This is a genomic window from Bifidobacterium pseudolongum subsp. pseudolongum DSM 20099, assembly GCF_000771225.1.
GTDB classification, from domain to species: Bacteria; Actinomycetota; Actinomycetes; order Actinomycetales; family Bifidobacteriaceae; genus Bifidobacterium; species Bifidobacterium pseudolongum.
The window spans coordinates 403,700-493,169 of the sequence record NZ_JDTZ01000002.1 but is presented as its reverse complement, the minus strand read 5'-3'; the positions used below and the strand labels follow the sequence as shown (position 1 = coordinate 493,169).

The window sequence follows — 89,470 nt, the reverse complement described above, 5'->3', positions numbered from 1 at the left end:
GGCGGCGATCTGGCCGAGCTCGGCACCGACGCCGCCACCAACGCCACGCAGGCGAACGCGCTGATCGACGCCGCCGTGCAGCTCGTCGCCTCGCAGCAGGGCATCGCTGTGGCCAAGCCGTCCGCCGGCGGGTCCGCGGGTGGTGCGGTCGTCGATTCCGCCGCGCTCGACGCGTTCGCCGCGCAGGTGACCGGCTCCGACGGCGTGCTCGCACAGACCGCGCGCTTCGTGCTCGGCAGGCTCGGCCTGGACGAGCCCACCCCCGCACCTGAAGACGACGCCAATGCGGCGGTCGTGGCGGCGGTGGAAGCCGAGCTCGGCGCCGACTGGCCCGAGCAGGTGGCGCCGCGCTTCGACGCGCGCAAGGCGATCCTCTTCGACGACCGCTGGGCGAGCGCGCGCGAAGACTTGGCCCGCGCGTTCTACAACAACGATTCGGCCGCACTCAGTGGCGACTTCACGGCGCTCGGCGAGGCCGTGGCCGCCGAGGCGCGCTGGTTCGCCGAACAAGCGCGCGAAGACGGCCGCGCCGAACTCGCCGATCGCTATGCGCAGATCGCCGAAGTCGCGGCCGCGCCTGCAAGCGCCGAGCCCGCGCCGTATGCGGGCGACGTGGCCGTCGTGACCGGCGTGGCGCCCAACTCGATCGCCGCGCAGGTCGTCAATGGCCTGCTCGCCGGCGGTGCAACCGTGATCGCCACATCGCACAGCTTCCGCCCGTCCGTCAAGGCGTGGGCGCGCGAGACCTACCGCACGCATGCCCGCGCCGGTGCGCAGCTGTGGCTCGTCCCGGCGAACCTGTCGAGCTACCGCGATGTGGACGCGCTCGTGGACTGGGTCGGCCATGTGCAGAAGAAGACGAGCGGAGCCACGACCACAGTGCTCAAGCCGGCGTATGAGCCGAGCCTGTTCTTCCCCTTCGCCGCGCCGCCGGTGCACGGTTCGCTCGCCGATTCGGGCGCGCTGTTCGAATCGCAGGCGCGCCTGATGCTGTGGGGCGTGGAGCGTGCGATCGCCGGATTTGCCGCAATCGGCGCGGACACCGACGTGCAGCACCGTCTGCATGTGGTGCTGCCCGGCTCGCCGAACCGCGGCGTGTTCGGCGGCGACGGCGCGTACGGCGAGGTCAAGAGCGCGTTCGACGCGATCGTGAACCGTGCACGCGCCGAGCATGACTGGTCCGGCCGTGTCACCTTCGCCCACCCGAAGATCGGCTGGGTGCGCGGCACTGGCCTCATGGGCGGCAACGACCCGCTCGTCGAGGTCGTCGAACGCCACGGCCTGACCACGTATTCCACCGGGGAAATCGCGGAGGAACTGCTCAAGCTCGTGTCCGCCGAAGCGCGCGAACAGGCGCGTACGGCGCCGCTCGACGTGGACCTGACCGGCGGATTGGGCGGCTCGCCGATCGACATCCGCGCCCTGCGCGCCGAGGCCATGGCCGACGCCGCGCTCGGCGATGCGGCCGCAGCCGATGCCGCTGCCGAAGCGCGTGCGCGCGTCAAGGCGTTGCCGAGCCCGCATGTGCCGCGGCAGGCGCGCGTGGACCTCGCTGAATGGCAGGGCGTGACCGCGCGCCCCGAAGACCAGATCGTGATCGTCTCCGTGGGCGAACTCGGCCCGTGGGGCTCGGGCCGCACGCGCGCCGAAGCCGAACTCGGCATCCGCGCGGACGGCCAGGTGGAGCTCTCCGCCGGCGCCGTGCTCGAGCTGGCGTGGGGCATGGGCCTGCTCAGCTGGGCCGATTCGCCCACGCCCGGCTGGTACGATGCAGACGGCAACCTCGTGCCCGAGGAAGACATCGCGCAGCGGTACCACGACGAGGTCGTGGCGAAGTCGGGCGTGCGCCCCTTCGCCGAGGGCATGGGCTCCGACTACCGCGACGGCACCGACGAAGAGGAGGCTGAGGTCTATCTGGACCACGACGTGAGCTTCAGTGTGCCGACGCACGCGATCGCCGAGGAATACGTGAAGATGGACGAGGCGCACACGTCGATTGCGGCCGATGCCGAAAGCGGGGAGTGGACGGTGACGCGCCACGCCGGGTCGATGATCCGCGTGCCGCGCCGCGCCACGATGACACGCACGGTGGGCGGCCAGTTCCCCGATGGATTCGACCCGACCAAGTGGGGCATCCCCGCCTCGATGGTGGGCGACGTGGACCCGATCGCGCTGTGGAACATCGTGACGACCGTGGACGCCTATCTTTCAGCCGGATTCTCGCCGAGCGAGATCCTGCAGTCCGTGCACCCGTCGATGGTCGCAAGCACGCAGGGCACCGGTTTCGGCGGCATGGCGTCGATGCGCAAGCTGTACCTCAACCGCTTCCTGGGCCACGAAATCCCCACCGACATCCTGCAGGAGGCGCTGCCGAACGTCGTGGCCGCGCATGTGATGCAAAGCTACATCGGCGGCTACGGCAACATGGTGCAGCCGGTCTCGGCGTGCGCCACGGCCGCCGTCTCGCTCGAAGAAGGCGCCGACAAGATCGCGCTCGGCAAAGCCGACTTCGTCGTGACCGGCGCAATCGACGACATCGGCGTGGAATCGGTCATCGGATTCGGCAACATGAACGCGACCGCCAACTCGGGCGAGATGCTCGCCAAGGGCATCGAACCACGGTTCTTCTCGCGCGCCAACGACCGCAGGCGCGGCGGGTTCATCGAATCGCAGGGCGGCGGCACCGTGCTCCTGACGCGCGGCAGCATCGCGCTCGAACTCGGCCTGCCCGTGGCCGGCGTGGTTGGGTTCGTGCATTCGTACGCCGACGGCGCGCACACGTCGATCCCCGCGCCGGGGCTGGGCGCGCTCGCCGCTGGCATGGGCGGGCGCGAGTCCAAGCTCGTGCGCAACCTGGCGGCGCTCGGCGTGGCGCCCGACGACATCGCCGTGGTCTCGAAGCACGACACCTCCACGAACGCGAACGACCCGAACGAATCCGAGCTGCACAACACGCTCGCCCATGCGATCGGGCGCGCCGAGGGCAACCCGCTGTTCGTGATCTCGCAGAAGTCGCTCACCGGCCATGCCAAGGGCGGCGCGTGCATCTTCCAGGTGAATGGCATCACGCAGCTGTTCAGGTCGGGCGTTGTGCCGGCGAACGCGGCGCTCGAGTGCGTCGACCCGAAGCTCGCGCGCGACGACCACATGGTGTGGCTGCGCGAACCGCTCAACCTGGGCGCGCGCGGCACGGTGAAGGCCGCGCTCGCCACGTCGCTCGGATTCGGGCATGTGAGCGGGTTCGTCGCGCTTGTGCACCCCGGCGCGTTCGAGGCGGCCGTGGCGCATACGGCCGGCGCGGAGGCGCTCGAGCAGTGGCGTGAACGCGCGAACGGGCGTCTGGCCGCGGGCCGCCGCCACTTCGAAGAGGGCATGATGGGCCGCGCCGCGCTCTACGAGCCGATCGACAACCGCCGCTTCCGTGAGGACGGCCGCGGGTACGACGCGCACGAGGTCGAAAAAGCGATGCTGCTCGACCCGGCCGCGCGCCTGGGCGCCGACGGCACCTTCGCGTAGCACGGGGGAGCTCCTTAGGGGCCTGCGTGTGCTGAGGGGTGTGGTTCATCGCGCATGATGGACCACACCCTTCTCAGTGGTGGTTGTGGATGGCGTGTTGCGGTTGCGGTGGCCGTCGTGATGGTCTGTCTGGCGGGGTTGGTTCCTAGACTGGCGGTGGCAGGCCATGGTTCGGTGTGAGGAGGCGGTCACGATGGCGATACTTGGCATCGGGCACGATGTGGTGGATGTGCGCGCGTTCGGCGAACAGCTTGAGATGCCGGGGTCGCGGGGGAGGAGCCTCTTCTCCGCGCGCGAACTGCGGCAGGCGCGGATGCGCGCCGGGTGCAAGAACGACGGCGAGGCCGTGCACCTCGCGGGCAAGTGGGCCGCCAAGGAATCGGCTGTCAAGGCGTGGTGCGCGGCGCTTGGCGAGGTGTCGGCACCGTACACGCTCGACAACACGCCGTGGAGCGGCATCGAGATTCTCGGTGACGCGCGCGGCGTGCCGCATGTGCTGCTGCAGCCGGCCGTGCACGCCGAGCTCGTGTGCTCGCTCGCGCACGCGGAAGGCGCGAGTGCGGCGGGCGTGCCGCGTGGGGCCGGTGTGTCTGATGCAGTTGGTGTGGATGGCGGTGATGGGCCGAGCGATGTGTCTGGCGCACTTACCGGTGCGCGCACGTCTGGGGCATCCGATCCCGTGCAATTGCGCTGGCATCTGTCTATTTCGCATGATGGGCCGATTGCCTCCGCGGTGGCCGTCCTGGAACGCGCGGAGTGATGCGCGGGTGCGTGGTGGGCCGGATGCGCGAGGTATGGGTGCCGCTCCACCTTGGAAGGATGCGGGGAAGATCCAAGGGCATGGGTGGGGCGGAGGGAGCGGTGGCCGTCGGCGAGCGGGTTTCTCGCTGGTTGGACGCTTCGGCACCCCTTGTGTATAATGGCACACGTTGTTTCGCGAGAGGCAGCATGCGGACGTAGCTCAATGGTAGAGCCTCAGTCTTCCAAACTGATTACGCGGGTTCGATTCCCGTCGTCCGCTCCACTGAAAACGGCTGATTTCCAACGAAATCAGCCGTTTTTCGTTTATGCTGGAACAGTATAAGTGGGGTTATAACCCGGTTTTGTGTTGATTGCGACTTGGGTGGTGCCGTGTGGGTAGCGTGTGACCATTGAAGCGCACGGGTGGCTGTCACGAGTGATTTGCGACAGTTACTAGGCGTATCTGTCGCAAATATCATTGCCGCTGCGTGTTTTCGGACAGTTACAGATGGTTGTCATGTTCAGCGGCTTCGGATATGATTTTCGTCAGGGGTACTCAGGGATTCGTCATCCGACAGCGCAGATCGCATGAAGTAGGTAGACATGAAGTGCCGCGTACCTCGGCCGATTTTGGCCGTTGGTGGCTAGGAGGTAGACGCGCGGTGCCGCCGGATGTGTTTGGCGTGGTTGTATGTGGCTAGTGGGTAGACATAGGGTGTCATCAGTTTCGTATCTAATGGCTGTTGGTGGCTAGCTAGTAGGCATGGGGTGCCATCGGCCGCGTGGCTGATGGCTGTTGGTGGCTAGGGGATAGACGCGCAGGGCCGCTGGATACGTGTGGTGGGGGTATGAGCAATTAGGGGTGGGCATCGTCAGCTGCCGCACCAACGGTTGCGCACGAATTGTACGCAGAAAATGGGGTGCTGCGTACAATCCTTACGCAAACAGACGGCTGTAGGGCGTAAGGGGCACTGCAGACCGAGGTAGGGGCGGAGCTGGAGACCATGGGCAACCTGCATGGGTCGCCGCAGACCGCAGAGAATCATCGCTTTGACCCCGCGGATGCGTCCAGCTCGAAGCCGCTGCGGAACACCGGGAGAAGAACACCGTCACACGCCCCCGGCCGCTCCACCCACACACGGCCTCTGGCAGCTGAATCGACGCTTGTGCACTAGGGTTGCGCTAGAGTTGCGGCTAGAACATAGGGTGGCGCGCCACCGCTTCGGGCGTCGCGCACGCCGCTCCACGACCCGATGCGCACGGACATATGCGCACAGACGCATATACATATACGTATACAAATGCATGCAATGCACACGGCGAGCCACAGGAAGGCGGTTGACGAATGCGCTGCGACCCGCACACCACAGACCCGCACCACTCGCGGCGGCACACAGGTAGCAATCAGACCGTTGCAACCGAGACACCCACTGGGGTGACTGCTGAGTCAACCACGGGGGCAGTCACCGGGACGGCTTCCCCCGCAGCCGCGGCGCGCGTGCGCACCGAGGAGGCGGCGGCGCGCAACGAGCCTTGCCCCGCCGCCACACACCCCGCCGCCGGCGAGGATGTGGAGCTCAATGTGGTGTCGAAGCACCCGGACGCCACCATCCCCGAATCAGACATCTCGCTCGCCGACATCGAACGCAAACGCGCGCATCCTCTGCGCACGCTGTGCTATATCGTGCTCGTGCTCGCCGCGCTCATCCTGCCGTACTGGGCCGGCCGCACGGTCGGTGTGCAGCACACCGCGTGGGTCGTGGAGTGTTTCGGCGCCATCGACCCACGCGCGATCGCCCTGGTATCATGGTCGATCACGGTGTTCGCCGTGCTGTCGGTCATCATGCTCATCATCGACCGGATCAAGACGCTGTGGTTCACCCTGTTCGTGGTGCTGTTGTGCATTGAGCAGTTCATCGGCGGCGTGGCGATGCTCCGCTTCGACTTCTGGCATTCCACATACGTGATCTACGGCGGCGCCGCACGCGTGGCGAACGCCGCCGACCTGGGCATTATCGCCGCCGGCCTGGCGCTCGCCGTGTTCGCTGTGGTGTGGGTGGGACTGCTCATCACCATCAAAAAGGACTCGCCGCTCAACGTGCTCACGCATGTGTGGACGTCGCTGATCCTGCTGCTCGTCTTCGAGACGGTCGCACTGCTCATCGTGATGTTCGGCGGTCTGCTCACGGTCGTATAGTCACGGTGCCGTGGGCACGGCCGCTCACAACAGTCCGACGCGGCGCAGATTCTCCTTCACGTGCGCGCAGCTCGCCTGGAATTCGCGCAGTTCGGCGTCGGTGAGGTCGAAGTGCAGCACTTCTTCGACCCCGTTGGCGCCGATGGTGCACGGCAGTGACGTGAAGAAGCCGCTCTCGCCGTAGTCGCCGGTCATGAGCGTCGAACACGGCGTGATGTAGTGTTCGTTCGACACGACAGCGCGCACAAGGCGCACGGCGGCGTCGGCCACCGCGAATTCGGTGCACTGTTTGCCCGCGTAGGTCACGTATCCGCCGCGCCGTGCCTCCTGCTCGACCTGCGCCTCGTCGAAGCCGAAGCGTTCCGGCTGTTCCTCTTTGAGCTGCGCGAGCGGCTTGCCGCCGAAGTTGACGGCGCTCCATGCGGCGAACATGCTGTTGCCATGCTCGCCGAGCATATAGGCGCAGATCGAGTGCTGGTCGTAGCCGGCCGCGCGCGAAAGCGCGTGTTTGAGGCGGCTGGAGTCGAGCGCGGTGCCGGTGCCGATGATGCGGCGCGGGTCCATGCCGGAGAGTTTCCAGATTTCGGTGGCGACGACGTCGCACGGGTTCGAGATGGTGACCCAGACGCCGTTGAACCCCGCGTCGGCGATCGGTTTGATGAATGTCTTCGCTGTCTCGGTGGTGTAGAACAGTTCGCCGTCGCGGTCCTCGCTCGCGAGTCTGACCTTGCCGGCGGCGTTGACGATGACGTCGCATTCGGCGAGCCGCGCATAGTCCTCGCCGCAGTTGACGAGCGCCACGTTGTGCGGGCAGAAGGCGAGCGAATCGCCCAGATCCTGCACTTCGGCGGCGAGCTTGGCGCTGTGGTCCTCGTCTCCCGAGCATTGCTCCGTCATATACAGTTCGTCGCCAATGCCCTGCAGCACGAGGCTGTTCGCCACATGCGCTCCCACATGCCCCATGCCGACGATGCCGATTTTCGTGACAGTGCCCATGTTGTTCCTCCTTGGTGGTTCGGGTGGATGCCGCAAATCGATGGTTGCGCACATTGTAGGGATCGGTCTGTTGCGCCCATGCGGGTCGCGGGGGCGGCTCTTCGCTCGGTGAACAAAAAGGTCACATGGTGGGCAGTCGCGGGGAGTGTATACACTGTCTCTTTGGCGTGTTTTCGCCCGCGGATAGAGAGCGCTCCGGCATAATGCCGGCGGCACCGCGCAGTGCAATAAAGGAGGATGCCGTGGCATTGACGGCTGAAGAAAAGCAGGACATCATCGCTAAGTACGCTACCCATGAGGGCGACACCGGCTCCCCGGAGGTTCAGATCGCGCTGCTCACCAAGCGCATCGCCGACCTGACCGAGCACCTCAAGGAGCACAAGCACGATCACCACTCGCGTCGTGGTCTGCTGCTCATGGTCGGTGACCGTCGTCGTCTGCTTGATTACCTCAAGGGCGTTGACATCAACCGCTACCGTGCTCTGATCGAGCGTCTGGGTCTGCGTCGATAAGACATTCTTCCGCCCGAGTCCGGCACGCCGGCTCGGGCTTTTTGCTGCCGCCGTGAGCGAAGCGGGGCATGAGCCCGATCCTCGCACCATGGCTGGTATTACAATGAAGCACTGGTGGAATCACGCGGCATGCGGTCGGGCTGACCGCCTGCCACAGCGCGCGGACCGCGCGCGACATAATCACGGCCTTGCGGCACGCGAGCCGTAGGCCCGACGAGGATGTTTGTAGGAAACAGAACAAAACAAAAGGAGGAACCCTATGGAGGGTCCCGAAATCAAGGCTGTGGAAGCAGTCATCGACAATGGTTCATATGGCAAGCGCACGCTGCGCTTTGAGACGGGCCGCCTCGCACAGCAGGCTGATGGTGCGGTGGCCGCCTATCTCGACGACGACTCCATGGTGCTGTCGACCACGACCGCCGGCAGCAGCCCGAAGGAGAATTACGATTTCTTCCCGCTGACCGTCGACGTGGAAGAGAAGATGTACGCTGCGGGCAAGATCCCGGGCTCGTTCTTCCGCCGCGAAGGCCGTCCGAGCACGGAGGCTATCCTTGCGTGCCGCATCATCGACCGCCCGCTGCGCCCGCTCTTCCCGCACACACTGCGCAATGAGGTGCAGGTTGTGGAGACGGTGCTCGCCGTCAACCCCGACGATTCGTACGACATGATTGCGCTCAACGCGGCGTCCGCTTCGACGCTGATCTCCGGCCTGCCGTTCTCCGGCCCGGTCGGCGGCGTGCGCCTGGCCCTCATCGACGGCCAGTGGGTCGCGTTCCCGCGCTGGAGTGAGCGCGAGCGCGCCGTCTTCGAGATTGTGGTCGCCGGCCGCGTGATCGAGAACGGCGACGTCGCTATCGCGATGATCGAGGCCGGTGCCGGCAAGAACGCATGGTCGCTCATCTACGACGAGGGCCAGGCCAAGCCGGACGAAGAGGTTGTGGCCGGTGGCCTTGAGGCGGCGAAGCCGTTCATCAAGGTGCTGTGCGATGCGCAGAACGAGCTCAAGAAGATCGCCGCCAAGGAGACGCGCGACTTCCCGCTCTTCCCCGAATACACCGACGACCTGTACAACCGCATCGACGAGATCGCGCACGCCGACCTCGACGAGGCGCTCTCGATCGCCGAGAAGCTGCCGCGCCAGGAGCGCATCCACGAGATCAAGGAGCGTGTGCGCGAAACGCTGTCGGTCGAGTTCACCGACATGGACGAGGCAGAGAAAGACAAGGAACTGGGCAACGCGTTCAAGGAACTGCAGCGCCAGATCGTGCGCCGCCGCATCCTGACCCAGGACTACCGCATCGACGGCCGTGGCCTGCGCGACATCCGAACGCTTTCCGCCGAAGTGGACATTGTGCCGCGCGTGCACGGTTCCGCGCTCTTCCAGCGTGGCGAAACGCAGATCCTGGGCGTTACGACGCTCAACATGCTCAAGATGGAGCAGCAGATCGACGCACTGAGCGGCCCGCAGACCAAGCGCTACATGCACAATTACGAGATGCCGCCGTATTCGACCGGTGAGACCGGACGCATCGGCACCCCGAAGCGCCGCGAGATCGGCCATGGCGCGCTCGCCGAAAAGGCGATTGTGCCGGTGCTGCCGGGCCGTGAGGAGTTCCCGTACGCGATCCGTCAGGTCTCCGAGGCCATCGGTTCGAACGGCTCCACGTCGATGGGTTCCGTGTGTGCCTCCACGCTGTCGCTGCTGGCGGCCGGCGTGCCGCTCAAGGCCCCGGTCGCGGGCATCGCGATGGGCCTCGTCTCGGGCGATGTGGACGGCGAACACGTCTACAAGACGCTCACCGACATCCTGGGCGCCGAAGACGCGTTCGGCGACATGGACTTCAAGGTCGCCGGCACCGCCGACTTCATCACCGCACTGCAGCTCGACACGAAGCTCGACGGCATTCCGGCCGACGTGCTCGCCGGCGCGCTCAAGCAGGCGCATGAGGCCCGCACCACGATCCTCGAAGTGATCAACGAGTGCATCGACGGCCCGGCCGAGATGAGCCCGACCGCGCCGCGCATCGTCACGATCACGATCCCGGTCGACAAGATCGGCGAAGTCATCGGCCCGAAGGGCAAGATGATCAACCAGATCCAGGAGGACACCGGCGCCGAGATCACGATTGAGGACGACGGCACGGTCTACATCGCTTCCGAAGGTGGCGACGCCGCCGAGAAGGCGAAGGAGATCATCGACCAGATCGCCAACCCGCATGTGCCGGAAGCCGGCGAAACATACACGGGCAAGGTCGTGAAGACCACGAGCTTCGGCGCGTTCGTCAACCTGACCCCGGGCACCGACGGCCTGCTGCACATCTCGCAGATCCGCAATCTCGCCGACGGAGAACGCATCGACGCCGTCGAGGATGTGCTCAAGGAAGGCGATACCGTTGAGGTCGTCGTGCAGGGTGTGGATGACCGCGGTAAGATCTCGCTCGCGATCCCGGGCTTCGAGAACCAGGAGTCCTCGGCGCCGCGCCGTGACCGCGATGACCGCCCGCGCCGCGATGACCGCCGCCGTGACGACCGCCGTTCTGAGCGCCGTCCGCGCCGTGACCGCGATGACCGTGATTTCGATTACGATGACCGTCCGCGCCGCCGCCGCGACTACGACGACGACTATGATGACCGTCCGCGCCGCCGTTCGCGCCGCGACGACGACCGTGACTATGACGATCGTCCGCGCCGCCATCATGAGGACCGCGATGATCGTCCGCGCCGCCGCCGCAACGACGACCGCAATCCGCGGTACGCCGCCGACGAGAACTACGACGAGTACCGCGCCGGCCGCGAGGAGCGCCATGAGCGTCCGCGCCGCCGTGTGCGCCGCGACTTCGACCCGTTCGAGGACTGATTGCCCGTGGCTGATGCGTACGTTTGCGGTGACGCATGAGCCATGGTGACCAACCAGCTGGGCCCTGTGCTGTTTGTTCAGCACGGGGCCTTGTACATAATTTGCGGCAGTGCATGCGGGACGTCCGTGCCCGCGAGATGGACAGCGTCGTCAGCGGCATATCGCTGTCATGAGACAATGGGGCCCAATGTCTGGCGCCGGCCAGGCGCCATAGGATAAGGAGAACCAGGAATCATGAGTGGGTGGATCATCGCCCTCATCGTCATCGCGGTCATCGTGGTGATCGGTGTGTGGATCATCAGCATGTACAACAGCCTCGTCGGCATGCGCAACCGCGTGGGCAACGGCTGGTCGCAGATCGATGTGCTGCTCAAGCAGCGCGCCGACCTGATCCCCAACCTCGTGGAGACGGTCAAGGGCTACGCGGGCCACGAGTCATCCGTCTTCACGCAGGTCACGCAGGCGCGCGCCGGTGTGATGGCCGCGGCGAGCGACCCGAACGCGACACTCGAGCAGCGTGCCGCGGCCGAGCAGCAGCTGAGCAACGCGATGGTCAACCTGCGCGCCACGGCCGAGGCGTATCCGGACCTCAAGGCGAACCAGAACTTCATGAACCTGCAGGACCAGCTGCGCCAGATCGAGGACAAGATCGCCTACGCGCGCCAGTTCTACAACGATGTGGTGCTCAAGTACAACAACCGCATCATGCAGGTGCCCACCAACATCATCGCCGGCATGTTCCACTTCGTGCCCGCGCAGTATTTCGCCGCCGACGAACAGTCGCGCCAGGTGCCGCAGGTCAATTTCACCGGCGCCGCACCGCAAGTGCGGTTCTGACAGCCCCGCGCCGCGCCGCTAGGAGCGTCACATGAGGACCACCACCAAATCTGCCGCACTGTCACTCGTCATGGGTGTCATCGTCACGGTGTTCGCACTTGGCTTGGGGTATTTGATCGCCACCGAAGGCAACTCGGCGGACCTGACCTACCGTTCGCTCGACTACGATGTGCAGGTCGAAGACAACGGCGACCTACGCATCACCGAGACCGTGGACATCAAGCTCGATAAGCGCGAGGACTCCGACGACAATGTGAAGCCATGGCGCCAGCTGTACCAGACATACCAGCTCAAGAGCTCGAACCTGACGAACATCTCGGACATCAGCGTCAAGAACCTGGGCACGGGGCGCGAGTACACGGAAATCATGCCGCAGAACCCAAGCGATGTCGGGGTCGGCGAGTGGAATTCGCGCTACGCAAACCACTGGTACATCGCCGACGTGACCTACGGCACGTCGGACCCGGACCCGTACATCCCCGAGACCGACGGGCTCAATCCGGACGGCTCCGACGAGCGCACGGTGGAGATCGGATGGAACATCCCCTCCACTGAACAGGCGTCGAGCATGCGCTTCGAAATCGGCATGACATGGCATGGTGTGAGCACCGCATACGACGACGTGACGAAGTTCCAATGGGAACCCTTCGGCGAGAAGAACCAGACGCCGATCGGCGTGGTGCGTGCCACCGTGCGCTTCCCCGAGGGTACGGCCGAAGACGAGTCCTGGGCGTGGCTGCACTACACCGGCAATTCCACGACGAAGCGCATCCCCGGCGGCATAGAGTTCACCGCGTACAACGTGCCCTCCGGCGAATTCCTGGACCTCGTGGTGATGGTCGACGCCGCGCGCACATTCGGCGTGGAACGCCACGGCAGCGGCGATGCCAAGCAATGGACCCTGAATGACGAGGCGCGCCAGGAGCGCGAATGGCATGAGCGCCAACATCGCCGTGCCATCATCAGGCTCGTGATCTGGATTGTGATCGCCGTGTGCGGAACGGCCCTGTGCGTGGCCGCTGTGGTCAGCGCCGTGCGCAGCATCAAGGCCGCCCGATACACCGGGCCAATCGAGTATTGGCGCGAGCCGCCGGACATGAGCCCGGGCGCGGCCGCGAAACTGTATTGTGTGCTCAACGGCAAAGGCGGCGACCTGACGGACCGGCAGATGGCCGCCACCGTCATGTCGCTCGTCACCAAGGGCGCGGTCGCGATCTACCCGGGCAAGGCCGAGACGTACCGCGGCATCGACATGAGCCGCGTCGATTCGGCCGCGCTCGCCGGCATGCTCAGCCAACAGGCGGCCGAAGGCAGGAAGATCGGCAAGACGAGCACCGTGGTGATCAAACCGCGCGCGCTCGCCCCGGACCACAGCGAACTCAACCTGTGCGAGTCGGAGGAGCGCATGCTCCGCCTGCTCACCGAGGCTTACACGCGCCTGCATTCGCCCGTATTCGACCTCAAGCAGATGAGCGCCGCGTTCAAGAAGTGGACCGACGGCCACAAGGAGGTCGACAAGTTCACCACCGCGTGCGCGCGCGAACTCGACGAGCTGCACGCCACCCGCTCGGTGGGCGTGGCCGCGCGCGCATGCGGCATCTTCGCGATGCTGCTGGGTGTGTTCAGCGCGTTGTACTTCCTGATTGTCAACAGCAACCTGGCGCTCGCGTTGTGCATCAGCGCGCCGATGACGATCATCGGCAGCGGCGCGCTTGTGATGAGCCGCACTACCGGCATCACCGAGCAAGGGCAGGAGTATGCCGGCCAAGTGCAGGGGCTGGCACGCTATCTGGAGGACTTCAGCGAGTTCTCCGACCGCGGTGTGCTCGACGTGGCGTTGTGGGGCCGCTATCTGGTGTACGCCACGGCCTTCGGCATCTCGAAGAAGGCGATGGAGCAGCTGCACGCCGCCTACCCGGAGCTTTCCGACGCCGCATGGCTCGATGACCATGCCTCGGGCTCCTCGTCACTGCTGTACTGGTCCACACGCCCGTCCACGATCATCGGCGCTTCGGGCACTGGTTTCGTTGGCGGCACGATTGGCGGGTTCGCCGGCGGCTTCGGCGATCTGGGCACGCAGTTGAGCTCGGGCTTCGCGTCGGTGGGCGCCACGATCACCGCGGCCGCGCCATCGAGTTCCGGCGGTTCCGGTGGCTCGTTCAGCGGCGGCGGCTTCGGCGGCTCGGGAGGCGGCTCCGGCGGCGGCTCGTTCGGCGGCCGCTGACCGGCGCATGGGTCGACAGAGGGAAAGATGGGTTCTCAACGCACCGTTCGGGCGATTGCGGTGTCGCTCGTCATCACGGCGGTCACGGCGGCGGCCGTGCTGTTCCTGGGATTCGACCGGCATGCCGCGGGCGATGGCGGCGCGCAGGTGTCGTACAACACCGTGGACATGCGCGCGCAGATGCTCAAGAACGGCGACCTGCGCGTCACGCAGACCTTCGATTACCGTCTGCGCCCGCGCGGCACACCATGGCGCGAGATGTTCCAGCAGTACACGCTCAGTTCCGACCGCGTGACCAACATCAGCGACATCAGCATCAAGGACCTGACGACGGGCCGCGTGTACACGCAGGACACCACGGTGCACTCGCCGGGCGGGTACGGCGATTACGGTTGGAACAGCGAATGCGCCGGCCGTTGGTACATCGCCGACATCACCCGGTCGCAGACGGCCCCCGAGCCGTACGACGCCGAGCTGGATGTGCTCACACCCACCGCCGTGGGCGAGCCGAAGCAGACGAAGGATGTGGAGATCGGGTGGAACATCCCGTCCACGGCCTCCGCAAGCAGCATGCGCTTTGAACTGTCGATGACATGGCATGGGGTGTCCACGGCGTACGACGACGTGGTGGCGCTCGAATGGGAGCCGTTCAGCGCGCTCAACGCCACCCCCGCCGCGCGCGTGACCGGCACGTTCACCTTCCCCGAAGGCATTGGCGAGTCGAATTCGTGGGCGTGGCTGCATACGGGCGCGGCAAGCGAGACGACGCGCGGCGCCGACGGGTCGCTCCGGTTCACCGTGACCGATTTGCCCGGCGGCGAATACATCAACGTGGTGGTCATGACGGAACGGCGGTCTGATTCCGCCGTCGCACGCACCCAGGCCGGTGCGATGAAACGGCGCATCCTCAACCAGGAACAGTGGGAGGCACAGATCGCGGACGACGACCGGCGCCGCAGGGCGCGTGGGTGAATCGTCATGTGGAGCATCCCCGCCGCGCTCGCGCTCATACTGGCGGTGGCCGCGCTCATCGGCGCCCAACGCGCGTGTGCTCAGGCGCGCAAGGGCACGGAAGGGTTCGTCTATTGGCGCGAACCCCCGGATATGAGCCCCGCCGCGGCCGCCGCGCTCATCACCGATGTGGTGCCAGGCGTCCAAGGGGCCGTGGGAGACCGGCAGATGACCTCCACCTTGCTGTCACTCGCGACCAAGGGGGCGGTGGCCGTCTATCCAGGGTCCGCCGCCGGCTACCGCGGCATCGACCTGAGCCGGGCGGACTGCGTGTCGGTCGGAGAGCGCGCTGCTCGACGTGCTGCTGCGCGCATCCGAGCGGGTGGGCCTGCCGGTGTTCGACTTCAACCAGATGCAGGCCGCCCTCAAGGACTGGCGCCAAGGCTATGCGTGGTTGCGCGGGTTCGAAGACGCGTGCAACGCGGAATACCAGGCCCCGCGCGCCACCGTCCCGGTGGGTGCGGGCGCGCGCAGGGCCTGGCATGCTGGCCATGGTCGTCTCGGCGCTCACCGCGCTCATCTACACGGGCGTATACGGGCAGATTGCGCTCGCGCTTGTCATCTCGCTGCCGCTGTTGTTCGCTTCCGCGTTCGCGATGTCGGTGAGCCCGAGGCAAGCGCTCACTCCGCAGGGCGAGGCCTATGCCGGCCAAGTGGCCGGTTTGATGCGGTACATGGAGGATTTCAGCGAATTCGGCGACCGCGGCGTGTTCGACACCGTGCTGTGGGGTCGGTACATGGTCTATGCGGCGGCCTTTGGCATCAGCGACAAGCTCATGGAGCAGATGGAGCGCGCCTACCCGCAGCTTGCCGACCCGCAGTGGGTCGACGCGCACGAATCCAACGATGGCCTCGTGTATTGGTCCGCGCGCCGCAACCGCGCCATGCGCTCGCGCGGCAGCGGCATCCACTTCGCGTTTGGAGGTGCTGCGGGCGGTGGGTCGTTCGGATCGATGGTCTCCAACAGCTTCTCGTCGGTGGGCGCGGCGGTGCACGGTAGGTGCCCGCGCACTTTTTTGCGTGGCCATGAAAAAGTGGGAGCTGCAGCTCCCACTTTTTGCCTATATCCCCTCGAACACCTTCCACTTTTTGCCAAGGCGCAAAAAAGTGTCAGAAGTCCCAGTCGTCGTCGTCGGTTTCTTCGGCCTTGCCCATCACATATGAGCTGCCGGAGCCCGAGAAGAAGTCGTGGTTCTCGTCGGCGTTCGGTGAGAGCGCGGCCAGGATCGCCGGGTTCACGTCGCATATCTCGTCAGGGAACAGCGCCGGGTACCCGAGGTTCATCAACGCTTTGTTCGCGTTGTAGTGGAGGAACTTCTCGACGTCATCGCTCAAGCCCACCTCGTCGTAGAGCGAATGCGTGTATTCGACCTCGTTCTCGTACAGCTCATTGAGCAGTTCATAGGTGTAGGACTCCATCTCGCTTTGCCGGGCCTCGCCGGCCAAGGCGAGCCCGCGCTGGTATTTGTAGCCGATGTAGTAGCCATGCACGGCTTCGTCGCGGATGATGAGGCGGATCACGTCGGCGGTGTTCGTCAGTTTCGCATGCGCCGAGAAATACATCGGCAGGTAGAAACCGGAGTAGAACAGGAACGATTCGAGCAGTGTGGACGCGACCTTGCGTTTGAGCGGGTCGTCGCCCTCGTAATAGTCGAGCACGATCTGCGCCTTGCGCTGCAGGTGCTCGTTGCGCTCGCTCCAGCTGAACGCTTCGTCGATCTGCTCGCTCGAGCACAGCGTCGAGAAAATCGACGAATAGCTCTTGGCGTGCACCGACTCCATGAACGCGATATTCGTGTAGACGGCCTCCTCATGCGGGGTCAGCGCGTCGGGGATCAGGCTCACCGCACCCACGGTTCCCTGGATTGTGTCGAGCAGCGTCAGGCCGGTGAACACGCGCATCGTCAGCGTGTGCTCGGCCTCGCTCATCGCGCGCCAATCGGGGATGTCGTTCGAGACGGGCACCTTTTCCGGCAGCCAGAAATTGCCGGTCAGGCGGTCCCACACCTCGAGGTCTTTTTCGTCGTCGAGGCGGTTCCAGTTGATCGCGGTCACGCGGTCGATCAATGCGGTCATGATGGGTCCTTTCACAGGTCGTCAGGTGGATTGGCTCAGAGCATGCACGAGACGCAGCCGGCCACTTCGGTGCCTTCGAGCGCCTGTTGGCGGATGCGGATGTAGTAGAGCGTCTTGAGGCCTTTGCGCCATGCGTAGATCTGCGCCTTGTTGATGTCGCGCGTCGTGGCGGTGTCGGGGAAGAACAGCGTCAGGGAAAGCCCCTGGTCCACATGGCGGCTCGCCTCGGCGTAGGTGTCGATGATCGCCTTCCAGCCGATCTCGTAGGCGTCCGCGTACAGCGGCAGGTTCTCGTTCGTCATATACGGGGCGGGGTAGTACATGCGCCCGATCTTGCCCTCTTTGCGGATCTCTATCTTCGAGGCGATCGGGTGGATCGAGCTCGTGGAGTGGTTGATATACGAGATCGAACCGGTCGGCGGCACGGCCTGCAGGTTCTGGTTGTACAGGCCGTCCCGCAGCACCACGCGCCGCAGGTCCGCCCAATCGGCGGCCGTAGGCAGCACCACACCGAAGCGCGCGAAGAGCTCGCGCACCGCCGGCGTGCGCGGCTCGAGCGTCTCACGGCCGTCCACATACCGGTCGAAGTAGTTGCCTTCGCCGGCCGGCTTCGCGTACGCGGAGCGCTCGAATCCGCCGAACGCGCGGCCGCGCTCGCGCGCGAGTTCGTTCGATGCGCGGTAGGCGTGGTAGGCGACGGCCATGAAGTAGCAGTTCGTGAAGTCGAGCGCCTCGTCCGACCCGTACATAATGCCTTCGCGCGCAAGGAACCCGTGCAGGTTCATCTGCCCCAGGCCGATCGCATGGCCCTCCGCGTTCGCGCGGCGGATTGACGGCACGGAGTCGATCCGCGTGGCCTCGGCCACGGCGGTGAGCGCGCGGATCGCCGTGCGCACACTCGCCGCCAGATCGCCGTCCATCGCCTTCGCGATGTTGAGCGAGCCGAGGTTGCACGAGATGTCGCGCCCGACGTGCTCGTAGCTCAGGTCCTCACGGTAGGTGCTCGGCTCCTGCACCTGCAGGATCTCCGAGCACAGGTTGCTCATCGTGATGCGCCCGTCGATCGGGTTCGCGCGGTTTGCGTTGTCGGCGAACAGCAGGTACGGGTAGCCGGATTCGAACTGCACTTCGGCGATTGTGGTGAAGAACGCGCGCGCGTCGATCATCGTGCGGCGGATGCGCTCGTCGGCGAGCATCTCCTCGTAGTGCGCGGTGATGTCCACGTCGGCGAACGGCATGCCCATCACGCGCTCCACATCGTAGGGGCTGAACAGCGCCATCGGCTTGCGTTCCTTGGCCAGTTGGAACGTGATGTCGGGAATCACCACGCCGAGCGCGAGCGATTTGATGCGGATCTTCTCGTCGGCGTTCTCGCGCTTGGTGTCGAGGAACTTGAGGATGTCGGGGTGGTGCGCGCTCAGATACACGGCGCCGGCGCCTTGGCGCGCGCCGAGCTGGTTCGCATAGCTGAACGAGTCCTCGAGCAGTTTCATGACCGGCACGACACCGCTCGACTGGTTCTCGATGTGTTTGATCGGCGCGCCCTCCTCGCGCAGGTTGCTCAGCAGCAGCGCCACGCCGCCACCGCGCTTGCTCAGCTGCAGCGCCGCGTTGATGCCGCGCGAGATCGACTCCATGTTGTCTTCGATGCGCACGAGGAAGCAGCTCACCGCCTCGCCGCGCTGCGCCTTGCCCAGGTTGAGGAACGTGGGCGTGGCGGGCTGGAAGCGGCCAAGCACGATCTCGTCGAGGAAGCGTTCCGCCTCCTCCTCGTCGCCCGCGGCGAGCGCGAGCGCGACGGCGGCGGCGCGCTGCGTGAAGTCCTCGAGGTAGGTCGCGCCGTCGAATGAGCGCAACGCGTACGACCGGTAGAACTTGAACGCGCCCACGAACGTGGCGAACTCGTGGCCCAGGCCGGCGGCGCGCGCATAGAACGCGTCGAGGAAGCTGGGGGAGTAGCGCTCGAATACGGCGCGCTCGTAATACTCGTGGTCGATCAGGTACTGCAGGCGTTCGGCTGTGCTGTCAAATCTCTTGGTGTTGGGTTCGACATGCGTCAACATGAACGCGCGCACGGCGTCCTGATCCTTGCCGAACTGGATGCGCCCATCTTCGCCATACAGATTGAGCATGGCGTTGAGCGCGTGGTAGTCCTGCTGCGGGTTTGATGTGGTGGTCTGGGTCATGGTCGGTCCTGTGGCTGGGTGGGTTCGGTGGCGTGCGTGAAGAACTTGATGAGTCCTTCGCGCACGGCGCGCACATCGGAGCCTGTGCCCATCAGTTCGAAGCGGTACATGAGCGGCACGTGGCATTTGCGCGCGATGATCGGTCCGGCGGCGGCGTAGGCCTCGCCGAAGTTCGTGTTGCCGGAGGCGATGATTCCGCGGATCCATCGGCGGTTGGCGGGGTCGTTGAGGAATCGCTTGACCTGCACCGGCACGGCTTTGGTGGCGTCGCCGCCGCCGTAGGTGGGGCAGATCAGCACAAACGGTTCATTGATTTGGAGCGGCTCGTCGGTGGCGCGCAGCGGAATGCGGGCGGTGTGGATGCCGGCGCTGTCGAACGCGCAGTGCTCCACGAAGCGCGCCGTGTTGTTCGATGCCGACGAGAAATAGACGACGGCGGCCATTTATGCGTTTGCGAGCTGGCGGATTTTGTCGGGGCGGTAGCCGCTCCAGAATTCCTGCAGTTCGGCGCCCATGCTCACCATGACCACCGGTGCTTGTGTGAATCCGGCATCCTGCAGCAGTGAGATATTCGCCTCAGTGATTTGTATTTCGCGGTAGTCCACGCCAACGCGGGTGAGCGCACGCTCGGTGGCGGCGCACTGCTGGCAGTTGTCTTTGGTGTAGACGGTCACGTCCAGTGTGCGCGATTCGGCTTCAGTGATGTCAAGTGTGGCGGAATTTGTCATACGGACACCATATCTCGTGGTTTGCCCGTCATTAAGCCACTAGATGCAGTAGTTCCGGCTGTGAGCAACACCACATTGTGCTGGAAATCGGTGTGGCGGCCGGTGTGTCGAGTGTGGGGCTGGATGCGCGCATGTGGGATTTGTCACATGACCCGCCGCGCACTTTTTCCGGCCCCGGAAAAAAGTGCGCGAGACATGCCGGCGCTTGACACGATAGTGCGCGCTCCAGCGCGCACTATCGTGGGGCGGCTGAAAAATGTGGGGAGGCTGCTACCGTGGGGTCATCATCACAATGGCCACCATAAGGAGAAAAGATGGTACTGCACCGCACCCTGGGCCCATTCGACACCACGGCGATCGGTCTGGGAGAAATGCCGCTGACAATTGAAAACAACCTCGGCCCCAACGTGGGCGTGGAGACGATTCACGCGGCTCTCGACGCCGGCTGCCGTCAGATCGACACGGCATGGGCCTACTACTGCTCGGGCGGTGAGGAACAGACCGGCGAAAAGCTCGTACGCGAGGCCATGGCCAGTTGGAGCGGCCCCAAAGACGAGGTGCTCATCGCCACCAAGGTGGGCCACTACCGCAACTTCACCGACGGCAAGCCCACGTGGGCCGTCGACGGCAGCCCCGAGAACCTGATTCGCCGCGCCAAGGAGAGCGCGCTCGCGCTCGGCGTGGACACGATCGACCTGTTGTACTTCCACCGCCCCGACCCGCGCATCCCCTATGGCGAGTCCATCGAGGCGATCAAGCAGCTCGTCGACGAGGGCGTGGCCCGTGAGGCCGGCGTTTCCAACGCGTCGATCGAACAGATGGACATCGCGCAGGAGATCCTCGGCGAAAAACTGATCGCCGTGCAGAACCAGTTCTCGCCGATCTACACCGAAACCGCAGACACGCTCGAACATGCCGCGCGCATCGGCATCGGCTTCGTGTGCTGGAGCCCGCTCGGCGGTTTCCGCAAGCCGAAGGACGAGTCGAAGTTCGATCCGTTCCGTACAATCGCCGACAAGCGTGGCGTGAGCTACCAGCAGGTCGTGCTCGCCTGGGAGCTCGCGAAGGGCGACCATGTGTTCGTGATCCCCGGCGCGCACCGCCCGGCCACGATCCTCGACAGCCTCAAGGCGGGCGATCTGGAACTCACTCCGGAGGAGCTCGCCTCACTGGGCTGACCCCTGCCTGTACACTGGTCCCTCGTGAATACGCCTGTGATCAAACGTCGTTCCAAACCCGAAGTACTGGCACCGGCCGGCAATCTGCGCGGCCTCATGACCGCCGTGGACTACGGCGCTGACGCCGTCTACTGCGGCGGCAAGGCCTTTGGCATGCGCTCGGCGCCGCGCAACCTGAGCATCGACGACTTCACGCAAGGCGCGCGCTATGCGCATGAGCGCGGCGCGCGCGTCTACGTGACCCTCAACATCCTGCCGCGCAACAACGAGATCACCGCGATCGAACGCTACATCGAGCAGCTGCGCGGCACGGGCGTGGACGCGCTGATCGTCACCGACATCGGCGTGCTGATGATGGCGCGCCGCATCGCGCCCGAACTGGAACTGCACGTCTCCACGCAGGCCGGCGTCACGAACTACGCCGCCGCCAACGCGCTCTACGAACTGGGCGCGCGCCGCGTCGTGCTCGCGCGCGAAATGGACCTGCAGGCCGTGCGCGACATCCGCGCCAACATTCCCGACGACCTGGACATCGAGACCTTCGTGCACGGCTCGATGTGCATGGCGTTCTCCGGCCGTTGCCTCATCTCCAACTACCTGACCGGCCGCGACGGCAACCATGGCGAATGTGCGCAGCCGTGCCGCTGGAAGTATTCACTCGTCGAGGAGAAACGCCCCGGGCAAGTGTTCCCGATCGAGGAGACCGCGCAAGGCACCTACCTGTTCAATTCGCAGGACATGAACATGATGGAGCACCTCGACGACCTGATCGACTCGGGCGCCACGAGCCTCAAGATCGAAGGCCGCTCCAAGAGCGCGTATTATGTGGCGGCGATGACGAACGCATATAAGAGCGCCGTGAACGCATACATGGTGCAGCGCGGCTTCGAAGACGCCGATGGTAACGAGCTCAAGCCGTTCCGCGACCGCGTCATCCGTGCGGGCGAGGAGGGCGCGCAAGACGCCGCCGAACCCGATTCGATCATGCTGCACGCCGACGAGGCGTTCGCCGGCATGCCGAACTGGGACAGCGCGGTCGACGAAGGCGAGCTGTCGAACCGCCAGGCGCGCCGCACCGGCTTGGAACGCCAGACCGAATACGCCGAAGACGCCGGTTGGAAGCACGCCGCCGTGCATCCGGCGCCGCCCGTCGAACTGCCCGACTGGCTGCGCGAGGAGCCGGGCAAGGTGGCGCACCGCGACTACAGCACCGGTTTCTACTACCCCGAACAGAAGGTCACGCAGAACACCGACCGCAGCGCGTATTTCCGCGACTGGCTCGTGGTGGGTGAGGCGCTCGAATGGACGCCCGAAGACGGTGGAAGGCTCACAATCATGAGCCGCAACAAGATCGAACCGGGGCAGCTCGTCGAGATCCTGTTGCCGGGAGAGGCGCCGCTGCAATACATCGTGCCGTCTGAAGGGCTGCGCGATGCCGAAGGCGAGCCGGTCGAACTGATTAACCACCCCGCGCACGTGTTCTCGCTGCCGATGCCGGTCGAGGTTCCCGTCAACGCGGCGCTGCGCTCGCGCACGAAGCGCCCCACGCTCAAAGCAGAATGACCGTTGACGCGAATCTACGGTCAGCGAACATGCGCGCGCCAGCGGAGCGGCTACAGTGGGCGGTATGAGTGCACAAGAACCATCGGCGCAGCCCGCCGAACCACAGCAGAACAACCAGCCCACCGGCGCGGGAGACCACAAGCCAGTGCAGATCAACATGCAGGATCTGCTTGAGGCGGTCCAGTCGCTCGGCAAGAAGACCGTGCGGCAGCAGGACGAGGCCGCGGCGAACGATGCGCGGTACGACGATGCGATCCTCGACAGCTCCGCGATCGAACCGACCGACAGCGAAGGCAACCCGATCCCGGTGACAATCCCGATTGTGCTCGCGCCGAACATCACCGTGGTCTACACCACGCGCCTCGGCGGCGCGAGCACCGACGAATGGGCGCATTTCAACCTGGGCGGCAAGTCCGGCGACGTGCCGGACCATGTGCGCGCGAACCGCGACGCGCTCGCGAACGAACTGCACGCCAAGCTCTCACTGATCAACCAGGTGCATTCGGGGAATGCCATCGACATCGACGAACACTTCGAGCCCAACCGTTCGTTCGGTTTCGACGCTTCGGGCACGCAGGAAGCCGCACCCGTGGATGATGTGGAGGCGGTGGATGGCGCCGTGCAGATCATCGAAGGCGACGCGCAGGTCAGCACGCAGACGGGCATCGCGCTCGGCGTATTCGCCGCGGACTGCCTGCCCGTGCTGCTCGCCGACCCGGTTGCCGGCGTGATCGCCGCCGCGCACTGTGGCAGTAAGGGTCTCATGGAAGGCGTCATCGGCTCCACCGTGGAGATGATGAAGTCCAAGGGCGCCGACCCCGCGCGCATCCTCGCCACGCTCGGCCCCGCGATCTGCGGCGACTGCTACGAGACCGGCGACGCGATCGCCGACGAGTTCGACGCGAAGTTCCCCGGCACCTTCACGCTCACGCGCTTCGGCGGCCCGGGCATCGACATCAACAAGGCCGCACTGATGGCGCTCGACCAGGCCGGTGTGAGCGCGAGCCACATCTATTCGTCGCAGCCGCGCGTCAACGCCGCCACACAGTACCTCGCGCAGGACGCCGAACTCGAGCAGCTGTGCCGTGAGGACAACGAGGGCGCCCCGCAGCTCGACGAACGCATCAAGCACATCCGCCACAGCATGTGCACGCTCGAAAACCCGCTGTGGTTCTCGCACCGCCGCGCCCAGCTCGCGCACAAGGCCCATGAAGGGCGCATGCTCGCGCTGATCGTGCGCCAGTGACCCCATCCCATCCACATCTAAGGAACCACAATGACTACCGCACAGACCACTCCGGTCGTGGCCGTGGTGCTCGCCGCAGGCTCGGGCCTGCGGTTCGACCCGGCCAATCCCAAACAACTCGTCTCGCTTGCCGGCACGCCGATCGTGGGCTGGAGCATCGCCGCGTTCGAACGCAACCCGCGTGTGACCGACATCCTCGTCGTTGCCAACGCGCAGGTGCACCCGGCGATCGAACGGCTCATCACCACGGCCGGCTATACCAAGGTGCAGGCCGTGATTGACGGCGGCACCGAACGCTCCGACAGCACCGAGGCCGCGCTGCGCATGCTCGCCGACCATGGTGTGCCCACCGACGCGAAGGTGCTGATCCACGATTCGGTGCGCCCTTTTGTCTCGCAACAGCAGATCGACGGCTGCATCGACGCGCTCGACGAGTTCAAGGCCGCCACCGTGGCCTGCCCGTCGACCGACACGATCCTGCTCACGCAGGACCTGGGCGACCGCGAGACCGTGGCGCAGGTGCCTGAGCGCCGCCATGCGTTCCGCGCGCAGACCCCGCAAGCGTTCCGCTTCGACACGATCCGCACCGCCTACGGTCTGGCTGCCGACGACCCGGACTTCCGCCCGACCGACGACACCCGTGTGGTGGTGGACTATCTGCCCAACGAGCCGGTTGCGATCGTCGGCGGTTCGCCGCTCAACATGAAGGTGACGACGCAGGACGACATGCCGTTTGCGCGGCTCATCGCCGGTCGTCTGGCCGAGTGATGCCCATGCAAGAACTATCTGTTGTCATTTCCGGGTTCGATCCATACGAGGGCATCGCGGTCAATCCCGCGCTCATCGTGCCCGACACGCTCGCCGAAGAGGGCATCGCCGTCGACCCCAACGATTTCGAGGACCCGCTGCACGGCGTGGACGTGCGCATCCACGCCGTGCACATGCCGGTCAGCTTCCGCAAGGCGTGGCCGATGCTCAACGAGACGCTCGAACGGGTGCATCCGCACATCGTGATCGCCACTGGCCTCAAGCAGGCCGCGCGCGGCATCCTGCTCGAACGCTGCGCGATCAACCTCAAAGACACCACGCGCCCCGACGCCGACAACGTGATCCCCGGCCACCGCGTGATCGACGCCGATGGCCCGGCCGCCTACTGGACCGGCCTGCCGTTGCGCGCGATCCTCAACGCGTTCGCCGCCGACGACATCCCGGCGTCCCTCAGTTCGGACGCCGGAACATTCGTGTGCAACGCGCTGTTCTACCACCTGCAGGCATGGGCCGCGCGCCAACAGCGGCCGACGATGTGCGGGTTCGTCAACCTGCCGCCCGTCAACGAACAGCCGCACCCGCAGCACGGCCTGCCGCTCGCCCAGCAGATCACCGCCGGGCGTGACGTGGTGCGTGAGGCGGCGCGCTACTACAAGCGGCCGATGGGCCCCGACATCCTGGTTCCGTGACGCGCGCCGGCGCACGCACGGTTATGCTCAATGCGAGTTCGTGGCGTACGCTAAAGTGCAGAGAAGACGCACTCATGCACCAGTCGTGTGTGGGGGAATTGCCAACGAAAGGAAACGACTATGGTGGAGCGGTTCCCGGTCGTGCTGCGAGGGTACGACAAAGAACGCGTGGACGAAGCGATGCTTGCGGCGCAGACCACAATCGACCGGCTGCGCGAGCAGGTCAAGGCCGGAGACGACAACGTGCTGCAGCTGCAGGCCCAGTTGCAGGAAGAGAAGAACCGCAAGGCGAGCACCGACAACACCTTCGCCTCGCTCGGCGCCAACGCGCAGCAGATGCTCGCGTCGGCCGAGCAGACAAGCACGGAGCTGCTCGAGCGCGCCAAGAAAGACGCCGCGTCCGCGCGCGTCGAAGCGCAGTCCCAGTCGCAGACGCTGATCAACAACGCCAAGCTCGACGCTCAGCACCTCGTCGACGACGCGCAGGCCAAGGCGGATACGCTGCTCAAGAACGCGCAGAACGAAGCGCAGACGATCATCACGAGCGCCCAGCAGGAAGCCGCGCAGCTGCGCGCATCCACCGCGAAGACGGTCAAGGAGCAGCGCCAGACGCTCGACCTTGAGCTCACGAACTCGCGCGAAGAACACAACAAGCGCCTCGCATCCGAGCGCGCCACGCAGGAGCGTGAACTGTCCGAGCAGCGCGCCGAGGCCACGGCCACGATCGCGCAGCAGCGCAAGAGCGCGAACGAGGAGATCACGCGTCTCAAAAGCGAGACGAACGACCAGATCGAGGCGGCGCTCGCCGACGCCAACAAGAAGCTCGCCGACGTGCGCGAACAGGTGTCCAAGCTCATGACCGAAGCGCAGCGCAAGGCCGGTGAGATCACCGACGCAGCGAAGGCGCAGGCGCAGGAGATCACCGATTCCGCCGAAGTGAACCGCACGAAGACGATGAGCCAGGTGAACGCGGAGGTGGAGCAGATCCGCGCCGACATCGCCGCCCAGCAGGACGAGGCCACACAGAAGGTTTCCGAACTGCTCGGCCACTTGGAGGAGCGCCGCGCGCAGGCCAAGGAAGAGGCTGAGGCGCAGATTGCCGAAGCCAAGCAGATCCGCGAAGACGCCGACACGTACGCCGCGGACAAACGTAAGGAGGCCGACGAGACGGCCGCTGAAATCGTCGACAAGGCGAGCCGCGAGGCCGCCGCGCAGATCGAGGAGCGCCGCAAGGCCGCGCAGACCGAGCTCGATGGACTGCATAAGCGCATCGGCGAGCTGCAGAGCCGCGAGGCGGACATCACGCAGCGCGTCTCCGAACTGCGTTCGATGTTCGCCAATGCGTTCGCCGGCTTCGGATTCGGCGTGGACAACCAGCACTCCACCGATTCGATGTCGGTCGTCAACGCGTTTGTGGAAAGCGACAACAAAGCGGATGGCGACCAGGACGACGACGTGCTGATCGAAAGCACGGAGGAGCCGGCCCAGCCCGCGGCCACGCCGACCGTGCCGCCGCTCGACGCGCCCGCCGCCGCTGAGCAGGGCACTGCCGAGCAGGACGCCGACGCGCAGGATGACGGCCATGACCAGGCCGCCGAAACCGAAGTGATCGCCGTGGCCCAGGAGAACGACCGTTCGATGGTCTCCGAAGGCGCCCCCGTGTTCGACCAGCGCGACAATCAGGTCGTGGACGACGAAGACGGCACGATCAACGACGACACCCAGTTGTCACACGATCAGTGACCGCACTGCCCACCAGGTCCGGTCCCATGCGCCGCCATGGGGCCGGACCTTTTGCTATGGGTAGTGCTTCCTCGGAGCAATTCCCGTGTCTGATTGTTGGAAAATGGCGGATTGCAGGGGAGATGTGAGCCGGTAGGGCACTACCCGTAGCAGAGAATGCACTCCCCGTAGCGGAAGAACGATGCCGGTGCCAGCTGAGCCACGGGCGCACACGCGCGTCGGGGAGTACCCTTGTGCATTGGTATTGATTCACCACCCATATGCATGGAAAGGAACCCCATTTTGCCTCAGCTCGAACCCCTGTCCGCCAACCGACTCGACACCCTGCGCCACGACTTCGACGCCAACAAGGCCAACCGCATGGCCATGAACGCCGTCACCGCCGCGGGCATCAACAACGTGGCGCGCAACTACGACCGCGCACGCCTGCTGCAGCGCCGGTTCTCGACCGTGGTGGACAACGGCGAAGCCACACATCAGGACCGTTCCGGCCGCTGCTGGCTCTTCAGCTCGCTCAATGTGGCCCGTTTCGTGGCCAAGAAGGCCATGAACCTCAAGGAATTCGAATTCTCGCAGAACTACGCGATGTACTTCGACAAGCTCGAGCGCATCAACTACTTCATGCAGGACATGGCCGGTCTGGTCCGCGCGGGCGAACCGGTCGATTCGCGCCTGTTCCAGCACATGCTGCACGACGTGATGGGCGATGGCGGCCAGTGGACGATGGCCATGAACGTGTACAAGAAGTACGGCGCCGTGCCCAAGAGCCTCTATCCGGAGACCGAATCGTCGAAGAACACCTCGGAGATGAACACACAGCTGCGCCGCCTGCTGCACACCGCCGTCGCGCACATGCAGGCCAACCCGGATGAGATCGACGAGATCATCGCGCGCACGGTCGAGGACGGCCACCGCATGCTCACGATCCACTTGGGCGAGCCGCCGAAGTCGTTCCACTGGGAGTGGACCGACGCCGACGGCGTGTTCCACCGCGACGGCGAGATCACGCCGGTCGAGTTCTGGAACAAGTACGTGGGCGGCGCCGACCTGGAAAGCTACGTGTGCCTCGTCGACGATCCGCGCAAGGAGCATGCGAAGGGCACGAAGATCGGCATTGAGCACTTGGGCAACGTGGCGGGCGGCGACCCGACCGAATACCTCAACGTGCCGATCGAGTTCATGAAGGACTGTGTGCGTGACATCCTCGTGGAACAGGGCATCCCCGTGTGGTTCGGCGCCGACTGCCACCCGATGATGGACCGCCAGGACGGCGCATGGGCCACCGACCTGTTCGAATACGGCGAGGTCTACGATGTGGACTTCGACATGGACAAGGAGCAGCGCGTGCGCTTCGCCGACTCTGCGATGAACCACGCGATGGCGTTCGTGGGCGTGGACGTGGACGACGACGGCACGACGACCCGCCGTTGGCGCGTCGAGAACTCGTGGGGCACGAAGATCGCCGACAAGGGCTACTTCACGATGGCCGACGACTGGTTCGACCAGTACGTGTTCGAGGTGGCAGTGCCGAAGGCCATGCTGCCTGAGGAGTACCGCAAGGCGCTCGACGAGGCCGCCACGATGCTGCCGGCATGGGACCCGATGGGTGCCCTCGCCTAAGCCGATCCCCGCGCGTGGGATTCTGGAACGCCGGTGGTCAAGTCAACTGGGTTGCCTTACACTGGGTATCCGGTTTCGCCGCGCGCGCGGGTCGCGCCGCGGCGCACAGAGCAAGAGGAGAGAAACAATGACAGCACTGCGTGGGCCTGACAGTTCGCAGGACGCACTGCTCGACGAGCGTGCGGTGGTTCCCGAGACCGTGGACGTGAACATACGCCAACTCGACCCGATTCCGGCGCCACGCTATTTCATCAAGGAACTGCCGCTCACCGACGCGATGCGCGACCTCGTGCTCGATTCGCGCAGCCAGATCCGCGACGTGCTCCACGGTCGTGACGACCGCCTGCTCGCAATCGTCGGCCCCTGTTCGATCCACGACCCGAAGGCCGCGCACGAGTATGCCACGCGCCTCGCCGCACTCAACCGCGAGCTGGGTGACCGCCTGCTCATCGTCATGCGCGTCTACTTCGAAAAACCGCGCACCACGATCGGCTGGAAAGGCCTGATCAACGACCCCGACCTCAACGGCCGCTTCGACATCCGCAAAGGCATGTGGCTCGCGCGCAAGGTGCTCACCGACGTGCTCTCGCTCGGCCTGCCCACCGCGACCGAATGGCTCGACCCGATCACCCCGCAGTACCTGTGCGACTTGGTCAGCTGGGGTGCGATCGGCGCGCGCAACACCGAAAGCCAGGTGCACCGCGAGCTCGCGAGCGGCATGAGCATGCCGATCGGCTTCAAGAACGCCACCGACGGCTCGATCAAACCGGCCGCCGACTCCTGCTTCTCCGCCGCCAACGAACACCACTTCCTCTCCATCAATCTGGACGGCCAGGTGATCTCGGCCGAGACGAAAGGCAACCCGGACTGCCACCTCGTGCTGCGCGGTTCGAGCGCCGGTCCCAACTACGACCCTGTCTCGGTGGCGCGTGCCCTTGACGACCTCAAGGCCTCGAAGGCGTCCGGCCCCAGCGACCACGGCCTCATCATCGACGCCGCGCACGGCAACTGCGGCAAAGACGAAGTGGTCGAAGCGCAGGTGGTCGAAGACATCGCCTCGCGTGTGGCCGCTGGCGAACGCGGCATTCTGGGCATCATGATGGAAAGCTTCCTCGTGGCCGGCCATCAGGCCCCGGCCCCGCTCGACCAACTCGTCTACGGGCAGTCGGTCACCGACGCCTGCGTGCCGTGGGACCGCACCGAAGAGGTGCTGCGCGCGCTCGCCGACGCCGTGGCCGCCCGCCGCACCGCCGCCGAGTGACGCAACCGCACAATCCATACCAGTATTGAGGGGGCATCATGCCGCGAATCGTGGTGAGCGGTGTGCCGACGACCGCGAGCCGCCACATCGCCGTCCTTGACGGCATGCGTGCGCTCGCGATCATCGGCGTGATCGGCTACCACACGCGCCCCTCGCTGCTGCCGGGCGGGTTCCTGGGAGTCACGCTGTTCTTTGTGGTCAGCGGGTTCCTGCTCACGCGCAGCATGGTCAACCTGTTTGAACGCTTGCGCTTCTCGTACCCCCACTTCCTGCGCGGGCGTGTGCGCCGCCTCTGGCCGAGCGTGCTCGCCACGATCGCGGGCACGGCGATCCTCGTGTACTGCATGGCGCCGTCACTGCTGCCCAAAGTGCGCGGCGACGCGCTGCCGAGCGCGCTGTTCTACAGCAACTGGTCGTTCATCTTCCGCAAACTCTCGTACTTCCAGGCGGCCGGTCTGCCCTCGCCACTGACGCACCTGTGGTTCACGAGCCTCATCATGCAGTTCTATGTGCTCTGGCCGCTGCTGTTCGTGCTGATCTTCCAACTGTGCCGCTCGCGCGTGGCGCGCGCCGCGCTCATCGGCGCGCTTGCGCTCGCATCGTCGCTCGAGATGCTGCTGTTGTACACGCCCGGGCAAGACACGTCGCGCATCTACTACGGGCTGGACACGCGTGCCGCCGAACTGCTCGTGGGCGCCGCGCTCGCCGTGCTGCTGCACCGGTACGCGGGGCGGCAGGACGACGAGTTCGCGCACGACCCGCCGCGCTGGCAGTTCTTCAGCCACACCGTGCATGTGCACGGGCGCGCGCTGCGCGTCACCGGCAAACAGCTCGTCAATGCGCTCGGCTTCGCGCTGCTCGTGGTGTTCTGCGTCTGCTTCGTCACCGTCGACCCGCAGTCGGCGTGGCTCTACCGCGGCGGCTATCTGCTGTTCGCGCTGCTCGCCGCCGCCATGATCTGGGCCGGCATGCACGCCGGTGTGTTCATGCGCGCGATGGGCGCCAAACTGTGCAGCTACATCGGCTCGCGCTCGTTCTCGCTCTACTTGGTGCACTACCCGCTGCTCATTGCGCTCAACCCGGCCACGCGCACCACGCCGTTGCCATGGTGGGGGCACCTCGGCCAGTTCGCGCTGATCGTGGCTGTGGGCGAAGTCTTCTTCCAGCTCATCGAAGCGATGCGCGGCACACCGTGGCTGCCGTGGCTCACGCGCACCGAACACGATGCCGATCCCGCGCGCGAGACTGCCGGCGAGCGTCTCGGCCGCCGTCTCGCGGCCTCAGGCAACACCGCCGTGCGCGCGCTTGGCACAGCCGGCACGCGCTTCGCCACCCTCACCTCACGCCTGCGCCCGGGCGCCGTGGTGGGCATCGTCGCCGGCGCGCTCGCCGTGCTGGTGCTCATGCTGCCGTTCAACTGGCATGCGATCGCCCATGCGCGCGCCGTGCAGCTGCGCCCCGAACTCGCGCTGACGGCCGAAGAGGCCCGCAAACAGCTGGCCAAGCCCGCGCCGTCGCCCACGCAATCCAACCCCGCGCAGCCGCGCCCCCAGGATACCGCGCAACCGCAGGTGAGCGCGCTCATAGTGCCGAACAACCTCGACCCCTCGCGCTGGCGGTGCGATGCAGCCGCGCAGCAGTGCGGCGCGCGCATGTTGATGATCGGCGATTCGGTCACGGCGGCCGTGGCACAGACCCTGCAACAGCACTTCCCGCAGGCGCATATCGACGGCGCGGTGAGCCGGCAGTTCGCCACCGGCGAGGACCTGCTCGCCCAGTTCCTGGCCGGCGGCGAAGACCCGCAGGTCATCGTCTTCGCGCTCGGCACGAACGGCGCCGCCACGCGCGACCAAGCCGAGCATGTGGTGCAGCTCGCCGCGGGTCGGCCGCTGTATTTCGTCACGGCACTCGCGCCGGTCGAGTGGACCGCCGCGTCGAACGCCACGTTCCAGGAGGTCGCCGCGGCCCACCCCAATGTGGGGATCATCGACTGGTCCGCGCTCGCCACCGCCCACCCCGAGTATCTATACGACGACGGCACACACCCCAACGAATTGGGCACACAGGCGTACGAACAGCAGCTGTATGGCGCGCTGTGTCCGCACAGCTAGTGCGCGGGCCGGTCGCGCCGCCGCACGGTGTTATCGTAGAGGCAGCAATCAGCGAAGGAGGAGCACGGCCCATGGCACACGACCCGCACACGCCGCAGTTCGAGGACCACGCACGCGCCATCGCGCAAGGCAAGCCGCTGACCTATACGCCCGAGCAGCTGCACGCCGTGCACCGGATCGTGGCCGAAGGCGGCAATCCGCTCACCGACATGCACGACCTGCCGCGTTGGGAAGACGAAGTGGGCATCGACCGCATCATCAACCGCCGCGTGATGGAGCTCGACCCGCTGCCCACACCCGCGCAAGTGCTGTCGGAACTGCCGCTCGATGCACGCGCACGCCATATCGTCGCCTCGTCGCGCGACGAGATTCGCGCGTGCCTGTATGGGCAGGACGACCGTCTGCTTGTGCTCGTCGGCCCATGTTCGGTGCACGACCCGGCAGCCGCACTTGACTACGCGCACCGGCTCGAGCGTGTGCGGCGCGAACTGGAGAACGAGCTGCTCATCGTGATGCGCGTCTACTTCGAAAAACCGCGCTCGACGGTGGGTTGGAAAGGCCTGATCAACGACCCGGACATCGACGGCAGCCACAACATCCAAAAGGGACTGTTGCTCGCCCGCAAAACACTGCTCGACGTGCTCGGAGCCGGGCTGGCGGTGGCCACCGAGTTCCTGGAGCCCACGAGCCCGCAGTACATCGCCGACGCGGTGAGCTGGGGCGCAATCGGCGCGCGCAACACCGAAAGCCAGGTGCACCGGCAGCTCGCGAGCGGGCTGTCGATGCCAATCGGCTTCAAGAACGCCACTGATGGCTCGGTCAAGGCCGCGGTCAACGGCTGCTTCGCCGCCGCCCAACCACACACCTTCTTCGGCATCGACCACATGGGCCGCGCATGCGCCGTCGAGACGATCGGCAACCCGGACTGCCATGTCGTGCTGCGCGGGTCGAGCACAGGCCCCAACTACGACGCCGGGTCGGTGGCGCAATCCATGGACGCGATCCGCGCGCAGATGCCCGCCGATTCGGCCGCCGCGCACGGCCTGATCATCGACTGCTCGCACGGCAACTCCGGCAAGGACGACGTGCGCCAGGCGCATGTCGTGCGTGAGATCGCCGGGCGCGTGGCCCAAGGCGAACCCGGCATCACCGGCATCATGATGGAAAGCTTTCTCGAAGGGGGCAACCAGCCGGCCGCGCCGCTCAACCAGCTCGTCTACGGCAAGTCGATCACCGACAAATGCCTCAGCTGGCCCGTCACCGAACAACTGCTGCACGAGCTCGCCGAAGCCGTGCGCACCCGCCGCTGGAACTGACACCCATCAACGAATCGAGGAACCATGCCCCGTAGCATCGCCATCATCACCGCCTTGGAAGAAGAGGCCGCGCACATCGCCGACGTGTGCACGAACGTGCGCGAAGAGCACCGCGCGAGCCTCGCCGTGCTCCATGGCGAACTCACCACGGACGCCGGCGAACCGCTGCACGTCGTCATCGCCGTCGGCGGCATGGGCCTCGTGAACGCGGCCGCCACCACGCAATACCTCATCGACTGCGCCGAACCCGACGCCGTGATCTTCTCCGGCATCGCCGGCAACCTCAACCCCGAACTGCACATCAACGACATCGTGCTCGGCGGCACGCTGCGCTACCTCGACACCGACATGCGCCTCGTGGGCCAGTGGAAGCCCTGCACCGAGGAGTTCCACTCCGACCCGCGCCTCGTCGCGCTCGCCGAAGACGTGTTGAGCGAGATGGGCATCAACCACATCACCGGCATCATCGCGTCGGGCAACTACTTCGTCGACTCGCCCGAACAGACCGAGCGCGTGATCAGCCTCACGCACGCCGACGCCGTGGAGATGGAAGGCGCGGCCGTCGTGCACGTGGCGGCGCGCAACGACGTGCCGGCGCTCGTGATCCGCGCGATGAGCGACAACGCCGACACCGATTACGAGGAGTTCCGCGATTTCGACATCTCCGAATACGCCAACACCGCCGCGAACATCGCCGTCACAATGCTGCGGCGCATGTAGCCGTGGAGTGGGTCTTCGCAGTCGCGGCCGGCGTGCTCGCATGCGCGCTGTGCTCGCTCGTAGCCTACCGCCGCGGCCGGCGCGGAGCCGCGCGCGCGGGTACGGCCGGGCGTGCGCGCACCGGTGACGGCGCGCAACGCCTCGCCCCACTGCTGGATGAGGCGCTCGTCATCGTCGAGGCGCGCCAAGGTGTGTCTTTCGCCGACGAACGGGCCGTGCAAGCGGGCATCGTGGAGCATGGGGCGCTCGCCGTGCCGCAGATCCGCGACGTGGTGAACCTCGTGCTCGCCGACGGCCAGCCGCGCACGCGCGACATCGACTCGCCGCACGGCGCGGACCACGGCCATTGGCGCGTGGCCGTGGGGCAGTTGGACTCCGACCGCTGCGCCGTGCTCGTGGCCGACGCCGGCGCGGACGAACGCTGGCAGTCGATGGCGCGCGATTTCGTGGGCAATGTCTCGCATGAGCTCAAAACACCAATTGGTGCAATCACCTTGCTCGCCGAGACGATCCGCGACGCCCCCGACGACCCGCAATCCGTCTCGTATTTCGCCGAGCGCATCCTCGTGGAATCGCAACGGCTCACCGCCCTGGTGCACAATCTCATCGAACTGGGCCGTTCCGAGCGGCGCGACACCGAGACAAGCGTGTTCGCGGTGACGCCGGCCGTGCGTGAAGCGGCGGAACGCACAGAGGCCGTGGCGCAGGCGCGCGCCGTCAGCCTGCATGTGCGCGAGCGCGTGGCGTCCGGCGCGCCATGTGTGCGGGGGCCCCGCGCCGGATTCGTCACCGCCGTCAAGAACCTCATCGAGAACGCGGTGAACTATTCGCCCGAAGGCAGCACGGTCGTCGTCGACATATCGGCGGATGCCGGCGAGGTGCTCGTGCGCGTCGTCGACCATGGCATCGGCATTCCGGCGGACCAGATTGAGCGTGTGTTCGAACGGTTCTACCGCGTCGACCCGGCGCGCTCGCGCGAAACGGGCGGTACGGGGCTTGGCCTGTCGATCGCGCAACGGTACGTGCAGGCGTGCGGCGGCGCGCTGTGCGTGTGGTCGCATGAGGGGCAGGGGTCGACGTTCACCGTGCGCGTGCCACGCGCGGATACGACAGGGGAGGATTCGCAATGAAAGTGCTTGTCGTGGAGGACGAGGTCTCGTACCGCGCGCCGCTCGTCTACCAGCTCATGCGCGAAGGCTACGAGGTGGAGGCGGCCGCCACCGGCGAGCAGGCGTGGGAGATGTGGCAGGCCGGCGGTTTCGGTTTTGTGCTGCTCGACGTGATGCTGCCGGGCGTCGACGGCGTCACGTTGTGCCGGCGCATGCGCGAGCGCAGCGCCGTGCCCATCATCATGCTCACCGCGAAAGGCGAGGAGAGCGACGTTGTGCTCGGCCTTGAGCTCGGCGCCGACGATTATGTGACCAAACCGTATTCGTTCCGAGCGCTGCTCGCCCGCATGCACGCGGTCGTGCGCCGGCGGGCCGCGGCGCCAGACGCGCCGCCCGCTGAGCCGCCGCGCGAGGTGCCACTCGTGTGCGGGCCTGTGCGCATGCTGCTCGCCTCGCATGAGGTGTATGTGCACGACCGCCCTGTGTTCTTCCCACGCAAGGAGTTTGAGGTGCTCGAACTGCTCGTGCGCAACCAGGGGCGTGTGATGATGCGCCAGCAGATCATCGACCACGTGTGGGGCGCCGACTACACCGGTGACACGAAGACGCTCGACGTGCACATCAAACGCATCCGCGCGAAAATCGAGCCCGATCCGTCCAAACCCCGCATACTCACCACATTGCGCGGCTTGGGCTACAAAATCGACGATCCGGCGCGCGTGTGAAAATTCAACTTCCGTTCACCTAACCGCGCACATGGCCCGCGCGCACCCTATAGACTGTGAAAACGGTGGGGCAGCCATGCCCGCCCGTGCGCGGCGCGCGTCGGGCGGTACGGAGCCCCGGCCGAATCATCATGAACGAAAGGGAAGACTGATGATGCGAACGCAGACACCGCGCCGCTGCATCGCGGCACTGAGCGCGTTGTCACTGACGTGCGCGCTCGCCGCATGCGGGGACAACGTCGATCCCTCCCAGACACCGCAAGCCAACGCCTCGTCGATCTCGGGCAGCTTCGCGGGCGCGGGGGCCTCATCGCAGCAGACCGCTGTGGAAGCGTGGATCGCCGGCTACCAGAAGAGCAATCCCAACGCGAAGATCTCATACAACCCCTCCGGTTCGGGCGCGGGCGTCACCACGTTCCTCACCGGCGCCACCGTGTGGGCCGGGTCGGACAAACCGCTCGACGACGAACAGGTGGAACAGTCCAAGAAGGTGTGCGCGGGGCAGACCGCGTTCGACGTGCCGGTCTACATCTCGCCGCTCGCGATCGTGTTCCGCCTGCGCGGTGTCTCCGACGCCGGCAAGCATGTGAACATGGACGCGGCCACCGTGGCCAAGGTCTTCAACGGCAAGATCACCATGTGGAACGACACGGCGATCGCCAAGCAGAACCCCGACCTCGACCTGCCGGCCACGCCGATCACCGTGGTGCACCGTTCCGACAAATCCGGCACCACCCTCAACTTCGTCGAATACCTCAAGGCGGCCGCGCCGGGCGACTGGCCCCACAAACTTTCCGAGAACTGGCCCAACGACGTGGGGCAGGGCGCCAAAGGCACGTCGGGCGTGATCAGCACGATCGACCAGGCCGACGGCACGATCGGCTATTCGGACTATTCGCAGGCCGGCGGCCTCGGCACCATCTCGATCAAGGTGGGCGACGGCTACACCGACATCTCGGCGGAAGCGGCCTCGAAGGCCGTGGCGAACGCCTCGCTCAGCAGCGAGGCCAAAGGCGAGCACCGCGTGGTGCTCGACATCGACCACACGACCACGGCAGAGGGGGCGTACCCGATCGTGCTCGTCTCCTACGACATCGCATGCCCGGTGTACTCCGACGCCAACACCGCGCGCTTCGCCAAATCATGGTTGGGGTACGTGGTCAGCGACAAGGGGCAGCAAGACGCGATGAGCGCCACCGGTTCGGCGCCGTTGCCCGATAACGTGGCGAAGACCGTGCGGCAGTCGGTCGACGCCATCAACGCAAAGTGAGGCCAGCCATGACCACAACCACATCACAGCCGTCCCCAGGGCTGGGCGAATCCACGCTCACCGCGCCCGTCGCGGGCAAGCAGGCGGACAAGGTGTTCAAAGGCATCGCCGTCGCGTGCGGCATACTGATCCTCGTCGTGCTCGCCGCGGTCGCCATGTTCCTGCTCGTGCAGGCGTGGCCGCTCATCGGCGGCGACCAGGCCGCCAACAGCGAGACGATCAGCAAGTTCACCGGCGGCAAGGCCCACAGTTTCTGGGGCTATGTCGGGCCGCTGCTGTTCGGCACCGTGCTCGTGGCGGCGCTCGCGCTCGTCATCGCGTTCTTCGTCTCGATCGGTATCGCGCTGTTCATCTCGCATTACGCGCCGCGCCGCCTGGCCGCCGTGCTCAGCTACATCGTCGACCTGCTCGCAGCCATCCCGTCGGTCATCTACGGCCTGTGGGGCGGGCTCGTGCTCGTGCCGTCGATCTACCCGTTCTGGAATTGGGTGGCGCAGTACCTCGGCTGGATCCCGCTGTTCGCCGGGCCGGCCTCCAACCCGCCGCGCACCGTGGCCACTGTGGCGCTCGTGCTCGCAATCATGATCCTGCCGATCATCACGTCGATGGCGCGCGACATCTTCCAGCAGACCCCCAAGCTGCTCGAAGAGGCGGCGCTCGGCCTCGGCGCCACCAAATGGGAGATGATCAAGCTCGCCGTGCTGCCCTTCGGCAAATCCGGCATCGTCTCCGCGTCCATGCTCGGTTTGGGCCGTGCGCTCGGCGAGACGATGGCCGTGCTGATGATCCTCTCGCCGGGGCTCAAGTATTCGTTCAAACTGCTGCAGGCCTCGCAGGACCAGACGATCGCGGCCAACATCGCCGCGCAATACCCCGAGGCCGATTCCATCGGCGTCTCGGTGCTGATCGGCACCGGTCTGGTGCTATTCGTGCTGACGTTCCTCGTGAACCTTCTGGCGCGTCGCATTACTGAGAAAGCGGGCAAATGATGAGCCAGCCAACCATTGATTTCGACAAATTCAAGCCCACCCGTTCGTACATCGCCGCACGCAAACGCAAAGACATCGTGATGCGCGTACTGATCGTGCTCGCGTTCATCGTGGCGTTGATCCCGCTCATCTCGCTGCTGTGGACCACGATCGTGCGCGGTGCGGCGCGCCTCAACTGGGATTTCCTTTCGCACAACATGACCAATGTGATCGGCGGCAACCCCACGCCGTCGGGCGGCTATGGCGGCATCCTGCACGCCATCATCGGCACGCTCGAAATCACCTTCGGCGCCATGCTCATCTCGATTCCGGTGGGTGTGATGTGCGCGGTGTACCTCATCGAATACGCGGGCAAGTCGCGGCTCGCCACCACGATCCACCTGCTTGTGGATGTGATGAGCGGCATCCCCTCGATCGTGGCCGGCCTGTTCGCCTACTCGATGTTCGCGCTCGTGGTGGGCCCGGGCACGATCAACGGCTTCGAAGGATCGGTCGCGTTGAGCCTGCTCATGATCCCCACTGTGGTCAAAACCACCGAGGAGATGCTCAAGATCGTGCCGAACGACCTGCGTGAGGCGTCGCTCGCCCTCGGCGTGACGAAACAGCGCACGATCACGAAGATTGTGCTGCGCACCGCTCTGCCCGGCATCGTCTCCGGCTCGATCCTCGCGATCGCGCGTGTGATCGGCGAGACGGCGCCGCTGCTCATGACAGCAGGCTACATCGTCTCGACGAACATGAACCTCTTCTCGGGTGAGATGACCACGCTGCCCGTCTACGTGTACCAGGAGTATTCGAAGTATCGCGCCAATTGCGCCGCAGACGCCGCCACCGGCTGCGTGACCACGATCCCCATGGAACGCGCATGGTCGGCGGCGCTCGTGCTCATCCTGCTCGTGCTCATCCTCAACCTCATCGGCAGAATCGTGGCGCGCGTGTTCTCCGCCAAGAAGAAGTAGCCACAGACCCCACGCAACAGAAGGATTTCCAATGGGACAGCATATCGACGTCAACCATCTCAACATCTACTACGGGTCGTTCCTCGCAGTCGAAGACGTCAACCTCAACATCGAAGCGAACAAGGTCACCGCGTTCATCGGGCCGTCCGGCTGCGGCAAATCGACCGTGCTGCGCACACTCGACCGCATGCACGAGATCACGCCGGGCGCGTACTGCACCGGCGAAGTGCTGCTCGAAGGGCAGAACCTGTACGCGAAAGACGTCGACCCGGTGGCCGTGCGCCGCGACGTGGGCATGGTCTTCCAGCGTCCGAACCCGTTCCCCACCATGTCTATCCGGCAGAACGTGCTCGCGGGCGTCACGCTCAACAACCGCAGCATCTCCAAGTCCGACGCCGACGACCTCGTCGAGTGGGCGCTGCGTGGCGCCAACCTGTGGAACGAGGTCAAGGACCGCCTCGACAACCCGGGCATCGGCCTTTCGGGCGGCCAGCAGCAGCGCCTGTGCATCGCGCGCGCCGTGGCCGTGCATCCGCAGGTGCTGCTGATGGACGAGCCGTGCTCCGCGCTCGACCCGATTTCGACGCTCGCCGTGGAGGACCTCATCAACGAGCTCAAGCAGGACTATACGATCGTGATCGTCACGCACAACATGCAGCAGGCGGCGCGCATTGCCGACTACACGGCGTTCTTCAACCTCAAGGCGGTGGGGCAGCCGGGGCATCTCGAATATTTCGCGGACACCACCACCATGTTCAACAACCCGCAGAACGAGGAGGCGGAACGCTACGTCTCCGGCCATTTCGGCTGACAGCGGGTGAGGCTCCTGTGCGGATGCATGCCGCACAGGGGCCTTTTGGTTCGCTCATGGCGTAGTATGTGGAGGGTACGACGGTTGGCCTGCAACATCCAGAACACATTCGCATGGTAGCGTCGTGCTGTTCCGCCGTACCGGCGGGCATCAATAACGAAGGTTTCACGAGAAGAAAAACAGGTTTTCCATGGAGAAGTTTTTCCATCTGAAAGAGAACGGGACGTCCGTGTCGACCGAATTCATGGCCGGCCTCACCACGTTCTTCGCGATGTCCTACATCATCATCGTCAATCCGCAGATTCTATCGCAGACCGGCATGCCGTGGGGTGGCGTCTTCCTCGCCACCATCATCGCGTCCATCGTCGGCACGCTCATCATGGGCCTTTTCGCGAACGTGCCGTATGCGCTCGCCCCGGGCATGGGCCTCAACGCGTTCTTCACCTACACCGTCTGCTTCGGCCTCGGATTCACGTGGCAGGAGACGCTGTGCATGGTGTTCCTGTGCGGTCTGATCAACATCCTCATCACGGTCACCAAGGTGCGCCAGATGATCATCCGCGCCATCCCCGACGCGCTGCAGCACGCGATTGGCGGCGGCATCGGCCTGTTCGTGGCATACGTGGGCCTGCTCAATGTGGACCTCATCACGTTCTCCACCAAGGACGCCGAGTCGGCAGGCAAGGGGTTGGCCACGGGTGCCACGCCGGGTCTGGCCACGTTCAACAACCCGACCCTGTGGCTGTTCCTCATTGGACTGCTGCTCGTCATCGTCTTCACGATCCTCAAGGTCAAGGGCGGCATGCTGCTCGCCATCGCCATCACCACGGTCATCGGCATCCCCATGGGCCTGACCACCATGAACCAGTCCATTTCGATCGGCGAGGCCTTCGGCCAGCTGCCGCAGACCTTCGGCGCGCTGTTCACCGGCGAAGGCTTCGGTTCGCTCTTCTCGAACCCGGGCCGTCTGCCGCTCGTGCTCGTCACGATCTTCGCGTTCTCGATGTCCGATGTGTTCGACACGCTCGGCACGTTCATCGGCACCGGCCGCCGCACCGGCATCTTCTCGAAGGCCGACGAGGAATCGGCCGAGAACGGCTCCGGCTTCAAGACCAAGATGGACAAGGCGCTCTTCGCCGACTCCGTGGCCACGTCGATCGGCGCGATCTGCGGCACATCGAACACCACGACATACGTCGAATCATCCGCGGGCATCGCGGCGGGCGGCCGCACCGGCCTCACCTCGGTGTTCGTCTCGTGTTTCTTCGCGCTGTCGATTTTCTTCGCCCCGATTGTCTCCGCTGTGCCGAGCGCCGCGACGGCGGGCGTGCTCGTCATCGTCGGCTGCATGATGGCAGCCTCGCTCAAGGAAGTCCGTTGGGACGACATCAGCGAAGCGATCCCGGCGTTCTTCGCCTCGGTGTTCATGGCGTTCGCCTACTCGATCAGCTATGGCATCGCCGCCGGCTTCATCACCTACTGCATCGTCAAGGTGTGCCGCAAGAAGGCGAGCGAGGTGCATCCGATTGTCTGGATCGTCTCCGCGCTGTTCATCCTCGACTTCGTGTGCATGGCCATCCTGCAGTAGCCAGGATGCGGCTCCCGACGAGGGATATTCGAGTCCGGCTGACAGGTTCTGCGTGAACCTACCCGAACGGTTCGCCGGGAGAGCGCAAGTCCGACCAAGGGTGTTGCGCATGGGTGCTCCATGCGCAACACCCTTTTGTTGTTGCATTTTTCCTTCCTGCACTCCTTATTGTTCTTGCACCTTCTTTTCTTCCCTCTCCTTTTCTTTCTTTCCCTCTTCACCTTCTTCTTTCTTTTCTCCTTCTTGCTACGGGTAGTGCTTCGTTTGCTACGGTAGTACCTTCTTCGTTACGGGCAGTGCTTTTTTTGACTAAGCCTCACTCAAAAACCGCCATTTTCGAACGATTGTAGGAACTAAGCACGAGTAGGTACACTGCCCGTAGTAAACGAAGCACTACCTGTAACGAAGAAGGTACTACCCGCAGCGAGGAGGAGGGCATGCGACATAACAATACTGCCCGCAGCTGGGGCTACGGGCAGTCTAGGGGATGAGGATGGATCAGGTGCTCACTTCTTCTGCGTGGCTTGCATCTGGTCAATGATCTCGGTGATCCACTCGTGCAGACCCTTGTAGTTCGACGGCATCTGCTCGGTCATGTCGACCACGGGCACATTGCCGGAGTCCGCGGCTGAGACAAGCTGGTCGGTCATGTCGCTCGGCTCCTGCGAGTTGATGATGAGCATCTTTGCGTCGCCCTTCTTGAGCAGGTCGGTGAACTGCTTGATGTCCGAAGGCGTCGGTTCGCTTTCGTTCGCGGCGGCCTGCTTGTAGCCCTTCGGCGTCACATCCTTGAGCCCCATGTCGTCGGCCAGGTATTCTCCCACCGATTCGATGGCTGCGTACGGCATCGCGTCGTCGGCCTGCGCCACGGTGGCGAGCTGTTCCTCGAGCTTGTCTTCGGTGGCCTGCCATTTCTCGTTGAGCTCCTGGAACTGCGTCTTGTGCTCGGGCATGATCTTCTCGTACGCGGCGGTGATCGCGTCGGCCGTCTTCACTCGCACGTCGGACGAGAACCACACATGCGGGTTGTCTCCGGTCTTCTTGCCGCCTTCGTCCGCCGCGTCGATCACGATCGCCTTGGATTGCTCGGCCGCTTTGACCGCCCATTCGTCGTAGCCCGCGCCGTTGACGATCGCGACCTGCGCGTGCTGGAATTTCGAGATGTCGTTCGACGTCGGCTCGTAGTCATGCGCGTCGGTGCTCGTGTTGTTGAGGATCGAGGTGACGTCCACATACGATCCTCCCAGTTCCTTCGCGAGCGAGCCCCACTGGTTCGAGGCGGCGATCACGGTGATCACGCCGTCTTTGTTTGCTGTGTTTGACGCGGAGGGCGAGGCTTCGCCCTGGCCGGAGCATGCCGCCACACTGGCTGCGAATACGATGGCGGTGAACGCGGCGAATGTCCGGCGAATCCATGTGCTCATAGGTGTTCCTTCACTGTTTTGGCGCTTGTGTCTCTGATGTTCGAGTATAGCATATTACTGAGAATGATTCTCAATATGCGCGAAATGCGCACAATCGTTTCTTTGATTGTAGGGCTTTGGGGGCGGCCCGCGGCGGGGAAACCGCCGGATTGACTTCAGGGCTTACCTGTGCGACACGCCCGAAGTGCCGTACGTCGGCGGGGCACGGTAAATTCAAACTCTTGTAAACCACAGACCGTTGGTTGAGGGTCACCCGTGATCCTACGAAGTTTGGTTCGCCAAGCCAGCGCAGGTTGAGAAACAAGGATCCTTGATGATTTCAAGGACGTTTGCCGCTCTGCCTGTGTGCAGGGCTTTTTTGTTGCCCGGGTTTGGCGCCCCGCCTCACAGTCAACGGCCGACTTAGGAAGGAACGCCATGAAGAGGCCCGAAAAGGAAGTGGTGGTCGCCGAGCTTACGGAAGCATTCCGTAACGCTGACGCGGTCTACCTGACCGAGTACCGCGGGCTTACCGTTCCGCAGATTTCCGATCTGCGCGAAAAGCTAGGCCGCGATACTTCCTACACTGTGGCTAAGAACACGCTGTTCCGCATCGCCGCTAAGGAAGCCGGCATTGAGGGTCTCGATGAGATGCTCACCGGTCCTTCCGCCGTCGTCTTCGTGAAGGGTGACTTCATCGACGCTGCGAAGATTCTGCGTGACTTCGCCAAGACCAACAAGGCCCTCATCGTCAAGGGCGGTTTCGCAGACGGAACCGTGTACGACGCCGAGGGTGCCAAGCAGCTCGCAGACCTCAAGTCTCGTCCGGAACTGCTTGCCGAACTGGCCGGCGCCCTCAAGGGCACCATGGCCAAGGCTGCACGCCTGTTCAACGCGCTGCCGACGAAGGCCGTCCGTACGGTCGACGCCTTGCGCGAAAAGCAGGAGAAGGCTGCCTGATCGCCCTGCGGTTCACCGCAGTGCAATCGGTCGGAATAAACCGGAAAACAAAGAAAAATTTCAGGTGTGCGGAACAGAAACAACCCGCCGCGCGCCACGATTGAAAGGAAGCCATAATGGCTAAGTTCACCCAGGATGAGCTGCTCGAAGCTTTCGGTGAAATGACCCTCGTCGAGCTCTCCGAGTTCGTCAAGGCCTTCGAAGAGAAGTTCGACGTTGAGGCCTCCGCTCCGGTCGCCGTCGCCGCTGCCGCCGCTCCGGGCGCTGCTCCGGCCGAGGAAGAGAAGGATGAGTTCGACGTCATCCTCTCCGCCGTTGGCGACAAGAAGATCCAGGTCATCAAGGCTGTGCGTGGCATCACCAACCTCGGCCTCGCCGAGGCCAAGGCCCTCGTGGACGGCGCTCCGAAGCCGGTTCTCGAGCACGCCAAGAAGGAAGACGCCGAGAAGGCCAAGGCTCAGCTCGAAGAAGCTGGCGCCACCGTCGAGCTCAAGTGATGTGCGCGGCCTAAGCCGCATATCACTGACGACATGACGTCTGACCCCGTGGGGCACAAGCCCTGCGGGGTTTTTCTTTCCGGTCAGTCTGGCGTGAACACCCGCCGTGCACCCCGGTGAAACACCGTGTATTGCGATAGACTGGCGGGAGTAAGAGCGATTGGCTGCCGCAGTGCTTGATTGGGCGTGCTGCGTACAATGGTGCAGCGCGTGCCCACTCGATGAAAGGAAGGTCCCACGGTGAGCGGTGATCAACGAGCAACGACGAAATGGATGATCCGCGTGGATGGTTCGGATTTGACCAGCGTCGAGGCAGGGCAGACCGTGGAGATAGGTCGCAAACCGTTGCGCCCCTTGAGCGATGACGGCACCACGCGCGTCGAGATTCTCGACGACACCCGATCGATGTCCAAACGCCATGCCGAATTCTCGGTGAAAAGCGATGGCAACGCGATTCTGCGCGACATGAACTCCACGAACGGCACATATCTGGTGCGTCCGGGCAACGATCTGGTGAGACTGCCATCCGGCTCCGACTTCGCACTGACCGACGACACCGTGCGTCTGCAGTTCGGCGATGTGCCGGTGGATTTTGTGCGCTTCATCGATGACAGCACCACACACAGCGACGATCCGGCCGTGGCGAACCTGTTCGACTACGCGCTCGACAACGTGGCGTCCGAACCGGAAGCATCGGAGCTTTCGGTGGACGACATCCTCAATCTGCGCGCCGGCGAGCCCACCAACATCTTTGATTCCAACAGTGTGCGCACGCGCGCGCATGAGTTGCGCGAGGCCGAGCAGCAGACCTTCGTGCCGTTCGCTCAGCCAATCAACCCGGTGACCACGAACGACGCGGTCGAAGAGGACGCGCCTGACGCGGCTCCCCGTGACCTGTTCGCCGATGCGCACGATGTGGCTGCGGGCAAGATCGACGAGCCCGCTGTGAAGAAAGAGGAATTCGTGCCACGCATGCACGACGGCCCGCGCCACGCCGGTGGACGCCCGGCCGACCGTCTGATCTCCGTGGATGAATTGGGCAAACCGCGCCTGCCTGACATCATGCCGCTGCAGATGACCCCGCAGCAGCCTGTCGCACAACAGCCTGCTATTGCGCAACCTGCCGTCCAGCAGGAGCCAGCCAACCAGCAGACCGCCGCACAGCCCGCGCCCGCTCAGGAACCGCAGCCGGCCGCCCAAGCTGCGGCGCCAGCAGTGGAGCATGACACGCAGCCAATGGTGCAGCGCCCCCAGGAACAGCAGGGGCAGGAGCAGCGCCGGTTCGCCGAGCAGAGCACGGCCCTTGATTTTGAGGTGCTCACCACATCGTTGCACGCCGAGCACCGTGACGAACCGGTCGCGGTGGATATGCAGTCGTCCGTGGCCGTCAATCAGCAATCCAACGAACAGCAGCCTACGCCGAATACGACTGCTGTAGAGCAGTCTGTGCAGGCCGAGCAGCCAGTGCAGACCGTGCAGCCTGTGCAATCCGCTCAGACCGCGCAGCCGCTCCAGACGGTGCAGGCCCAGCCCACACCCGCGGCCGCCGACGTCGATGCGCGCTTCAAGCCCACCGCGCAGACCGGCGAAGTGGACCAGCCTGAGCAGACGCAGGCATTCACCCCGGCCTTCGAACCCGGCTCGGTGTTCGAACGTGTGGCCAAGGGCGAGTTCAACCAGCGCGAGGAACTCGTGGAGGCCGGCGGCTACAACTCCGACCAGGCACGCCGCAGCGACGATTTCGCCGAACAGTTCGAAATGGCGCGCCATGCCGAACTGCTGCCGTTCCTTGCCATGAACCCGGCGTTGTACGACGACCTGTATGCTTGGCTCGCCGCGCAGGGCAACGCCGATGTGGACAAGGCGCTCAGCACCAATCCCGGTTACGAAGACTACCGCAAAGCGATGGGGAAGTGAGTCAACCCGATGACAGATAACACGGCGCAAACGCCGCAGGCCCTCAACACCTTGCGCGCGTGGCGCGACGAATTCAAGGCGAACCTGGTGCCGTCCCCACTGGAGGACGTGAGCCAGCTTTCTGCCAAGCTCGATCTGACACACGCGCACCCCTCTGGGATCGCGCAACTCTTCGGCAATGGCAGCGCGCCACTGCATTCGCTGTTCCGCGACAGCGGTATGCTGCGCGCCGCCGCCCGCCGCGCAGAACGCGTGCTTGACGACCAGAACGCCAAGAAACGCTTCAGTGGTGTGGCCGAGCTCTCGCTCGTCGTGGGCGTGGCCACGTGGAAGGGCAACAGCATGCCTGTGCTGCTCTACCCGGTGGAAGTGGTACGTGACGGCACCCCGGTGGAACACCACACCACAATCAGCTTCACCGGCCATGTGCGCCTCAATGCGCAGTTCCTGGCCGTGATGCGTGAACATGGCGTGCATCTGGACGAACGCCAGCTCTTCGACGGCTCGAACTACAAGAGCGGCACGCCGGAGACTGCCGCCGTGTTCGCCGCGATCACGCAGATGGCGCAGCATGTGTTCCCCGACTTCTCGATCGAACGGCAGATCATCCTGGGCTGCTTCATGGATCCCTCCACGCAGATCCTCGTGGAAAGCCAGATGATCATCGACCATTTGGCCAAAGGCCCCAGCGGCAACGCGATGCTTGATGCACTCGCCGGATTCCCGGAGGCACGCGACCACTTGGCGAATCAGCAGATGCCCCCATACAGCCCCTTCGACGGCGACCCACATTCGGAATTCGAGGTGGGCGATGTCGACAACACCGTCCGGTATGCTGCCAACATGGCGGCCGCGGGCCACAGCGTGTTCGTGGATGGCACGCAAGACACCGACACGGCGGAACAGGCTGCGGCAATCGCCTCGCGGTGCATCATGGCCGGCCGCTCGGTGCTGTATGTGCCCTGTGTGCCCGACCAGAAGCGCCGGTTCATCAATGTGATGCGCGCGAACGAGCTGGGCGGCCAGTTGCTCGACGTGGCCGACCAGAACGCCAATGCCGCGATCGACCACCAGCTGATCAGCGCGGTGGGCTACCAGCAGGGTGTGGCCACCTCGCGGTTCGACCAGCTGGCCGATGAGCTTGTGGGTGTGCGTTCGCGCCTCACCCGCTACCTCGGCGACCTGCACGGTGTGAACAAGACGTGGAACGTATCTGCCTACCAGACCATCCAGAACCTGGCCAACATCTCCGAACTGCCCACACACCCGGCCACCCATGTGCGTTTGGACAAAGAGGTGGCGCGCTCCATCGGCACGTCGCTCGACGATTGGGCGAGCAAGCTCGAACGCGCCGGTGAACTGGGCGAATACACGATTGGCCCCGACGACACCGCATGGTACAAGGCTTCGCTGTATACGGAAGATGAGGCGATCGACGCCTACCAGCGTGTTGTGGACATGCTGCGCAACCTGCTGCCCGCCACGCGCGAGCAAGTGGAGTCGACCGTGAAGACATGTGGCTTCTCGATTCCCACAACCGCGCAGGAATGGATCAAGCAGGTCACGGTGCTCAAGAACCTGCGCCGTGTGCTCGATGTGTTCCAGCCCGAGATCTTCGAACGTGACATCGACGCGATGATCGAAGCCACCACACCCAAGGCCGAGCGCAAATCCGACGGACAGTCCATGGGCTTCTGGGACCGCCGCCGCCAGATCAAAGAGGCGAAGAGCATGCTGCGTGTCGGCGCGCATGTCGAAGACCTGCATGACGCGCTCGTGGTGGTGGAAAAGCAGGCCAAGCAGTGGCGCCTGTTCGTGCCGCACGGCGGCTGGCCCGTGCTGCCGCCGAAGCTCGATGACATCGTGGCCACGCAAGAGGCCCTGCTGAGCAACATGACGGCGCTCGACACCGTGCTCGCCACCACGCCCGAAGGCGCCGACCTGCAGACCGCTGACTTCAACGTGGTCGAAGAGCGCCTCAAAGCGCTGTTCGACGACCGCAAGGCGCTCGACACGCTGCCCGAACGCTGCAGCCTCGAGCGTGAACTCGACGCCGCCGGCTTCGGCGAGCTCATCGCTGACCTGTACAACCGCCACGTACCGGTGGATGCGGTGCGCGACGAACTGCGGCTCGCATGGTGGACCACCGTGTTCGACGACATTGTGCATTCCTCGGCGATCATCTCGAACCAAGACGGTTCGGCATTGCAAAGCGCCTCCGACCGCTTCATCCAGGTGGACACCGAGCATGTGCGCTCGGTGGGCCCCATGATCATGCAGGAATCGATGCGCCGCCTGTGTGATCTGCTGTTCGCCCGCACGCAAGAGGCGAACATGCTGCACACCGTGCTCGCAGGCCCCAACGCGGCCTCGCTCAGCCGCATCCACCACGACCACGCTGAGATCCTGGCCGCGGCGAAACCGGTGCTCATGGCCACACCAGCCACTCTCGCCTCGGTGACGAAGCCCACGCCGATCGCCGACGTGGTGATCATCGACGCCGCTGCGCATCTGCCACCCGTGCTGTTGTTGAGCATCCTGTGCCGCGCACGCCAAGTGGTCGTGCTCGCGCACCGCCAGACGATCACGAGCGGCAGCATCGACGATCTGGTGCAATTGCTGCCCGACATCACCGTGCAACCGCACCCCACGCGCCGAGACCCGCGCGTGAATATGTTCCTCGTCGAACAGGGCTACGGCGAGGTGACGAACGACGTGGTACGCGAAAACGTGCAAGGCCATGTGCTCTACCACCAGATCGAAGCCACCGGCGTGCCGGTCATGGCAAGCGGACTCGTGGAAAGCAGCCAGCAGGAGATCGACGAGATCGTGGCGATGATCACGCGCCGCGCCCAGACCTTCACCATTGTGCCCGGCAGCTACATCCTGACAGTCGTGTGCATGACCGAGACGTTCCGCACGCGCCTTGGCGCCGAGCTCAAGTCGCTCGCCACGAAGAACGAGTTCATGGGCCGGTTCCTGCGCCATGTGCGCATTGTGGACATCACCGACGTGACCGGTGCCCATGCCACCGACGTCATCATCTCGATGAGTTACGCGAAAACGTCGCACGGGCGCCTGCTCCAGCAGTTCGGCGCCTTGGAAAGCGACGGCGGCCGCGGCATGCTGCTCGATGCGCTCGCGCTCGCCGACCACCACATCGACATCGTGAGTGCGTTCGGCGCCGACGATCTGGAAGACGACCGGTTGCACCACGCGGGCTCCAAGATGCTCAAGACCGTGCTGCAGTGGGCGCAGCGTCTGGGCAACGAACAGCCGATCGAGCCGCAGCCCCATCCGGACGCATCCAATGTGTTGATCGATGACCTGGCCAACCGCATCCGCGAGCGCGGGCTCAATGTGGCCGTGGATTACGGCCTTGACAACGGCATGCGCCTGCCGATGGTCGTGGGTGCGAAAGACAAGCCGTACATGCTTGCCGTGTTCACTGACGACGCGCAGTTCATGGGCATCCAGTCCACGCGCGAACGCCACCGCATCCTGCAGCAGGAGATGGGAGCCCTCGGCTGGTCTGTCATGACCATCTGGAGCGTGGCCGCGTTCGTCAACCCGGAGAAAGAGGTCGACCGCGTGGTGGCACGCTTGGGCGAACTCTATCAGGAGAACAAATGACAAGCGAAGAGCCGCAGAAAGGGACCGCACGCCCATACAGCGCCGAGCGCCGTACACCACGCCGCCACAAGCGCGTGGTGATGCAGGGCACCGAACGCTTTGACGCGGACGGCGTGAAACTCGAGCCAAGCGATGTGCGCACACGTGAACAACAGGCGGCCGACGACGACCGTCGCATTCTCGGCGAGCTGCCGCCGCATTGGGGCGTGTTTCAGGAGCGCGCATAGGCGAGGCAAACACGCGCTTCAGCCACTGCGCCACTGCACGGGCACGCTTGGGCGCGTTCATGGCTGCGACCTTCCCCGCACGGCGATGATCGGCCCCTCGTTCTGTGCGGCGAGCACGCGCACCGCGTCGTCCGCTGGCATCGCGACCGGCGTGACGTGCATGCCGGTCGCCTCATCGAGATGCGCCGCCGCCATCACCACCGCCTGTGCGCTCAGCGTGCACAATGCGGTATCCGGATTGTCGCACCCCACCACGGACGCCAGTTGGATGCTTGTGCCGGTGGGGAAGGGCTCCTGTTGGTCGCCAAGGCGCACATCGATCACCGTATGCCCTTCGGATACCACAGGCCGCACGCCCACCATCGACGGCAGCAGCACATCACCTGCACTCACATCCACTTGGGCGAGCGCATCCACGGCGTCACCCGTGGCATGCAATGCGCCGTGCAGCGCGGTATGGTTCGGCAGTTGCTCCAGCCGCACATCCGCCGCGGTGATGATCGTGCCGCGCGCGATGCCGCGCTCCGCCACGACGACCGGTTGCGTGGCGACGGCGGACAGCACACATTCGAGCGCGCAGAGCACGCCGAGCGCCGTGCACACCGCGGCAAGCAGACGGCGTGCGCGCCGCTGCATGAGCCGCCCGTGCGGTGTGCGCGCGAACCACAACCGCGCACCGTTCTGTTCGCGCTTGCCCCGCGCGTGCATATGAAACAAGGTCACCATGTGCTCCATGATGACCTTGTGCGCATATGGGGGCCATATGCGGGCGGATGGTGTGGTCGGACGGCCCGGTTGGCGTGTCGCATGTGGATAATCGGCCCCGCAGGACCCACGATTGTGGATACTGATGCGGTTATCCACATGCCTGTGGACGCGCCTCATGGGCGGACTGCCGCAGCCTTACTTCGACGCCCCTTTGTCGGTGCGGTAGAACCCGCTGCCTTTGAACGTGATCGGCACGGCCGAATACACCTTGTGCACCGTCTCATGCCCGCACTTGGGGCATGTTGTGATTGGCGCATCGTCAAACGACTGGTGCTCGGTGAAGTCATATCCGCACTCTTTGCAACGGTAATGGTAGACAGGCATGCTGCTTCCTCTGCTTTCCTATGCGTTTCGCTGTTCGCGTTGGACAATGCAACTGGTCATATCCTAATACCGGCCTGCCCTAGCCGATATTCCGCCCCGCGCGCAGCCCGCCTCCACTGGCCGGTTGCGCCGCTTACAGCACCTCGAGCCGCTCCGGAGTGAGCACCGCGCTCACCGGCACGTCGTGCGCGAGCGCCGGCACCGGTTCTCTCGTGAATTCCCACGGCCAGCATACGGCCACAAGCGGCACGCCCGACCGCCGCCATGCGAGCGCGCGGTCGTACCACCCGCCGCCGCGGCCGAGCCGTGCGCCGCACCGGTCGACGCGCAACGCCGGCAATACGATCAGGTCGCATGCGCCGAGCGCGCTGGCCCCGAGTACCGGCCCGCTCGGCTCGTCGGGGCGCAGCGTGCCGTGCGCCGGCTTCTCCGCGTGCGTCAGTGTGCGCAGCTCGCTGGCATCCACCGCTGTCCACCCGATCTGTGTGCCGCTGCCGAGCCGTGGCACCATCGTGCGCACGCCGCGCCGCGCGAACAGCGCGAGCAGCGGCATCGTGCTGATCTCGGTGCCCATCGACACGTAACAGGCGGCGGTGTGCACGCCGTCGAGCAGCGTCGACGCGCCGAGCAGGGCGGCGCATTGTTCGCCGGCCTGCGCGCGTGACTGCGCATGTGCGCGTCGCCGCGCATAGGCCTGCTTGCGCGCCGCCTGCTTGTGTTCCATGATCGCGCGCGTCGTCTCGTCGGTGTCGTCGCGCGCCTGCCCGTCGTGTGCCATGATGCCGTTCTACCACATGCCTTGCGCGCAAATCCGTGCCGCCGCCCCGCGCGTGCGGGTGCGCCGTGCGAGAATGGGAACCGTGTCTGTATTGGAATCATTGCGTGCGGCGTTGCACCGCCCCACCGAAAACAGCCTGAGGACCCCGCTCGAGCTCCATGCGCCGGCCGGGGCGCCGCCGCTTGTGCTGCGCACGATGACCGTGCGCGACGAGCAGGAGTGGGACGACGTGCGCATGCGCAACACCGACTGGCTTGAGCCGTGGGAATCGAACGACCCGATGCGCCACCGTCCCGTCACCTTCCCGCAGTGGATCGCGATGCAGCGCCGCGACGAACGCAATGGCGACGCGATCGTGTTCGTCATGGTGCTCGACGGCGCGATCATCGGGCAGATTTCACTCGGGGCCATATTCCGCGGCGCGATGCGCACCGGCATCATCGGTTATTGGATCGACGAACGGTATGCCGGGCGCGGCCTGACGCCGCTCGCCGTGGCCATGGTGTGCGACTGGGCGCTGCAGATGCCCACCGGCCCACGCCTGCACCGCATGGAAATCGACCTGGTGCCCGAGAACGAGCGGTCGCGCGCGGTGGTGCGCAAAGTGGGCGCGCGGTACGAAGGTGTGAAGAAACGGTACATGTATATCAATGGCATCTGGCGCGACCATGAATCATACAGCCTGCTCGCAGAAGACGCGCCGCAAGGGTTCGTGCACCGCCTGCTGTTCGACACGCCCAGCGAAAAGCCGCACAAGTTGTCCTAAATTCATTTATTCTTGAAGATTATGGAGTACGAATCACTAAGCACAATAGTTGTTTTGGTGATTATCGGCATCATCATGGCGGTGTGGTTGCCCAAACGGACTGTCAACGGCATGAAACAGGTGGTCAAACATCGGTCGGACCGGTATTCTTCTTCGCTACACTTGGTGAGTGAGGAGAGCGGCACCCGATTCTCCGATGTGCACACACCGCAGGCGAAAGGGGCGATAATGCCAGCGACACAGACGGAACGCGAGAAGAACCGTGCCTATATTGCGCAAGTGCGCGGGCTTCGTCGCGCCGCCGCGCGCCGCCGCCGCTGGCTCGCCGGGGGACTGCTCGCCGCCGCGATCGTGGTGTTCGCGCTGGCCATCGCACTGCATTTCAGCCCACTGTATGCGCTGATCCCGGCCGCGTTGTGCGCCGTGGTGTGCGCGCTCGGTGTGCGCGCGTCGAAGCAGGCGCGCGCGTGGGAGGCCAAGATGGCGGCCAAGGAGCGTGAGCGCAACCGCAAGACGGCGGCCGCGGCCAAGCGCGCCGCCAAACAGCGTGCGCAGCAGGCGGCGGCTCAAGCGGCCGCGCATGCCGCGCCTCGCGCGGAAGACGCGCGTACCGACGTGCTTGAACAGCGCGAGATTCGCCGTGCGCTGCATCAGGGACGCATCGAGCAGCAGGAAGCGCTCGCACGCCGTCAGGCAGAGCAGGCAGCGCAGTCCAAGGCGCAGGCAGCGCAGCAGGCCGCGGCGAAATCCGCTGAACAGCCCGCAGTGGTGTCTGAGGATCACCGGATGCACGCACAGCTCGTGGTGCGCGACCATGACACGGCGTATCCACTTGACGAAACGAACGAACTGTCGCGCGTCTCGCCGGCTTCCGCCGTCGACGCGTTCGACATGGCGGTCAATCAGGATCTCATCTCGTTCTCGCTCGGCTCGCCGCGCAATGGCGTGGAGATTGAGCAAGACGACGCGCTGAGCCTCGAGATCAAGTCCACGCGGCAGGTGGCGAAGGCCACGCCGCGTGACGTTGAACCCGATGCCGCGGAAACGGCCGCTGCGAGCGAAACGGAGGAACCGGCCGCGAAAGCCGAGCGGCAGGGTGCCGGCGATGCGCCTGCCGCCGCCCAGCCGAACCGCGCTGCCGTGAACGATTCGGTCGCGTTCCACGCGACCGAGGCCGCGGCCACGGTGGAGGCGCCGGACGAGACGTCCGACTCGCTCGGGTCGAGCTTGGAGACGATCCTGGCGCGCCGCAATGGGTGACCTGCCGCAACACGTCGAAAACCAGCCGGAAACGGCTGGTTTTTTGTTGCCATCACTGGGTTTTCTCTCAAAGCGTTAGCACTCAAGTTGGCAGAGTGCTAGAAACCGCGCTAGGATAGGCAACTAGCGCAAAGGAACAGTGAGGCAGGTGTTTCGTCAGCCGCTTGCGGCACCGTTCCCGAGCGGGCATGATTCGATTACCGAATGGAAAGAGGTTCGCTGTGTCGTTCCCATTGAAGCCACTGGAAGACAAGATCATCGTGAAGCAGGCGGAGGCCGAGACCCAGACCGCATCCGGTCTGTACATCCCGGACAACGCCAAGGAGAAGCCGCAGCAGGGCGAAGTCCTGGCCGTCGGCCCGGGCCGCCGCGACGAGAAGGGTGAGCGCATCCCGATGGACGTGCAGGTTGGCGATAAGATCCTGTACTCCAAGTACGGCGGCACCGAGGTGCACTACCAGGGTGAGGACTACCTGATCGTCGCCGCGCGCGACGTGCTGGCGGTGCTTGCCTGATCAGGCTCACGTGACCGTATTGTCGTGGCAGGTGGGGCGTGCCGGAACAGACCGGTGCGCCCCACCTTTTTGTTGCAATATCAGGGTTTTCAGGTGCTTGGCAGGGTGCGACACGCCGACACTTGCCAAAAGTTAGCGGTTCGTGGCATACTAGCCAAGTTGCCGGTTGAGGTATCAACCGAAAACGATGGCGGATTTCCCAAGCGGTCAAAGGGAACTGACTGTAAATCAGTCGCTTCGTGCTTCAGTGGTTCGAATCCACTATCCGCCACGCCTCGATAGCTCAGTGGTAGAGCACTTCCTTGGTAAGGAAGAGGTCGTGAGTCCGATTCTCACTCGAGGCTCTCTGGCGGGATAGCTCAGCTGGCTAGAGCGTACGACTCATAATCGTAAGGTCAAGAGTTCGAGTCTCTTTCTCGCTACTAAGGTCGGGGGACCGGCCAACGAACTAACACAAGAGGTGAATCCAATGGCAAGCAAGAGCGCCGACATTCGTCCGGGCATCACGCTGGCATGCACCGAGTGCAAAGAGCGTAACTACATTACGACCAAGAACCGTCGTAACACTCCGGATCGTCTCGAACTGAAGAAGTTCTGCCCGCGTTGCGGCAAGCAGACCCTTCACCGCGAGACTCGCTGAGCTCACTAAGCTTATTTCAGAACCCGACCACACGGTCGGGTTTTTTGTTACTGTGGGCAATATGACAACATTTGCTGAACTCACCACTATTGCAGTTGGTGGCAATATCGATCATTTCGTAGAACCCACAACCCGCGTCAGCGTCATCGAAGAGGTGGAACACGCCGACTCCCATGGTATTCCCGTGTGCGTGATCGGTGGCGGATCCAATCTGCTCGCCTCTGACGCCGACTTCCATGGTCTCGTGCTGCGCGACGCGCGTCGCCTGATCACTGTGCCCGACGAGGCGGCCCCGGTGGAAAGCGACGACCGCACCGTGCACGTGACCGCCGAAGCGGGCTGCAACTGGGACGATCTGGTGGACTTCTGCGTCGATCGCGGGCTCGAAGGTATCGAGGGGCTTTCCGGCATTCCGGGCACGGTGGGCGCGAGCGTTGTGCAGAACATCGGCGCGTACGGCCAGGAGGTCGCCACTTCGGTGGAATCCGTGGAAGTGTGGGACCGCGAAGACAAGCAGACCAAGACGCTGACCAATGTGGAGATGCAGTTCGGGTATCGCTCGAGCCTGCTCAAGACCAGCATGTACAAGGCGCCCGGCGTGCCGAACGACGAATTCTACCCCTCGCCGCGCTACATCGTGCTTTCGGTGACGTTCGCGCTCACGCACACCGAGGAAGGCACCGTCAACTATGCGCAGCTCGCGTCCGCGCTCCAGGTGAATCTGGGCGACCGCATGCCGATCGGCAAGATCCGCAGCGCCGTGCTCGGCGTGCGCGCCGGCAAGGGGATGCTCGAGGACGCCACACGCTACCGTCTGCCCGTCATGCAGGCGTGCAAACGCGAAGACCAGATCGAGCGCGCGATCGAGGCGCAACAGCGGTTCATCAACACGCATGACACGCCGGCGGACGTGGTGGACGAGCAGATGATGGCGGTGACCGGCCAGAACGAAGACGTGAACCGCCACAGCTGCGGCAGTTTCTTCATGAACCCGATCGTCAGCCAGTCGATCTCCGACCGTCTGCCGGACGACGCGCCGAAATACCCGGCCACATTGCCCGACGGATCCACCGGCGTCAAACTCTCCGCCGCATGGCTCATCGACCACGCCGGCTTCCACAAGGGCTACCGCGTCAGTGACGACGCCCCGGCCGCACTGTCCGACCTGCACACGCTTAGCATCACGAACCGTGGCGGAGCCACATGCGCCGACATCGTCAAGCTCGCCGACACCATTCGCGAAGGTGTGCAGCGGCAGTACGATGTGACGCTCATCCCCGAACCCGTGCTCGTCGGCACACAGATCGACTGACCTGACACCAATCGCGCACATGATGGTTTCCAGCTGAAAGTGAACAGGATTCCGGCGGCGCCGTAAGATATGCAACATATCCGGCGCCGCCTTTTTCATAGGTATGCCAAAAGCTTGAACAACGCCGGTGGAAGATAACGAACATGCATTGTCAAGCAGGGAAAAGGCACAAACGTGCAGATATTCAGAACCAAATCCGTGGAACAGACCATCGCGGAAACCAATGAAACAGGTCACGCACTCAAACGCAATCTAGGCTGGTGGGATCTGGCCGTCATGGGGGTGGCCGTGGCAGTGGGCGCCGGCATCTTCTCGGTCGGCGCCGAAGCGGCCGCCTTCCACGCGGGCCCCGCCGTCATCGTCAGCTTCATCATCGCTGGCGTGGTGTGCGGCGCGGCCGTCATGTGCTACGCGGAATTCGCGTCGATCATGCCGGTCGCCGGATCCGCCTACACCTTCACCTACGCCACCATCGGCGAGATCATGGCGTGGATCATCGGATGGGACCTCATCCTCGAAATGCTCATGGCCGGATCGGTCATCTCGAAATACTGGGGCGTGTACCTCAACGACTTCATGCGGCTCATGGGCCTTGGCTGGAACACGAACCTCAGCTTCGGCGCCTTCCACATCGACATCGCGCCGATCATCATCGTCGGGTTCTTCACCGTACTGCTCGTGTTCGGCACCAAGATCGGCGCGCGCGTGGACGGCGCCATGACGATCCTCAAGATCGGCATCGTGCTCTTCGTCGTGGTCGTCGGGTTCTTCTACATCAAGTCGGCGAACTACACGCCGTTCGTGCCGCCGAGCGAACCGGCGAACCACGTGCAGCACGGCGAGCTCGGCGGCAGCATGACGCAGCCGCTGTGGCAGTGGATGACGCACATGAAACCCACGATCTACGGCTGGAGCGGCGTCATCTCGGGCGCGGCGCTCGTCTTCTTCGCGTTCATCGGGTTCGACGTGGTGGCCACCGCTTCGGAAGAGACCAAGAACCCCAAGCGCAACGTGCCGCTCGGCATTGGCGTGGGCATGCTCCTCGTGATCGTCATGTACGTGCTCGTGGCCGTCGTGACCACCGGCATGGTCTCCTACAAGCAGCTCGCGAGCGTGGATAGCCCCTCGCTCGCCACCGCGTTCGAACTCGTGGGCGCCGACTGGGCAGCCAAGATCATCAGCTTCGCGATTGTGCTCGGCCTGGCCACCGTGGTCATGGTGCTGCTGCTTGGCCTCACACGCGTCGTGTTCGCCATGAGCCGCGACGGCCTGCTGCCGCGCGCCATGTCGAAGACGGGCGCCCACGGCACGCCGGCCACATTGCAGATTGTGGTGGGTGTGGTAGTGGCGCTCGTGGCCGCGTGTTTCGACATCAGCGTGCTCTCCGATATGGTCAATATCGGCACGCTTTCGGCGTTCACGCTTGTGGCGCTCGCGATCCCGATCATGCGCAAGAAGCGCCCGGACCTGCCGCGCACCTTCAAGATCCCTGGCAACCCGTGGGTGCCGCTCATCGTGGCCGCGGCGAACCTGTGGCTCATGCTCAACCTGACCGTGCTCACCTGGATCCGCTTCCTCGTGTGGCTTGTGCTGGGATTCATTGTGTACTTCGCCTACAGCTACAACCATGCGCGCCTGGGGACCGGCGAACTCGACGCCGAGCTCGAGCGGTTCGACAAGGAGGAACGCCTCAAACAGCTGGGCGAAACAAAGACACGCCGGGACTGAGCCGTGGCGCGCTGGCGCCGGACGCCAATCGGCGGTAGTCTGGTAGACGATTTTGCAAGGAGGACACCATGGCCTATGTGATTGCGCAACCCTGCGTGGATGTCAAAGACAAGGCATGCGTAGACGAATGCCCCGTCGACTGCATTTACGAAGGGCTCCGTTCGCTCTACATCAACCCGAACGAGTGCGTGGACTGCGGTGCATGCGAACCGGTCTGCCCCACCGAGGCGATCTTCTATGAAGACGACCTGCCCCCGGAGTGGGAGTGGTACAAAGACGCCGCCGTGAACTTCTTCGCCGAAGTCGGCGACTTGGGTGGCGCCCAGGCGGCCGGTCCGATCGGCAAGGACCCCGAGCGCGTGGCCGAGCTGCCCCCGCAGAACGTCGCGTGAGCGCATCCGACGCACATCGCAAAGTTCGCCCCTGCTTCCCTGTGTGGGAGGCAGGGGCGAACTTGTATCATGCCGGTTCAATGGCGTACGGCAACAGGGGATGATATCTGCGTGGCATATGCCCTTTTTCACCCATCAGGCCTCCGATCAGGCTCTTGTCGGGGCTGGCAATTCAACGGATTGCGCCATTCTGGGCTGTAGCGAGCACGTATCTTGGCTGGGGAGGAGCATTTTTCTTGCGGCACCCCACTATCAACCTTGAGATGGCGCCATGAATACTTGTTTGATACTTGCCCCTTGGCCGGAAAATGCTCCTCCTCAGCCGAAATACAATCCAGCACCATGGTTTTCGGGGCGGCTTGGGTCTTGCGAGCCTGCCGCATCGGTCAATGACGGGAACCATAATCGTCAGCAGCACAACCGCACCGCACCTGCGCAACACCGCAAGCGCGGCTCAAATCTTTGAACAAAGGAGCGTGAATGGGATTCCACAGCTACTCCTCGCCGTATGACTGGTCGCGCGTGGCGCAATACAAGAACGCCGCACGCAACCACCCCGGCGGCATGGTTGACCTGTCGATCGGGTCTCCGGCCGACCCCGTGCCGCAATCCGTGCGCAGTGCGCTCGCCGAGGCCGCCAACAGCACCAACGCCTACGGGTACCCGGCCACAGCAGGCACCCCCGACCTGCGCGCCGCCCTGTACGAATGGTTCCGCACATGCCGCGATGTGGAGCTCGAGGCCATTGGCGCCGACGTGGTGCCGACCGTCGGCTCCAAGGAAGCTGTGGCCCTCATGGCGTCGTTGCTGCATATGGGCGAAGGCGACGTGGTGGTGCAGCCCGCGGCATCGTACCCCACCTACGAAATCGGCACGCAGATCGCCGGCGCCCGCGTGCAGAAGGTGGCCGATGTGGCCGACGTCGATTCGTGGGCGCATCTCGACGGCGTGAAAGCCGTCTGGGTCAACTCGCCTTGCAACCCCACCGGGCAGGTCATCGACGCCGCAGGCATGCGCCGCATTGTCGAGGCGGCGCGCGAGATCGGCGCCGTCGTGCTCTCCGACGAATGCTATGCGCTCATGGCCTGGAACGAAGCCAACGACGCGCCTGAAAACCGTGAAGCCTCCATCGAATCGTCACCGTGCGCCCTGCGTGCGGACGTCTGCGGCGGTGACGCCTACGGCGTGCTTGTGCTGTATTCGCTGAGCAAACAGTCGAACATGGCCGGCTACCGTACCGCATGCATCGCCGGCGACCACAGCCTGGTGCGCGCCATGACCGAGATGCGCAAACAGATCGGTCTGATTGTGCCCGGCCCCGTGCAGGCGGCGATGGCGGCCGGCCTGCGCGACATGGCCGCCGCGCGCGAGCAGCATAACCGGTATTACAGCCGCCTCAACACGCTCGTCGAGGCCTTGCGCGCCTACGGCTACGACGCGCATATGCCCCAAGGCGCGCTCTACATCTGGGTGCGCGCGCTTGGCGCCGACTGCTGGCAGGACATGGGCCGCCTCGCGGACTTGGGCATTGTGCCCAGCCCGGGCGAATTCTACGGCGCGCCGCAATACCTGCGTTTTTCCGCCACCGCGAGCGACGCGCAGATCATGCGTGCGGCCGAACGCCTGCGTGCCGTGCTATAACCCCAGCCGCGCGCTGTCCTTGCCGAATTTGCCGCGCACGGCGTCGAGCGCCTGCTCGGCGCCACGCATGCGCTGTGCGGCGGTGGTGCGCTCGGGTGATGCCTGCTCTTCGAGCAGGTCGTCGAGCGTCGGCTGGATCACCGTGCGCTCGCGCTCGCTCAGGCCACTCACCGACATACCCGCCAGACGGATCGGCGACGCCAAACGCGTGAACGCGGCACCCGGCGCCACGCCCATCATGCCGCGCAACAGCTGCTCGCACACGGGGTAGAGGGCGCTCGCCGTGTCGGTGGGCTGTTCGATCGTCAGCGAACGCGTCATGTACCGCAGGTCGGGGAAGCGCAGTTTCACCGTCACGGTGCGCGCCATCAGTCCGCGTGTGCGCAGACTGCTCGCCACGATGTCGCAGCAGTGGTGCAGCAGGCTGAGTGTTTCGCGTGCGCTTGTCACGTCGTGCGCAAAGGTGTGTTCCGACCCGATGGATTTCTCCGGTGAGACCGGCACGACCGGCCGCTCGTCCACGCCGCGCGCCGTGTTGTACAAGTGCACGGCCTGGGCGCGTGAGCCGGTGATGCGCTCGAGGTCGGCGGGTGTGAGCGCGGCGAGCTGCCGCACGGATTCGACGCCCCACGTGTGCAGACGGCGTTCGAGCGCAGGGCCGATGCCCGGAATGGCGCGCAGTGGCATCATCTGTACAAAGGCGGCGTGTTGGCTTGCGGGGATGAGCAGCATGCCGTTCGGTTTGGCGTTCGTGGACGCCATTTTCGCCACGAGTTTGTTGCATGCCACGCCCACCGAGCAGGTGATGTGGAATCGCGCGGCCACTTGTTCGCGCAACCATGCGCCGATGCGCGTGGGGGAATCCCAGCGCAATAGTGCGCCGGAGACGTCCATGTAGCATTCGTCCACCGAGACCTGTTCGATCATGTCGGTGACCTGGCTGAAGATCTCGGTGAAGATCTGGTGTGAGACTTGGCGGTAGTAGGCGCCGTCCACCGGTAGGAACACGCCATTGGGGCACAGTTGGCGCGCGCGGGCGGCCGCCATGGCCGAATTGATGCCGTATTTGCGCGCCTCGTAGTTCGCGGCGGAGACGACCGCGCGCGGACCGGTGCCGATGATGACCGGTTTGCCGGCGATTTCGGGGTGACGCGCGATTTCGAGTGAGGCGAAGAACGCGTCCATGTCGATGTGCAGCATCGTGCAGCCGCGTTCGTCGTGCCCCCAGTCACGATTCGCGGCAGCGTTCCGTGGTGCGTTGCTCATAGGTGTCATGGTACCTGAACATTTGTTCGAATGGAAGCTGGGGTGTGGTGGTGTGTGGCGGTGGTGGCGAGACAGGATAGCGGGGTGGTGAGGTAGTGAAGTGGTGGCATGGTGGGTAGTGCGAGGCGTGGTATGTGGCACGTGGTGCGTACTGCTATATAGGTGCGTGACACGCGTGTTGTATTGGTCGGTGAAGGCTGCTATACTCAATTGCTGTTGCTCTTTGAGCAGCGTGGAGCCATGCCTGAGCGGCCGAAAGGGGCACCCTGCTAAGGTGTTAGTCGCGTTAGCGGCTCGAGGGTTCGAATCCCTCTGACTCCGCAACTAGGGTTTTGCGCGTGTTCGCAAAACCCTTTTTTCATGCCGAGGCGCCTACCGTCGCAAGGCCAACCGAGTAGTGTGGCCAATTTCCACAAATAAGTGCCCGCTGCCCATATGCACTCTTCATAGAGGTGAGATGAGTGCACGCCTTTCAGCAGGGTTAACGGTCCTATCTGTCGCAAAAATCGTTGCTACACCGTTTTTTCGGACAGTTGCAGGGTGTATCTGTCTTAAAAATCGTTGTTGCACCGTTTTTTCGGACAATTACAGAGGGTTGTCATGCTCAGCGGCGCAGAATATGACTTTCGTCAGGGATGCACAGGTGGGAAGGGCCATACAGCTTGGGTGGATGCCGCATTGGCCCTGGTGGGCGCATAGCTGGGTACGCGCCGTACCGCGGGGGATCGGGGCAAACAGGGCAAACCAACCAAACCACAAACATACGAACGCCCCGAAATCGAAGGATAGGCACGAGGCGTAAGTATGTAAGGCCGCGGTACGCCTTTGTCCGCTGCCTCGGCACCAAGTCTACCCATCTGCCCGCATGCCGGCAACCGCGCGGGCCACATCCCGACAATATCCACACAACACACCCGTATACCAGGCTCGCATCACCGCCCCGCGCGCCACGCCTGCACACAATCTCCCACACTTGCTCCGTATCAGGAGCTCGCTACAGTGGAACCATGACCCTCATCGAAACCCAACGAGACCGCACCGATCTGCCGCTCGTGGTGATCCCCAGCGTCTTCGACGACATGGTCGAGCCGCTGCGTGAATCGCTCCCCCTGCTTGACGGCATCGCGCGCGTTCGCATGCACACTGACCACACCTTCGACGCGCACGAATTCGTGGAGCGCTGCGCCGGCGCGCAGGCGGTCATCGTCATCAATGTGCACATCAGCGACGCCATGCTCACCGGCCTCGCCAGCCACGTGCGCGTGCTCGCGTTCGGCGGCACGGGCGTGGCGAGCTATGTGAACCTCGACCTCGCCGCCCAACTCGGCGTGCGCGTGTGCAACGTGCGTCACTATGGCGACGCCGCCGTGGCAGAATTCGCCTTCGCGCTCATGCTCGAAATCACGCGCCGCGTCGGTGCGCTCGACCGGCAACTGCGCGCAGGCAGCTGGGACGGCGCTCCCGGGCTCGACCTCAACGGGCGCACGCTCGCGATTGTCGGCCTTGGCGGCATCGGCGGCACGGTGGCGCGCATCGCGAACGGTTTCGGCATGCATGTGACGGCGTGGGATTCCGGCCGCGGCGACCCTGCGCGCTTCGAGACGCACCACGTGGCGCCGGTGCCCACACTGACCGAGCTGTTCGCCGGTGCCGACGTGGTGAGCGTGCACATGCCACTCACCGACGAGACGCGCGGCATGATTACCTCTGAACACCTCGATGCAATGCGCCCCGGCACGATCTTCATCAACACCGCCCGCGCCGAAGTGATCGCACCCGGTGCGCTCGAACGGCGCCTCGCCCGTGGTGACATCCCGGCCGGCCTCGACGTCTTCGACACCGAGCCGCTGCCCGCGGACAGCCCGCTGCGTTCCATGCCCAACCTGGTGCTCACACCGCATGTGGCATGGCGTTCGGACGGCGCGAACCGCAATCTCACGCGGCAGTGCGTCGAATCGATCGCCTCGTACTTCACGGGCGGCGACTACAACGCCGTCACGCCCGGTGTGGCATGGAACGCGGGGAAGTAGGCCATGCGCACAATCCTCAACACCGCAGACGCCCCAGCGCATGATTCGTTCGTAGAGAAGAAATCCGAGTTCATCAGCGACGCATGCCATGTCGACGCGCTCGCCGATGCGCTCACGTTCGTCGAATCGATTCGCGAGGCGCACCCGAAGGCGCGCCATGTGGCGTATGCGGCGATCGTGACCGACGATTCCGGCCGCGTGATGGAACGCATGAGCGACGATGGCGAGCCGTCGGGCACTGCGGGCAAACCGATCCTCGATGTGCTGCGCGCGAACGACCTGACCGACTGCGTCGTGGCGGTCACGCGGTATTTCGGCGGTATCCTGCTCGGTTCGGGCGGCTTGACGCGCGCGTATTCCACCGGCGCGTCCATCGCCGTCAAAGCCGCGCGACTGGCGCGCATTGTGCCGTGCCGGCAGTTCCGTGTGCGGCTCGACTACGCGCAGCTGGGGCAGTTCCAGCAGTTGCTCGCGCATTGCGAGGGCGAGCAGACCGACGCGCAGTTCACCGACCGCGTGGAGATTGTCGCGACGATTCCGCAGTCCAACTGCGAGACATTCGAAAACCGCGTGCGCGAGGCGTTCAATGCGGGCGTGGTGCCCGAGCCGCTCGGGCAGGTCGCGCGCCCGGTGCCGGAATGAGCCCGGTGCCGGAATGAGCCCGGTGCCGGAGTGGGCCCGGTGCACGAGTAAGATGGCAACGCACAGTGCGCGGCGCAACGTGCGCCAATCCCGCGAACAAGCGAAAGGTCAGGCATGAGCAGCGAGCAGAACACGCAGGCCGAACACACCACGCTCACCGAGACGTACGAGCGTCTGCGGCATTCCACAGACGAGGCGGAGCTGCACGAGTTCGCGCGTCGGCCGCTGCCGGACCGCGCCGACCAGGCGGCGTTCTCGCGCGCCACCGCACTGCTCGAAGCTGTGGCGGGCAATCAGCACACGCCGGTCGAAGACCGCGTGTTTTTGGCGCAGACGATGCCGTTCCCGAACGTGCTCGTCAAACTGTCCGTGGACGAGGCGGTGGACGTGCGTCGTGCAGTGGCGGCGAACACCGATGCGAAGAACTGGCTCGTGGGGCGCCTCACGAAAGACAGTGACGCCAGCGTGCGCGACGAGGCGCTGCGCAACAAGCAGACCTCGTGGAAGATGCGCATGGAAGGCGCGCAGAATCCCCAGGTGGACGCACAGACGCTCGATTTCCTTTCGCGCCTTGGCGCCGATCTCGAACCGGACGCCCCGGCCGTGCTGTCGTCGATGGTGCGGCGGTCGGCGGCGCTCAATCCCAACGCTTCGGAAGAGACTGTGCGCAGGCTGAGCGAAGACGCGAGTGCCGAGGTGGTGCACGCGGCCCAACGGCGTCTTGCGGCGGGTGAATGACGCGCGATTGCCGGATTTCGTGACAAAAGTGTGTTGAAAACGCAAGGTATGGGTGTTTTGCTGGGGTGGAGTGCCTTACACTAAGGTCTTATGGCAGAGCACATGGAAGAAAGCCCCGAACGCCTCGCACGCCCGCTCATGCGTCTGGCGTCCATGATGGGCGTTGCAACTAGTTACACTGGATTGTCGCGAGACTTCCACGAGATTTCCGATGAAACGCTCATTGCGATCCTCGGGGCCCTTGGAATCGACGCAACCACCCCGGAGGCGATCGAGCAGGCGATCACCACCATCACCCATGAGCAGAACCTGCGTCTTGTGGACCCGACCGTGCTGCACACGGTGGGCAAGGAGACGCATGTGACGCTGCGCACGGGTATCACCGAACCCGCGCAGATCACGCTGATCCTGGAGAACGGCGAGCCCTTCGAGGGCGAGCTGCAGCTCAACCCGATGCCCGAAGCCAAGGTGCGTGAGATCGACGGCAAGTTCGTCGCCGAATCCGACCTGGTGCTGCCGGCGGACCTGCCGGTGGGCTACCACACGCTGCACGTGGAAAGCGGCGACCACACCGAGAACGCCACGCTGATCAGCGCGCCGGAGCGCATCGAGATGCTCGACCCGATGAAGGACGGGTCGCTGTGGGGTTGGATGGCCCAGCTGTACTCAATCCGTTCGGCCGACTCGTGGGGCGTGGGCGACTATTCCGACCTGCGCACGCTGCTCACCGACGGCAAGCGCTACACCGACGCCGATTTCCTGCTCGTGAACCCGCTGCACGCGGCCGAGCCCGTGGTGCCGTTGACGCCGTCGCCGTACCTGCCGGTGTCGCGCCGCTTCGTGAACTTCACGTACATCCGTCCGGAGGACATTCCGGAATACAACATGCTCGATGGCGAGGCCAAGGCCAAGATCAAGGCCGAGCACGCCAATGTGGAGATGTTCAACAACGACCCGCAGCTCATCGACCGTGACGCGATGTGGCTCGAGAAGAAGCCGGCCCTGCGCACGATCTTCGACGCCGGACTGGGCCAGGAACGCCAGCGCGAGTTCGACGAGTACAAGGCGCGCTGCGGCGAAGACCTCGAGGCCTACGCCACATGGTGCCTGTGCTATGAGCTGTGGGGCGCGCCGGAAGACAAGCCGGACAACTGGATTCGCACGATGACGAAGGAATCCCCGGAGGTCATCGACCTGCGCGAGAAGCACGCCGATGAGCTCGAGTTCTACCGTTGGCTCGAATGGACCGCCACCCAGCAGTTGCACTTGGCGCAGGAAGCGGCCCGCACCGTCGGCATGAAGATTGGCATCATGTCCGACATGGCCGTGGGTGTGCACCCGCTCGGTTCCGAAGTGTGGTGGAACCCGGAGCGCTTCGCCAAGGGCGCCACCGTGGGCGCACCGCCGGACATGTTCAACCAGCAGGGTCAGAACTGGAGCCAGCCCCCGCTCAGCCCGCTCGCGCTCAAGAACACCGGCTACTTGTCGTATCGCGAGATGGTGCGCGGCATGTTCGACTGCGCCGGCGCCGTGCGCATCGACCACATCCTGGGCCTGTTCCGCCTGTGGTGGATCCCGGAAGGCCATACAGCGGTCGACGGCACCTACGTGTACTACGACCACAACGTGATGCTCGGCATCCTCGCGATCGAAGCGAGCCGCGTCGGCGGCATCGTGGTCGGTGAGGATCTGGGTGTTGTGCCGGATTACGTGCAGAAGTCGCTTTCCGACCACGGCATCCTCGGCTGCGCCGTGGAATGGTTCGAGCAGATGGACGGCGTGTTCACCCCGCCGAAGCACTGGCGCCCGTATGCGCTCGCGTCCGTCAACACGCACGACCTTCCGCCGGCGGCCGGCTACCTCGAGTACGAGCATGTGAAGATCCGCGAACGCCTTGGCCTGCTCGAAGAGGGCTCGGAGGCGTTCGAGGCGAGCGCCCGCGCCGAGCACAACGCGATGCTGCAGATGCTTGTGGATCAGGGATATCTGGATGCTTCGCTGCTCGAAGACGAAGTCGCGCACGAGACCGAGATCATCGAAGCGCTGTACCGCGGCCTCAAGGGCTCGCCGTGCAAGCTGCTCGCTGCGTCGATTGTGGACGCCGTTGGCGAGAAGCGCGCGCAGAACCAGCCGGGCACCGACAACGAGTACCCGAACTGGCGCATCCCGCTCGCCGACGCGAACGGCGATGCCGTGATGCTCGAAGACCTGTTCCAGGGTGACCTGCTGCAGCGCATCACAAAGATCATGAACAGCTGATTTCCGCGGTATTCCTCGATTATGCAAGGCCCGGCGCACACGCGTCGGGCCTTTCGTTGCGGATCTGAGTATATGGCCGTTATGTGCTGGTATGGCTGCCACAAGGGGTTTCGGACAAGTATTCAGGCCTAGTTGTCTCAAATACCTTTTCTGCCACGGGATTTCAGACAGTTATCATGCCTATCTGTCTCAAATATCTGTTCCACTATGGGATTTGAGACAGCTAGTGCGCCCAACGGCTAGTGCCCCTGATGGGTAGCTACGTACAGCCGTGGGAGAGGGCTCAGATGGTTGTAGGTAGCTGGTACATAGCCAGAGGAATCCATTGCAGTGCGGAAATATGGCTGTAAGTGATCGATGGGTAGTCACAGCCAGCCATCAAGGACGCTTGCGAATGCAGATGAGCGTCAGTGGGAAGGGCAGAGTCAGGAAAAATGGTGCATGCCGGTGCTTTTGCGACCACCAAGGTGTGTAAGGTGATGCTTCGATGTCTGACAGCTCATTTGGCTTTTCATCGAAAAGATGTAGAAAATTGCCGTAGAAGGCGGCCGCATAATCATCGGCATCCCGCCAATCGGGCGCCGGCACCTCGATGACCGACTCGATGTGCAATGCAGGGTGCTGGGAGGCCATCCATGCCACGTCACCGAGAAAGCGCTGCCAATCGTTGGCGGTGAACTCGCCCGATGTGAAGTCTTCTTTTTCAAGGAACCACGTGTGGTTTTCGCTGTTGCGCGCAATATCCAGCATGGAGCGAATGATCGCCCCAAACATGCGCTCATCAAGTCTGCCGTCCATGCTTCTCCATTGGTTGTTGATGCCCCAACAAGTCTAGGCAAGCACTCCGCGATCGGATCGGGATCGTGCTGGGAGAGTGCTGGGATCCATGAATACAAACACATGTGCCCTTGCATCGCATGCAAGGGCACATGGAATGAGACGCTACATGGTTCAGTCGATGTCAGGGAACTGGTAGCGTTTCAGCATCTCGTCGCGGAACCATTCGGAACGCCGCTTGATGTCGTCGATCGTCCACGATATTTTGTCTTCGATGCGCTCGCCGGGCCGCGGAATGCTGGTATTGATCTGCAGCTGGCTGCGCATACCCACGTACTCGCCGTTGTCTTTGTAGTCGCGTTTCGACAGATTGTAATGCGTGTCTTCCTGGGTCGCCGGATGCTCGGGGTCCGCGAATGGCTTCTGGTGCATGTTCTCGTTGTAGGCGGTGAGCGTTAGATTGCCGATGCGGTGCGTGTATTCCTTCTGAAGGTCTTCGGCTTCTTCCGGATGCTCCGGTGCAATCATCTGCTGCCAATAGTCAGGGAGTGAACCTTGCGGCAAGATATGTTCGATTGACCAGCGGGGTTTGCCGTTTTCAAGCACATTATTGAGATCGATTGGCCGTTCCTTCGTGGAAAGCGACGCGTTATTGACTTCTTCAAGAGCATGTTCCAGATCAATGAGCACGAATCGCGTCGTTTTCGGTGTCTGGTCATACAGGGGACGTTGCAGTATCTCTTTGCCAAAGTCCTCATTGTTCTTGCCCTTCGCCTTCAGCTCATGCACGATGCGGTTGACAATGATGTCACCGCGCAGGTTGTCTGCACTGATTTCGCGGATCAGATTAATGAGCATGGCGCGGATATTCGAAGATTTGGGTACTTCGGTGATATTGCGTCGCACGTAGAACGAAACGAAAGTGCGGAGGATGGTGCGCATCTTCATAACGTCCAATCCCAATCGTTCTGCATCGACGAACAGGAAGAGCAGCAGCGGGTATGCCTGAGTAGATTCCAATTGCTGGAGGTTCGTGAGCAGTTGCTGAATGGTGGGATCTTCCAATAGAGGATCGTTGATGCGGAGATGCGAAAGCCCGATGATGTTGACGTATATTCTGGCTCGCTTGATGATTTCATTAAGATAGGTATCCGCATTACCCAAGCGAGCCAGACGGGTCTTTTTCTTGATGACATCCTGATACAGGTTGAGCGCCTTGCCCTTGGTGACGGAGCTCTTGATCGTGCTTTCGAACGCATCGTAATTGTTGAGGAAGAACTGTGTGAAGGCCTTTGTGTCCACATCGCTACCATTGCCATCAATGGTGAATGTCTGGTCGAGCATCTCCCACTGCCGTTGCAACTTTGACTGTTGCTGATTGTCGGTGCCTTCGCCCATGCCAAGGAACTCACTTTTCAGCAGATCCACGAGTGTTAGTGGTAATCCCTTGGAGTTCAGAGACGAGAAGATGCTGAACGCGTCACCGATGCTGGCCGCCTCGATTTGCAGGACCAGAACGTTGATGAGCTTGTCGTAGAACGCGTACAATGCCCCGATGTCGCTGCGCCAATCCTCGAAAAGCTCGACGATGTGATTGTAGCGGCGTACGAATATGCGGTTCTTCTTGACCTGTGGCTCATCCTTCTCGCACACTGCCCGGATGAGCTCCTGATAGATCTTTGCATCGTCTTCAAGTAGCTGCATTCGGGGCGACGCAGGATCGCGGTTGATCATCAGACGTCGTCCGATGTCGCTGTACATCTGCGAGACGTAATCGTCTTCCAATCCCGAAGGCAATGTTCCTTTGAGCGAGGAGGTGATCTGCCAGATGGCCAGCAGGAACAACGACAGTGTTGTCAAGCGCTGCTGCCCATCAATGACCTCGTACACCGTGGAACTCGGCTCATCTTGTGATTCGTGTTTCGTGACGAGAATGTTCCCCACGTAGTATCCTGCGGATTCATCATTGATGTCGGAGAACAACTGGTCGATCTACTCGTTTTTCCATGAATACGAACGCTGGTAGGTTGGAATGTGGTAGAACTCTCGGCTTTCCATCGTCAGAATCTTCGACAGCGCTTGGCTATTTGCGTCAATCTTCATGGTGACCTCTTCAATGCATCCTATATGCACTTTGCCTTCTATGATCACTCAGGATCTCGATTTTTCCGCTACAGCCTGCCGCAAAGCCCTTCATCACATCATCATGACGCACGGCGTGTTACGCACGCTCCCGTTGTCAAGCCAGTCGATATACTAGTAGATTGTTGTGTTTCCCTACGGGGTCCTTCAAAGCGCTTTCCCACTCGCCATAAGGACTTTCAGGGAGCCCACGGTAATGAGATCGGAACGCGGATGTGCGCTGACCACGCCATCTGGGTGAAGATCCGGAACACAATAGTGGAAAAGGTATATCGTGAAAACTTTCACACCGAAACCAGCTGACCTGACTCATGACTGGTACATCATTGACGCCACCGACGTTGTGCTCGGCCGCCTCTCCGTTGCCGCAGCCAACCTGCTGCGCGGCAAGAACAAGCCGACCTTCGCTCCTCACGCCGACTCCGGCAACTACGTGATCATCATCAATGCCGATAAGATTGCACTGACTGGTGACAAGATGGACAAGGAGCTCTACTCCCACTCCGGCCGTCCCGGCGGTCTGCGTCGCGACAGCTACGCCGAGCTGCTCAAGAACAAGCCTGAGCGCATCATCATGCACGCAGTCAAGGGCATGCTGCCGAAGAACAAGCTCGCCAAGGTCCAGCTGACCCGCCTGCGCGTCTTCGCAGGTGCGGAGCACCCGCACACCGCCCAGCAGCCGCAGGTCTTCGAGATCGAACAGGTCTCGCAGCAGGCAAAGTGAACCGTTAGGAGATAGATACCATGGCTGAGAACACCAACAACTCCCCGGTTCAGGAAACCGAGGCTGAGAACACCGCCGCTTTCACCACCGAGACCAACTCCGGTGCAGGCACCGGCACCTCCACGATCGCTCCGGGCTACGGCACCGGCCGTCGTAAGGAAGCCGTCGCCCGTGTGCGCCTGATCCCGGGTACCGGCAAGTGGACGATCAACGGCCGTACGCTCGAGGAGTACTTCCCGTCGAAGCTCCAGCAGCGTGAAGTCAACTCGCCGATCGTGCTGCTCAAGCTCGAAGGCAAGTTCGACGTCGTCGTGCTCGTCGACGGTGGCGGCACCACCGGCCAGGCCGGCGCAATCCGCCTGGGCGTTGCCCGCGCGCTGAACGCGATCGACCGCGATGCCAACCGCGCGACCCTGAAGAAGGCTGGCTTCCTGACCCGCGATGCCCGCGTCGTGGAGCGCAAGAAGGCCGGTCTGCACAAGGCTCGCCGTGCGCCGCAGTTCTCGAAGCGTTGATTTCGAATCAACAGCGTTACGAAAGGCTCCCCATCATCACGATGGGGAGCCTTTCCTGTTAGTTGCGCTCATATCACGGGCGTCAGGCTCGGCTACTGCAGCGGTCCGTCTTTCGCGTCCTGCATGAGAATGCTGATGCTCAGCGCGGGGAAGGTCCAGATGTGCGCTTCAGTCGCATCGCCGGTCGCGTGCGGCGCCGGTTCCTCAAGCAGCAGCATCTCGTCGTGCGCGCGCACCGGCGTGAACGGCGTGGCGGACTTCGCTACATGCGCCACAATCGCATTGTGCACGCGCGGCAACGGCGGCATGATCCACGAATCCACAAAACCGGCGTCGGCATTGATCTGTTGTGCCGTGGTCGATTCAACGGCGGACGGCGCCGGCGCTATGGCCGGTGCCGCGTGCCGCGGTGTATGTGCAGGCTTGTCCGCGCGGGACTGAGCGTAGATGTTGCTGTGCAGGTGGTCGTACTCCTTCGGCAACAGCGACGCCCAAAACGAAAGCTCGGGTTCGGGCGTGAAATGTTCGGTCGCCGCCCCCTGCTGCGGCCGCTCGCACGTCGTCTCCGCCGAACTCCACAGCAGATGCCAACGCGCGTCAGGCGGCATGTGGAACTGGCGCGGCTTGCCGTCGCCGTTGACCACAATCGCCACGTCGAGCTCGTCGCTGGACAGCAGGCGCATCGTGAACGAGCGGATCGACGTGTCGAACCAGTCGCGCTCCATCGGAGTGGTGCCGTCGGGCAGCAACCACTGCACGCGGCTCGACGGCTTGAGCAGCCCCAGCTGGCTCAGCCGCGTGAAGAAGTCCTCGTGATGGTAGATGTCGAGCGACTTGCGGATCGCGATGAGTTTCGAGATCGCCTCCATGCGGTGGAACTCCGGCGTCTTCTCGTCCGAGACGAGCCACTCCCAGTCGAGCCAGGTGATGTCGTTGTCTTGGCAGTAGGCGTTGTTGTTGCCGTACTGCGAATTGTTGAACTCGTCGCCCGCAAGCATCATCGGCGTGCCGAGCGAAAGCAGCAGTGTGCCGAGCATGGTCATGCGCGTCCGTTCGCGGATCATCTGCACCCTGCGGTCGTCGGTGGGCCCTTCCACCCCGAAATTCGCGCAATAGTTGATGTTCGCGCCGTCGTTGTTGTGCTCGCCGTTCGCCTCGTTGTGCTTGTGTGCGTATTGGGTCAGATCGGCGAGCGTGAAGCCGTCGTGCGCGGTGATGAAGTTGATCGACGACGTGGCGCCGCGCCCCGGGTCGGTGGCGAACAGGTCCGCCGAACCGCACAGGCGCGTGGCCATCTCTTGCATGCCCACGCCCTCGTTGTCTCCATGGTCCACTTCGGTCACCCAGAAGCGGCGGGCGGTGTCGCGGAAGCGATCGTTCCACTCTGCGAACGGTGAAAGGAACTGGCCGGTGCGCCATCCTTGGTTACCCAAGTCCCACGGTTCCATGATGAGCTTCAAATTGCCGAGCATCGAATCGGAACGCAACGCGTACAGGAACGGGTGGTAGGGCGTGAAGGCGCCGTTGAGCCGCGCCAAGCTCACCGCCAGATCGAAGCGGAAGCCGTCGATGCCGATGCGCTTGGCCCAGTAGCTCAACGCGTCCACGGCGAACATGATGTTGTGCGTGTATGTGAAGTCGAGCGTATTGCCGCAGCCGGTCGTGTCTTCCAATTCGCCGGCGTTCTGCTGCTGGCGGCGGTAGAACGACAGGTTGTCAAGCCCACGCCAACACACGCTCGGGCCGGCGTTGCCGCCTTCGCACGTGTGGTTGAACACCACGTCCATGATCACTTCGAAGCCGGCCTCGTGCAACGCGCGCACCATCATGATCACCTCGTCGCGCACGGCGTCCGCGCCCAGCTTTTGCGCGGTTTGCGTGGCATATGATGGCTCGGGCGCGAAGAAGCTGAGCGTCGAATACCCCCAGTAATTCGGGCGGTCGTGCTCCTGCAAAAACACCTCGGGCTGCTTGGCCATGATCGGCAGCAGTTCGATCGAGGTGACGCCCAGACCCTGCAAATACGACAGCGTGGCCGGGTGCGCAAGGCCCGCGTACGTGCCGCGCAGTTCCTCGGGCAGCCAAGGCGCGTTCGCGGTGAACCCCTTCACATGCAGTTCATAGATTACCGTCTTGCTCCACGGCACATGCGGGTGCGAGGGGTCGGCGTCGTGCTTCGTCTCATCTCGGTCGTCGATTGCAATCGACATCGGCACTTTGCCCAACGAATCCAGCCGGTTCATCGCGCCCCACGCCGAGCCTTTCACATGGCCTTCGTCGTCGATCTCGCACTCGTACGCAAACGCGGCAGGGTCGAGGCACATCCTGCCCTCCACACCCTTCGCATAGGGGTCGATGAGGAACTTGTACGGGTTGAACCGCAGCCCATGTTTCGGGTCCCATGCACCTTGCGCACGGTAGCCGTAATGCATGCCGTTCCACGCCTTCGGCAGGTGCAGATACCACAGGCCGTAATTCGGCCCGTCCATACGGAACAGGGTCTCGCGCATACGCAATTCCCGCACCATGCGCATGCAGATCCTGTGCTGCTGCATCGCCTGGATGAACGACACACTGTCGACGTCATCGTGGATCCGCACGGCGTCGTTGTAAAACGCGCTCGGTGCGTCGAGCGACTCCAATACAGAGAACCAAAGCTGTTCCGCGGTCTCTGAGCGCGCCACCACGTCGGCGCCGCCGTCTTCGGTGAAAAACAGGCCCGGGCGCGTGGCGTAACGATGTAACTGAGGTAACTGCATGCCCACCATTGTAAAAGGGCGGACCCGGGCAGACAAAGCCTGTATTATTCGGCAATACGGTACGTTCTGCTGCTCAGACGCAGCCGAGCGCCGTCAGGTGCGCCTGCACCACGGCGAGCGCCGCGCCGGTCGCGTCCTGGTATTTGTCGCACAGACCGCGAATGATGCGCGGCGAGCCGCTGTAGTTCGGTATACGACGGGCGGCAGTGGGCCGCGCGGCGCTTATCTGCTGCAGCTGCGCGATCTCCGCGTCGTCGAGATAGCCTGCGATCGGCCCACACAAGACCACGTCCGCGTCGAACACCGTGTGCACGTTCGCAATGGCGTGGCCGAGCGATTCCAGCCATGCGCGCATGCGCTCGCGGTGGTGGATCTCGCCCTGCTCGAGCACGCCGAAGAAGCCTGGCAGGCTTTCGCCCTCTTCGGCAAGTCGGTTCGACGCGCAGTAGACGTTCAGGCAGCCGGTGGAACCGCATTCGCACTGCGGGCCGCCCGGCACGAGCTGCATGTGCTCGATCGCGCCGGTGTGCGGCGTGCCGTTCACGATCACCGAGCTGCCGATGTGGTTGCCAAGGAACAGGCAGACGGCGTCGTGCAGGTGCGGGCGCGCCCAATGTTCGGCGAGCGCGTAGGCGCAGTACCGCTCGGTGAACGTGACGGACGGAGCGATGTTTGCGCCGATGCGTTCGTAGTCGAGGCTGTTGGCGGCATTGATGTGCGCCGGCACGGTCAGGCCGGTGCCGAGGGGAGTCAGTCCGTTGGCGGAAAGGGCGTGTGCGAAGTCTTCGATGATATGCGCGGCGCGCTGGTAGAAGATGGCTTCGGCGCGTGCGGCGATCGTGGTGTGCCGCTGGTCCACGATCGCGCCGGAGAGATCGACGGCTATGCAGACGATTTCCGTGGAGCGGATGGTGACGCCGAGCGCCACATGCCGGCGCATGTTGAAGCTGTAGGTGGCGGGGCGGCGGCCACCGGTTGAGGCGCGCGGGGTGGTGCGCACCACGGTGCCGTTGTGTTCGAGTGCGCGCAGGGCGCTTGTCACTGTGGGCAGGCTCAGGCCGAGCTGGACGGCGATGTCTTGTTTGGTCAGCGGCGAGTGCGTGTAGAGCTGGCGTAGCACGCGCAGTTGGGTGGGGTTCGGCGGTGGGCTTGTGCGGCTGTTCGGCAGTGAAGTCATGGTGGGGTTCGGCGGTGGGCTCGACTGTGGGCTCGTCATGGTATCGAGCGTATCGGATACGCGCGCTTTTACAAAATCGGTTTTCAAAACTTTGGTAGGATTTGAAACTTTTGTAATGATGTTTTCTAAAAGTTGTCGCAGTAGCTCCGCTCTAATGGTGTGCGTGTTGGTATGAAAATACACAAAATGTTTCAAATGGACGACTGACAACAGTAAAACTGTCATAAAGGCTAACAAACTACTCGAAAAACGCACAGAAATGCACATTATGCGGCGACACCAGCAGGGGCTGACAGGCGCGGATTTTTACTGTAGATTGTGATGTGCCTCACGCGATATGTGGCCCTGTGGAACGCGGGGCGCGCGTGATGAAGTGCAGAAGTACAACTGCGTACCCGTACGCGACGAACATGGATTCGAGGAGGATCGCATGGCAGAAGCACGCAAGGACGATGCTCAGGCGAAGAAGGCCCCTGCCCAGAACGCACCCGAAGCAGCCCCTGTTGTGGACAAAGAGGCCGCGGCCGCAGCCGAGGTGGATGCCCTTGTGGTCAAGGCCCGCAAGGCATTGGAGGAATTCGAGAAGCTCGATCAGGAGACCGTGGACCGCATCGTGGCCAAGGCTTCGGTCGCCGCGTTGAACAAGCATCTGGTGCTCGCCAAGATGGCCGTGGATGAGACCGGCCGTGGCCTTGTGGAAGACAAGGCCACCAAGAACATCTTCGCGTGCGAGCATGTGACCAATTACATGGCCGGTCAGAAGACCGTCGGCATCATCCGCGAAGACGACGTGCTCGGCATCGACGAAGTCGCCGAGCCGGTCGGTGTGGTCGCCGGCGTCACGCCCGTCACCAACCCCACTTCTACGGCGATCTTCAAGTCGCTCATCTCGCTGAAGACCCGTTGCCCCATCATCTTCGGCTTCCACCCGTTCGCGCAGAAGTGCTCCGCGGAAGCGGCACGCATCGTGCGTGACGCCGCCGTTGAGGCAGGCGCTCCGGCGGACTGCATCCAGTGGATCGAGCACCCGTCGATCGAGGCGACCGGCGCGCTGATGAAGCACCCGGGCGTCGCCACGATCCTCGCGACCGGTGGCCCGGGCATGGTCAAGGCGGCCTACTCGTCCGGCAAGCCGGCCCTCGGTGTGGGCGCGGGCAATGCGCCGGCCTACGTGGACGCCAATGTGGACGTGCAGCGTGTGGCCAACGACCTCATCCTGTCGAAGCACTTCGATTACGGCATGATCTGCGCCACCGAGCAGGCGATCATCGCGCATAAGGACATCTACGCGCCGCTCGTCAAGGAGCTCAAGCGCCGCAAGGCCTACTTCGTCAACGACGAAGAGAAGGCCAAGCTCGAGCAGTACATGTTCGGCTGCACCGCGTACTCGGGCCAGACCCCGAAGCTCAACGCCGTCGTGCCGGGCAAGTCCCCGCAGTACATCGCGCACGAAGCCGGCTTCGAGATTCCCGAAGACGCCACAATCCTGGCCGCGGAATGCGCCGAGGTGGGTGAGAACGAGCCGCTGACCATGGAGAAGCTCGCGCCGGTGCACGCCGTGCTCAAGTTCAACGACCAGGAGCAGGGCTTCGAGATGTGCGAAGAGATGCTCAAGCATGGCGCGGGCCACACCGCAGCCATCCACACCAACAACGACGACCTGGTGCGTGAATACGGCCTGCGCATGCACGCATGCCGCATCATCTGGAACCAGCCGAGCTCGCTGGGCGGCATTGGTGACATCTACAACTCGATCGCCCCGTCGCTCACCCTAGGCTGCGGCTCGTACGGCGGCAACTCGGTGTCTGGCAACGTCCAGGCGATCAACCTGCTCAACATCAAGCGCATCGCTCGGAGGAACAACAACATGCAGTGGTTCAAGATCCCGGCAAAGACCTACTTCGAGCCGAACGCCATCAAGTACCTGCGTGACATGTACGGCATCGAACGCGCCGTGATCGTGTGTGACAAGGTCATGGAACAGCTCGGCATCGTCGACAAGGTCATCGACCAGCTGCGTGCGCGTTCCAACCGCGTCACCTTCCGCATCGTCGACTACGTCGAGCCCGAGCCGAGCGTCGAGACCGTTGAGCGCGGCGCCGCCATGATGCGCGACGAGTTCGAGCCCGACACGATCATCGCCGTCGGCGGCGGTTCGCCGATGGACGCCGCGAAGATCATGTGGCTGCTCTACGAGCACCCGGAAATCTCGTTCTCCGACGTGCGCGAGAAGTTCTTCGACATCCGCAAGCGCGCGTTCAAGATCCCGCCGCTCGGCAAGAAGGCCAAGCTCGTGTGCATCCCGACCTCGTCGGGTACCGGCTCCGAGGTCACGCCGTTCGCCGTGATCACCGACCACAAGACCGGCTACAAGTACCCGATCACCGATTACGCGCTCACGCCTTCGGTCGCGATTGTCGACCCAGTGCTCGCCCGCACGCAGCCGCGACGCTTGGCGTCCGACGCCGGCTTCGACGCCCTGACCCACTCGATGGAAGCCTATGTCTCGGTGTATGCGAACGACTTCACCGACGGCATGGCGCTGCATGCGGCCAAACTGATCTGGGACAACCTCGCGGAGTCCGTGAACAGCGAGCCTGGCCCGGCCAAGATCAAGGCACAGGAGAAGATGCACAACGCCGCCACCATGGCCGGCATGGCATTCGGCTCCGCGTTCCTGGGCATGTGCCACGCGATGGCGCACACGATCGGCGCCCTGTGCCACATTGCGCACGGCCGCACCAACTCGATCCTGCTGCCGTACGTGATCCGCTACAACGGCCAGGTGCCGCAGGAGCCCACCTCATGGCCGAAGTACAGCAAGTACATCGCGCCGGAGCGCTACCAGGAGCTCGCCAAGAACCTCGGCCTCAACCCGGGCAAGACCCCGGCCGAAGGCGTGGAGAACCTGGCCGCCGCCGTTGAGGATTACCGCGACAACAAGCTCGGCATGAACAAGAGCTTCCAGGATTGCGGTGTGGACGAGGATTACTTCTGGTCCATCCTCGAGCAGATCGGCATGCGCGCATACGAAGACCAGTGTGCGCCGGCGAATCCGCGCATCCCGCAGATCCAGGACATGATGGACATCGCGATCGCCGCCTACTACGGCGTCTCGATGGAGGAAGGCCACAAGATGCGCGTGGAGCGCGAAGGCCTCGCCGCCACCGAAGAGGCGTCGCAGCGCGTCTGAGCCATAGCTCATAAGCGCCTGTGACGTATGGGGCCCCGGAATCATTCCGGGGCCCACTTGTATATCGGTCATGCCGCATACGTCAGATAACGGCACAGATGATCAGCACAAAGCACAGCAGGCTCGCTATGGACTCGGTGATTCCAGTCGTCTTGGCGGGCATGCGTCGCACGCGGGCGACGAGCGGCATGGCCACAGCGCGCGCCAATAGCAGCGCGCCCGCCGCGCCAAGCCAAGGGCTCGCGGCGAATCCGGCCGTGCAGATGACGGCATGCCAGATCCATGAGGCGGTGAGGTAGGTCCATTTGCCGCGTTCCCGGATCATCGTTTTGACGAACAACACGGAACCGCCGAGCATGGCGGTATAGGCGAGGCTCAGCATGAGCGCAGGCTGTGCGAATGTGCCCTCGGGGAACCAGCTGTGCACCGACGGCAGCGTGTCACCATTGAGCTGCATGGCGGGGGTGACGTGTGCGCCGTACGGTTGCATGACGAGTGGCATTGCGCTCGACGCCAGCACAGCGCACGCATTGGCCCACAGCGAATGCTCACGACGCATCCATGCGCCGAGCATCGATCCGGCTGCGAGTGCAATATACAATGGCGCCCAACGCAGTACACCGGGGTGCAGCACCACGAACGGCATGCCGATGGCCCCGAGCGCGCCAAGATAGGTGAGTGTGGGGCACACGTAGCGTGTGCGGAAGCGCGATTTGAACCAACGCGCGGCGCTGAATTGCACGCAGTAGCAACAGGCCCATGCCACGGCCAACCAGCATGTGGTGACTGTGGGGCCGCAGGCGAACAGCGCGGACAGGGTGGGCATCAGGACGATCGCCCATGCGCCCGGCTCATTGGAGAGCCAGTCACGGCGTGACCTGAACCGCGGTGCGGTACGTGTGGCCGTCTTGGGTGCGGAAACCGGTTTTGGCGTAGGCGGCGTGCGGGGGCTCATGCTGTCTGCTTTGGTCATGCTGCCCAAGGGTAGGTAATTTTCGCGTGAACCGCCAGACCTTATATATGAATATGTGTAACCCCCTACCTATCTGGCCTCAGGCACGCACAATCCCACATGCCACCCGGATTTACCAACCTCCCAGCTACCACCGTCATGTAGCGTCCGAAATATCTTTGTGCTTTCGTGTTTTCGGACAGTTAGAGGTTGTAACTATCCGATTTATCGGCGGAACAACGTTTTTTCGGTCGCGAGGGGTGAGTAACTGTCTGAAATCACAGTGGGGATACGATTTTCCGGACGTAAGGCCATGGGGTACGTAGTATGCGTATCTGGCAGACGGTCGGGGAAAATGTGGATACGGGGCGTCCGACCACAGGGACCCGGATAGGTTGCCCGGGGAGGGCGGGGATGTTTACGGTCTGCGTATGAGAACGAACCACGAGTTGCTCCGAATGCACAGCCAGGCCCAACAAGGGCGCAGATGCATCGCAGCGGAAAGCCCACGGCAGGCACGGATGCTTTCGCGGCGGTACAGGGCCGGTGATCTCATACGCGTATATCCGGGCATGTATATGAGACCCGAGTACTGGAATGGGCTGACGCCCACGGAACGCGTGTGCCACCTCGTACGCTCACTGGCGCACAAGCATCCGGAATGGGTGTTTGCCGGCGAGCGCGCGGCATGCGTGCATGGATTGGAGGCGCCTTGGGTCGCTATGCGGCACATGGTGTACGTCATCGGGCCGTGTGCGGCGAGCACATCCGACTGCGATCAGCTGCAGCGGATTCGCGCCTATGGCATACAGCCCCACTGCGTTGATGGCATCAAGGTGACCGGGCTGGCCCGCACCGTCATAGACTGTGCGTGTGTGATGGATCCATGCGGCGCGGTGGCGGTATTGGACTCCGCGATCCGCAAGGGTCTGACAAAACAGGAGCTGTATGCGGAGTGCAACCGGCAGCACACCGATTGCGCCGCCGTGTTCCACCTGTTGCCGCATGCTGATCAGCGCAGCGAGAACGGCGGCGAATCCTACGCCAGGGCGGTGATGACCATGCGTCTTGGATTCGCCAAGCCACAGCAGCAGGTGGTGTTCGTCGATCCGCTCACCGGGCGCACATACCGTGTTGACTATTGTTGGCGGCTCGCCGATGGGGCTATCATTGTCGCGGAACTTGACGGCATGGAGAAATACACCAATCCGGGCATGACCAACGGCCATTCCATGCAGATTGTGGTCAACGAGGAAAAGCAGCGCGAGGACGGTCTGCGTCGGGCGGGAGTGAGCGTGATCGTGCGGTTCACGTTCGATGATGTGCTTCACGCGGAGCGGCTCGAACGCAAGTTGGCTGAAGCATGCGTGCCGAAAGCGGTGGCAGAGGCACGCGCGTAGAGGGCCGATCGGCACGGCGACACGCCCGAAGTTCAGCTGTACCGGGGGAGTGCTTAAATATAACAGTTGCCTGAAAAGGGCTCGCATATTGGAATCAAAAAAGCGAGCGCGGCACGGCAGGTCACGCAAGTGGCACGCCGCATGGCCGCGCACTGATGTGGAAAGCCGGGAGGCCTGTGCCTTTCGCGGCGTTCTGTGCCGGTGCCCATTAGCAGGTTAAGTTACAAGTCAACGAATCGCTAGAAAGGGCGGAAGGCAATGGCGGGACAGAAAATCCGCATCAGGCTTAAGTCCTATGACCATGAGGTCATCGACCAATCGGCGAAGAAGATCGTCGAAACGGTGACGAACGCGGGCGCAACTGTGGTTGGCCCGGTTCCGCTCCCGACTGAGAAGAACGTATACTGCGTTATCCGCTCTCCTCACAAGTACAAGGATTCTCGCGAGCATTTCGAGATGCGCACGCACAAGCGTCTCATCGACATTGTGGATCCCACCCCCAAGGCTGTGGACTCCCTGATGCATATTGATCTGCCCGCAGATGTCAACATCGAGATCAAGCTGTAAGGGAGGAGGAGACCGCTATGTCACAGAACACGAATCGCACCGCTTTGCTCGGCAAGAAGCTCGGCATGTCGCAGGTGTGGGATGAAAACGGCTTCTTCGTCCCCGTCACCCTCGTCGACGTGTCCACCAACGTGGTCACCGCTGTGAAGAACGAGGAAACCGACGGCTACAAGGCCGTGCAGCTCGGCTACGGCCAGGTGGACCCGCGTAAGGTCACCAAGCCGATGCAGGGCCACTTCGCCAAGGCCGGCGTGACCCCGCGCCGTCACCTCGCCGAAGTGCGCACCGAGAACGTTGAGGATTTCCAGCCGGGCCAGGAACTGACCGCTGAGCTGTTCCCCGAAGGCACCCAGGTCGACGTGACCGGCACCACCAAGGGCAAGGGCTTCGCTGGCACCATCAAGCGCTGGGGCTTCAGGTCCTACCGCCGTACCCACGGTTCTCACAAGAACGAACGCCGTCCCGGTTCGGTCGGCGCATGCGCGACTCCGAGCCGTATCCTCAAGGGCAAGCGCATGGCTGGCCGCATGGGCCACGCCACCAACACCGTGCTGAACCTCACCGTCGTTTCCTCCGACGTTGAGAACGGCGTCATCGCCATCAAGGGAGCCATCCCCGGCCCCAAGGGCGGTATTGTGCTCGTCCGTTCTGCAGTGAAGGGAGCCTGATAAATCATGGCAAACGTTACTCTGAACGTCACCGACAACAAGGGCCAGGCTGCTGGCTCCATCGAAGCGCCGGCTGATTTCTTCGGCTTCTCCGCTGAAGAAGTGCAGGCCCACGTGCCGATGATCCATCAGGTGGTTGTGGCCCAGCTCGCCGCAGCTCGTCAGGGCACCCACGCGGTCAAGAACCGCGCCAAGGTCTCCGGCGGCGGCCGCAAGCCGTGGAAGCAGAAGGGCACCGGTCGCGCTCGTCAGGGCTCGATCCGCGCTCCGCAGTGGTACCATGGCGGCGTTGTGCACGGCCCGGTCCCGCGTGACTACAGCCAGCGCACCCCCAAGAAGATGAAGGCCGCGGCACTCAAGTATGTGCTCTCCGATCGCGTGAACAACGGTCGCGTGGCAGTGGTCGACTTCGGCATCACCGAACCTTCGACCAAGGCCGCCCTCGCCGCTCTGAACCCGATCGTGGCCGACAACTTCACCACCGTTGTGCTGTCCCGCGACAACATCAACGAATGGCTCTCGGTCCGCAACATTCCGACTGTTCACCCGATCTTCGCCGATCAGCTCAACACCTACGACGTGGTTACCGCGCAGTACGTGGTGTTCTCGAAGGAAGGCTACGAAGCGTTCCTCGAGGCGAAGAAGCCGGCAGAAAAGGAGGCCTGATTTTCATGGTCGCAGTTCACAAGCCAGCTCATGACATCATCCTCAAGCCCGTTGTCTCCGAGAAGAGCTACGCCCTGTCCGATATGGGCCAGTACACCTTCGTGGTGGCCCCGAACGCGAACAAGGTGCAGATCAAGCAGGCAATCGAGGAGATCTTCAAGGTCAAGGTGACGAACGTCAACACCCTCAACCGTGCAGGCAAGCGCACGCGCACCCGCACCGGTTACGGCCGCCGCGCCAACGAGAAGCGCGCAATCGTGACCGTGGCTGAGGGCCAGTCGATCGACATCTTCGGTAACTGAAGGTTAGCCGAGAAAAGTTAAAGGAAGAACTAGATTATGGCTATCCGCGTTTATAAGCCGACGACTCCGGGCCGCCGCAACGCGTCCGTGTCGGATTTCTCCGATCTCACGCGCTCCACGCCTGAGAAGTCGCTCGTACGCAAGAAAAGCAAGACTGGCGGCCGCAACTCTTACGGCCGTATGACCTCCCGCCATCGCGGCGGTGGCCATAAGCGCCAGTACCGTCTCATCGACTTCCGTCGTTGGGACAAGGACGGCGTGCCGGCGCGCGTCGCCGAGATCGAATACGATCCGAACCGTTCCGCCCGCATCGCCCTGCTCAACTACGCAGACGGTGAGAAGCGCTACATCATCGCCCCGGAAGGCATCAAGCAGGGCGACCTGATTGAGACCGGCCCGAAGGCCGACATCAAGCCGGGCAACAACCTGCCGCTGCGCAACATCCCGACCGGTACCGTGGTGCACGCGATCGAACTCCGCCCGCTCGGCGGCGCGAAGATCGCCCGCTCCGCTGGTGCGGCCGTGCAGCTCGTTGCCAAGGACGGCGCCTACGCCCAGCTGCGTATGCCGTCTGGCGAAATCCGCAACGTGGACGCCCGCTGCCGTGCAACGGTCGGTGAGGTCGGCAACTCCGACCACGCCAACATCTCGCTCGGCAAGGCCGGTCGTGCACGCTGGCTCGGCAAGCGCCCGATCACCCGTGGTGAATCCATGAACCCGGTCGACCACCCGCACGGCGGTCGTACCCGCGGTGGCAAGCCGCCGGTCTCCCCGTGGGGCAAGGGCGAGGTTCGTACTCGCCGTCCGAAGAAGGCTTCGAACAAGATGATTGTTCGCCGCCGTCCTAATGGCAAGAACCGCAAGTAAGGGAGTGTCGAGTAGATGACTCGTAGCATCAAGAAGGGCCCCTTCGTCGACGCCCACCTGCAGAAGAAAGTCGACGAGCAGAACGAGAAGGGTACGCACAACGTCATCAAGACGTGGTCGCGCCGTTCGATGATCACCCCTGATTTCATCGGACACACCTTCGCAGTCCACGATGGCCGCAAGCATGTGCCGGTGTTCGTCACCGAAGCCATGGTCGGTCACAAGCTCGGTGAGTTCGCCCCCACGCGTACCTTCAAGGGCCACGTGAAGGACGACAAGAAGTCGCGCCGTTAATAGTAGGAGAGTAAAGACACATGGAAGCTAAAGCAATCGCACGTCACGTCCGCGTGACGCCGCGCAAGGCTCGCCGCATGGTCGACCTCATCCGAGGCAAGAAGGCGACCGATGCAATCACCATCCTCAAGTTCGCCCCTCAGGCCGCTGCACTGCCCGTGCTCAAGGTCCTGGAGAGCGCCATCGCCAACGAGCGCGTCAAGGCCGACAAGGCCGGCGAGCCGTTCCGCGAGAACGACCTGTACATCAAGGAGACCTATGTGGATGAGGGCGTGACGCTCAAGCGTTTCCGTGCTCGTGCACAGGGCCGTGCCGCTCGTATCAACAAGCGTACGAGCCACATCACGGTCGTTGTCGCCACCAAGGAAGGAGCCCGCTAAAGATGGGTCAGAAGATTAATCCCTTTGGCTATCGCCTGGGCATTACTGAGGACCATCGTTCGAAGTGGTTCTCCGATTCCAACAAGGCCGGCGAACGCTACCGCGATTTCGTGCTTGAAGACGACGCCATCCGCAAGGAGATGACGAAGGATCTCGAGCGCGCAGGCGTGTCCCGCATCATCATTGAGCGTACCCGTGACCGCGTGCGTGTGGACATCCACACCGCCCGCCCGGGCATCGTGATCGGCCGCCGTGGCGCCGAAGCCGAGCGCGTTCGCGCGAAGCTCGAGAAGCTCACCGGCAAGCAGGTCCAGCTCAACATCTTCGAAGTCAAGAACCCGGCGATCGACGCCCAGCTCGTCGCCCAGGGCATCGCCGAGCAGCTTACGAACCGCGTGACCTTCCGCCGCGCGATGCGTAAGGCTCAGCAGGATGCCATGCGCGCTGGCGCCAAGGGTATCCGCATCAAGCTCTCCGGCCGTCTCGGCGGCGCCGAGATGAGCCGCTCCGAGTTCTATCGCGAAGGCCGCGTCCCGCTGCAGACCCTCCGCGCTCTCATCGATTACGGTTTCTTCGAGGCCAAGACCACCTACGGTCGCATCGGTGTCAAGGTGTGGATCTACAAGGGCGACATGACCGAGCGCGAGTTCGAAGAGCTTCAGGCGCAGCAGGGCAACAACCGTGGTGGCCGCCGCGGCGATCGCCGTCCGCGCCGTGGCCAGCGCGGTGCTCAGCGCGGCAACCAGCAGAACCAGGTGAAGACCGGTGCCGACCAGCCGATCGAGGCCGAGGTCGCTTCCGACGCCACCGCTGCACCGTCTTCGGAAACTAAGGAGTGAGCTGAAGATGCTTATCCCAAAGAGGACAAAATATCGTAAGCAGCACCGTCCGGACCGCCACGGCATGTCCAAGGGCGGCAACGAGATCAACTTCGGTGATTTCGCCATCCAGGCCATGGCTCCGGCATATGTGACCAACCGTCAGATCGAGGCCGCCCGTATTGCCATGACGCGCTACATCAAGCGTGGCGGCAAGGTGTGGATCACGATCTTCCCGGATCGCCCGCTGACCAAGCACCCCCTCGGCGCCCGAATGGGTTCCGGTAAGGGCACCCCGGAATTCTGGATCGCCAATGTGCATCCGGGCCGCGTGATGTTCGAAATCGGTGGCGTGTCTGAGGATGTCGCTCGTGAGGCACTGCGCCGCGCAATCGACAAACTCCCTATGAAGTGCCGTGTTATTGCACGTGAAGGCGGTGACATCTGATGGCAGTCGGATCTACTGAATACACCATCCAGAACCTCAACGAGAAGACCAACGAAGAGATCGAAGGTTTCCTCAAGAAGTCCAAGGAAGAGCTGTTCAACCTGCGCTTCCAGCATGCGACCGGTCAGCTTGACAACACGGCCCGCCTCAAGGCTGTCAAGCGTGACATCGCCAGGATGTACACTGTTCTGCGTGAACGCGAGCTCGGCATCAGCCAGGCTCCGGCGGCAACCGAAACGAAAGCTGAGGAGAAGTAATGGCGCAAGAGCGTAACTCCCGCAAGGTTCGTCGCGGTTATGTCGTGTCCGATAAGATGGACAAGACCATTTCCGTGGAACTCGAACTTCGTACGACCCACCCGCTGTATGGCAAGGTCGTTCGTTCAACCCGCACGGTCAAGGCTCATGACGAACACAATGACGCTCACGTTGGCGACCTCGTGAGTATCATGGAGACTCGTCCACTGAGCAAGACCAAGCGTTGGCGTCTCGATACCATCATCGAGCGCGCTAAGTAATTAAGTTCGGCAAGGCTCGCTGGCTCACCCGGTACGTCCCCGTCCGCGGGACGTACCGGGTGATCAGGGAGAACCGGCTCGGCTAAGGAGAATCAATGATTCAGCAGGAAACGCGGCTTCATGTCGCCGACAACACGGGTGCCAAGGAACTCCTCTGCATCCGAGTGCTCGGCGGATCGAAGCGACGCTATGCCGGCATTGGCGACGTGATCGTCGCCTCCGTTAAGGACGCAATCCCTAACGGGTCGGTCAAGAAAGGCGACGTCGTCAAGGCAGTCGTCGTCCGTACAGTCAAGGAACGCCGTCGTGCAGACGGCTCCTACATCAAGTTCGACGAGAACGCTGCGGTTATTCTCGGCTCCGGCCGCGAACCGAAGGGCACTCGTATCTTCGGACCGGTTGGTCGTGAACTGCGTGACAAGCGCTTCATGCGTATCGTGTCCCTCGCCCCGGAGGTGATCTGAGATGGTAGCCAAGATCAAAAGCGGCGACCTAGTCAAGGTCATTCGCGGCAAGGATCGCGGTAAGGAAGGCACCGTCAAGCGCGTGCTCAAGGACGATCGGCTGATCGTCGAGGGCGTGCAGATGGTCAAGAAGCACGTGCGTGCAACGCAGCAGGGCCAGCAGTCCGGCATCGTCTCCGTCGAGGCGCCGATCCATCGCTCCAACGTGATGCTGATCGACCCGGAGACCAAGCAGCCGACTCGCGTTGGCGTTGTGATCAAGGAAGAGGCCCGCGACGGCAAGGTGAAGACCGTGCGCGTGCGCGTGGCCAAGAAGTCTGGAAAGGAGCTGGCATGAGCGAAGAAATCGTGAGCGAAGAGCTCGTCGTCGAAGCACCTCAGACTCCGCGCCTGAAGCAGGAGTACAAGGACGTCATCGTCCCTGAACTCGAGAAGGAATTCAAGCACGACAACCCGATGCAGATCCCCCGCATCGAGAAGGTTGTCGTGTCCATGGGCGTCGGCGCTGCGGCCCGCGACTCGAAGCTCATCGAGGGCGCTGTGCGCGATCTGACCGCAATCACCGGCCAGAAGCCGAAGATTACCAAGGCGAAGAAGTCCGTCGCGCAGTTCCATCTGCGTGAAGGCCAGGCCATCGGCGCGTACGTCACCCTGCGTGGCGACCGCATGTGGGAGTTCCTCGATCGTCTTCTCACGCTGGCGCTGCCGCGTATCCGCGATTTCCGCGGCATCAACGGCCACCAGTTCGACGGTCAGGGCAACTACAACTTCGGTCTGACCGAACAGTCCATGTTCCACGAGATCGATCCGGATTCGATCGATCACCAGCGCGGTATGGACATCACCGTTGTGACCAGCACCAAGGATGACGATGAGGCCTATGCTCTGCTCAAGGCCCTCGGATTCCCATTCAAGGAGAACTGAAATGGCAAAAACGTGTCTTAAGGTCAAGGCGCTGCGCAAGCCGAAGTTCAAGGTGCGCGCATACACCCGTTGCATGGTCTGCGGCCGTCCTCATTCCGTGTACCGCAAGTTCGGTCTGTGCCGTATCTGCCTTCGCGAGAAGGCGCACCGCGGCGAGCTGCCAGGCGTTACGAAGTCCAGTTGGTAAATATCGACGCTGAAGGTCCGCGGCTCATGTGGAACCAGGTTCCACAGGGCGGCGGAAACCACGGCGAGAAAGGGCGTTAGCCCAAATGACAATGACAGATCCAATCGCAGATATGCTTACGCGTCTGCGTAATGCGAGCGCGGCAAAGCACGAGACCGTGGATATGCCGTACTCCAAATTCAAGAAGAACATCGCTGAGATCCTGAAGCGCGAAGGCTACATTGCCGACTACACCGCCAAGGAAGCCCGCGTCGGCCAGACCCTTGAGGTCACCCTCAAGTACGGCCCGAACGGCGAGCGTTCCATTCAGGGCATCAAGCGCATCTCGAAGCCCGGCCTTCGCCGTTACGCGAAGTCCGACGCGCTTCCGATGCCGCTTGGCGGCCTCGGTATCGCCATCATCTCGACCAGCTCGGGACTGATGACCCAGAAGGAATGCCTCGACCGAGGCATCGGTGGCGAAATCGTCGCCTACGTTTGGTGAGAAAGGAGAGCTGAACATGGCATCGCATATTGGTAAGCTCCCGATCACCATTCCGGCGGGCGTCGAAGTCACAATCAATGGTCAGGAGTTCTCGGTCAAGGGACCGAAGGGCACTGATTCCTACACCATCCCTGAAGGCATCACCGCCAAGGTCGAAGGCAACGAGCTCATCGTGAGCGCCAACGACGACCTGCGTCCGACGCGCGCGAAGCACGGCCTGGCCCGCTCGATCATGGCTTCCATGGTCAAGGGCGTGCACGAAGGCTATACCAAGAGCCTTGACATCGTGGGCACTGGTTACCGCGCCCAGATGAAGGGCAAGGGCATCGAGTTCTCGCTTGGTTACTCCCACACGATCACTGTGGAACCGCCGGAAGGCATCGAGTTCGAACTGCCGAACCCGAATCAGGTAATCGTCAAGGGCACCGACAAGCAGGCCGTTGGCCAGGCTGCCGCGAACATCCGCAAGCTCCGCGCTCCAGAACCCTACAAGGGCAAGGGCATCAAGTACACGGATGAGCAGATCCGCCGCAAGGCTGGAAAGGCTGGTAAGTGATATGAGCGTTAAGATTTTCGGTAAAGGCAAGAAGGTTGCGCTGAAGCGTCGCCACGCTCGTATCCGTAAGCGCATCAACGGCACCGCCGAGCTCCCGCGCCTGGTGGTCACCCGTTCCAACCGTCATATGGTTGCCCAGATCGTCGACGACACCGTCGGCAAGACCTTGGTGAGCGAATCCACGCTGATGAGCGATTTCGCTGACTTCCAGGGCACCAAGACCGAAGCGGCCAAGCAGGTCGGCCTCCTGATCGCCAAGAAGGCTCAGGAAGCGGGCATCACCGCCGTTGTCTTCGATCGTGGCGGCAACCAGTACCATGGTCGCGTCGCAGCTGTTGCTGATGGCGCCCGCGAGGGAGGTCTTGCACTGTGAGCGACAACGAAAAGGAAACCCAAGTGGCTGAAGAGACTCAGAACACTCAGGCTACCGCCGAGTCCAACAACGA

Annotated in this window: 82 protein-coding genes, 5 tRNA genes and 1 pseudogene (1 of these 88 only partly in view); 73 read left to right on the top strand and 15 right to left on the bottom strand. The window is 63.6% G+C overall.

What is annotated here, in order from left to right:
- From OU02_RS02225 to OU02_RS02210, 4 genes are all read left to right on the top strand, one after another.
- On the top strand, positions 1-3,516 hold a 3,516-nt coding region (locus OU02_RS02225; RefSeq protein ID WP_033488499.1), incomplete at its 5' end, for a beta-ketoacyl synthase N-terminal-like domain-containing protein.
- A gap of 193 nt (positions 3,517-3,709) precedes the next feature.
- Entirely contained in the window at positions 3,710-4,276 is a 567-nt protein-coding gene (locus tag OU02_RS02220; protein ID WP_033488498.1) for a holo-ACP synthase, read from the top strand.
- A gap of 190 nt (positions 4,277-4,466) precedes the next feature.
- Positions 4,467-4,540: transfer RNA gene (locus tag OU02_RS02215), tRNA-Gly, on the top strand.
- A gap of 1,215 nt (positions 4,541-5,755) precedes the next feature.
- Positions 5,756-6,454, top strand: coding sequence for a hypothetical protein (locus tag OU02_RS02210; protein ID WP_033488497.1), 699 nt, complete (start codon positions 5,756-5,758; stop codon positions 6,452-6,454).
- Between the two features lie 24 nt (positions 6,455-6,478).
- Here OU02_RS02210 and OU02_RS02205 read toward each other — a convergent pair whose 3' ends face one another.
- Entirely contained in the window at positions 6,479-7,450 is a 972-nt protein-coding gene (locus OU02_RS02205) for a lactate/malate family dehydrogenase (protein WP_033488496.1), read from the bottom strand.
- A gap of 242 nt (positions 7,451-7,692) precedes the next feature.
- Between OU02_RS02205 and rpsO the strand changes: the two genes are divergently transcribed.
- From rpsO to OU02_RS09185, 7 genes and pseudogenes are all read left to right on the top strand, one after another.
- On the top strand, positions 7,693-7,962 hold the full coding sequence (gene rpsO / locus OU02_RS02200; RefSeq protein ID WP_033488495.1) for a 30S ribosomal protein S15: 270 nt from the start codon (positions 7,693-7,695) through the stop codon (positions 7,960-7,962).
- Positions 7,963-8,221: 259 nt separating this feature from the next.
- The gene (locus OU02_RS02195; RefSeq protein WP_033488494.1) at positions 8,222-10,819 is read left to right on the top strand and encodes a polyribonucleotide nucleotidyltransferase; all 2,598 of its coding nucleotides are present in this window, start codon (positions 8,222-8,224) and stop codon (positions 10,817-10,819) included.
- A gap of 234 nt (positions 10,820-11,053) precedes the next feature.
- Positions 11,054-11,656: a LemA family protein gene (locus OU02_RS02190; protein WP_033488493.1), complete on the top strand. Its 603-nt coding sequence runs from the start codon at positions 11,054-11,056 to the stop codon at positions 11,654-11,656.
- A gap of 31 nt (positions 11,657-11,687) precedes the next feature.
- Positions 11,688-13,880: a DUF2207 domain-containing protein gene (locus OU02_RS02185; RefSeq protein WP_033488492.1), complete on the top strand. Its 2,193-nt coding sequence runs from the start codon at positions 11,688-11,690 to the stop codon at positions 13,878-13,880.
- A 27-nt stretch (positions 13,881-13,907) separates the two neighbouring features.
- Positions 13,908-14,852 (top strand): DUF2207 domain-containing protein, encoded by a 945-nt coding sequence (locus tag OU02_RS09155; protein WP_080720581.1) that lies wholly within the window; start codon positions 13,908-13,910, stop codon positions 14,850-14,852.
- Between the two features lie 6 nt (positions 14,853-14,858).
- Entirely contained in the window at positions 14,859-15,497 is a 639-nt protein-coding gene (locus OU02_RS09190; RefSeq protein ID WP_080720582.1) for a DUF2207 family protein, read from the top strand.
- Positions 15,383-15,667 (top strand): annotated as a pseudogene (locus OU02_RS09185) (DUF2207 family protein); the annotation flags it as partial. The gene OU02_RS09190 and the pseudogene OU02_RS09185, both read left to right, overlap by 115 nt.
- A 334-nt stretch (positions 15,668-16,001) precedes the next feature.
- Here the strand turns inward: OU02_RS09185 and nrdF are convergent.
- Genes nrdF through OU02_RS02160 form a run of 4 tightly spaced genes read right to left on the bottom strand, consistent with a single transcriptional unit; the run spans position 16,002 to position 19,881 of the window.
- The gene (nrdF, locus tag OU02_RS02175) at positions 16,002-16,967 is read right to left on the bottom strand and encodes a class 1b ribonucleoside-diphosphate reductase subunit beta (RefSeq protein WP_033488491.1); all 966 of its coding nucleotides are present in this window, start codon (positions 16,965-16,967) and stop codon (positions 16,002-16,004) included.
- Positions 16,968-17,002: 35 nt separating this feature from the next.
- Positions 17,003-19,153, bottom strand: coding sequence for a class 1b ribonucleoside-diphosphate reductase subunit alpha (gene nrdE, locus OU02_RS02170; RefSeq protein WP_051918391.1), 2,151 nt, complete (start codon positions 19,151-19,153; stop codon positions 17,003-17,005).
- Positions 19,150-19,596: a class Ib ribonucleoside-diphosphate reductase assembly flavoprotein NrdI gene (nrdI, locus tag OU02_RS02165; protein ID WP_051918392.1), complete on the bottom strand. Its 447-nt coding sequence runs from the start codon at positions 19,594-19,596 to the stop codon at positions 19,150-19,152. Before nrdI ends, nrdE begins: the two co-directional genes overlap by 4 nt.
- Entirely contained in the window at positions 19,597-19,881 is a 285-nt protein-coding gene (locus OU02_RS02160) for a glutaredoxin domain-containing protein (protein WP_420796582.1), read from the bottom strand.
- Positions 19,882-20,195: 314 nt separating this feature from the next.
- On the opposite strand from OU02_RS02160, the gene OU02_RS02155 reads away from it, so the two are divergent.
- From OU02_RS02155 to OU02_RS02070, 18 genes are all read left to right on the top strand, one after another.
- Positions 20,196-21,059: an aldo/keto reductase gene (locus OU02_RS02155; RefSeq protein WP_033488490.1), complete on the top strand. Its 864-nt coding sequence runs from the start codon at positions 20,196-20,198 to the stop codon at positions 21,057-21,059.
- 39 nt (positions 21,060-21,098) lie between these two features.
- Complete coding sequence (locus OU02_RS02150; protein ID WP_033488591.1) at positions 21,099-22,622, top strand: peptidase U32 family protein; 1,524 nt, start codon at positions 21,099-21,101, stop codon at positions 22,620-22,622.
- A gap of 157 nt (positions 22,623-22,779) precedes the next feature.
- Positions 22,780-23,868: a purine nucleoside phosphorylase YfiH/LACC1 family protein gene (locus tag OU02_RS02145; RefSeq protein ID WP_080720583.1), complete on the top strand. Its 1,089-nt coding sequence runs from the start codon at positions 22,780-22,782 to the stop codon at positions 23,866-23,868.
- Between the two features lie 30 nt (positions 23,869-23,898).
- Positions 23,899-24,636, top strand: a complete 738-nt coding sequence (locus OU02_RS02140) for an IspD/TarI family cytidylyltransferase (protein WP_051918393.1) — start codon at positions 23,899-23,901, stop codon at positions 24,634-24,636.
- Between the two features lie 5 nt (positions 24,637-24,641).
- Complete coding sequence (locus OU02_RS02135; protein ID WP_033488588.1) at positions 24,642-25,325, top strand: pyroglutamyl-peptidase I; 684 nt, start codon at positions 24,642-24,644, stop codon at positions 25,323-25,325.
- Positions 25,326-25,445: 120 nt separating this feature from the next.
- Positions 25,446-27,068 (top strand): coiled-coil domain-containing protein, encoded by a 1,623-nt coding sequence (locus OU02_RS02130; RefSeq protein WP_238552185.1) that lies wholly within the window; start codon positions 25,446-25,448, stop codon positions 27,066-27,068.
- Positions 27,069-27,332: 264 nt separating this feature from the next.
- A complete protein-coding gene (locus tag OU02_RS02125) occupies positions 27,333-28,688 on the top strand; it encodes a C1 family peptidase (RefSeq protein ID WP_033488489.1) in 1,356 nt (451 codons plus the stop codon).
- 127 nt (positions 28,689-28,815) lie between these two features.
- Complete coding sequence (locus OU02_RS02120; protein ID WP_033488488.1) at positions 28,816-29,949, top strand: 3-deoxy-7-phosphoheptulonate synthase; 1,134 nt, start codon at positions 28,816-28,818, stop codon at positions 29,947-29,949.
- 38 nt (positions 29,950-29,987) lie between these two features.
- Positions 29,988-32,060, top strand: a complete 2,073-nt coding sequence (locus tag OU02_RS02115; RefSeq protein WP_033488487.1) for an acyltransferase family protein — start codon at positions 29,988-29,990, stop codon at positions 32,058-32,060.
- A gap of 71 nt (positions 32,061-32,131) precedes the next feature.
- On the top strand, positions 32,132-33,376 hold the full coding sequence (locus OU02_RS02110; RefSeq protein WP_033488486.1) for a 3-deoxy-7-phosphoheptulonate synthase: 1,245 nt from the start codon (positions 32,132-32,134) through the stop codon (positions 33,374-33,376).
- Between the two features lie 24 nt (positions 33,377-33,400).
- Entirely contained in the window at positions 33,401-34,096 is a 696-nt protein-coding gene (mtnN, locus tag OU02_RS02105) for a 5'-methylthioadenosine/S-adenosylhomocysteine nucleosidase (protein ID WP_033488485.1), read from the top strand.
- A 2-nt stretch (positions 34,097-34,098) separates the two neighbouring features.
- On the top strand, positions 34,099-35,226 hold the full coding sequence (locus tag OU02_RS02100; RefSeq protein ID WP_052110231.1) for a sensor histidine kinase: 1,128 nt from the start codon (positions 34,099-34,101) through the stop codon (positions 35,224-35,226).
- Positions 35,223-35,930: a response regulator transcription factor gene (locus tag OU02_RS02095; protein ID WP_033488484.1), complete on the top strand. Its 708-nt coding sequence runs from the start codon at positions 35,223-35,225 to the stop codon at positions 35,928-35,930. The genes OU02_RS02100 and OU02_RS02095 overlap by 4 nt, the downstream gene beginning before the upstream one ends.
- A 154-nt stretch (positions 35,931-36,084) precedes the next feature.
- Positions 36,085-37,200, top strand: a complete 1,116-nt coding sequence (gene pstS, locus OU02_RS02090) for a phosphate ABC transporter substrate-binding protein PstS (RefSeq protein WP_033488585.1) — start codon at positions 36,085-36,087, stop codon at positions 37,198-37,200.
- A gap of 8 nt (positions 37,201-37,208) precedes the next feature.
- Positions 37,209-38,189 (top strand): phosphate ABC transporter permease subunit PstC, encoded by a 981-nt coding sequence (pstC, locus tag OU02_RS02085; RefSeq protein WP_051918142.1) that lies wholly within the window; start codon positions 37,209-37,211, stop codon positions 38,187-38,189.
- Positions 38,186-39,148, top strand: a complete 963-nt coding sequence (gene pstA, locus OU02_RS02080; protein WP_033488483.1) for a phosphate ABC transporter permease PstA — start codon at positions 38,186-38,188, stop codon at positions 39,146-39,148. The genes pstC and pstA overlap by 4 nt, the downstream gene beginning before the upstream one ends.
- A 31-nt stretch (positions 39,149-39,179) precedes the next feature.
- Positions 39,180-39,959 (top strand): phosphate ABC transporter ATP-binding protein PstB, encoded by a 780-nt coding sequence (gene pstB, locus OU02_RS02075; protein ID WP_026643513.1) that lies wholly within the window; start codon positions 39,180-39,182, stop codon positions 39,957-39,959.
- Positions 39,960-40,149: 190 nt separating this feature from the next.
- Entirely contained in the window at positions 40,150-41,547 is a 1,398-nt protein-coding gene (locus OU02_RS02070; protein ID WP_033488482.1) for an NCS2 family permease, read from the top strand.
- A gap of 506 nt (positions 41,548-42,053) precedes the next feature.
- Here the strand turns inward: OU02_RS02070 and OU02_RS02065 are convergent.
- Positions 42,054-42,971 carry a metal ABC transporter solute-binding protein, Zn/Mn family gene (locus OU02_RS02065; RefSeq protein WP_033488481.1) on the bottom strand — a complete coding sequence of 306 codons (918 nt, stop codon included), beginning with the start codon at positions 42,969-42,971 and terminating at the stop codon, positions 42,054-42,056.
- Positions 42,972-43,388: 417 nt separating this feature from the next.
- Here OU02_RS02065 and rplJ point away from each other — a divergent pair, with 417 nt between their 5' ends.
- The 5 genes from rplJ to OU02_RS02040 all read left to right on the top strand — a co-directional run bounded on the left by rplJ (position 43,389) and on the right by OU02_RS02040 (position 50,184).
- A complete protein-coding gene (rplJ, locus tag OU02_RS02060; RefSeq protein WP_022858901.1) occupies positions 43,389-43,910 on the top strand; it encodes a 50S ribosomal protein L10 in 522 nt (173 codons plus the stop codon).
- Between the two features lie 116 nt (positions 43,911-44,026).
- Positions 44,027-44,407 carry a 50S ribosomal protein L7/L12 gene (gene rplL / locus OU02_RS02055; protein WP_022858902.1) on the top strand — a complete coding sequence of 127 codons (381 nt, stop codon included), beginning with the start codon at positions 44,027-44,029 and terminating at the stop codon, positions 44,405-44,407.
- Positions 44,408-44,647: 240 nt separating this feature from the next.
- Entirely contained in the window at positions 44,648-46,324 is a 1,677-nt protein-coding gene (locus OU02_RS02050) for an FHA domain-containing protein (protein ID WP_033488480.1), read from the top strand.
- A 9-nt stretch (positions 46,325-46,333) separates the two neighbouring features.
- A complete protein-coding gene (locus tag OU02_RS02045; protein ID WP_033488479.1) occupies positions 46,334-49,957 on the top strand; it encodes a helicase in 3,624 nt (1,207 codons plus the stop codon).
- On the top strand, positions 49,954-50,184 hold the full coding sequence (locus OU02_RS02040) for a hypothetical protein (protein WP_033488478.1): 231 nt from the start codon (positions 49,954-49,956) through the stop codon (positions 50,182-50,184). Before OU02_RS02045 ends, OU02_RS02040 begins: the two co-directional genes overlap by 4 nt.
- A gap of 57 nt (positions 50,185-50,241) precedes the next feature.
- Here the strand turns inward: OU02_RS02040 and OU02_RS02035 are convergent, their stop codons facing one another.
- From OU02_RS02035 to OU02_RS02025, 3 genes are all read right to left on the bottom strand, one after another.
- Positions 50,242-50,910 carry an SAF domain-containing protein gene (locus tag OU02_RS02035; RefSeq protein ID WP_160248844.1) on the bottom strand — a complete coding sequence of 223 codons (669 nt, stop codon included), beginning with the start codon at positions 50,908-50,910 and terminating at the stop codon, positions 50,242-50,244.
- A gap of 177 nt (positions 50,911-51,087) precedes the next feature.
- Positions 51,088-51,276, bottom strand: a complete 189-nt coding sequence (locus OU02_RS02030; RefSeq protein WP_033488477.1) for an FmdB family zinc ribbon protein — start codon at positions 51,274-51,276, stop codon at positions 51,088-51,090.
- A gap of 133 nt (positions 51,277-51,409) precedes the next feature.
- Positions 51,410-52,054 carry a 5-formyltetrahydrofolate cyclo-ligase gene (locus tag OU02_RS02025; RefSeq protein WP_033488476.1) on the bottom strand — a complete coding sequence of 215 codons (645 nt, stop codon included), beginning with the start codon at positions 52,052-52,054 and terminating at the stop codon, positions 51,410-51,412.
- Positions 52,055-52,136: 82 nt separating this feature from the next.
- On the opposite strand from OU02_RS02025, the gene OU02_RS02020 reads away from it, so the two are divergent.
- The 11 genes from OU02_RS02020 to dapC all read left to right on the top strand — a co-directional run bounded on the left by OU02_RS02020 (position 52,137) and on the right by dapC (position 60,308).
- Entirely contained in the window at positions 52,137-52,820 is a 684-nt protein-coding gene (locus tag OU02_RS02020; protein WP_033488475.1) for a GNAT family N-acetyltransferase, read from the top strand.
- 228 nt (positions 52,821-53,048) lie between these two features.
- Positions 53,049-54,080: a hypothetical protein gene (locus OU02_RS02015; protein ID WP_422574302.1), complete on the top strand. Its 1,032-nt coding sequence runs from the start codon at positions 53,049-53,051 to the stop codon at positions 54,078-54,080.
- Positions 54,081-54,301: 221 nt separating this feature from the next.
- Positions 54,302-54,595, top strand: coding sequence for a co-chaperone GroES (groES, locus tag OU02_RS02010; protein ID WP_022858911.1), 294 nt, complete (start codon positions 54,302-54,304; stop codon positions 54,593-54,595).
- Positions 54,596-54,784: 189 nt separating this feature from the next.
- A tRNA-Tyr gene (locus OU02_RS02005) sits at positions 54,785-54,866 on the top strand.
- A gap of 1 nt (position 54,867) precedes the next feature.
- Positions 54,868-54,939, top strand: a tRNA-Thr gene (locus OU02_RS02000).
- Positions 54,940-54,943: 4 nt separating this feature from the next.
- A tRNA-Met gene (locus tag OU02_RS01995) sits at positions 54,944-55,017 on the top strand.
- A 47-nt stretch (positions 55,018-55,064) separates the two neighbouring features.
- Positions 55,065-55,235 (top strand): 50S ribosomal protein L33, encoded by a 171-nt coding sequence (rpmG, locus tag OU02_RS08470; RefSeq protein ID WP_022858912.1) that lies wholly within the window; start codon positions 55,065-55,067, stop codon positions 55,233-55,235.
- A gap of 61 nt (positions 55,236-55,296) precedes the next feature.
- The gene (locus OU02_RS01990) at positions 55,297-56,547 is read left to right on the top strand and encodes an FAD-binding protein (protein ID WP_033488473.1); all 1,251 of its coding nucleotides are present in this window, start codon (positions 55,297-55,299) and stop codon (positions 56,545-56,547) included.
- Positions 56,548-56,721: 174 nt separating this feature from the next.
- The gene (locus OU02_RS01985) at positions 56,722-58,275 is read left to right on the top strand and encodes an amino acid permease (RefSeq protein ID WP_033488472.1); all 1,554 of its coding nucleotides are present in this window, start codon (positions 56,722-56,724) and stop codon (positions 58,273-58,275) included.
- Positions 58,276-58,343: 68 nt separating this feature from the next.
- Positions 58,344-58,667 (top strand): ferredoxin, encoded by a 324-nt coding sequence (gene fdxA, locus OU02_RS01980; protein WP_022858915.1) that lies wholly within the window; start codon positions 58,344-58,346, stop codon positions 58,665-58,667.
- 480 nt (positions 58,668-59,147) lie between these two features.
- A complete protein-coding gene (dapC, locus tag OU02_RS01975; RefSeq protein ID WP_033488471.1) occupies positions 59,148-60,308 on the top strand; it encodes a succinyldiaminopimelate transaminase in 1,161 nt (386 codons plus the stop codon).
- Here dapC and dinB read toward each other — a convergent pair.
- Complete coding sequence (gene dinB, locus OU02_RS01970) at positions 60,303-61,574, bottom strand: DNA polymerase IV (protein WP_033488470.1); 1,272 nt, start codon at positions 61,572-61,574, stop codon at positions 60,303-60,305. The genes dapC and dinB overlap by 6 nt on opposite strands.
- Before the next feature lie 234 nt (positions 61,575-61,808).
- Between dinB and OU02_RS01965 the strand changes: the two genes are divergently transcribed.
- The 5 genes from OU02_RS01965 (at position 61,809) to malQ (ending at position 67,243) form a co-directional block, all read left to right on the top strand.
- A tRNA-Ser gene (locus OU02_RS01965) sits at positions 61,809-61,895 on the top strand.
- Positions 61,896-62,581: 686 nt separating this feature from the next.
- Positions 62,582-63,604 (top strand): D-2-hydroxyacid dehydrogenase family protein, encoded by a 1,023-nt coding sequence (locus OU02_RS01960; protein ID WP_033488469.1) that lies wholly within the window; start codon positions 62,582-62,584, stop codon positions 63,602-63,604.
- Between the two features lie 3 nt (positions 63,605-63,607).
- On the top strand, positions 63,608-64,246 hold the full coding sequence (locus OU02_RS01955; RefSeq protein ID WP_033488468.1) for an IMPACT family protein: 639 nt from the start codon (positions 63,608-63,610) through the stop codon (positions 64,244-64,246).
- A gap of 114 nt (positions 64,247-64,360) precedes the next feature.
- Positions 64,361-64,984, top strand: coding sequence for a hypothetical protein (locus tag OU02_RS01950; RefSeq protein WP_051918146.1), 624 nt, complete (start codon positions 64,361-64,363; stop codon positions 64,982-64,984).
- A gap of 90 nt (positions 64,985-65,074) precedes the next feature.
- Positions 65,075-67,243: a 4-alpha-glucanotransferase gene (malQ, locus tag OU02_RS01945; protein ID WP_033488467.1), complete on the top strand. Its 2,169-nt coding sequence runs from the start codon at positions 65,075-65,077 to the stop codon at positions 67,241-67,243.
- Between the two features lie 378 nt (positions 67,244-67,621).
- On the opposite strand, the gene OU02_RS01940 is transcribed toward malQ, so the two are convergent.
- The gene (locus OU02_RS01940; RefSeq protein ID WP_033488466.1) at positions 67,622-68,041 is read right to left on the bottom strand and encodes a hypothetical protein; all 420 of its coding nucleotides are present in this window, start codon (positions 68,039-68,041) and stop codon (positions 67,622-67,624) included.
- A gap of 153 nt (positions 68,042-68,194) precedes the next feature.
- On the bottom strand, positions 68,195-70,003 hold the full coding sequence (locus OU02_RS08020; protein WP_051918147.1) for a DUF262 domain-containing protein: 1,809 nt from the start codon (positions 70,001-70,003) through the stop codon (positions 68,195-68,197).
- Positions 70,004-70,436: 433 nt separating this feature from the next.
- Here OU02_RS08020 and rplM point away from each other — a divergent pair, with 433 nt between their 5' ends.
- Together rplM and rpsI are read left to right on the top strand one after the other, a co-directional pair.
- Positions 70,437-70,886: a 50S ribosomal protein L13 gene (gene rplM / locus OU02_RS01930; RefSeq protein ID WP_022858206.1), complete on the top strand. Its 450-nt coding sequence runs from the start codon at positions 70,437-70,439 to the stop codon at positions 70,884-70,886.
- A 20-nt stretch (positions 70,887-70,906) separates the two neighbouring features.
- Complete coding sequence (rpsI, locus tag OU02_RS01925) at positions 70,907-71,401, top strand: 30S ribosomal protein S9 (RefSeq protein WP_026643535.1); 495 nt, start codon at positions 70,907-70,909, stop codon at positions 71,399-71,401.
- A 92-nt stretch (positions 71,402-71,493) separates the two neighbouring features.
- On the opposite strand, the gene glgX is transcribed toward rpsI, so the two are convergent.
- Positions 71,494-74,160 (bottom strand): glycogen debranching protein GlgX, encoded by a 2,667-nt coding sequence (gene glgX / locus OU02_RS01920; protein ID WP_033488465.1) that lies wholly within the window; start codon positions 74,158-74,160, stop codon positions 71,494-71,496.
- A gap of 73 nt (positions 74,161-74,233) precedes the next feature.
- Positions 74,234-75,376 carry an ROK family transcriptional regulator gene (locus OU02_RS01915; RefSeq protein WP_160248842.1) on the bottom strand — a complete coding sequence of 381 codons (1,143 nt, stop codon included), beginning with the start codon at positions 75,374-75,376 and terminating at the stop codon, positions 74,234-74,236.
- A gap of 391 nt (positions 75,377-75,767) precedes the next feature.
- Between OU02_RS01915 and adhE the strand changes: the two genes are divergently transcribed.
- Positions 75,768-78,530: a bifunctional acetaldehyde-CoA/alcohol dehydrogenase gene (gene adhE / locus OU02_RS01910; RefSeq protein ID WP_033488464.1), complete on the top strand. Its 2,763-nt coding sequence runs from the start codon at positions 75,768-75,770 to the stop codon at positions 78,528-78,530.
- 82 nt (positions 78,531-78,612) lie between these two features.
- On the opposite strand, the gene OU02_RS01905 is transcribed toward adhE, so the two are convergent.
- Positions 78,613-79,503: a YwiC-like family protein gene (locus OU02_RS01905; protein WP_238551867.1), complete on the bottom strand. Its 891-nt coding sequence runs from the start codon at positions 79,501-79,503 to the stop codon at positions 78,613-78,615.
- An 815-nt stretch (positions 79,504-80,318) separates the two neighbouring features.
- Between OU02_RS01905 and OU02_RS08995 the strand changes: the two genes are divergently transcribed.
- The 20 genes from OU02_RS08995 to rpsE all read left to right on the top strand — a co-directional run.
- Positions 80,319-80,882: a hypothetical protein gene (locus OU02_RS08995; RefSeq protein WP_241434867.1), complete on the top strand. Its 564-nt coding sequence runs from the start codon at positions 80,319-80,321 to the stop codon at positions 80,880-80,882.
- 258 nt (positions 80,883-81,140) lie between these two features.
- Positions 81,141-81,449, top strand: a complete 309-nt coding sequence (rpsJ, locus tag OU02_RS01895; RefSeq protein ID WP_004268570.1) for a 30S ribosomal protein S10 — start codon at positions 81,141-81,143, stop codon at positions 81,447-81,449.
- A 17-nt stretch (positions 81,450-81,466) separates the two neighbouring features.
- Positions 81,467-82,117, top strand: a complete 651-nt coding sequence (gene rplC / locus OU02_RS01890; protein WP_033488461.1) for a 50S ribosomal protein L3 — start codon at positions 81,467-81,469, stop codon at positions 82,115-82,117.
- A gap of 6 nt (positions 82,118-82,123) precedes the next feature.
- Complete coding sequence (gene rplD / locus OU02_RS01885) at positions 82,124-82,783, top strand: 50S ribosomal protein L4 (RefSeq protein ID WP_026643540.1); 660 nt, start codon at positions 82,124-82,126, stop codon at positions 82,781-82,783.
- Positions 82,784-82,788: 5 nt separating this feature from the next.
- Positions 82,789-83,085: a 50S ribosomal protein L23 gene (gene rplW, locus OU02_RS01880; protein ID WP_022858215.1), complete on the top strand. Its 297-nt coding sequence runs from the start codon at positions 82,789-82,791 to the stop codon at positions 83,083-83,085.
- Positions 83,086-83,121: 36 nt separating this feature from the next.
- Positions 83,122-83,952, top strand: coding sequence for a 50S ribosomal protein L2 (gene rplB, locus OU02_RS01875; protein ID WP_033488460.1), 831 nt, complete (start codon positions 83,122-83,124; stop codon positions 83,950-83,952).
- A 15-nt stretch (positions 83,953-83,967) separates the two neighbouring features.
- Positions 83,968-84,246, top strand: a complete 279-nt coding sequence (gene rpsS, locus OU02_RS01870; protein WP_022858217.1) for a 30S ribosomal protein S19 — start codon at positions 83,968-83,970, stop codon at positions 84,244-84,246.
- Positions 84,247-84,266: 20 nt separating this feature from the next.
- Positions 84,267-84,626 carry a 50S ribosomal protein L22 gene (gene rplV / locus OU02_RS01865; protein ID WP_022858218.1) on the top strand — a complete coding sequence of 120 codons (360 nt, stop codon included), beginning with the start codon at positions 84,267-84,269 and terminating at the stop codon, positions 84,624-84,626.
- Positions 84,627-84,628: 2 nt separating this feature from the next.
- The gene (gene rpsC / locus OU02_RS01860; protein WP_022858219.1) at positions 84,629-85,465 is read left to right on the top strand and encodes a 30S ribosomal protein S3; all 837 of its coding nucleotides are present in this window, start codon (positions 84,629-84,631) and stop codon (positions 85,463-85,465) included.
- 7 nt (positions 85,466-85,472) lie between these two features.
- The gene (rplP, locus tag OU02_RS01855; RefSeq protein WP_022858220.1) at positions 85,473-85,892 is read left to right on the top strand and encodes a 50S ribosomal protein L16; all 420 of its coding nucleotides are present in this window, start codon (positions 85,473-85,475) and stop codon (positions 85,890-85,892) included.
- Positions 85,892-86,149, top strand: coding sequence for a 50S ribosomal protein L29 (rpmC, locus tag OU02_RS01850; protein ID WP_022858221.1), 258 nt, complete (start codon positions 85,892-85,894; stop codon positions 86,147-86,149). The genes rplP and rpmC overlap by 1 nt, the downstream gene beginning before the upstream one ends.
- Positions 86,149-86,409 carry a 30S ribosomal protein S17 gene (gene rpsQ / locus OU02_RS01845; RefSeq protein ID WP_022858222.1) on the top strand — a complete coding sequence of 87 codons (261 nt, stop codon included), beginning with the start codon at positions 86,149-86,151 and terminating at the stop codon, positions 86,407-86,409. Before rpmC ends, rpsQ begins: the two co-directional genes overlap by 1 nt.
- Positions 86,410-86,504: 95 nt before the next feature.
- Positions 86,505-86,873 carry a 50S ribosomal protein L14 gene (gene rplN / locus OU02_RS01840; RefSeq protein ID WP_022858223.1) on the top strand — a complete coding sequence of 123 codons (369 nt, stop codon included), beginning with the start codon at positions 86,505-86,507 and terminating at the stop codon, positions 86,871-86,873.
- A 1-nt stretch (position 86,874) separates the two neighbouring features.
- Positions 86,875-87,210: a 50S ribosomal protein L24 gene (gene rplX, locus OU02_RS01835; RefSeq protein WP_022858224.1), complete on the top strand. Its 336-nt coding sequence runs from the start codon at positions 86,875-86,877 to the stop codon at positions 87,208-87,210.
- A complete protein-coding gene (gene rplE, locus OU02_RS01830) occupies positions 87,207-87,797 on the top strand; it encodes a 50S ribosomal protein L5 (protein ID WP_033488459.1) in 591 nt (196 codons plus the stop codon). The genes rplX and rplE overlap by 4 nt, the downstream gene beginning before the upstream one ends.
- A gap of 1 nt (position 87,798) precedes the next feature.
- Positions 87,799-87,984, top strand: a complete 186-nt coding sequence (locus OU02_RS01825; RefSeq protein WP_004268593.1) for a type Z 30S ribosomal protein S14 — start codon at positions 87,799-87,801, stop codon at positions 87,982-87,984.
- Positions 87,985-88,069: 85 nt separating this feature from the next.
- Positions 88,070-88,468 carry a 30S ribosomal protein S8 gene (gene rpsH / locus OU02_RS01820; protein WP_022858226.1) on the top strand — a complete coding sequence of 133 codons (399 nt, stop codon included), beginning with the start codon at positions 88,070-88,072 and terminating at the stop codon, positions 88,466-88,468.
- 16 nt (positions 88,469-88,484) lie between these two features.
- A complete protein-coding gene (gene rplF, locus OU02_RS01815) occupies positions 88,485-89,024 on the top strand; it encodes a 50S ribosomal protein L6 (protein ID WP_033488458.1) in 540 nt (179 codons plus the stop codon).
- Between the two features lies 1 nt (position 89,025).
- Positions 89,026-89,397: a 50S ribosomal protein L18 gene (gene rplR / locus OU02_RS01810; protein ID WP_022858228.1), complete on the top strand. Its 372-nt coding sequence runs from the start codon at positions 89,026-89,028 to the stop codon at positions 89,395-89,397.
- Positions 89,394-89,470: the beginning of a 30S ribosomal protein S5 gene (gene rpsE / locus OU02_RS01805; protein ID WP_033488457.1), read on the top strand. It continues 652 nt past the right edge of the window; 77 of the gene's 729 nt are visible here — the first part of the coding sequence; its start codon is at positions 89,394-89,396; its stop codon lies off the right edge, out of view. Before rplR ends, rpsE begins: the two co-directional genes overlap by 4 nt.

Excerpts from the sequence above, each read along its gene's own strand:
- OU02_RS02220 (WP_033488498.1), top strand. The coding sequence starts at position 3,710 with ATGGCGATACTTGGCATCGGGCACGATGTGGTGGATGTGCGCGCGTTC.
- OU02_RS02205 (WP_033488496.1), bottom strand. The coding sequence starts at position 7,450 with ATGGGCACTGTCACGAAAATCGGCATCGTCGGCATGGGGCATGTGGGA.
- OU02_RS02195 (WP_033488494.1), top strand. The coding sequence starts at position 8,222 with ATGGAGGGTCCCGAAATCAAGGCTGTGGAAGCAGTCATCGACAATGGT.
- OU02_RS02190 (WP_033488493.1), top strand. The coding sequence starts at position 11,054 with ATGAGTGGGTGGATCATCGCCCTCATCGTCATCGCGGTCATCGTGGTG.
- OU02_RS02185 (WP_033488492.1), top strand. The coding sequence starts at position 11,688 with ATGAGGACCACCACCAAATCTGCCGCACTGTCACTCGTCATGGGTGTC.
- OU02_RS09155 (WP_080720581.1), top strand. The coding sequence starts at position 13,908 with ATGGGTTCTCAACGCACCGTTCGGGCGATTGCGGTGTCGCTCGTCATC.
- OU02_RS09190 (WP_080720582.1), top strand. The coding sequence starts at position 14,859 with ATGTGGAGCATCCCCGCCGCGCTCGCGCTCATACTGGCGGTGGCCGCG.
- nrdF (WP_033488491.1), bottom strand. The coding sequence starts at position 16,967 with ATGACCGCATTGATCGACCGCGTGACCGCGATCAACTGGAACCGCCTC.
- nrdE (WP_051918391.1), bottom strand. The coding sequence starts at position 19,153 with ATGACCCAGACCACCACATCAAACCCGCAGCAGGACTACCACGCGCTC.
- nrdI (WP_051918392.1), bottom strand. The coding sequence starts at position 19,596 with ATGGCCGCCGTCGTCTATTTCTCGTCGGCATCGAACAACACGGCGCGC.
- OU02_RS02160 (WP_420796582.1), bottom strand. The coding sequence starts at position 19,881 with ATGACAAATTCCGCCACACTTGACATCACTGAAGCCGAATCGCGCACA.
- OU02_RS02155 (WP_033488490.1), top strand. The coding sequence starts at position 20,196 with ATGGTACTGCACCGCACCCTGGGCCCATTCGACACCACGGCGATCGGT.
- OU02_RS02145 (WP_080720583.1), top strand. The coding sequence starts at position 22,780 with ATGCAGGATCTGCTTGAGGCGGTCCAGTCGCTCGGCAAGAAGACCGTG.
- OU02_RS02140 (WP_051918393.1), top strand. The coding sequence starts at position 23,899 with ATGACTACCGCACAGACCACTCCGGTCGTGGCCGTGGTGCTCGCCGCA.
- OU02_RS02135 (WP_033488588.1), top strand. The coding sequence starts at position 24,642 with ATGCAAGAACTATCTGTTGTCATTTCCGGGTTCGATCCATACGAGGGC.
- OU02_RS02130 (WP_238552185.1), top strand. The coding sequence starts at position 25,446 with ATGGTGGAGCGGTTCCCGGTCGTGCTGCGAGGGTACGACAAAGAACGC.
- OU02_RS02125 (WP_033488489.1), top strand. The coding sequence starts at position 27,333 with ATGGAAAGGAACCCCATTTTGCCTCAGCTCGAACCCCTGTCCGCCAAC.
- OU02_RS02120 (WP_033488488.1), top strand. The coding sequence starts at position 28,816 with ATGACAGCACTGCGTGGGCCTGACAGTTCGCAGGACGCACTGCTCGAC.
- OU02_RS02115 (WP_033488487.1), top strand. The coding sequence starts at position 29,988 with ATGCCGCGAATCGTGGTGAGCGGTGTGCCGACGACCGCGAGCCGCCAC.
- OU02_RS02110 (WP_033488486.1), top strand. The coding sequence starts at position 32,132 with ATGGCACACGACCCGCACACGCCGCAGTTCGAGGACCACGCACGCGCC.
- mtnN (WP_033488485.1), top strand. The coding sequence starts at position 33,401 with ATGCCCCGTAGCATCGCCATCATCACCGCCTTGGAAGAAGAGGCCGCG.
- OU02_RS02095 (WP_033488484.1), top strand. The coding sequence starts at position 35,223 with ATGAAAGTGCTTGTCGTGGAGGACGAGGTCTCGTACCGCGCGCCGCTC.
- pstS (WP_033488585.1), top strand. The coding sequence starts at position 36,085 with ATGCGAACGCAGACACCGCGCCGCTGCATCGCGGCACTGAGCGCGTTG.
- pstC (WP_051918142.1), top strand. The coding sequence starts at position 37,209 with ATGACCACAACCACATCACAGCCGTCCCCAGGGCTGGGCGAATCCACG.
- pstA (WP_033488483.1), top strand. The coding sequence starts at position 38,186 with ATGATGAGCCAGCCAACCATTGATTTCGACAAATTCAAGCCCACCCGT.
- pstB (WP_026643513.1), top strand. The coding sequence starts at position 39,180 with ATGGGACAGCATATCGACGTCAACCATCTCAACATCTACTACGGGTCG.
- OU02_RS02070 (WP_033488482.1), top strand. The coding sequence starts at position 40,150 with ATGGAGAAGTTTTTCCATCTGAAAGAGAACGGGACGTCCGTGTCGACC.
- OU02_RS02065 (WP_033488481.1), bottom strand. The coding sequence starts at position 42,971 with ATGAGCACATGGATTCGCCGGACATTCGCCGCGTTCACCGCCATCGTA.
- rplJ (WP_022858901.1), top strand. The coding sequence starts at position 43,389 with ATGAAGAGGCCCGAAAAGGAAGTGGTGGTCGCCGAGCTTACGGAAGCA.
- rplL (WP_022858902.1), top strand. The coding sequence starts at position 44,027 with ATGGCTAAGTTCACCCAGGATGAGCTGCTCGAAGCTTTCGGTGAAATG.
- OU02_RS02045 (WP_033488479.1), top strand. The coding sequence starts at position 46,334 with ATGACAGATAACACGGCGCAAACGCCGCAGGCCCTCAACACCTTGCGC.
- OU02_RS02040 (WP_033488478.1), top strand. The coding sequence starts at position 49,954 with ATGACAAGCGAAGAGCCGCAGAAAGGGACCGCACGCCCATACAGCGCC.
- OU02_RS02035 (WP_160248844.1), bottom strand. The coding sequence starts at position 50,910 with ATGGTGACCTTGTTTCATATGCACGCGCGGGGCAAGCGCGAACAGAAC.
- OU02_RS02030 (WP_033488477.1), bottom strand. The coding sequence starts at position 51,276 with ATGCCTGTCTACCATTACCGTTGCAAAGAGTGCGGATATGACTTCACC.
- OU02_RS02025 (WP_033488476.1), bottom strand. The coding sequence starts at position 52,054 with ATGGCACACGACGGGCAGGCGCGCGACGACACCGACGAGACGACGCGC.
- OU02_RS02015 (WP_422574302.1), top strand. The coding sequence starts at position 53,049 with ATGCCAGCGACACAGACGGAACGCGAGAAGAACCGTGCCTATATTGCG.
- rpmG (WP_022858912.1), top strand. The coding sequence starts at position 55,065 with ATGGCAAGCAAGAGCGCCGACATTCGTCCGGGCATCACGCTGGCATGC.
- OU02_RS01990 (WP_033488473.1), top strand. The coding sequence starts at position 55,297 with ATGACAACATTTGCTGAACTCACCACTATTGCAGTTGGTGGCAATATC.
- fdxA (WP_022858915.1), top strand. The coding sequence starts at position 58,344 with ATGGCCTATGTGATTGCGCAACCCTGCGTGGATGTCAAAGACAAGGCA.
- dapC (WP_033488471.1), top strand. The coding sequence starts at position 59,148 with ATGGGATTCCACAGCTACTCCTCGCCGTATGACTGGTCGCGCGTGGCG.
- dinB (WP_033488470.1), bottom strand. The coding sequence starts at position 61,574 with ATGAGCAACGCACCACGGAACGCTGCCGCGAATCGTGACTGGGGGCAC.
- OU02_RS01960 (WP_033488469.1), top strand. The coding sequence starts at position 62,582 with ATGACCCTCATCGAAACCCAACGAGACCGCACCGATCTGCCGCTCGTG.
- OU02_RS01955 (WP_033488468.1), top strand. The coding sequence starts at position 63,608 with ATGCGCACAATCCTCAACACCGCAGACGCCCCAGCGCATGATTCGTTC.
- OU02_RS01950 (WP_051918146.1), top strand. The coding sequence starts at position 64,361 with ATGAGCAGCGAGCAGAACACGCAGGCCGAACACACCACGCTCACCGAG.
- malQ (WP_033488467.1), top strand. The coding sequence starts at position 65,075 with ATGGCAGAGCACATGGAAGAAAGCCCCGAACGCCTCGCACGCCCGCTC.
- OU02_RS01940 (WP_033488466.1), bottom strand. The coding sequence starts at position 68,041 with ATGGACGGCAGACTTGATGAGCGCATGTTTGGGGCGATCATTCGCTCC.
- rpsI (WP_026643535.1), top strand. The coding sequence starts at position 70,907 with ATGGCTGAGAACACCAACAACTCCCCGGTTCAGGAAACCGAGGCTGAG.
- glgX (WP_033488465.1), bottom strand. The coding sequence starts at position 74,160 with ATGCAGTTACCTCAGTTACATCGTTACGCCACGCGCCCGGGCCTGTTT.
- OU02_RS01915 (WP_160248842.1), bottom strand. The coding sequence starts at position 75,376 with ATGACGAGCCCACAGTCGAGCCCACCGCCGAACCCCACCATGACTTCA.
- adhE (WP_033488464.1), top strand. The coding sequence starts at position 75,768 with ATGGCAGAAGCACGCAAGGACGATGCTCAGGCGAAGAAGGCCCCTGCC.
- OU02_RS01905 (WP_238551867.1), bottom strand. The coding sequence starts at position 79,503 with ATGACCAAAGCAGACAGCATGAGCCCCCGCACGCCGCCTACGCCAAAA.
- rpsJ (WP_004268570.1), top strand. The coding sequence starts at position 81,141 with ATGGCGGGACAGAAAATCCGCATCAGGCTTAAGTCCTATGACCATGAG.
- rplC (WP_033488461.1), top strand. The coding sequence starts at position 81,467 with ATGTCACAGAACACGAATCGCACCGCTTTGCTCGGCAAGAAGCTCGGC.
- rplD (WP_026643540.1), top strand. The coding sequence starts at position 82,124 with ATGGCAAACGTTACTCTGAACGTCACCGACAACAAGGGCCAGGCTGCT.
- rplW (WP_022858215.1), top strand. The coding sequence starts at position 82,789 with ATGGTCGCAGTTCACAAGCCAGCTCATGACATCATCCTCAAGCCCGTT.
- rplB (WP_033488460.1), top strand. The coding sequence starts at position 83,122 with ATGGCTATCCGCGTTTATAAGCCGACGACTCCGGGCCGCCGCAACGCG.
- rpsS (WP_022858217.1), top strand. The coding sequence starts at position 83,968 with ATGACTCGTAGCATCAAGAAGGGCCCCTTCGTCGACGCCCACCTGCAG.
- rplV (WP_022858218.1), top strand. The coding sequence starts at position 84,267 with ATGGAAGCTAAAGCAATCGCACGTCACGTCCGCGTGACGCCGCGCAAG.
- rpsC (WP_022858219.1), top strand. The coding sequence starts at position 84,629 with ATGGGTCAGAAGATTAATCCCTTTGGCTATCGCCTGGGCATTACTGAG.
- rplP (WP_022858220.1), top strand. The coding sequence starts at position 85,473 with ATGCTTATCCCAAAGAGGACAAAATATCGTAAGCAGCACCGTCCGGAC.
- rpmC (WP_022858221.1), top strand. The coding sequence starts at position 85,892 with ATGGCAGTCGGATCTACTGAATACACCATCCAGAACCTCAACGAGAAG.
- rpsQ (WP_022858222.1), top strand. The coding sequence starts at position 86,149 with ATGGCGCAAGAGCGTAACTCCCGCAAGGTTCGTCGCGGTTATGTCGTG.
- rplN (WP_022858223.1), top strand. The coding sequence starts at position 86,505 with ATGATTCAGCAGGAAACGCGGCTTCATGTCGCCGACAACACGGGTGCC.
- rplX (WP_022858224.1), top strand. The coding sequence starts at position 86,875 with ATGGTAGCCAAGATCAAAAGCGGCGACCTAGTCAAGGTCATTCGCGGC.
- rplE (WP_033488459.1), top strand. The coding sequence starts at position 87,207 with ATGAGCGAAGAAATCGTGAGCGAAGAGCTCGTCGTCGAAGCACCTCAG.
- OU02_RS01825 (WP_004268593.1), top strand. The coding sequence starts at position 87,799 with ATGGCAAAAACGTGTCTTAAGGTCAAGGCGCTGCGCAAGCCGAAGTTC.
- rpsH (WP_022858226.1), top strand. The coding sequence starts at position 88,070 with ATGACAATGACAGATCCAATCGCAGATATGCTTACGCGTCTGCGTAAT.
- rplF (WP_033488458.1), top strand. The coding sequence starts at position 88,485 with ATGGCATCGCATATTGGTAAGCTCCCGATCACCATTCCGGCGGGCGTC.
- rplR (WP_022858228.1), top strand. The coding sequence starts at position 89,026 with ATGAGCGTTAAGATTTTCGGTAAAGGCAAGAAGGTTGCGCTGAAGCGT.